The organism is Achromobacter sp. Bel (genome assembly GCF_012928505.1).
Classification (GTDB): domain Bacteria; phylum Pseudomonadota; class Gammaproteobacteria; order Burkholderiales; family Burkholderiaceae_B; genus Achromobacter.
In genome coordinates this window covers 1-109,439 of the sequence record NZ_JABBJN010000005.1, presented here as the reverse complement: position 1 = coordinate 109,439, position 109,439 = coordinate 1, and the positions used below count along the sequence as shown (strand labels likewise).

Genomic DNA, 109,439 nt, shown 5'->3' with positions numbered 1-109,439 from the left:
GTGAATTGGTGATGGAAGCGATCGCCAACGGCAAGCACGTCGTCACCGCGAACAAGGCGCTGCTGGCCAAGCACGGCAACGAGATCTTCGCCGCCGCCCACGAGCGCGGCGTGATGGTCACGTTCGAAGCGGCGGTCGCTGGCGGCATTCCCATCATCAAGGCGATCCGCGAAGGCCTGACCGCCAACCGCATCCAGTGGGTGGCGGGCATCATCAACGGCACCACCAATTTCATTCTGTCGGAAATGCGTTCGCGCGGCTTGCCGTTCGCCGACGTGCTGGCCGAAGCCCAGCGCCTGGGCTACGCCGAAGCCGACCCCACCTTCGACGTGGAAGGGGTGGACGCCGCGCACAAGCTGACCTTGCTGGCTTCGCTGGCCTTTGGCGTGCCGGTGCAGTTCGACCGCGCCTACATCGAAGGCATCTCGCAGTTGGCCGCCGAAGACATCGAGCACGCCGAACGCCTGGGCTACCGCATCAAGCTGCTGGGCATCACCAAGCGCCGTCCCGACGGCATCGAAATGCGCGTGCATCCGGCATTGGTGCCGTCCGAGCGCCTCTTGGCCAACGTCGAAGGCGCGATGAACGCCGTGCTGGTCAAGGGCGACGCCGTCGGCCCCACGCTGTACTACGGGCAGGGCGCGGGCGAAGAGCCCACCGCCTCGGCCGTCGTCGCCGACCTGGTCGACGTGACCCGCCTGCATACCGCCGACCCGGGCAACCGCGTCCCGCACCTGGCGTTCCAGCCGGACGCCATGTCCGACACGCCGATCCTGCCGATCGAATTGGTCAGCACGTCGTATTACCTGCGCTTGCGGGTCGACGACCAGCCCGGCGTGTTGGCGGATATCGCCCGCATCCTGGCCGATCGCTCCATCTCGATCGGGTCGATGATCCAGCAGCCCTCGCACATCGGCGGCGCCGACATCATCTTCCTGACGCACGAGGCGGTCGAAGGCAACGTCAACCAAGCCATCGAGCGCATCGAGTCCTTGCCGTTCGTGCGGTCCAAGGTCACGCGGTTGCGCGTGGAGAACCTGACATGAAATACATATCCACCCGTGGCGGCATGAACGCCCTGGGATTCTCCGACATCCTGCTGGAGGGCCTGGCGCCCGACGGCGGCCTGGCCATGCCGGAGCAGCTGCCCCAAGTGTCCGAGCAGACGCTCGAATCCTGGCGCGGCCTGTCCTACGCGGACCTGGCGTTCGAAGTGCTGTCGCTGTTCGCCACCGACATCCCCGCGGACGACCTGCGCCGCTTGACGCGCGCCGCCTACACGCAAGAGATCTTCAATAGCGAAGACATCGTTCCGCTGCGTCCGCTGGGCGACAACGGCCTGTCGCTGCTGGGGCTGTCCGAAGGGCCGACACTGGCCTTCAAGGACATGGCCATGCAGTTCCTGGGCCAGGTCTTCGAATACGTGCTGGCCAAGCGCGGCACCACGCTGAACATCGTGGGCGCCACGTCGGGCGACACGGGGTCGGCGGCGGAGTACGCCCTGCGCGGCAAGCAGGGCGTGGCGGTCTTCATGCTGTCGCCGCATGGCCGCATGAGCGCCTTCCAGCGTGCACAGATGTATTCGCTGCAAGACGAGAACATCCACAACATCGCCGTGCGCGGCGTGTTCGACGAAGCCCAGGACATCGTCAAGGCCCTGGCCGGCGATCTGGCGTTCAAGACCAAGTACCGCCTGGGTGCCGTGAACTCCATCAACTGGGCGCGCATCGCGGCCCAGGTGGTGTATTACTTCCACGGCTGGTTGCGCGCGACCGACAAGCCGGGCCAACAGGTGTCGTTCGCCGTGCCGTCGGGCAATTTCGGCAACATCCTGTCGGGCCATATCGCACGCAGCATGGGCTTGCCGGTGCGCCGCCTGGTCCTGGCCACGAACGAGAACAACGTGTTGGAAGAATTCTTCCGCACGGGCGTCTACCGTCCGCGTCCGGCCGAACAGACCTACGCCACGTCGAGCCCGTCGATGGATATCTCGCGCGCCTCCAACTTCGAACGCTTCGTGTTCGAGCTGGTGGGCCGCGATCCGGCCCGTGTGAAGGCCTTGTGGGCGTCCTTGGCCAAAGACGGCTCGTTCGACCTGTCCGACCTCAAGCCACAGTTCGAATCGCGCTATGGCTTCGTATCGGGTGCCAGCTCGCACGAAGACCGCCTGGCCACCATCCGTTCTGTCTACGAAGAGACCGGCGTGCTGGTCGACCCGCATACGGCCGATGGCGTGAAGGTCGCGCGCGAATTCATCGAACCGGGCGTGCCGATGCTGGTTCTGGAAACCGCCTTGCCGGCGAAATTCTCCGAAACCATCGAAGAGGCGCTTGGCCGTCCGGCCACGCCGCCGGGCAACCTCGCCAACCTGGAATCCCTGCCGCAGCGCGTGGAAGTCATGGATTGCAGCGAAGCCGCCGTCCGCCGTTTCATCGAGGCGAACGCCAAGGTGTAACTGCTTGCGGTTTCTGTAAGCGCAAAACCCCTCGCAGGCCTGCCCGCGAGGGGTTTTTTTACGATGTGGGATAGCTGCATTACGTTCTTATGCATTTTGACCACAACCCGACACGGATTTGGGGCCAGGTTACCGATACAGTGAATCCACCTAATCACACTTGGAGAACACGCCCATGAACCTGAAGACCATGACGTTGGCCCTGGTGGTGACCGGAGTTGGGGTGCTGGCCGGATGCTCGTCGCCCTCGGTCATTCAGAATCGGGACGGAAGCTCGACCGTAACGCCCGACGCGCCGTCTTACGACAAGAAGTCCGGCATGTATGAATACGACAAGGACGGCAAGAAGGTCCAGATCAACAAGGACGACGTGAAGTCCATCGAAGAGGTCAAATGACCGCGACCGCGCGAGACGCGCAATGAAAAAAGCCCCTTGAGCGATCAAGGGGCTTTTCATTTGCGGGGAAGGTCTACTTCGCCGCTTCTTCCGCATGGTAGCGGCCCACGCGGTCGACTTCGTTCTTCGATCCCAGGATCACGCTGACGCGCTGGTGCAGCGTGTCGGGCTGGATCTCCATGATGCGCTGGGCGCCGTTGATCGACGCGCCGCCGGCCTGTTCGATCAGGAAGCTCATGGGGTTGGCTTCATACATCAGGCGCAGCTTGCCGGCCTTGCCGGGTTCGCGGGCATCCCAGGGGTACATGAAGATGCCGCCGCGGGTCAGGATGCGATGCACGTCCGCCACCATCGAGGCGATCCAGCGCATGTTGTAGTCCTTGCCCAGCGGGCCGGTGGAACCGGCCAGGCAGTCATCGACGTAGCGCTTGACCGGGGGAGCCCAGTGGCGCATGTTCGACATGTTGATCGCGAATTCCTTGGTGTCTTCCGGCACCTGGATGTTGTCGTGCGTCAACACCCACGAACCCATTTCGCGGTCCAGCGTGAAGCCCACCACGCCCTTGCCGATGGTCAGCACCAGCATGGTCTGCGGACCGTAGACGGCATAGCCAGCCACGACCTGCTTGTCGCCCGGTTGCAGGAAGTCCTGCTCGCAGACGGGGGCGCCCGACACATTGTGGGGGGCGTGCAGCACCGAGAAAATCGTGCCGATGGACACGTTCACGTCGATGTTCGACGAGCCGTCCAGGGGATCGAACAGCAGCAGGTATTCGCCCTTGGGGTAGCGGTTCGGAATCAGGTGGATGGTTTCCATCTCTTCCGAGGCCATGGCCGCCAGGTGGCCGCCCCATTCGTTGGCTTCCAGCAGGATCTCGTTGGACAGCACGTCCAGCTTCTTCTGCACTTCGCCCTGGACGTTCTCGCTTTCCAGGCTACCGAGCACGCCGCCCAAAGCGCCCTTGCTGACGGCATGGCTGATGGCCTTGCAGGCACGTGCGACCACTTCGATAAGCAGTCGCACTTCCGGTGCAAGGGCTTGGGCGGAGCGCTGTTGCTCCACCAGGTACTGAGTCAGAGTTTTACGTTTCAAAAAGGTCTCCCTATGCTGCGAATTCTAAAGCTTTGGATACGATTTCCTGCACGTTGCGCGACAGGCCCTCATGCGCGCGCACGCGCTGCAGGGCGGCCTGCATGGGCGTGCGCAGGGCGGGCACGAAGCGCGACCAGTTGTCCAGCGCGCGCGCCAGGCGTGCCGCGATTTCCGGATTCAGCGCGTCAAGCGCCAGCACTTGCTCGGCCCAGAACGCGTAGCCCGTGCCGTCCGGGTGGTGCATGCCGCGCGCGTTGTTCAGGCAGAACTGGAAAATCAGGGCGCGCGCCCGGTTCGGGGTGCGCAGGGTGAATGCGGGATGCGTCATGAGTTCGCGCGCGGTCTGCACCGTGGTCGAACGGGCGGCGGCCTGCAGGGCGAACCACTTGTCCACCACCAGCGGGTTGTCGCGCCACTTGTCGTAGAACGCCGCCAACGCTTCCTGGGGGAAGTCGCCCTGGCCGTAATTGATCAGGGCGGACAGCGCGGCCATGCTGTCGGTCATATTGCCGGCGCGTTCGTATTGCTGCTCGGCCAGGCGCTGGGCGTCGTGCTCGCCCGCCGCCAGCAGATGGCTCAGCGCCAGGTTCTTCAGCGCGCGCATGCCAGCGGGCACCGGAGCCGGGCTGTACTCACCCGGCGTCTGGTTCTGTTCGAACGCCTGGCGGAATTCGGCGGCAAGCTGGCGGCCGAGTTCGGCGCGCAGGAAGTCGCGCGCGACGGCCAGCGCCGGCGGGTCCACGGCCTGCATGCGCTCGGCCAGGGTCTTTTCGGACGGCAGCGCCAGCGCGCGGGCGCGGTAAGCAGCGTCGATCGCCGGGTCCGTCAGCAACGCGCGCCACGCGTCGATAAAGGCGGCGTCGGCATGCAGCGTGCGGCCCGCCTGGCGCGCCTCTGCCAGCGCCAGGATCTGGCGCGTCGCCAATTCCTGGCCGGCTTCCCAGCGCGCGAACGGGTTGCCGTCGTGCGCGGAAAGCAGGGCCAGCTCCTCGTCGGTCCAGTCGTAGTCCACGATGACGGGGGCCGAGAAGTCGCGCAGCAGCGAAGGCACGGGGCGTTCGGCAACGTCGTCGAACACCCATTGCTGGCTTTGCGTCGTCAATTCCAGCAGCGCCGTGTCGTGGACGGCGCCGTCAAGCCTCAAGGGCAGGGCGCGGCCGTCGCGGCCCAGCAGGCCGATGGCGAACGGGATGTGGTACGGCGCCTTGACATAGTCGGCACCGGCCTTTTTCTCGACGCCCACCGGCTGGCAGTCCTGGGTCAGCGTGATCGTGCAGCGGCGCGTGGCGGCATCGTGTTCCAGCTTGACGGCGACGCGCGGCGTGCCGGCCTGGCGATACCAGCGGCGGAACACGGACAGGTCGCGGCCCGGGTGCTGGCCCACATAGACCGATTCCATGGCCGCGACGAAGTCGTCGCAGGTCACGGCCTGGCCGTCGTGGCGGCGGAAGTACTCGTCCATGCCGGCGCGGAAACCTTCTTCGCCCAGCAAGGTGTGCTGCATGCGGATGACTTCGGCGCCTTTCTCGTACACGGTGGCCGTGTAGAAATTGCCGATCTCCTGGTAGCTCTCGGGCCGGATGGGGTGGGCCATGGGGCCCGCGTCTTCCGGGAACTGGGCGGCACGCAGCGCCACCACGTCGTCGATGCGCTTGACCGCGCGCGCGCTGGCCGCCGCCGTCGCGTCCATGCCGTGCGCCATCATGTCCGCGCTGAATTCCTGGTCGCGGAAGACCGTCAGGCCTTCTTTCAGGCTCAGCTGGAACCAGTCGCGGCAGGTGACGCGGTTGCCGGTCCAGTTGTGGAAGTATTCGTGTCCGATCACGGACTCGATGCCTTCATAGTTGGCGTCCGTGGCGGTGTCGGCGTCGGCCAGCACGTAAGCGGCGTTGAAGATGTTCAGGCCCTTGTTCTCCATCGCGCCCATGTTGAAGTCGTGGACGGCCACGATCATGAAGCGGTCCAGGTCCAGCTCCAGGCCGAAGCGGGTTTCGTCCCAACGCAGCGCGCGCACCAGCGAATCCAGCGCCCATTCCGTCTTGGTTTCCGAACCCGGGTCGCTGTAGACCTGCAGCAGCACGTCGCGGCCGCTGGCAGTCTTGACCGTGGTTTCACGGTGGGTCAGGTTGCCGGCCACCAGCGCGAACAGGTAGCAGGGCTTGGGGAACGGGTCTTCCCATTCGACCTCGTTGCGGCCATCGGGCAATTGGCGAGAAGCCATCAGGTTGCCGTTGGACAGCAGCACGGGATATTCGGGGGTGGCTCGCAGCGTCACGCGATAGCGCGACATCACATCGGGCCGGTCGGCGAACCAGGTGATGCGGCGGAAGCCTTCCGCTTCGCACTGCGTGAAGAAATTGCCGCCCGAGACATACAGGCCCATCAACGTGGAATTGGCGGACGGTTTGCAGCGGCTGACGATCTCGAGGGTGGCTTCTGCGGGCAAACCGTAGACCGCCAGGCTGTGATCCGACAGGTGATAGCCATCGGCGGCCAGCGCCGCCCCGTTGACGCCTACCGAGACAAGTTCCAGCTCTTCTCCATCCAGGATCAGGGCGGCGTCGGCGCTGGCGCCGGGTTTGCGTTGCACGCGCATGGTGCAGCGCACCTCGGTGGCGTCGGGCGCCAGATCGAAGGCCAGGGCGACTTCTGGAATGTCGTACGGGTAGGGCTGGTAATCCTTGCGATATACGGTAATGGGCGTGTCGGTGCGCATGGAGTGGCAGTCCTGATTGAACGAGGGTTCTATTGTAGTAGGTGGCCGCGGCAGTCCGCCTGACGCGTGCGGGCTACGGCAAACTTTTTGCCGTGGGCCCAGTCAAAGCTCAGTATGATGGCGCCGTCGCGCGCTAGAGGAGTCGCAAAATGTCCAGCTTGTCCCTGTTCAGTGTAGGCCGTTGGGCCGGGTTATTGGCCATTGCGGGAGTCCTGGCATTGACCGGATGCGCGGCGCCCTCGGTGTCGGCCCGGGTCACGTCATTCCAGCAGTGGCCGACGGGTGTCGAAGGCCAGACTTATCAGTTTGTCGCGTCCGATCCCAATCAGGTCAATAATCTGGAATACCAGTCTTACCAGGACATGGTGCGCGCCGGCATCGGCGCGACCGGCTTGGTCGAAGCTCCGCCGGGATCCAAGGGCCGCTTTGAGGTGTCATTCAACTACGGCATCAGCCAGACCCAGATCATGGTGCGACGCCCTTATGACCCGTACTTTTATGGCGGCTACGGGTATGGTGGCTATTACGGCCCGCGCCCCTGGGGCCCGGGCTACGGTTACTGGGGGCCGGACTGGGTCGATGTGCCCATGGCCGTCCAGCGCAATACGCTCAGCTTGAAGATCCGCGATACCCAGCGCAATGGCGCCGAGGTATATCGTTCCACCGCCTTCATACTCAGCCAGGGCGATGATTTCATGCGCACGATGCCTTATCTGGTCCGTGCAATATTTGACAATTTCCCCGGAAATAATGGGGCCGAACGCGAAATCGAATTCCCGCTTCGATGAAGTCCGTCGGTCTTTCCGACGGGTTCCTTAAATAAAATCGGCGCACCAGATTGGTGCGCCGATTTATTTCTTACTGCCGGATAGGTTTTATTCTTTGATAAGAAAACTGTCGCGTGTCGCGCCGGAGGCTTCCTCGGCGGCGAGCCAGCGCGGGGCTTTGCCGCGGCCGCTCCAGGTTTCACCGGTTTGGGGGTGGCGATACTTCGGCGCGACAGCCCGCTTGGCGGCGGTGGCAGGGCGCCCGGCCGCGCCAGTCTTGCGTCGGCCGCCTGCGGCAGCGCGCACAGGCTTGCCGGCGCCATAGGCGGCGACGATCTCTTCCGGCGTGATGTCGTATTCACGCATGGAGGTGATGATGGACGTGATCACGGGCTTGCGGCGCTTCGTTTGAAGGACTTCGGCCTTCTTCTGGAGCTTGTTGATTTCCTTTTCGATCTTTGCTTGCAGTGCTGCGTATGTTTCTCGGGCCATGGTTTATTCCTGATTATGGAACTGCTTTAATCGCCGGCGAAGTTATGTTTATTTGTTGTGCTTCGCATAATACAGAAATTGCGGCTTGACTTCTCTATTTTGGGACTAATTACTTTGTATCAAAAGGGTCGGAGAGCATTGAGGCTTGCGGATGTCCGTGAGCAACAAGTATTGGGAAGAATATTCCCAAATTTGGGACAACTTGAAACAAATGCCGCTTTGGTTCACAAGGCGGACGAATGGGCGCAGATCGCCCCTAGTTAGCCGATTTTTGTTTCATGTAACGAGCGGATCGGGCGGATTCGGCCATAGATGGAATGACGCATTTCCATTTAAAGCCTGGCATTTGTCGCAGGGCTTTCAATGCCCCGATCAGATGACCAAATCATCCCTGATCAGCGGTTTTGAGCCGTCGCCATGCATTTTGGCTTTCCCGGTCATTGAGAATGATATGGCCGCGAAACGAACCGAGCGCCTGCTCGGGCGGCATTTTTTCCCGAGGTTGTATGACGAGTCCGTGGTGTTTGCCTTCCTTGTACGCCAAGGGGCTGGGGCGTGCAGGCATTGGGGTAGGACGTTTGCGAAACTGTTATGTGGCTGAACAATGTTTGGTCGCAATTGCTTAACTTGATACTCAATATTGCGCCCCCATCTGATTCAGATGCGGATAATGTGCCGCCATTTCTCCGCGGCGGCGACCAGCCGGGCGCTTGCACCTCTTTTGGCGCGGAGCGGGACGCCGGCCCCTGGTCGGCGTTACGATACGATCTTGAGCGTCCCCGCAAGCGCGCGCGACCGTGCCGCGCCGGCGCCCCCTGAATAGAGCCTATGAAAATCACTGATCCCGCTATTGCATCCCTTGCCACCGCCAAATCGCTGCTGCTGGACCCCTGGGGCCTGACTGAAGCGGACATGGCGCGCGCGCTGGGTGAAATCTTCACCCACAAGGTCGACTACGCCGACCTGTACTTCCAGTACACGCGCAGCGAGGGGTGGAGCCTGGAAGAGGGCATCGTCAAGACCGGCAGTTTCTCGATCAGTCAGGGCGTGGGGGTGCGCGCTGTCAGTGGCGAGAAGACCGCCTTCGCTTATTCCGACTCGTTGTCGGCAGACGCTTTGCTGTCGTCGGCGCATGCGGTGCGCGGCATCGCGCGCCGTGGCGCGGGCAAGGTCAAGGTGGCGGCGCACGTCGAAGCCGAGATGGGCCGCAGCCTGTATGCGGACATCGACCCGGTGGCGACGCTGAGCGCCCCGGAAAAGGTCGCGCTGCTTGAACGCATCGAACGCATGGCGCGGGCGCGCGATCCCCACGTCATCCAGGTGATGGCGGGGCTGGGCGCCGAGTACGACGTGGTGCTGGTGGCGGGTAGCGATGGCCGTCTGGCCGCCGATGTGCGCCCGCTGGTGCGCCTGTCGCTGACCGTGATCGCCGAACGCAACGGCCGCCGCGAAATGGGTCATGCCGGCGGCGGCGGACGCCTGGGCCTGGCGTATTTCACCGACGAGATGCTGCAAAGCTACGTCGAGCGCGCCGTGCATGAAGCCATGGTGAACCTGGAAGCGCGTCCCGCGCCGGCCGGCGAAATGACGGTGGTGCTGGGTTCGGGCTGGCCGGGCATCCTGCTGCATGAAGCGGTGGGCCATGGGCTGGAAGGCGACTTCAACCGCAAGGGGTCCAGTGTGTTCTCGGGCCGCATCGGCGAACGCGTCGCCTCCAAGGGCGTGACCGTGGTGGACGACGGCACGCTGCCGGACCGCCGCGGTTCGCTCAATATCGACGATGAAGGCAACGCCACCCAGCGCAACGTGCTGATCGAAGACGGCATCCTGCGCGGCTACATGCAAGACACGCTGAACGCCCGCCTGATGAAGACGGCCGCGACCGGCAATGGTCGCCGCGAATCGTTCGCGCACCTGCCCATGCCCCGCATGACCAACACTTATATGCTGGCCGGCGACAAGCCTGCCGAGGAAATCGTGTCGTCCGTCAAGCGCGGGCTGTACGCCGTGAATTTCGGCGGCGGCCAGGTCGACATCACCAGCGGCAAGTTCGTGTTTTCGGCCTCCGAGGCCTACATGATCGAAGACGGCAAAGTGACCTATCCGGTCAAGGGCGCCACCCTGATCGGCAATGGCCCGGACGCCATGACCCGCGTCACGATGATCGGCAACGACCTGCAACTGGATTCGGGCGTCGGCACCTGCGGTAAAGACGGCCAAAGCGTGCCGGTCGGCGTGGGCATGCCGACCGTGCGCATGGAAGGCCTGACCGTCGGCGGCACGGCCTAGGCGTCATGGCCGGGCCGTCACGTCCCCCAAAAACGATGTGACGGCCCGAAAAAACTGTGCTAGAGTCAATCCCCATGAAATTCGCGTCCCCCGCCTTTTATTTTTATTTTTATGGTTTTCTGAAGCCGCTGGCGGAGGAAGGGATGCGCTCAATCTGAAGTTTGGAAAGAATCCCCCCCAAAAAAGCCGCCAGCGAACTGGCGGCTTTTTTTGTGCCGCCAGGATCGGGAAAACCGATCGGGATGGACCCCGTTGGCGGGCAACCCAGGAGCAGTACCGTGTCACACAATACCGACGACCTTCGTATCCGAGAAATCAAGGAATTGAACCCGCCCGCGCATGTGATGCGCGAGTTCGCGTGCACGAAGGAGGCGTCCGACACCGTATTCGCCGCCCGCCAGGGCATGCACCGCATCCTGCACGGCATGGACGACCGCATGATCGTCGTGATCGGGCCGTGTTCAATCCATGACACGCGTGCCGCCATCGAATATGCCAAGCGCCTGAAGCCGGTGCGTGACCGCTTGAGCGCCGACCTGGAAATCGTGATGCGCGTGTACTTCGAAAAGCCGCGCACGACGGTGGGCTGGAAGGGGCTGATCAACGATCCGGACCTGGACGGCAGCTTCGACATCAACAAGGGCGTGCGCGTGGCCCGCGAACTGCTGCTGGACATCAACAGCCTGGGGCTGCCGGCGGGTTGCGAGTTCCTGGACATGATTACGCCACAGTACATCGCGGATCTGGTCTCCTGGGGGGCGATCGGGGCTCGGACGACGGAAAGCCAGGTGCATCGCGAATTGGCGTCGGGCCTGTCGTGTCCGGTGGGATTCAAGAATGGCACGGACGGCAACGTGAAGATCGCGGTCGACGCCATCAAGGCCGCATCGCAGCCGCACCATTTCCTGTCGGTGACCAAGGGCGGGCATTCGGCGATCGTGTCTACGGCCGGCAACGAAGACTGCCACGTCATCCTGCGCGGCGGCAAAACACCGAACTATGACGCCGCCAGCGTCGACGCCGCCTGCCAGGACGTGTCCAAGGCCGGCCTGGCGCAACGCATCATGGTGGACGCCAGCCATGCCAACAGCAGCAAGGACCCTGAAAACCAGCCGCGGGTGATCGATGACGTGGCACGCCAGATGGAAGCGGGCGACGCGCGCCTGGTTGGCGTGATGGTGGAAAGCCACCTGCTGGGCGGACGCCAGGACATGGTGCCGGGCAAGCCGCTGGTCTACGGTCAGAGCATCACCGACGGCTGCATCGATTGGGACGCGTCGGTGGCTGTGCTGGAACGCCTGGCGCACGCGGTGCGCGAGCGCCGCCGGGTCGCGCTGACCTCCGGCAAATAACGCCCGTGCGCGCGCCGCGCATCGCCTGCCTGGGGCGGTGTGCGGCGCAGCACGCGCGGCGGCGTAGAATATTCGGTTACCGAACCCCGAGAACACGCTGATCATGAATGCTCCCCTGCACGCTGAAACGTTGCGCCGCCCGGTGCCGGCCGCCTGTCTGGATGCCTTGCGCGCGCGCTTCGGCGACCGCCTGTCCGAGTCTTCCGCCGTGCGCGAACACCATGGGCGCGACGAATCGCCGTATCCGCCCATGTTGCCCGACGCCGTCGTCTTCGCGCACACCACCGAAGAAGTGGCCGAGATCGCCAAGCTGTGCAACACGCATCATGTCCCGCTGATTCCCTACGGCGCGGGCTCCTCGCTCGAAGGCCACGTCCTGGCGATCCAGGGCGGCATCAGCCTGGACCTGTCGCAAATGAACAAGGTGCTGGCGATCAACGCCGAAGACCTGACGGCCACGGTGCAGGCCGGCGTGCTGCGCAAGCAGCTGAACGAGGAAATCCGCAGCACCGGACTGTTCTTCCCGATCGACCCGGGCGCCGACGCCAGCCTGGGCGGCATGGCCGCCACGCGCGCATCGGGCACCAACGCCGTGCGCTATGGCACCATGCGCGAAAACGTCATGTCGCTGACGGTCGTGACGGCCGACGGCCGCATCATTCGCACGGCGGGTCGCGCGCGCAAATCGTCGGCGGGCTACGACCTGACGCGCATTTTCATCGGCAGCGAAGGCACGCTTGGCATCATCACGGAAGTAACGGTGCGCCTGTATCCGCAACCCGAGGCCGTGTCCGCCGCAGTCTGCAATTTCCCCACCCTGGACGATGCGGTCCAGAGCGTGATCGAGATCATCCAGATGGGCGTGCCAATCGCGCGCGTCGAGTTCATGGACGCTGCCAGCGTGCGTTCGGTCAACCAGTACAGCAAGCTGACCTTGCGTGAAACGCCGTTGCTGGTGTTTGAGTTCCACGGCAGCCCGGCCGGCGTCCAGGAGCAGGCCGAAACGGTGCAGGCCATCACGGCCGAGCACGGCGGCATGGACTTCGAATGGGCCGAGCGTCCCGAAGACCGCAGCCGTCTCTGGACCGCCCGCCACAACGCCTACTTCGCCGGCCTGCAATTGCGGCCCGGCTGCCGCGCCAGCACCACCGACGTTTGCGTGCCGATCTCGCGCCTGGCCGACTGCGTGCGCGACACGGTCGAGGAACTGGACCGCGCAAGTTTTCCGTACACCATCGTCGGCCACGTCGGCGACGGCAATTTCCATGTGCTGATGCTGTTGGACGCGGAGAATCCGAAGGAATGGGAAGAGTCCGAAGCGATCAACCACAACTTGGTGCGCCGTGCGATCGCTGCGGATGGCACCTGCACGGGCGAGCACGGCGTGGGTCTGCACAAGATGCAGTTCATGGCGGAAGAACACGGCGAGGATGCGCTGGACCTGATGCGCAGCCTGAAGCATGCGTTTGATCCGCACAACATCCTGAACCCGGGCAAGATCGTGTCCTGGTAAACGCCGCGCGGCGGCTGCGCCGCCTGCATTCCCCCAAAAGCCGACGGCATGGCCCGTCGGTTTTTTTTGCCTGGAGCGGGGCGGGCCATCTCGATTTCCAGTGACACCTGTCGTCAAATCCTTTACGCTTATTTTTCGTAGACAAATGTCCATATTATGGATATTGAGAAAAACGTCTGCGGAAAATCCAAAAACGGACGATGCCTCGGTAGAAGGCGCGCCCTGAACCAAGGAGGCAAGGATGTTGAAGAGACAAGGTTTGATGGCGGCCGGCCTGATCGTGGTCGGCCTGACGGGGGCGCTGCCGGCGCATGCGCAGGCGGACAACTATCCGAACCAGCCGGTCACGCTGGTGGTGCCCTTCCAGCCGGGGGGCGGCACCGACGCCGTCGCGCGCACCTTCGCCAAGGTGTCGGCACAGTATTTCCCCAAAGGGATGGTGGTGTTGAACAAGGCCGGCGCGGGCGGCGCGGTGGGCTGGAAGTACGTGGCAAACAGCAAGAACGACGGCCACACGCTGACCGTCGTGACGGCGGAGTTCGTGATCCTGCCGTTGCTGGGCCTGTTCGACCATACCTACAAGGATTACACGCCGCTGGTGCAGCTGAACGCCGATCCCGCCGCGATCGTCGTGCCGGTCAATTCGCCCTACAAGACGCTTGAGGAATTCATGGCCGCGGCCAAGAAGGCGCCGGCCACGATGAACGTCGGCACCTCGGGTACGGGCTCCATCTATGACGTGGCGCTGAGCGCCTTCGAGGTCAAGTCCGATACCCGCTTCACGCACATCCCGTTTCCAGGTTCCGGGCCCGCCCTGTTGAATCTGTTGGGCGGACAGCTGGACGCGGTCGCGACGAGTCCCGCCGAAGCATCCGAGTACGTGCGTGCCGGCAAGCTGCGCCTGCTGGTCCTGATGAGTGACAAACGCGTGCCGGAATTCCCGGACGTGCCCACGGCCAAGGAGAAGGGCCTGGACGTGACGTACGGCACCTGGCGCGGCATCGCCGGTCCGAAAGGCATGCCGCCGGCGACCGTGGCCAAGCTGAAGGAAGTCTTCGAGAAAGTGGGGCAGGACCCGCAGCTGATCTCGGCGATCAAGGCCCAGAACCTGGGCTACGTCTACGCCGACGGCGATACCTTCGAAAAGAAGATGGCGGCCGAGACCGCCGACTACGCGCAAGTCCTGAAAACCTTGAGCATCAAGTAAGCCCTATGAGCCAAACGACCGCTGTGCCTACCCCCTATCGTTACCCCAACCCCAAGGAAGCGCTGCCCGACATCGTCGTGCCGCAAGTGATTCCCGACGACGAGCGCGTCTGGGTGCCCCAGGCCGAAAACGTGTGGTTCCGGCCGCTCTGTCTGAACGTGTCGCAGGGCTACTGGATGAACCTGCTGCGTGTGCGCAAGTCGGGCGTGCTGAGCTGCCACCGCCATCCGCAGGCGGTGCATGGCTATGTCATCAAGGGATCGTGGCGTTATCTGGAGCATGACTGGATCGCCCGCGAAGGCAGCTACGTTTTTGAGCCCCCGGGCGAAACGCACACCTTGTACGTCCCGGAAGACGTGGAGGAAATGATCACGATGTTCCAGGTCAACGGCGTCATGTACTACTGCGACAGCGAAGGCCGCCACACGGGCTATGAAGACGTGTTCACCAAGCTGGACATGTGCCGCAAGCACTACGAAAGCGTGGGACTGGGGACGGACTATGTCGACCAGTTCATCCGCTGAGGAAGTCGCCATGAGCTTTCAAGCAGGGCTGTTCAAGGGAAAGACCGCGGTGGTCACGGGGGGCACCCAGGGGCTGGGCCGGGGCGTGGCCGAAGCGCTGGCGCAACTGGGCGCGCGCGTGATCGCGGTGGGGCTGCCATCGGCCGAAGCGCCGCCGGCCGGCGTGGAGGTGGCGACGCTGGACGTCACGCAAGCGGAAGACGTTGGGGCGTTTGCCGCCACGCTGGAACGCTTGGACATCCTGGTCAATTGCGCCGGGGTGATCTTCCGGCAAGAGGAGTTCAAGCTGCCGGTGTTCGAGCGCGTGCTGGACATCAATCTGACCGGCACCATGCGCGTGTGCGAAGCGTTGCGGCCGCAGCTGGCGCGCGCCAAGGGGTGCATCGTGAACACGGCGTCGATGCTGAGCTTCTTTGGCGGCGGCCTGGTGCCGGCTTATAGCGCGAGCAAGGGCGGGGTGGCGCAACTGACGAAGTCGCTTGCCATTGCTTATGCCGATGCAGATATCCGGGTCAATGCGGTGGCGCCGGGGTGGATCGCCACGCCGCTGACAGAGGCCTTGCAGAAGGATCCGGCGCGCGCCTCGCGCATCCTGGAACGCACGCCGCTCAAGCGCTGGGGCACGCCGGATGATGTGGCGCAGGCGGTCATGTTCCTGTGTTCGCCGGCATCGGCGTTCATGACGGGCGTGGTGATGCCGGTGGATGGCGGCTACATGGTAACCTGACCCGCGCGCCGGCCCGCCGGCGTGCTTTGTCACGGAAACCGTCAATGAAAGTCCCCCGCGTGAAGCCCCCCCGCGCCGCCGCAGAGGCCGCGCCGACTGCATCGGTTGCAGCGCCGGCCGTCGCCGGCACCGCCTCTTTCTCCAAGTTCATGCGCGTGCTCGACGCCATCGCGCTGGGTGGCGATACTGCCTGGACGGTGAACGAGCTGAGCGCCCGGCTGGGCTATCCGCGCCCGACGATCTACCGCATTGTCGAGGCGCTGATAGCCGAACAAATGCTGGTGCCCAAACGCAATGGCCAGTCGTTCGGACTGGGGCCGCGGCTGGTCAGCCTGGCCAGCCGCGCGCTGGAAAGCTCCGACATCCGGCAGCTGTGCAAAGACCACCTGTTCGATCTGCGGGCATTGACGCAGGAGACTGTGCATCTGGCTGTGCCCGACCGGTTCGAAATGACCTATATCGACAAACTGGAAAGCCCCAAGGCCGTGCGCATGAATTCGCGGTTGGGCAGCCGTGTCACCCTGTATTCCAGTTCGGTTGGCAAGGCCTACCTGGCGCTGCTGCCTCTGCCTGAGCGCGACGCCGTGATCCAGGCGCTGGATTTCAAGGTGTTCACCGACGCCACGCTACGCACGCCGCAGGCCTTGCGCCACGAGCTGGAACAGGTGCGCCGGCAGGGCTACGCGGAAGACCGCGAAGAGAACGAGAAGGACATCTTCTGCTTCGGTTGCGCCATCACTGACAAGCAGGGCGCGCCGGTCGCGTGTGCCAGCTTGAGCATTCCGGCGTTCCGCATGAGCGCCAATCGCACCGACAGCTATATCAAGCCGCTGGTCGACACCTGCGCGGCCATCTCAAGAAAGCTGGCGTTGCTGGATTTCTCGGGCTGAACGGCTGCGGCTTTTCCACGACAAACACTGTCGGGATTACCGCTGGTTACGTGTGCGCAACGGGGATAGTCCATTGGATGCGGGTAAATCCCGGCCTGTTTTAAGGGACTGGTCGCGCTATTGTTGCGCTCATGAATTCACTGGTCGAAACCGGCCTGGCACAAGTGCAGGCGCCTTATTCGTTGCAGCAGCTCATCGAGGCGTTGTCGGCCGCGTTGCCCGCGCACTGCGTATTATTCCGCGAAGAAGACACGCGTCCCTACGAGTGCGACGGCCTGTCGCTGTATCGCGCGTTGCCTGCCGTTGTTGCACTGCCCGAAACCGAAGAGCAGGTGCAGGCCGTCATGCGCATCTGCAAGCGCTTGAATGCGCCCATCGTCGCGCGCGGCGCCGGCACCGGCCTGTCGGGCGGCGCCATGCCACATAGCCAGGGCGTGCTGCTTGGCTTGTCGAAGTTCAACCGCATCAAGCATATCGATCTGGCCAGCGCCACGGCGATCGTGCAGCCCGGGGTGCGTAATCTGGCTATTTCGGAAGCGGCCTCGCCTTACGGGCTGTACTACGCGCCCGATCCCTCCAGCCAGATCGCCTGTTCGATCGGCGGCAACGTCGCTGAGAATTCCGGCGGCGTGCATTGCCTGAAGTACGGCCTGACCGTGCACAACGTGCTGCGGGTGCGCGTGGTCACGATCGACGGCGAGGTCGTCGAACTGGGTTCCGAAGCGCCGGACGCGCCGGGCCTGGATCTGCTGTCGGTCTTCATCGGATCGGAAGGCATGCTGGGCGTGGTTACCGAAGTCACGGTCAAACTGATTCCCAAGCCGGCATGCGCGCAGGTCGTGATGGCCAGCTTTTCCAGCGTCGAGGCGGCCGGCAACGCCGTCACGCAAGTGATCGCCGCGGGCATGATCCCGGCCGGGCTGGAAATGATGGACCGCCGCGCCACGCACATGGTCGAGCCCTTCGTGCGCGCCGGTTACGACATGGACGCGCAAGCGATCCTGCTGTGCGAGTCCGACGGCACGCCCGAAGAGGTCGCGCACGAAATCGCCCGGATGGAAGCGGTGTTCCGCGCCGCCGGCGCCACGCGCTGCCAGGTGTCCACCTCCGAGGCCGAACGGCTCAAGTTCTGGGCCGGCCGCAAGAACGCATTCCCGGCCGCGGGTCGCGTGTCGCCGGATTACTACTGCATGGACGGCACGATTCCGCGCCGCCATCTGGCGCGCGTGCTGGGCGCCATTGAACAGATGGAAGATGAATTCGGCTTGCGTTGCGCCAACGTGTTCCACGCGGGCGACGGCAATCTGCATCCGCTGATTCTGTTCGATTCGAACAAGCCGGACGAGGTGGAGCGGGCCGAGAAGTTCGGCGCGGCCATTCTCGAACTGTGCGTGCAAGTCGGAGGGACCGTGACCGGAGAGCACGGTGTGGGTATGGAGAAGATAAATCAAATGTGCGTGCAATTCTCTCGCGAAGAACTCGACGCGTTCCTGGCGGTCAAGCGGGCATTCGACCCGCCGTGCCTGCTGAATCCTGAAAAAGTCATTCCCACGCTGGCCCGCTGCGCCGAGTACGGCAAGATGCATGTCCATGCGGGCGAGCTGCGTTTTCCCGATCTCGCCCGTTTCTAGGACGTATCCCCCATGGATTTTGTCCTGTCGGAATTGTGCGACCAGGTCATGACGGCCCGTGCCGGTCACAAGCCGCTGTTTGTGATGGGTGGAGGCAGCAAGGCGTTTTATGGCAATTACCGCCCGGTAAGGCCGCAAGACGGCCACTGTCTGCTGGACATGACACCGTATCGTGGCATCGTCAGCTACCACCCGTCCGAACTGGTGGTGACGGTGCGCGCGGGCACGCCGCTGGCCGAGCTGGAAGCGGCGCTGGCCGACAACGACCAGATGCTGGCGTTCGAGCCGCCGCATTTCGCGGCTTCGGCCACTGTCGGCGGCTGTGTGGCCGCAGGCCTGTCCGGTCCACGGCGCATGAGCGCGGGCGCCTTGCGCGACTTCGTGCTGGGGACGCGCCTGCTGGATTCGGAGGGACGCATCCTGTCGTTCGGCGGAGAAGTCATGAAGAACGTGGCGGGGTACGACGTGTCGCGCCTGCTGGCCGGTTCGCACGGCATCTTCGGCGCGCTGCTGGAGATTTCGATGAAGGTCGTGCCGCGGCCGATAGAAGAGTTGACGCTGGTCTTGCCCGCCACCCAGGCCCAAGCGCTGGCCAGCTTCGCGCTGTGGCGCGGTAAGCCCCTGCCGATCTCGGCCACCAGTTGGACGGGCGGCGACGAGCACGCCGAGGGCGCGATGCACGTGCGCCTGTCGGGGGCGCCGCCGGCCATCGCCAGCGCGCGCCAGGTGATCGGTGGGGATGCCTTGGATCCCGATGCCGCAGCGCTCTGGTGGCGCGCATTGCGCGAGCAGACGCACGCCTTCTTTACGCCTGGTCAGCCGTTATGGCGACTGGCCTTGCCGCCCACGGCCGCCGTGCTGGGCATGGGCCCGACGTTGATCGAATGGGGCGGCGGGCAACGCTGGCTGTCCGGCGCGCGCGATGCCACTGAACTGCGCGATGCCGTGGCGCGGCTGGGCGGGCATGTCACCTTGTTCCGCGCGGGCGGCGGCAAACCGCCTGCAGACGGCGTGTTCCATCCGTTGGCCCCCGGCATCGCATCGATCACCCGCCGCCTCAAGCAAGAGCTTGACCCGGCGGGCCTGTTCAACCCGGGCCGCCTGGTCCTGGAGCTATAGCGCATCATGCAAACCAACCTGGCATCCTGGGCGCGCGATACCGACCTGGGCAAAGAGGCCGACGCCATCCTGAGGCGTTGCGTGCATTGTGGTTTTTGCACGGCCACCTGTCCGACGTATCAGGTCCTGGGCGACGAGCTGGACAGCCCGCGGGGCCGCATCTACCTGATCAAGCAAGTGCTGGAGGGTGCCGAACCCACGAAGTCCACGCAACAGCACCTGGACCGTTGCCTGACTTGCCGCAATTGCGAAACCACATGCCCGTCCGGCGTCGAGTACGGCCATCTGATCGATATCGGCCGCAAGATCGTCGACGAACGCGTGCCGCGTTCCTGGGCCGAAAAGGCCAAGCGCAATTTCCTGCGCCGGGCCATGTTGTCGCCGATGTTCGCGCCGGCGATGCGGGCGGGTCAGGCCGTGCGCGGCTTGTTGCCCGCCGCCCTCAAGCGCAAGGTGCCTGAACGCCGCGACGCGGGCGCGCTGCCTGAAGTGGCCGGGCACGCCCGGCAAGTGCTGATGCTGGCCGGTTGCGTGCAGCCTGCCATGATGCCCACCATCGACGCGGCCACCATCCGCGTGCTGGACGCCGTGGGTATCGGTGCGCGCATCGCGCCTGGCGCCGGCTGCTGCGGCGCAGTCAGCTTCCACCTGGACGCGCAGGATGCGGCGCTGGCGCAGATGCGTGCCAACGTTGACGCCTGGTGGCCGCTGGTCCAGGACGGGGGTGTCGAGGCCATCGTCATGAACGCGTCGGGGTGCGGCGCGATGGTGAAGGAATATGCGCACCACCTGAAGCACGACCCGGCGTACGCCCAGAAGGCCGCGGACATCGTCGCGCTGGTCAAGGATGTGGCCGAGATCGTGGCGCCGCACGCCGACCAGTTGCGCGCGCGCTTACCCGCCGGCACGCGCGCGGCCTTCCATCCGCCCTGCACCTTGCAGCACTGGCAGGGCCTGCGGCCGTTGTCGGAACAACTGCTGGCGGACCTGGGGTTCGAATTGTTGCCGTTCGCCGACAAGCACCTGTGCTGCGGCTCGGCGGGCGCTTATTCGGTGCTGAATCCGGAGATCGCGCTGGAACTGCGCGACCGCAAGCTGGGCGCCATCTCGGCGGGCGGACCGGATGTGATCCTGTCGGCCAACATCGGCTGCATCGGCCATTTGCAAAGCGGCACCGATACGCCGGTGCGGCATTGGGTGGAAGTCGTCGACGAACAGTTGCAAAAGGCGGTTGCCGCATAGCGGCAGGGACGCCCACGAACGCCCAGAGGGGGGCGTTCGTGGGCCGGCGGCTACTCCACCGCCTTGACCATGTCTTCCAGCACTTTCTTCGCGTCGCCGAACACCATCATCGTGCGGTCCATGTAGAACAGCTCGTTGTCCAGGCCCGCGTAGCCCGAAGCCATCGAACGCTTGTTCACGATCACGGTGCGCGCCTTATAGGCTTCCAGGATGGGCATGCCGGCGATCGGGGACTTGGGGTCGTTCTTGGCGGCCGGGTTGACCACGTCGTTCGCGCCCAGCACCAGCACCACATCGGTCTGGGCGAACTCGCTGTTGATGTCTTCCATTTCGAAGACCTGGTCGTAGGGCACTTCGGCCTCGGCCAGCAGCACGTTCATGTGACCCGGCATGCGGCCGGCGACCGGATGGATGGCGTACTTGACCGTCACGCCACGTTCGGTGAGTTTGGTCGCCAGCTCTTTCAGCGCGTGCTGCGCGCGCGCCACCGCCAGGCCGTAGCCTGGCACGATGGTCACGCTTTCGGCGTTGGTCATCAGGAAGGCGGCATCGTCCGCGCTGCCTGATTTGACGCTGCGCTGCTGGCCGGCGCCGGCATCCGCGCCGCCGCCCGCCTGGCCGCCGAAGCCGCCCAGGATCACGTTGAAGAACGACCGGTTCATCGCCTTGCACATGATGTAGGACAGGATCGCCCCTGAAGACCCCACCAGCGAGCCGGCGATGATCAGCATCGGATTGTTCAGCGAAAACCCGATGCCGGCCGCCGCCCAGCCGGAGTAGCTGTTCAGCATGGACACCACGACCGGCATGTCCGCGCCACCGATCGGGATGATGATCAGCACGCCCAGCACGAAGGCGACCAGCGTCATGATGACGAAGGGCGTCCAGTCCTGCGTCAGCATGAACCACACGCCGCAGCCCAGCATCACCAGCGCCAGCGCCAGGTTCAGCATGTGCTGCCCAGGGAATACGACCGGCGCACCCTGGAACAGCCGGAACTTGTACTTGCCCGACAGCTTGCCGAAGGCAATGACCGAACCCGAGAACGTGATGGCGCCCACGAAGGTGCCGATGAACAGCTCGAAGCGGTTGCCGGTGGGGATCATCGACCCCGCGGCGACAATGCCGAAGGCATGCGGTTCTGCCACCACCGCGACGGCAATGGCGACGGCCGCCAGGCCGATCATGCTGTGCATGAAGGCGACCAGCTCCGGCATCTTCGTCATTTCGACGCGGCGTGCCATCAGCGTGCCGACCGTGCCGCCCACCAACAGGCCCAGCAGGACCCAGCCCAGGCCGATGGTGGCGGTGCCTTCGCGCGCCAGGCCGACGATGAGCGCCGCCGTGGTCAGCACGGCGATCGCCATGCCAGCCATGCCGAAGGCGTTGCCCAGCCGCGACGTGGTGGGGTGCGACAGGCCCTTGAGCGCCTGGATGAAGCAGACCGAGGCGATCAGGTACAGCAGGGTGACGAGGTTGAGCGAGATCATTTCGCTTCCTCCTTGCCCGGCTTGCGATCCTTTTTCTTGAACATCTCAAGCATGCGCCGGGTCACCAGGAAGCCGCCGAAGACGTTCACCGCGGCCAGCGCCACGGCGAACACGCCCATGCCGCGGGCCAGGCCGCCTTCGGTCAATGCGGCCGCCAGCATGGCGCCCACGATGATGATGGCCGAGATGGCATTGGTGACCGCCATCAGCGGCGTGTGCAGGGCGGGGGTGACGTTCCACACGACGTGGTAGCCGACATAGATGGCCAGCACGAAGATGATGAGGTTCATCAGGGTGGGGTTGATCGCTTCCATGTTCAGGTCCTCCGCGTCACATTGCCGCCTTCGCACACCAGGCAGGCCGCCACGATTTCATCGTCGCGCTGGATCGCCAGCGCGCCGTCCGCATTGATGATGAGCTTCAGGAAGTCCTGGATGTTGCGCGCATACAGCGCGGATGCATCCGTGGCCACCAGGCCGGGCAGGTTGGTCAGCCCGATGATCGTCACGCCGTGCTTTTCCACGACAAGGCCTTTTTCGGACAGGGGGCAATTGCCGCCGCGTTCGACAGCCAGGTCGACGATCACCGAGCCGGGCTTCATGGCCGCCACGGTTTCGGCGGACACCAGCGTGGGGGCGGGACGGCCGGGGATCAGGGCGGTGGTGATGACGAGGTCCGCCTGCTTGCAGCGCTCGGACACCAGCGCCGCCTGCCGCGCCATCCAGCTGGGCGGCATGGCGCGCGCGTAGCCGCCCGTGCCTTGGGCGATCTCGCGCTCCTCGTCTGTCTCGAACGGCACGTCGATGAACTTGGCGCCCAGCGATTCCACCTGTTCGCGCGCGGCGGGGCGCACGTCGGATGCTTCGACCACCGCGCCCAGGCGCTTGGCCGTGGCGATGGCCTGCAAGCCGGCGACCCCCGTGCCCAGCACGACGGCACGCGCGGCTTTCAAGGTGCCTGCCGCGGTCATCATCATGGGGATCAGGCGGCCGTAGTGGTGCGCGGCCAGCAGCACGGCCTTGTAGCCCGCCAGGTTGGCCTGGGACGACAACACGTCCAGGCTTTGGGCGCGCGTGATGCGCGGCGCGGCCTCAAGCGCGAACCCGATCAGTCCCGCGCCGGCCATCTGCGCCAGGCCTTCGGCGTCGAACGGATCGAGCATGCCGACCACGACCGTGCCGGGCTTCATGTGGGGCAATTCGGAGGTAGAGGGGGCGCGAACCTTCATGACCAATTCGGCGCCCAGGGCATCCTGGGCGGAACCGAGCGTCGCGCCCGCGGCCTCGTAGGCGTCATCCAGATAGCGGGCGGCAGTGCCTGCGCCACGCTCCACGACGACGGTGTGTTTGCCGCCCACGTACTTCTTGACGGTTTCTGGTGTTGCTGCGACACGGGTTTCCCCGTCTCGGGTTTCTCTTGGTATCCCGATGTGCATCGACGCCTCTCCTCGAAGGTTCGCCGTAGTATAGGCCCCCACGCGACTCTCGTTTCACTCGTTTGCTGCCACCCGAGGGGGCTGGCCCGCCTTGGGGCGGCCCGGCGGCGGGCCGGCAATTCTTCTGCGGACCGGCGGGGGCGGAGATCGCTTCTTTTGGCTGGCGTAATCGTCCGCTCAAAAAAAAGCCCCATGGCGAACCATGGGGCTCGGGTCTCTCAACCCACTTGCTCCGGCCAGTCTTACCACGCCGCTGGCCGGCACTTGCTCGCAAACGTCCGGCGTCAGGCCGTTTGCGCGCGAGTCCAGTTGATCAGCGCGGCGGTGAGCTCGCGCAGATCGGCCTTCAGGCGGCCATAGTTTTCCGTCGGACGCAGCGTGACTTCGTCCATATACAGCTTGCGGTTGATTTCGATCTGCAAGCTGTGGCGGTCTTCTTCCGGGCGGCCGAAGGCGCGCACCAGTTCCACGCCCTTGTAGGGATCGTTCACCGTCACGTTGTAGCCGCGCTCGCGCAGCCACGCCGCGATGAATTCGCGGAAGGCCGGGTCGCTGGTGCTGCCGTCGCGGTCGCCCAGCACGAAGTCGGGGTGGACCAGGCCGGGGCGGTCGGTGGCAAAGGCGCCGGCGACGCTGGGCATCGAGTGGCAGTTGATGTGCCAGACTTTGCCGAACTTCTTGTGGGCGGCGTCCAGCACCTGGCCCAGCGCGGCGTGATAGGGCTTCCAGCAGGCGTCGATGCGGTGCCGGACTTCTTCGACCGTCAGCTTGCGGTTGTAGAGCGGGGTGCCGTCGTCCAGCATGCGCCAGATCAGGCCCTTGCCCAGCTTGACCTTGGGCGAAGCGTTGATGGCGTCGGGCCAGGCCGTGTCCAGCAGCAGTTCGTCGATCTCGTCGGGCGCGCGGTTGGCGTCGATGTAGGCGCGCGGAAAGCCGGCGGCGATCATCGGCACGCCCATTTCCATGGCGTCGCCCCACAGGTCGTCAACCCAGGTGTCCTCGGCAGTGCGCAGTGCGCCAAAGTCCACCGCGGCCGCGAAATCGGGAGGGTAGGCGGTGCCGCTGTGCGGGGAGTCCAGCACAAGCGGGGCCGAGGTTTCCGAATCCGGATATTGCTGCGGAAGGTCGAGCCGGTAAGACAGGGGTTGGGTAATTCGCATAGTGGGGTATTGCGTTCGTGAATCGGAGGCCCCCGGCCGCGCGAGCTTGCGCGGCCGGGGGCCGAAGACCGCTTAGTCGATCTTCACGTTGGCTTCTTTGGCGATGCGCTTGTTCTTGGCGATTTCCGCCGAGATCTGCTTGGCAAAGTCGGCCGAGCTGTTGGCGGCCGGTTCGGCGCCCAGCGCTTCCAGGCGCGTCTTGACGTCGGCTTCGGCGCTGACCTTCTGCACCGCTGCGTTCAGCTTGGCCAGAATGGGTTCCGGCAGCTTGGCCGGGGCGACCAGGCCGAACCAGGACGCGTCGTTCACGGCCGGCAGGCCGGCTTCGGCGAACGTGGGCACGTCGGGCAGGCTGGCGACGCGCTTGGGCGCGGCAACCGCCATGGCGATCAGGCGGCCGGACTGCACGTGCGGCAGGGTCGAGGGCAGGTTGTCATACATGACGTCAACCTGGCCGGCCAGCGCGTCGTTCAGCGCCGGGCCCACGCCACGGTAAGGCACGTGCATCAAATCGGTGCCCGAGGCCATCTTGAACAGCTCGCCCATCATGTGCGAGACCGAACCGTTGCCGGCCGACGCGTAGGTCAGTTTGCCCGGCTGACTCTTGGCCAGCTTGATGAAGTCGGCGATGTTCTTGGCCGGCACCTTCGGATTGATCGTCATGATGTTCGGCACGGCGGCCAGGTTCGAGATGGGCGTGAAGTCGCGCTCACCATCGAACGGCAGGTTCGGGTAGATGGCCGGGTTGATGCCGTGCGTGCTGACGGTGGCGATGCCCAGGACATAGCCGTCCGGCGCGCTGCTGGCGACGAAGGCGCTGCCGATCGAGCCGCCGGCGCCGCCGCGGTTTTCCACCACGACGGTCTGGCCCAGTTCCTTGCCCAGCTTGTCCGCGAACAGGCGGCCGACGATGTCGGTGGTGCCGCCGGGCGGGAAGGGGACGATCAGGCGGATGGGCTTGCTCGGATACGCGTCTTCAGCGTGCGCGATGCCCGAGGTCAGCGGCATGGCCAGGGTCGCGGCAGCGACACACAGGCCCAGTACTACATTACGGCGTTGCATGGATTCCCCTAATAAATGGAAAGCGGATGCGCAAAGGCAGACGCAAACGCAACGATTCTTTCCTGGCGAGGCGGTTTGCGCAAACGAAAGTTTCTCCGTAAGCTATGACTTTTTTTCATGCCTCTCTTGGGCCAGCATCGTTGGAACGTTACTTTTATGTAACTTTCTTGTTGCTTTTCAATGGGCCGGAGGCAGCGGGGATCATCCCCGGTCAAGCCCCGCTGGGGCAGGAGCCCCACGCTTCGTGGGGGCTACACATGCGACGTTTCTGTCCCTCATTAACGGATCTACAGGCATTCGAGGTCGCGGCGCGCCATAGCAGCTTCACGCGTGCGGCCCAGGAATTGTGCGTGACGCAGGGCGCGGTCAGTAAACAGGTGAAACATCTGGAAGAGTTCGTCGGCGTCGAGCTATTCCTGCGGATCAGGCAAGGCCTGGTCCTGACCGAAGCCGGCCGCAGCTATCTGACCAAGATCCAGGCGGGCCTGGGCCAGATCGAAGCCGCCACGGTGGAGCTGATCGCGCACCAGGGCCAGGGCGGCACGCTGAATCTGACCTGTATGCCGACCTTCGGCGCACGCTGGCTGATCCCGCGCCTGACGGCCTTCATGCGCCTGCGTCCGGACATCCATGTGGAGTTCCTGCCGCACCGCCAGGGCTACGACTTTTCGACGCCTGAACTGGATGCCGCCGTGCGCTTCGGCGAAGGCCTGTGGCCCGGCAGCGGCTCGGATTACATCGTCGGCCGCGAAATCGTGCCCGTCTGCAGTCCGCGGCTGATCCCGGGCGGCTGTCCATCGCCCGAAGCCTTGTTGGCGTATCCGCTGCTGCACCATACGTCGGCGCTGGAAGGCTGGCGCGACTGGTTCGAGCAGGCCGGCTGTGACACGCGGCGCAGCCTGGAAGGGGCCCGCTTTGATCAATACGCGCTGCTGTCCCAGGCGGCCGCCGCCGGCTTCGGCGTGGCGCTGATCCCGCGTTGCCTGATCGAAGACGAATTGCGCGACGGCAAGCTGGCCGTCGCCATCCAATTGCCCATCCGCGCGCGCATGGGCTATTACCTGTGCTATCCCGAGCAGAAGGCCAACCTGCCCACCTTGCAGGCTTTCCGGGCCTGGCTGATGGAAGTGTCGCGAGCGGCGGAGCCGCAGCCGCGGGAAGACGCGCTGTCCGAACTAAAATGATTGCATCATGAGTCAAATATCCACCAAGAAGAACCGTGTCGTGGTCGGCATGTCGGGCGGGGTCGATTCGTCGGTCACCGCGTGGCTGCTGAAGCAGCAGGGCTATGACGTCGTCGGCCTGTTCATGAAGAACTGGGAAGACGACGACGATTCCGAATACTGTTCGACCCGCCAGGATCTGCTGGACGCGGCCAGCGTGGCCGACCTGGTTGGCGTGGACTTCGAGTTCGTCAACTTCGCTGCCGAATACAAGGACCGCGTGTTCGCGGAGTTCCTGCGCGAGTATTCCGCCGGTCGCACGCCTAACCCGGACGTGCTGTGCAATGCCGAGATCAAGTTCAAGGCCTTCCTGGACCACGCGATGGCACTCGGCGCCGAGCATATCGCCACCGGCCACTACGCGCGGGTGCGCGAGGTGCCGGCCGAGGGCGGCGGCACGCAGTTCCAGTTGCTCAAGGCGCTGGATGCGTCCAAGGACCAGAGCTACTTCCTGCACCGGCTGAACCAGGCGCAGCTGTCGCGCACCCTGTTCCCGCTGGGCGAGATCCACAAGACCGAAGTCCGGCGCATCGCGCACGAGATCGGCCTGCACAACGCCGCCAAGAAGGATTCCACGGGGATCTGCTTCATCGGTGAGCGTCCGTTCCGCGAATTCCTGAATCGCTACCTGCCCACCGAACCCGGTCCGATCCTGACGCCGGAAGGGCAGAAGGTGGGGCGCCACGAAGGCTTGTCTTTCTACACGCTGGGCCAGCGCAAGGGCTTGGGCGTGGGCGGCGTGAAGGGGCGCCAGCGCGAGGACGGCACGGCCGAAGCCTGGTACGTGGCGCGCAAGGACCTGGAGCGCAACATCCTGTACGTGGTGCAGGGGCACGACCACCCCTGGCTGTTGTCTGGCCAGTTGCAGGCACAGGACGCCAGTTGGGTGGCGGGGCATCCGCCGGCCATCGCCGGTTACGGCGCCAAGACTCGCTATCGCCAGGCCGACGCGGCCTGTCGTTTGGACCGGGCCGAAGGCGACACCTTCGCGCTGGATTTCGCCGAGCCGCAATGGGCTGTCACGCCCGGCCAGTCGGCCGTGCTTTACGATGGCGAGGTTTGCCTGGGCGGCGGGATCATCCTGTAATGCACGCGGGTCCGTCCTGATCGGACCCCGACAAGGCCCCGCGGGCGCGACGCCGGCGGGGCCTTCGCTCATGACAAGCAAGAAGCCGAACAATAAAAGAGGAGACGGTTGTGGATGTGACGATGGTGATGTGCCTGCTGGTGCTGGGCGCGGTGGTGGGGTTTGCGGCGGGGCTGCTGGGCATCGGTGGCGGGATGTTGCTGGTGCCCTTCCTGACGATGCTGTTTGCCTGGCAGGGCATGCCGCCCGAACTGGTCGTGCACGCCGCGATCGCGACGTCAATGACGTCCATCCTGTTCACCTCCGTATCCAGCGTCAGGGCGCACCAGCAGAAGGGCACGATCAAGTGGCCCATCGTGTGGGCGATGGCGCCGGGCATCATCCTGGGCGGGCTGCTGTCGGGCGGGGCCGTCTTCGCGGCGCTCAGCACGCTGTGGCTGTCGCTGTTCTTCGCGCTGTTCGTGGGCTATTCCGGCTGGAGCATGTTGCGCAACAAGAAGCCCAAGCCGGCGCGACAGATGCCCGGCGTGGTCGGCACCAGCGCGGCGGGGGCGGGCATCGGCTTCCTGTCCGGCCTGGTCGGCGCAGGCGGCGGGTTCCTGTCGGTGCCCTTCATGGTCTGGTGCAACGTGGCCCTGCACAACGCGGTGTCGACCTCGGCGGCTCTGGGCTTTCCCATCGCGCTGGCCAACAGCGTCGGCTATGTGGTGTCCGGCCTGAACGAAGGGACGTCGCGCCCGGGCATGCTGGGCTACATCTATTGGCCCGCCCTGGTGGCGCTGGTATGCACCAGCGTGCTCACGGCGCCGCTGGGTGCGCGCATGGCGCACCGTCTGCCTGTGCAGACCTTGAAGCGCGTGTTTGCCTGCCTGCTGTTCGCGCTGGCCGCCTACATGCTGTTCAAGGCCTGGCAGACGTTCGCCGCGCAATAAGGCGGCGTTTTCGGACACGGAAATGCAAACCGGCCGCATTGGCGGCCGGTATTCAGACGCCCCTGCTGGATGGGGCGTGTGCGACGGCCCGTGGGAACGGGCCGTCCGGGACCGCCCTCAGGCGGTCTTGGGGATCGTATCGATGAACGATTGCCGCTGCGACAGCTTGTCGTACAGGCGGGCAAGGTTCAGGTGGTTGACGCGCCAATCGAGCGAGGCGAAGCGCAGATCCAAGTAGCCCAGCGCACAGCCGACGGCGATATCCGCCAGGCTGTAGTTGATGCCCATGCAGTGGGCGTTGTCGCCCAGGCTCTTGTTCATGGCATCCAGGCTTGCGTGGATTTTGCTGTACTGGCGCTCGATCCATTCGGGGCTGCGTTGCGCCTCGGGACGCTGGTTTTCCTTCACGATGGCCACGCAAGCGTCCAGGAGGCCATCAGCGATGGCTTCCCAGCATTTGACGGCTGCACGGTCGCGGCCCGGCTGCGGAATCAGGCGGGCGACAGGAGACAAGGTGTCCAGGTATTCGACGATGACGCGCGAATCAAACAGCGCGCCGCCGTCTTCCATGACCAGGCAGGGCACCTTGCCGAGCGGGTTGTACGTTTGGATCTGCGTGTCGGCGGACCAGACGTTTTCGAGTTCAAGCCGGTAGTCCAGCTTTTTCTCGGCCATGACGATACGCACCTTGCGTACGTATGGACTGGTAAGCGAGCCGATCAGTTTCATGGAGTCACAAGCGGAGTCGAAAAGCGGCCGAAGTATAGCAGGCCGGATGAGCGCCCAACCGTCCGCTGGCCGGAATCTTCGCCAGTTTGCCACAATGTTGCATTCCCCCGGATGATAAAATCGTCGGGTTTTCCCATCCGTAGCCATTTCTTCTTCAGACCATGCAAATCGCCGATCAATTGAGCCAACTTAATGCCCTTTCGCCATTGGATGGCCGTTACGCTTCCCGGGGCGACGCGCTGCGCGGTCTGCTGTCCGAGGCCGGCTTCATGGCGCACCGCGTCGAAGTCGAGGTGGCGTGGCTGGTCGCCCTGTCCGACGCGGGCCTGCCCGAGCTGCCCGCATTCTCCGCGGCCGCCCGCCAGCGCCTGCAGCAGCTGGTGCAGGATTTCTCGGAATCCGACGCTGCCCGCATCAAGGACATCGAGCGCGTCACCAACCATGACGTGAAGGCCGTCGAGTACTGGCTGAAGGAAAAAGTGGCCGATGACGCCGAACTGGCCGCCGCCGCCGAGTTCATCCACTTCGCCTGCACGTCCGAAGATATCAACAACACCTCGCACGCGCTGATGCTGTCGCGTGCCCGCGACCAGGTCGTGGTGCCGCGCCTGCGCGAGCTGGCCGCCAAGCTGAACGATTTGGCCGTGGCCCAGGCCGACCAGCCGATGCTGTCGCGCACGCACGGCCAGCCGGCCAGCCCGACGACGCTGGGCAAGGAATTCGCCAACGTCGCCGCGCGCCTGAACCGAGCCATCGCTGCCGTCGAGGCGGTCGAGCCCCTGGCCAAGTTGAACGGCGCCACCGGCAACTACAACGCCCACCTGTCGGCGTACCCGGAAATCGACTGGCCCGCCTTCAGCCAGCGCGTGTTGGCCGGCCTGGGCCTGACCCAGAACCGCCACACCATCCAGATCGAGCCGCATGACTGGATGTCCGCCCTGTTCGACGCCATCACGCGCGCCAACATCATCGTGCTGGACCTGGACCGCGACGTCTGGGGCTACGTGGCGCTGGGCTATTTCAAGCAGCGCCTGAAGGACGGCGAGGTCGGTTCGTCGACCATGCCGCACAAGGTCAACCCGATCGACTTCGAAAACTCCGAAGGCAACCTGGGCCTGGCGAACGCCGTGCTGCGCCATCTGGCCGACAAGCTGCCGATCTCCCGTTGGCAGCGCGACCTGACCGACTCCACCGTCTTGCGCAATCTGGGTGTGGGCCTGGGCTACTGCCTGGTCGCATGGGACGCGTGCATGCGCGGCTTGGGCAAGCTGGAAGTCAATACGGCCGCGATCGATGCCGATATCGATGCGTGCTGGGAAGTGCTGGCCGAGCCGGTGCAGACCGTCATGCGCCGCTATGGCCTGCCGCAGCCCTACGAACAGCTCAAAGCTTTGACGCGGGGCAAGGGCATTACCGAGGAAGCGCTGCGAGAATTCATCCAGGGTCTGGCGCTGCCGGATGAGCCCAAGGCCCGCTTGCTGGCGATGACCCCGCGTTCGTACATCGGACTGGCTGCAGAGTTGGCCCGGGCGGTATAGTCGCCATGCCGCGCGCGCCATGCGCGCGGCACTGTTGTTGTCCTTACGGGAGATTGCAATGAAGAAGTTGTCCACGCTTGTCGCGTTGGCCTGTATGACGGTGGGGCCGTTGTTGGCGACCTCCGCCTCGGCGCAGTTCGCCAAGCCGGAAGACGCGGTCAAGTACCGCCAGTCGGCATTGACGCTGATGGCTTCGCACTTCGGCCGCATGACGCCGGTGGTCAAAGGCCAGGCGCCATACGACGCCGCGCAGATCAAGGCCAACGTCGAAGTGCTGAAGACGCTGTCCGGGCTGCCGTGGGCGGCTTTCGGTCCGGGAACGGAAGGCGGCGACGCCCGCCCTGAAATCTGGAGCGATGCGGCCGGCTTCAAGCAGAAGCAGCAAGCCTTCCAGGACAATATCGTGAAGCTGTCGGCCGCGGCCGATGCGGGCGACCTGGACAAGCTGCGTGCGGCCTTCGGCGACGTGGGCGCAAGCTGCAAGGCTTGCCACGATTCCTACCGCAAGAAGAAGTAAGGCGAGGGTTGTCTGCGGACGGCCGGATCGCTGAGTGAAAAAGCCCTTCGGCTATGTCGAAGGGCTTTTTTTTGGTTCATCCCGGGGCTGCGGGCGGGTCAGGAAAAGGACATGTCCGCGACCACTTCCAGCGATTGGATCCACAGCACGAGGGCCGTCACGCAGGCTCCCAGCAGCAGCGCGCGCAGCCACACGGCCAGGCCGTCCTGGGCGGGCGGCGTGCCGGCGGGCAGGTCCTTGGCATCGACATCCCCGGTGATGATGGCGCGCACCATGCGCTTGCGGTGCACCGCGGCGTACCACGCGACGGCCAGCAGGTGCAGCGCGATCAGGCCGATGATGACCCATTCGTTGAGCTTGTGCCACGACGTCATGAGGGCGGCGGTGGCTTCGCTGACATGGCCGAACAGGGGCCCTTGCGTCATGATGTCGTCGGTGGTGAACAGGCCGCTGGTGGCCTGAAAGCCGATGACCAGCAGCAGCGCCAGCACCGATAGCGCGCCCAGCGGGTTATGGCCGGCGGGGGCGGCGGCGCCCTTCAGGTAGCGGGCCACGGCGGCGGGTCCGCGCACGAACTGGCTGAAGCGGGCGTAGCGCGGGCCGATGATGCCCCAAAGCACCCGGAAGAGAATCAAGCCCAGCGCCGTACAGCCGAAGCGCACGTGCCAGTCCATGTACAGGCCGCCCAGCTTCACGCTGACGAACGCACCGACGATACAGGCGACAAGCGCCCAGTGGAAGAGGCGGGTGGGAAGATCCCAGATGCGGATCGCTTGCCGGTTGTTCTGCATGGTTTTGCTGTCTGGACGGATTGCTTGCGAATTTATCACGCGCAAAAAGCAATCGCCGCGCATGACGCGCGGCGATTTTGGCCTGGATCAGTGCGTGGTGCGACGCACGGGTTCGATGCGGTGCACGTGCTCGTGGCGGAAGCGGATGCGCTGGCCGGGTACCTTCTGCGTGGACGAGCCGCAAGGCACGACTTCCGTCGTGTAGGTGGTCGTGCCGTCGATCGGCGCGTTGAAAATGACCGTCGCGCGGATGGCGGGGCCGTTGGTCGGCTGCAGGTAGACGATGTCGCCGATATGGATCGGGGTGTTGTCCAGCGTCGTGTGAGCCGGGCGTCGGATCAGGTCCGAAGTCGTGAAGCGAGTATTCATGGTGTTTGTTCTCTTAGGTTCTAGTTATTAGAAAGCTGCGGGTTGTCATGCCGCGCATGATGTGGACGTAACAAAAGCGCCTCGCATCGTGGTCGTTCGCCATGTCCGGCCGGGTTGATTCGGACAGGCATGCATGACATTACCGCATTAGTGTTGCCGTCCCTTTGCGCATTCTCATATTTTTGCGTGCGCGGGTAACGGTTTAATGCCGCTGTTTGATGCCGCCCGTCAGTCCAGAACGGCATCGGTTCGGGCCAGGTGGCGTGCATGTTCGGTGCATGCGCTCTTTAGGCCTGAGGGGCCGCGCAGAGTGGGTTGGCTCTGGCGGTTGCTGTGCGGTTTCCGTCGTTGGGTCGACGTGCGCCGCAGCGTGAGTTTGGTGCTTCTGGCCAATCCGGACTGCCGGTTTGGCGAAGGTGCTATCGGCGGCTTCGAGGCTGCTTGCGTCGGTTCCCGCCCATCAGGTGCAGTACCTGGGCGTTGATCGATTCAGCACGGTGGCCGCAATGGCCGTCGCTGCATTCGGAGCTGCTTTGATTGTGGAAGTTGCGCGGGTATGGCGCGACTTTCGGGGGCGGAACCGGGATTTGCGTTTTGGCGTTGTGGGTTTTCGCAAATCGGATCGGAATCCGAGTGGCCCATCAGTAGTGAATGACAGCGGTCAATGACGTTTGGTCATCAGTGCTGATTTGGTCATCCGTGCTGAGGCAGGCCGGTAATTCTTGTAGTGATCTTCTTGCAGTGATCTTTATCTTGCCACGTTTGGCGGCTATAGAAAGACCTCAACCATCGATATTATCGCGGGCAGATCAGTTTTGCAAGTCTTTTTTGAAAAGGGGCGCATGGCCCCGGGCCTCGTCAGTGCTGGGCGGGGCGGGCCTGGCGCTGGGCTTCGATGATCAGGCCCTCCAGGCGCGCAGACATGCGCAGTGCCACCTGCGCGCCCATCGTGCCGTCCGGCTGGCGTTCCGTTTCCAGCGCCAGGCCGATGCGTTCGCCATCGAACGCTTCAGGGGCCGCTTTGATGTCGACATAGCGCGAAAGCAGCGCGTCGACGGCTTTCTGGGCATCCGCCAGGGCTTCATCCGACAACTGGCCGTGTCCCAGGTATTGATTCACGAGGCGTGCCAGATCGTCCATGAAGAACAGCAGGGCGGCCGCGCCGCGGCAATCGGGCTGGGTGAACCCCCAGGAGGCGGAAGTAGCGTTGTGAGTCATTGTTGAGGCAAAGCCAGTGTTGCGGGCGGCCGATAGCACGGCCGGAAGTCGCATTTTAAGGGATCGGGCAGGCGGGCGCCCATGCGTTCACATGGTGCATACTTGCCTCCCTCATGATCCGACTCGCCCGACCCTCCGATCTGGCCAGCCTGGCCGATATTGAACGCTCCGCCGCAGCGCGGTTCCGTGGCACCGCCGTGGCGTGGGCCGCCGACGGCGATACGCTGCCCTGGGACGAACTGGCGGTGGCGCAGTCGGCCGGCCTGCTGTGGGTGGCGCAACCCGATGCCGAGGTGCGCGGATTTGCATTGGCGCAGCCGATGGGTGGAGATTTGTTCCTGGCCGAGATGTCCGTGACATTGGCCTGGCAGGGGCAGGGTCTGGGCCGCGCCCTGTTGGGGGCGGTGTTGGCACATGCGCGGGCGGCGGGCGGATACGGGGCGGTGCTGCTGACCACCGACCGGGAACTGCCATGGAATGCGCCGTTTTACCGGCGGCAGGGCTTCGTGGCGCTGACGCCGCCATTTTCCCCTCTGCTGCACGCGCGGCTCCAGGCGGAGGCGGATGCCGGTTTCGATACCGCGCGGCGGTGCGCGATGGCTTGTTGGCTGGGCGCATGACAGCCCGAACGGATCCGCGCCCGGCGCGGCCTGTGTCAACTCGCTTCGATCGCAACAAAATCCGCTCGCGGGTGGTGGCTGGACGACGCTTCGGGATAATCTGCCCACGTGCGCCGGCCGTCGCCGGGGCGGCTGCTTCAATCCGGGGCCTTCAATCCCGCAACATCAACCCCTGATAGCAAGGAGGATACGCATGTCACCATGGCGAGCCTGCCTGACGGGCCTGGCGATGGCTTCAATGCTGATCACGACGGCCTGCGTCAATAAAGAGCCCCAGGAGCGCGTGGCGTTCATCCAATTGCTGCAAGCTCGGGTGAGCAGCGACGCGCTGTTGCCGATCGGCGCGCTTGGCGAGTCCGAGAAAGCCGCGATTGGCGACTACGCCGATGCGTACGAGGTCATTACCGGCTTTCAGAAAGAGATGGCCGAGGCCGCCGCCCCGTTGCGCGAAGTGCTGGCGGTGGAGGCGATCCGCTCGGTGGGCGAGATCGTCGACCGCAAGGCCGGCTTCGAGGCGGCCCGCAAAACCTTGGCGGACAGCGCCGGCAAGCTTCACGATGCGCGCGCCAAGGCCGACCGCGCTCGGGCCGCGATGACGTTGCCGCCGGACCTGGCACCGGTCTATGGCGGCGTCTACGACGAAGCCGTGACGGCGCCCGCCGCCGAATTGATGCAGGCGGCGACGCGCATGGATTCCGTGGCGCGCGATGCCGTGGGCGTGGCGGATTTCGTGGCCGCCAACGCCGCGGACATCCAACTGGTGGACGGCCAGGCGCGCGTGGCGACGCTGACGCTTCAGCAGCAATTGAATCTGCGCTTGCAGGGGCTGAATGCGCAGTCGGATGGTTTGGCGCAGGCGCGCGAGACTGTCCTGCGGGCCGTGGGGCTTGGGGCCTGAATCCACCGCGAGGCTGGCGCTTTGTACAATGCGGGTCTCGCGGCGTTCGCCGTGCCTGGAACGGAATATGAGCCAATCATCCAGCTTGCACTACAGAACCTTTCTGCTCCTGCTCGTGGTGGTCACCATCGCGTTCGGCTGGCTCCTGTGGCCTTTCTACGGCGCTGTTTTCTGGGGCGCCATCCTTGCCATCATCTTCGCGCCCCTGCAGCGCCGGCTGGTCGCGCGCATTGGCGGACGGCGCAATCTGGGCGCGCTGATCACTTTGCTGCTGGTCCTGCTGCTGGTCATCCTGCCGCTGGTCGCCATCAGCGGTTCGCTGGTGAACGAAGGCGCGAACCTGTACCAGAGCATCAAGTCGGGCGAGCTGAACTTTGGCGCTTACTTCCAGCAGGCGATGGCCGCGTTGCCGCCGACGGTGCATGACATGCTGGCGCGTTTCGATCTGGCCGACATCCCCAGCCTGCAGCAAAAACTCAGCGCGGGCGCGATGCAGGCGAGCCAGTTCCTGGCGACCCAGGCGCTGAACATCGGGCAGGACACCTTCCAGTTCGTGATCAGCTTCGGCATCATGCTCTACCTGCTGTTCTTCCTGTTGCGCGACGGGCCGCAACTGACGGCACGCCTGAAGCGCGCGATGCCGCTGAGCAACGCGCACAAGCAGCACCTGTTCCGCAAGTTCACCACCGTCGTGCGCGCCACCGTCAAGGGCAATATCGCGGTGGCGGCGGCGCAAGGCGCGCTGGGCGGAATCATCTTTTCTATCCTGTCGATCCAGGGCGCGCTGCTGTGGGGCGTGATCATGGGCTTCCTGTCGCTGCTGCCCGCGATCGGCGCCGGCCTGATCTGGGCGCCGGTCGCGATCTACTTCCTGCTGACGGGAGCCGTGGTCAAGGGGGCAGTGCTGATCGCGTTCGGCGTCCTAGTCATCGGCATGGTGGACAACGTGCTGCGTCCGATCCTGGTGGGCAAGGACACCAAGATGCCCGACTACGTGGTGCTGATCTCCACGTTGGGCGGCATGGCCTTGTTCGGCCTGAACGGCTTTGTGATCGGCCCGCTGATTGCCGCGTTGTTCATGGCGTGCTGGGACCTTTTTTCTCCCGCTTCCGAAGAGCTGCTGGGCAATGCGCCAGAGGGTCTGCCACCCGGGGAGTAAGACGCACGGGCGCCGCGCAAGGTTGGCCGCAAGCCATCCGCGCGCGCCGCGCCGGGTGTATGGTGTAGCAGCGTCGGCCTTTCCCGGCCGGCCTTTCGTGTCGACTTCGCCAATCAGGAGCGTGTTGCATATGGAATGGAAACTGCATCGATCGGGCTGGATCGAAGAGCGCAATTTCGATATCGAGTTCGCCGAAACCCCCGAAGGCTTTCACGTCCGGGTCCGCATTTTCGGATTTCCGGTGCTGGAAGACACCAAGCATGTGTTCCCCAACGAGGCGTTGGCGGAGAAGGGCGCGCTGACGCTGCTGAAGAGTCAGTTTTCGGGCACCCCCGATTTGGAAGAACGGTAGCTCAGCGCAGCCGCAACAGGTTGTCGCCGATCATCAGGTCGCGTTCCGGCCGGGGCCGGGTGCGCACGAGGCCCAGTTCCAACGCTTGCCGGATATCCACGACGCCGGTCGCGTCCTCCATGGGCTGCTCAAAGCTCTCCGCCTGCAGCCGGCCCACCTGGCTCCACGCCTGCCCTTCGAAGGCGTAGACGATCAACCGCTCCCTGCGGTCGGGTGCGTCGTTTTTCGGCGCGAGGTACAGGATGATCTCGTCCTGGCCGTCTCCGGTCAGGTCGGCGAAGACCAACCGGCACGGCTGGCCGGCCGCCTCGTCCAGGATGGCAGGAGCCGCCGGGGGCGCACACCTCCTTGCCAGCACCGGAGACGTCGCGCGCAGCGCGTGCCACCACGCTCCGGGGACCTCGCGTCCAATCGGGGTGGTGCCGAATGCGGGTACGGCGACGGGCGGGGGATCGGTCGCCGGCGGCTGGCTGGCGGCGGGTCCGGCATCATTCCAGCTGAAGTAGCTGCCTTTCAGGGCGTCGGCGGCGGCCAGGGCAATGCGCGGGTCCCGCGCATTGGCCGCGCCGTCTGCCAGCTGTTGCAAGGCGTCGCGGCCCCAACGGCCGTATTCCCGGCCCATGGCGTAGAAGCTGAACCTTTCCGGATCCAGCCGTCCGTCGATCATGCGCCGCAGTTGGCTTTCCGCCGTCAGCCGCAGGGGATTGGCGACCGGCGTATTGACCGCCATCAGTACCCCCAGGGTGGCGAAGGCCGCGATCAGATTGGTGGCGCCCAGCACGAAGCCGTCTCGCCCGGGCCGCAGCGCAGCCCAGGCGTAGCCCGCCCCATACAGCACCAGCACCATGCTGCTGACGACACCCCAGACCCGCAAGACCGTCCACCCGTATTGCTCTACCCGCACAACGGCGCCGTACAGGGCCACGGCGGCCAGCGGCAACAGGCACGCCATCGCCACGCGCAGCAACGTCGACAGGCGCGGACCGAAGGGGGCGGCCTCGGGGCTGTCTTGCCAAGCGGCGTTGATGAACTTGATCCACACCAGGCAGAACGCGATCAGCGCGCCCGCCGAAAGCTGGACGGCCTGCAGTCCCAGCGCCATCCGCGCAGCCAGCGCCAGCGTGAACGCCAGCCCCACCAGCGTGACCAGCGGCAGCAGCCAGGCGTTCAGCGTCAGCCAGGAGCGTTGCAGCGTGTCGGTCAATTGCGGGCGGCGGCGCACCCCTACCAGGCAGGCGGCCAGCACCATCGGCCAGACGGCAAGCCGGAAGCAGGCGTCATCGACGATGGCGCGGACGGCCTTGATGCCGATCATGGCGAACATGGCGCCCGCCGCGGTCAGCAACAGGCAGACCGCCGAGGCCAGGCACACGGCCAGCGTCAGATGAACCGCATTGCGCCACGCGGCGCGGAACACGGCGGGGTAGTCCCATTGCGGCTTCCCGGCATCCAATGCCTGAATCAGCGGCAACAGGATGAAGCCCGCGGTGCCGGTCAACAAGAGCGCCAGGGCCAGGTCATTGCCCGGCGGCCATCCGCCCAGTTCGTTGGGCGCCGTACCGTTCGCGGACGTCAGGCCGTAGGCCGTCAGGGCGGGCAGGATCAGTCCATATGCCATCAACGCCGCCAGCCAGCGCCTGCCGCCGCGCATGCCCGACAGCAGGGCACCTGCCACCGGCGCCAGCACCACCCATTGCAGCCAGAAAGCCAGGGCGAACGGATGGCCCCATGGCCAGGCGCGGGCCGCCATCAACGCGTAGAGGGCCAGGCCGGACAGGGCGGCGATGGCGCCGTAGGTCAGCACAGTTTTGTCGGATGCCGCCAGCGCATTGGGGGCGACGGGTTTGGGGGACGGTTTGGTCATGGCGGCGATAGTAGCAATCTGTCGTCAACGCGGATGACCAGGCGTATCCATCTGTCAGGAAGTCGTCGCGTGGCCGAAAATTTCGGAGTAAATTGGGGACGCGGAGCACATCGCGCCTGAAGGCGCGGCAGCGCCGTGGAAGACATATTCAAGGGGGGGCGCATGAGACCAAGGGGGGGAGGCGATGGCTGACGGCGAAAGCCTGGCTGGCGCGAAGGCTCGCCCGAAGCACCGGTATTCCATGCGAACCGGCTTGCTTGCACTTGTCTTCACCTGTATTTCGCCGGCGCTGGTCGTGGCGTCGGTGGCAGTGTATGAAAGCTATGTCATCCAGAAAGAGCGCATCTTTCGCGACACGATCTTCCTGGCCCGCAACCTGACCGCGATCCTCGATCGCGAATTGACCGGCGTCGAGGCGGGCGTGCAGATGCTGGCCTCTTCGCCCGATCTGATCAGCGGCGACCTGGCGAGTTTCCATCAGCGCGCGCGGGAATCGGTGCGATTCCAGATCGTGGACAGCTATGTCCTGACCGACCGCGACGGCAGGCAGATCATCAATACGCTGGTGCCGTATGGCACCCCCTTGCCGCTTAGCGGCGCGCCGCAGGACTTGAACCGGGTGTTCGAGACGCGCGCGCCAGTGTTGAGCAGCCTGTTCACGGGCGGCGTCAGCAAAAGGCCGATGATCGCGCTGGGCGTGCCGGTGGTGCGCGGCGATACGGTCGTCTACAGCCTGAACGTGGGTCTGTCGCCCAGCCGCATCGGCAGCGCATTGGGCCGCCGGGCGCTTCCGGACGGTTGGGTGGCGGCGGTGCTGGACAGCTCGGGGACCATCGTCGCCCGCACGCGCGACGCCACCAAGTTCGTCGGGCAGAAGGCGGTGTCTTCGCTTGCACAAGCGGTGATGCAGGAAAGCGAGGGCGCGCTGGAGACCACCACCAAGGAAGGCACGCCTGTCTACACCGCGTTCAGCCGGTCGGCGCTATCGGGTTGGACAGTCGCCGCCGGCGCGCCCATGACCCTGCTGACGACGGACCTGTACCGTTCCATCGCTTGGCTGGCGCTGGGCTCCTTGTTCGCGTTTGGCCTCGGGTTGTGGCTGGCCTTGCGCCTGGCCAGCCGCCTGACCTCGGCGGTGCAGGGCCTGGTTGGCCCGGCGCTGGCGTTGGGCGAAGGCCGAACCGTCGAGTTGCCGGCCACCCGCGTGAAAGAGGCGCAGGAAGTCGGTACGGCATTGTTGCAGGCCTCGCGGATGTTGGCGCATGCCCAGCACCTGGCGCATTACGACCCGTTGACGGGGCTGTGCAACCGGGTGCTGTTCGGCGAATTGATCCTGCGTGAATTGGCGGTGGCCCAGCGCAGCGGAGAGTCCTTTGCGATCCTGGCGATTGACCTGGATGGCTTCAAAGCCGTCAACGACCTGCACGGCCACGCCGCCGGCGATACGGTGCTGAAAGAAGCCGCTGACCGCATGGCGCGCGCGATCCGGGTGTCCGACGTGGCGGCCCGCTTGGGCGGAGACGAATTCGCCGTGCTGCTGATGGGCGTGGGCAAGGAAAACGCCCAGATCGTGGCCGAGGCGCTGGTCGAGAGCCTGTCCTTGCCCTACCCGAGTATCCGTGTCGCGGTGTCGGCCAGCGTGGGCATCGCCGTTTATCCCCAGTCGGGGATCACCATGTTGCAACTGCTGGAACGTGCCGATGTGGCGCTGTACAAGGCCAAGGGGCAGGGCAAACGGCGGGTCGCATCCGATCTGTGAGGTGGCGCGGCTCCAGGGGGCACAAGCCCGGTCAGGCCGGGGGCGGCGCCTGCTGGGGCGCCAGGGCCGTCAGCACTTCCCCTGATTTCAGGCGATACCGCTTATCGCCCAAGGCGATGACGCGTTCCCCTTCCGACGTTCGCAGGATGTAGCGTGTGGAGAAGGGCGGCGGGTTCATGGTTCCCGGGTCATCCGCCTGCAAGAAGACTTCAATCCGATAAAGCCTGCCCGACTCCGTGCTGGCAAGCACATCGCTCAATCTACGTATGGAAATGGCCATGCGGGTGCTACTCCCTCTTATTCATTGTTTCAGTGGGTGTATCGCTTGTTGGCATGGATATTCCCCCATGCCGGCCGATTACTACGTTTAACGCCTGGTATTCGCTACACTTGCCCGCCTGACGCCGCGCCTGGCCCGCAGGCAAGGCGGCGCGCAGCAAAGAGCAAGCGGAACGGTAATGCAAATTTCCCCCGGCCGGAATACGGCCACTATCCTAGGTTTACTGGCGATCCTGCTGTGGGGCACGGTTGTCGGCCTGATTCGCAGCGTCAGCGAGAGCTTCGGCGCCATCGGCGGCGCCGCGCTTATTTATACGGTCGGTTCGATTTTCCTGGTGTGCTTGCTGGGTTTACCGAAATTACGCAGTTTCCCCCGGCGTTATCTTGTCGTGGGCAGTCTGTTGTTCGTCGCCTACGAAATTTGCCTGTCGCTGTCCCTGGGCTTTGCCCTGGATCGCGGACAGGCCATCGAGCTTGGCATCGTCAACTATCTCTGGCCCTGCCTGACGGTGGTGCTGGCGATGATCATCAACGGTCAGCGTGCCAACGCGTGGGTCGTGCCGGGGATTGTGCTGTCGGTATGTGGCATCGTCTGGGTCGTGGGCGGGGCGGGCGGTCTGTCATGGGAACGCACCCTGGCCAACGTGTCGAGCAACCCCCTGAGTTATGGATTGGCGTTCAGTGGCGCCATTATCTGGGCCGTTTATTGCAACGTGACAAAGCGGTACGCCGACGGCAAGAATGGCGTCGCGCTATTTTTCATGCTGACTGCGGCTGCGTTGTGGACCCAGTACGGCTTCAGTGCCGAGCCGGCGCTGACATTCACTGGGGCCGCCACGGTCGAACTCTGCGTGACGGGCGGCGCGATGGCGGCCGGCTACGCGTTGTGGAACGTGGGAATACTGAAAGGCAACCTGACCTTGCTGGCCACGGCGTCCTACTTCACACCCGTGCTTTCCACCTTCTTCGCAGCCGTGTGGCTGTCGACCCGCCTGTCCCCCCCGTTCTGGCAGGGCGTGGCGATGGTCACCGCCGGTTCATTGTTGTGCTGGGCGGCGACACGAGGCAAACCGGCGCGGGGCGGGTAGCCCTGGCGGAACGCCACGAAAGCGGTGGCGTCAGTCGATCAGCATGGTCTGGGCGACGGCGTAGCCCAGCGGGATCAACAAGAGCGAAGCAAAGGTGGAACTGACAATCGCCGCCGAAATCTTCAGCCAGGGCTCAGGCCCTGCGCTTTGAATCGTTTGAATCACCAACGCGACGATACCCATAACCATCAAACAGCTGATAACTACTGCTACATAAGTCATGTTGTCTCCGTCCTCGCCTGATTAAAGGGGTGCGGCGCCGCTTGTGCGGTCTATATGTTTGTACTGATTGTGCGCCTGTATTGGCGGCATGCACCCTAGGGTTTTCCTGGCAGAAACCGCGCGATGTGGCGTTTTTGCCGCGGGGTGTGCAGCATGAAATCATGTGCATCCGCAGCATTTCGAACGGCGTTCGGTGCATTGCCGGTGATCGGCGGCTTTGCGCTACGATGAGGGCACCCCATTACTGAAAAGGCTGCCAGATGCCGCATAGATTGCGTCCCGGCACGCGTGCCACGCTGCAGGTCAGGCAACTGATGCCCGGCGAATTCGCGTGGATCATCACCTTGCTTGATCCCGCGTCCGGCAATGTGCATAGCACCAATTATTCCGAGAGACGCTATGGGAGCCAGGACGAAGCGTCCGCCGCCGGCAAGGTGGCCGTGATGGCATTTCTTGGGAGCGATGGCAGTAATGGCGTGGAACTGCCGAAGGAGAGCAAGGCCCAACCTTGAGCCCGCGCTGCCGGATACCGTTAAAAAGCCCTCGCAAGAGGGCTTTTTTACGTCAAGCGTCGTGTCCGCCACGCAGCGGGAACGCCAATTGCTGTCAGGGGGGCGGCGCGATTGGCGCCGGAGGAGCACACCATGACCCCAACCCCGCATCGAGAACCCGGCCTGCCCGACGACCTGCCGCCCGACGACCCCTCGCTACCCGGCAACCTGCCGCCCGACGATCCGCTGCCGGATCCGAACCAGCCGCCCGACGACCCGCCCGTGCCCGATCCGCGCATGCCGGGCGCCATCGACCTGGCCTGAGCGCCCGCGTCGACGTAATGCAATGACAACCATGAGGAGTCCGATATGCGTTCCATCCTGCTGTGGCTGATAGGTGTGCCCATTCCCATCATCATCCTGCTGGCGCTTTTCTGGCATTGACGTGCCTGCGGTTTTCCGCAACGGAAACGGTCCGGGCGTGGCCTGCGGCCGCCGGGACAAAACAATCAACAAGGAATCACCATGGAAAACGCATCTTCATTGAGCCAGCCCTACGGCGGCGCCGTGCCTCCCCATGAATCGGCCCTCTCGGCGGTATCCTGGGCTGCCGTGTTCGCGGGCGCGGTGATCGCCGCCGCGCTGTCGCTGGCGTTGTTCGCCGGTGGCACCGGGCTGGGCTTCCTGTCGGTGTCGCCTTGGGCCGACGAAGGGATGTCGGCGCCAGCGGTCGGCATCGGCATCATCGGGTGGATGCTGTTCACGCAGATCGTGTCCTACGGCATCGGCGGTTATGTGGCCGGGCGCCTGCGCACGAAATGGGTGGACGTGCATTCGGACGAGGTCTATTTCCGCGACACGGCACACGGCTTCCTGGTGTGGGCGCTGAGTGCGGTGGTCAGCGCCGCGTTGCTGGGATCCGCGATCGCCACGGTGGTGTCCGGCGCGGCCAAGACCGGTGCGACGGTGGCGGCCGGGGCGGGGGCAGCGGTGACGGCAACAGCTGCGGCCGGCGCAAGCGGCGGCGGCATGGGTCAGGCCACGGAATACCTGACCGACACGCTGCTGCGCTCGGACCGGCCAGAGGCAGTAAGCGGCGACCGCAACGCCGCCCGCGCGGAAGTGGGCCGCATCGTGGCGGTGAGCCTGAGCCGTGGCGACATGGCGCCTGAAGACCGGGACTATGTGGTGAAGGTGGTGGCCGCCCAAACCGGCACGGAACCCGCCGTGGCCCAGCGCCGCGTCGAGCAGGCGATCGCCAATGCCAAGAAAGCGGCGGAAGACGCCAAGCAAAAGGCCAAGGAAGCTGCCGACAAGGCCCGCAAGGCCGCGGCCGCCTTTGCGCTGTGGGGCTTCGCATCCATGCTGATCGGCGCCTTTGTCGCGAGCCTGTCGGCAACCTGGGGCGGCAAGCGCCGCGACATGCCGCGCCGGGTGTAATGCCGGCGCCATCGGCTACGGCGGCTCGCCGTGGCCGATGGCGCCCCGCCCCGGCTTGGATGTTGTTGTGCGGAGTGGGCAGCCGGGAATGGCCAGGTCGGTTGCCCGGCCGGCCCTTTGATATCCCTGCTGATGACGAGGGATCAGAGACGGCCGGCCGTTGTTATCACGATTTCCACGCGCCGGTTCTTGGCCCTTCCGTCGGGTGTCGAGTTGCTGGCCACTGGCCGGGCCTCGCCAAACCCCTGCGCTGAGATCGTGTTGGACGGCACACCCTTGGAAGTCAGGTAGCGCGCCACATTGTCGGCACGGGCCGAGGACAGCTCGAGATTGGAGGGAAAGTGTGCCCTCAACGCCGAACCGATAGGCTCGTCATCGGTGAAGCCCTGAACGATGACCTGCTTGCCCGGCAGGTTCGAGAGCGCGGGAGCGATCTTGGCCAGCGTTTGCTCGCCTTTCGGACTAAGCGTCCAACCGCCTTCGGGGAACAGGATCTCGTTCACCATCGTCACTTTCAATTCGTTCTGGAGTTGCGTGATCTCCGCACGGTCACCGCTCAGTTCGGTCGAGAGCTTTTTATTGAGGGCGGCGTATTCGGCCGCCATCTGCGCTTCTTTGTCGTAGGTCTGCTTCGTTACACAACCCGAGACCACCAACACCGCCCAGAGCACCAAAGAAATTTTGTGAAGCTTCATTTTTGTCCTCCGCCAGGGTGTAAGCCATCAGAACGAGATCTCGCCTCGTTCTGCCATGTGTAATATCAAAAAGGTATGTCACACCTCACTCTGCGAGGCGGCAGGCGCCTGCAGATTCTCGCAACTACAGGCGCAGAATAGGCACAAGTGAATAACGTCACCACTCATATGACGCCAATGCCGGGGTGGTCGGAAAGAAATTCCGGCCTGCATGTTCCTCCGGTGAAATCAGTCATGGCATTGGCGGGGGTGTCCCGACTGGTCAGGGATGCTTTTGGGGACCGAATCCTGCGGCAGGCTAAGCAGGCGGTGATGCTGGACATCGAGATGATCGAGCACCGGGAGTGCTTCATCCCTCAGATCCTTGTGACCGAATTCCTTTGGGAAATCGAAAGGCGCGCCAAGGACGCCAATCTGGGATTGCTGGCGGCACCGCACCTTTCAATGAAGAGCTACGGCCGTTGGGGCGCGTACGTCTTGGCCGCCGATAGCCTGGGCGAGGCGCTGGCCCGGGCCGCGTCATCCCTGAGCTGCCACAGCACGGGCGACCGGATGCAGATGACGATCGAGGGGCTTGTCGCAAGGATCAGCTTTATCACTGCCACGCGGGGCAGGCGCGGCTACTTGCATGTCGCCATCGGCACTGCGGCTGTCGTGCTCAGCGTCTTGCGCGCATACCTGGGGGCGGGCTTTCTTCCCTACCGAATCGAACTGGATGTTTCCCGCCCACCGTCCGGTACTCCCTTCGAGGATACGTTCCTCTGTCCGGTCGTGTTCGACGCTCCGGCCGTATCGGTCTGCATCGACGTCGGTCTGCTAACGCACGCCGCGCGCGCGTCCGCTCCATCCTCGCTCATCACGATCGAAGACGTGACGCGAGCACAGTCGGATCCGCTCGGCGTGAGCAGCTACCTGGGTGTCGTTGTCTCGCATATCCGCGCCCAGGTCGAGGCCGGTGGGCTGTCTATTGACAGCACCGCCAGAGCGATGGGCACCAGCGTGCGAACGCTGCAGCGGTCGTTGCGGCGCGACAACGGCGTCGATTTTCGCGAGCTTGCGAACGTGGTGCGCCTGCGACGAGCCGAAGAGCTGCTACGCGGGACTAGCGTGTCGATTACACAGATCGCCATGGACTTTGGCTACTCGTCGCCGGCGAACTTCTCGCGTGCTTTCAGGAAAGGGTGCGGGCTGGCGCCGCATGAGTATCGGCAGAAACTGCTTACGAAATAGCGTTGTTGCGAGCGGTGCATCGGACCGGCAGTGAACGGGCCTCGGTGTCGGACCATCAGAACCTTATCGTCAAGCCCGCCATCGGCCCTTGCAGCACCGCATCGAACTTGAAGTCTCCCCGGCTGTAATCCACTCCCACCGCACGATAGCCGATAGCCGCCGAGACGCTCTTGCTGAAGTTGTAGCCCAGGCCCAGCCCCACGTCCCAATCTGCCTCGGCCCCCCCGGCGCCGACGAGCCCCCAGCCGGTTATATAGACCTTCGGACTCAGATTGTAGTTGCCCCGTACTCCCACCAGCGCATCCACCCACGTGGCGCCATCGCTGCGCTTGCGGCCATCCAGGAACGCGCCCTTCAAGGTGACTCCCGTATCCACCGACCAGACGCGTAGTCCTGCCACGACGTCCAACTGGTGCGGTGAATTCTCCAGCACGGAGTAGCCCACGCCAAGCAGCCCCGCAAAAGTCGAAGTCGTCACGTCCGCGCTGGTGGCCAGGAGGCCGCGCGGCGTGTCGCCCTGAGAGCCGATCTTGGTATAGATCATGTCCCCAAATATGCTGTAGCGACCCTTGCGCGCGTCGCCGATGAGCATGGCGCCGAAGTCGAGATCGTCGAACAGCTTGTCAAAGCCCGCGTGGATGTCGATGACCGGAGTTCGGGCCTGAGACAGCTTGCCGGACAGTCCGGCCGCCCAGAAATAGGGCGTTATCGAGAACGCCCATTCCTCTTGGGGGGACGCCGACGTGGCAAGCGTCGGGGTACGAGTGCTGGCACCCGTAGAGGTCCCTTCGCCATCGCCCGCCGCGCTGGGCCCAGCGTAAGCGATCCCGCAGATCAGGCAGCTCAAGATCTTCTTTTTCATTCGCGGTCATCTGTCGTTTGGATTAGGTGACCCGCCTTACCGGCGGTACGGTCCATGATCCGTTGATGATTGAAGGATCGCTCTCATTGGGCCAGTAAAGCCGCATCATCAGAATGAACTTGCCCTTGGGCGCGGGCAGCCAGTTCGACTCCAAATCGGGGCCGGGCGATTCATTTTGTATGAGCAGGTCGATCGACCCATCCCCCTTCGCCTTCAGGGGCTGGCGGGCGCTGAGGGAATAGCGGTTCAGCGGGTTATCGACGAAGAAGTAGTCGGCGTCGTACATGGTCAGGGACCAGAACCCTGAAACGGGAGGCGTCAGCCCCTTCCTGAACGTCAGTACGTACTTCTCCCCCCCGTCGTATGCACGCTTGATCGGACCATTGTCGGACCGGAGCGAGGTCGGGTAGACGGCGTCCTGGGGGCGGTTGGCACCCAGCCCGATGGCGGTGATCAGGGCACGCTGGATGTAGTTGGTGCCGTAGATTCCTGTTTTGGTGGTGAAGCCCCAACCGTCGGTCTCCTGGATATCGCCATCGCTGTCCTTGAAGTGGCCCATGATCCGTCCGAACGCGGCCGGCGGAACGCGCTTGGCAAGGTCGGCATCGAATTTTTGCTTGTCGAAGTCCTTGCCGGGCACGATGCCAATTGATGCCAGCCGCTCCAGCATGGGCGCATCGGCCGCCGGCGGCGGGTTGCGCTTGAGCAGATCGGAGAAAAGCGCGAAATACTCCACCGCGTCCATCCGGTTGACCTGCTCGCGCACGGACATCTTCATATCGATGGCCGGGTCGACCTTGCCTTTGGGCGGCTGCCATTCCTTACCCCAGGCGCTCAGCGGGCACAGTTTCACTTCATCCTGAAGCTTGTGAACCCTCGCGTAGTCTTCCTGGGTGCCCGAGCAGTAAATGCGGCCCAGTAGCCAGACGATGCTGGTGGGCGATTTGTACTGAACCATGCCCTGCGGCACCGTACCTTCCCAGTGCGGCCCGGTCACGACGAATGTCTGCGCACCTGTGCCGGTGGTGCGCTTGCCGGGCACGTCGAACACGGTGGTCCACCCGTCCAGCATCGGAAACAGCGCATACCGGTCCTGCATGTCCGGCAGACTCACCACCCAAGGCTCGTCCCCCACGTCGAAGAATGCGGTGGTGTACAGGGTGTCGGCATTAGGCGCTGTCACGTCGCGGAACTTGGCGTCCGGATATTGCCGCAGTTTGATCAGGTGTCCCATGGGCGCCCGAGTGCCTTGTGGCGCCTCGACGTTGGTGATGACTCTTCTGGTCATCTCCATTGTGACGAGGGGATAGGCGTAAACATAGGCATCTATCGCCGACGTGTACTGGTCTTCCGCCTCGGGAAAATCCGCGACGAGACCATCGGCGGCGCGCGCCGCCGCGGGCAGCGAGCCGGCCGCCAGCAAGGCGATCCCCGCTGTGTTGAACTTTCGACGTGATAGCTTCATTCGAATGCTCCGATGGATATGGGGGTAACGCGGATCGGGATAAGTTTCGGAAGGCTGTTCGGTCAAAAGACTAATGACGCGCAATCTTCGGCGCCACTCATTTTGCGCCATGCTTCATCGGCGCAGATCTCGCTGGATCTTGACGTTTCTCCCTATCCGCCCTGGCGGGAAATGAGTGGCGCCGCGGGAGGCCTGCCCACTACGCTTTCCGGGACGGTTCGCCGGCTGTCCCAATCGGTGGTCCCGGCCTAAAAATTCTGGTTCTCGTGCAAAGAGGGGTGAACGCCATGCGTTTCAGAACACTGTTTGTTTCGATGATGGTCCTGGGTGGCGTTGGCTTCGCGGCGACGGGCGTGAGTTACGCGGACGCTATCGCATCGCCTGCCGCCAAGCAGATCGGTGTGGGCGAGCCCCGGATCGAACCGGCGCTCATCGTGCTCAACGCACGCGGCGCGCAATTGGCCGATGGCAAGCTTGTACTGTCCGGCGTGTCGCCGAACTCCATCATGTTCGCGGACAGGCCCGTGCGCGCGGCCGGCCATGTGCTTACCAAGCATCTGCTAGAGGAATGGGCCCTTGGATCGAACAGCTTTGCTGTTGATCCGCCCAACGCCACCGTCTCCGTCCTGCGGAACGGGGCTGCCGTGGTGGACGCGGTCGTCACGCTGAAGTCCCCAACGCTCGAGGGCGACAACTTGAGCTTCGCCGTGGAGGTGCTCGAAGGCGACCTGAATGGCGCGGAAGGGCCAGCTTCGATTTTCATCGACATAATCGGCCTGCCTTTCACGCCTTTATCCTTTGCGGGCGTGGCGCGGCGTACCGCCTACCGCAGCGCGTGGTACGCCGGAGCGGCCGCCGCTCCCTACCACGCGCGTCCTCGTTGTGGGTACTACCCGCTACCCCCTTGCTATTGAATAGAATCGGCACAAAGGCGACGTTGCTGGGCTCTGTCTCCAATTGACCTGACCGGACATGCGCTACCGAGCGGTGCAGCTTGCGGGAATTGCGACGCGAGCCTTGTCGATTCACTCCGATTGCGGGGCAGGCCCATGTTTGCGGAGCAATGCAAAAGGCCCTCACCGAAGTGAGGGCCTTTTTGAATTCTTTGGTGGCGCATCCCTGATTCGAACAGGGGACCTGCGGATTATGATTCCTCGACAAATGTTTTGTAAATCAACACGTTAGATTGTATTTTGCTCCGCAAGCCCGGCCAAATGGGGCGCTTGTAGACTGCTTCAATGCTCGGCCCGCTTTTGGTTGCGGAGCGGTCTAGCGGGTGGGTTCTACCTTGTCGCCTCGCCTTGCCCGGACGTAGTGTTCGGTCATCTGGATCGAGCTATGGCCGAGCTGACGCTGGGCTTGGCGGATGTCGCCGGACTCGGTTGTGTCCGTGCCGGCCTTGGCTCGAAGGTCGCGGAACTGGAACGCGTCGGGGTCCAGGCCGGCGGCCGCCCGGGCCTTGTGGAAGCGCTGCCTCAGCGCATCATAGGTGAGACGTTGGCCGCCTTCATTCACCACCAGAGCGGTGGACGATACCTTGTATCCAGCCTTGCGGGTTCGAATCCGGTTGATGACCTTGGCCAGCTCGCCCGTCACGGCGATGCGCAGCTTCTTACCGGTCTTGTTCTGGCCAACGTTGAGCAGCTCGTCGCGGATGTCGCGCTCGTCGAACTTCAGGACGTCTGCAGGGCGCTGGCCAGACAGGTAGATCAGGTCCATGGCGTCCCGCGTTGGCTGATCTGCCTTGGTGTAGACGGACTGGAACATATCGTCTTCGACGTAGACGTCGCGCCCGTCTTCCCGGTTCTTTTTCACTCCGGCGCAAGGGTTGGGCGCGTCCGTGATTCCGTTCTCGCGGGCATAGTTGAATATGTGGGAGAAGAGTGCGATCTCCCGATTGGCGCGCACGTGCCCAGGGTTGGGCGGCACCTCCCGTTCCATCTTGGCATACCAGGCGCGGGCCTTGTCGGCGCGCCACCGGAAATACAGCTTGATGTGCTGCGGCCGGATCTGGTCCAGCGGCGCTGGCGGGTTGTCAAAGTACTCGTAGAGGACCGCCAATTCTTTCAGGTTGTCGACCTGTGTCCGCGGCGCCTTGGTGGGCACGACCTCGCGCACATATTCCTGGGCGGCATACCGGAAGGTGGCGCGCGGAGTCCCGGCGGGCGAAGCGGCGCGCTCGAGGTCTGCCCACTTTCGAACGGCCTCGACCATATCCGGACCAAGCGGGATTTCTTTCCGCGGCTTGCCGCCGGCATCGTAGTAGTAGAACGTTCGGCCGCTTTTCTGGCGGCGTGCCCGCATTCGCGGCGGCAGGTTGAGGTTCTTGTGTGGCTTACGGCCCATGGCTCTATGTGTTGCGAATTACTCGGGGTTGCCAAGCCGGCGCGGTTTGTTGAGCTGCGATAGCGTGCCCGGCGCCGATGACGTTGGCGCGCAGGATTACAGGCCGCCCGCGCGCGCTTACGACGAACGGAATGCCGGTGGTGCGCAGCCATTCGATCTGTAGCTGTTCCCTGGTGAACTTTCGACCTTTGATTGTGCAGCCGGTCCGAATGTCGGACATGTCGGCCACTTCATCTGCAGATAGGAAGGTCTCTTGTTTCATCTGTTATTGCTCCCTGTATCCCCGGCGAGGGGGCATGGCAAGGGCGAAGTAGGCATGCGCCAAAAGGCTGGAGTACCATATGTGTCTTCTAGTAACTAGCTCACAGCCGATGCGCCACTTTGCATGGTGGGAAAAAGTCTTTTGGGTCTGGCTCTGCGTGCTAATCGCAGGAGTGCTATTGCACGTCCATCCCGTGGGATCTTGGATTAAATCTGCTGACGCAGCGTGGGTGCAAGCTGCTGGTATATTCGTGGGCTTGCTCATCGCAGTGGCGGTCCCCGCTTGGCAGCAATGGCATGCGGCGAAAAAAGAGGAATCTCGGGCGAAGGACACCGCACGACACCTTGCTGCTATTGCGACAGAACTGGCAAACTCCGCGGTTTTTGCGGTCGAAACGTACTGCAACGAGGCTTTGAGTTGGAAGCCAGGGACCGCATTCTTTCCTCGAACGAGTTTGTTAGAGCAATGCAACCGGCAGATGGAGCGGCTAAATGCGAAGCTCTTGCATGAGCCGTCATTGACGCGGGTGTCAATGCTATTGGGTTTAGTTTGGAGGCCAGTTTCTTTCTGCTTCGATACCTCGAGGCAGTGGGCACAGCCCAATTGGCAGCCCTCACCGAAAGATATGCGGGTGCTGAATACGAGGCTAGTTAACGTCCAGAAAGCGCGCGATAACTTGTGTAGCGAGGTTGCCCGGTATCTTGCGAAATGAGGCGCGACCGCGAGCGAAATTATGCTGTTCATTTGAGACCTAACAGGATGGGGCATTTCGATATTTCCAAATGACTGCGTAGGCATTGACAACCGCGTTGTCCAGCTCCTTCAAACCGTCAATTTGCCCCTCGTAATTCAGCCCAATCGCCTCTGCGCAGAGGCAAACGTCATATAGCGCCCCGACCAGTTGAGTGTTCGTCGATAGTCCTTCAGCGCGATCGCAATTCGGCACTCGACTAACCTGCCTTTCGTGCGTCGTATGGGGCCAATCCTTGTCGGGCGACAAAAATCCGGGGCCGGCACCCACTTCTGCTGCTTCAGCAGCGAATGGGGTGACCGGGAGGTGCTTCGACTTCCCTTGTGCAAACTCTTCTCTCAAGCGATCCTTGCGCTCCACCGCACAGATGCAATCCATTAGGCAGTCGACGAGCTGGCGCATGGCGTCGACAGACAGGGCGGCGTCAATCGAACTTCCGCTTACGCGATGGCCCACGGTGATGGATAGGCGCGCCTTGTTCCCGCACTGATCGTCGTGGCGCAGCTGTACCGCGCCGGAAGTGCCCACGGCGGCCATGAAGGGCAGCGTGACGCAGATCGGATTACGCATCCCCGCCTCCGTCCTTGCTGGGCTGGGTGGTACCGATATCGGCGGCCGCAAGAACGATGGCGCGGCGTGTCGCACTTGCGGGGTCATCCCCGTTTGGTATTCGGCCGGTCCCAATGCATCCATCCCAGGCGATGGCCGCTTCTTCTTCATGCTCGATGCCGATTCGAAGCTTCACCGCCAGCCGCAGCGCGTCGCCGTCGTCAGTGAGCGGATCCCATGAGTGATATGTCTTCCCCTCGTAGTACATGGGTTGCCAGGCGTCCGGGTGCCCATCCCATTCAAGGCGCATCCCAGCCGCCTTCGCCGCCAGCTCCAGCAATTCGCGATCACTCTGCATCGCTGCCTCCCTTCTGCGCGCCCGGTTGCGCGGACAGGGCGGCGCTATGTGACTTGAGGGCGCGAATTTCGTAGGCGGCTCTGACCGAGACCCATGTCTTGCGGTTGCGTTCCAGGAGAGATGCGGCTTCCTCCAGCGCCGCATCGCGCACCGCCTCGCTGGCCTGGGGCGCGGCATAGAGCGGCACTTCGTCAGGCTCGGCCGCATGACCCGTCCCGCGCCAGTACACCCAGGCGTCATCGCCTTCGTCTCGCACGTTTTCCAATTGCGCCCGCTCGATCCAGCAAACCGGTTGCGCCTCCCCGGCTACAGGGGCGCTTGCCTGAAGGTCCTTCGTCGCGGGACATTCGAGTTGTTTGTCGTGCAGGTAGGTATTTCCACCGGCTTGTGGTACCTGCAGCGAGATGTAACCCTTAACATGCGAAGGGACAGAAGTCCTCCAAATGGAGAAGGACAAATTATGTTGGACGGTACTATTGTCGTGAATGGAGTTCGTTCCATTTATCGCATCGCACGCTCTGGAACTGGTAATGGCTACATCGTCCATCTGAGCGTCGGGGGAGCCGCATGGCATCTCGTGGCGCGACCACACATGGTCTATCCGGATGTCGAGGCCGCACGATGTGCGGCTAGAAAACATGTTGCTGAATCGCGTGGTCGGAAGATCGCCGTGATTTGAATTCCGGTTGATGCTAGGGACGTCACAATCAACGTGATTTTTCTGCATCGACGGGGCGGTGCAGCGCGCAACTTCCGAATGCCCGGCAGCCTTAACCGCCTGCACGCCCTCCGTGCGCAGCTTGGATAGCATCGCACGCAAGGCTGTTCTCTCACGTTCGGCCGTTTCAAGGCCTGAACCGTTGTCGAAAGGCCCACCAAGGAAAGACCAAGCCGAGGCGAATACCTGGGCCTGCTCCATGATGGCGTCGATTTCTTGCTCTGCCGCCTGGGCGGCGTTGTTCTGGTCGGTCATGCTGCTTTCCTCAATAGAAGCTCGTGCGGAGCGTTGGCCTGGATCAGCGCAACCGCTGGCGGCGGGCTTACGCTGTTGCCGACCATGTGGACCTGCTGGGATTTCGTGAACACGCGGCCGTCGTGACCGTGCGTGATGATGTATTCCGGCGGGAACCCTTGCAGGTCATACAGTTCGGCCGGCGTGAGCATGCGCAGGCGGATGTCCACGATCACGTGAGGCGTGCCCTGGATGTGGACGGTGACGAGCGCCAGTCTGTCGCGGGTGGTCAGCGTGCTGGCCGGTTCGCGCAGGTCGCCCCACTGGCCGCCCTCGCCGTAGTAGCGCATCAAGAACGCCGCTACCTGGAGGGCGCCGGCCTCGTCTTCAGGTGCCAAGTCGTACTGCACCAGGCCGAAGCGCGCAGCGCCCGCCAGGACGGTCTGCGCGGGTTCGCGCATGTCAGATCCAATGACGTTTTGGCTCATCGCTGTCAGATGCGCGGCAACTAGGCCATGGTGTTGGCCGCGTGCCGCTATCCCTGCCACCGGCTCGGTGGCTTCGGTACCGGTGCTGTGCCGGCGAAGCGTAGTCAGGTGTGCCGTGATGAGTTGCTGCTGACTGCCAGTGTTCGTGATGGTCGATGCGGAACGCCGTAGATCGTGCGCGGGCGTGGCGTTGTATCCCCCGTTCGCCTGCACCATGAACGCAGTAGCAGCAGAGAAGCCGCCGTTGCTCGCGGTCAGCGTGCCTACGGGGTCCGCCGGGTCGTTGCAGCCATAGGACCAGCGTCGGGCTCCGGCTTTCCCCTCGCCGTGTCCAGCTTGCACTAGGTAACCAGACGCCACGGCGTGCTTGATGCCGCCGGCCGTGACTGTTCCCAGAGGCTGGTGCATATCCAGCGCGCGGGGCGCTTGGCCTTCGCGCTCGCCGTAGCCAGCCTGGATAAGCACCGGAGTGGAAAGCATGAACTCGCCACGGTGGGCGGCGGTGATCGTCTTAGCTGGATCGCGCAGGTCGTAGACGCGGTCTGCGCCATGATGCGTCGCTGGCACCAGCGCCGGCGCTACTACAGCATGCGCGCCACCGCGGGGCTTTGCGGTGATGGTGCTGATCGGCTGTCGCGCCGAGTGCGACCCGTCGCGGCTCCAGTTGGCGATGGGCACGATGAACGGATCGGCGCTGTCCAAGACATAGCGCTTCATGCCGCGCGCGATGCGGCGCATTGTGGCATCCACCAGCGGCTTCTTTCGGCCGAAGATCGTCTTGCCCTCGTTGCTCCAATCAATGCCGCCCGCAGCTGGGCGCCAGCCGATCTGGCCCTTGGCGGGCTTCTTGTGGTGGGTGGCCTGCGGCCAGATGATCGGCAGGCCGTCGCGACGCGCCATCATGAAAAGGCGCGTTCGCGTCGTGCCGGCACCGTAGTCGGCGGCGTTGAGCTCGCGCCATTCCACGGTGTATCCAATGGCTCGCAGGATCGCCACCAGACGATGCCAGTGCTTTCCCTGTTGCTTGGGGTCGGGGACCAGGTACTGGCGATCCACCGGCACGCGCTCGCCAGGATCCGCCACGCGGTTCACCATTCGACCGCCGGCGTCAGGCACCATGTCCAGCGTGACGACCCGGCCGGTGGCCGAGCAGCGCTTGGCGACCAGGCGGCCCCACTTCAGGATCTGGACCACATTCTCCAGGCTGATGATGTCGGGTGTGACGGTTCCGGCCCAACGGACGGTTACCCATGCCAAAGCGCGGATGTTCTTGCGGCGTGGTTGCCCGCCTTTGGCTTGGCTGTGATCGGTGCAGTCCGGCGACAGGTGCAGCCAGCCCACCGGCATGCCGTCGGTCGCCTGGCGCGGGCAAACCTCCCATACATCAGCGATGTAGTGCCGGGCTTGCGGGTGGTTCACCTCATGCATGCTCAGGGCATCGGGATTGTGGTTGATTGCGATGTGTACGTGCTGGCCGGTGGCCTGCTCATAGGCGGTAGACCAGCCACCGCCGCCGGCAAAAATATCGACCACGATCTTGGTGGAGAGTCCGAGGACAAGCTGGGGGGTCAGCATGCGTGCCCCTCCTGCTGGGTGGCTTCGATCTTGGCATAGACGGATGCGACGGAATCGCGCACCGAATGCGTGGTGCCGTCATTGGTGCGAATATTGGCCTGGTTGCCGTTATAGCTGGACCGTGCCGTAGTGACGGAGACGATGTACGCCGGGTTCAGGACGAGGGTATGGCCGTCGTAGTCGGTGAGTTGGACGAAGGCCATCACGCGGCTCCCTTGCCCTGCTCGGTGGCGATCGCGGCGTCGATGCCCGCGTTGATTTCATACGCGAGGTCGCGCTCGTCTTGATCAAGGTCGATCTCGCCACCCTCTGGGCCAAGCAGTCGGGCACCGCCGTAACCGGCCTCTAAGAACAATTCGATGCTGTAGCCGAACGGCAGCTCGGCGCACGCGCGTCCGATCGCTGCGCCCACTGCTGCATCCCGGGTAGGAGCGCCGTCGGTCGGGGTACCCACAGGCGGGCCAAAGCACGCGGTCAGCATGATGTTGTGCATTTTCTCGGTTTCGCATGTCGAGCAGAGGTTGGGGCCGCCGCACTTCGCGCGGGCGCCGTCGGCGCGCGGCTTGACCCAGCCGTGGGAGGTATCGCAAGTCATGGCTGTGTCCTCAGTCGCGGATTGACCTTCACTGCGGCGACGTAGGCATGCTCCGCAGCGCACAGCGTTTCGAGATCCAGCAGGCCAAGAATGGTGTCGATGACGCTGCCTGCGTGCGAGAGCACATGCCGAGCGTCGTCGCCGAGAGGCGCGGGGGCTTGGTAGGGGTCAAGGACTGCCGCCGCTTGGTTCAGGACAGCCATCTCTTCGACGAACCGCCGATCACCTTGGATTGCCAAGCCGATCACGTTCAACGTGTCGGCCAAGTCGTCGCGAGCGGCGCTGGTGGGCGCACTGAAAAGCCGGGCCAATGCCAAGTGCATGTCCAAGCTGATGCGATCGCAGCTTCGGCCCATCATGGGCGTGCGCGGTTGCCAACGACCGGACCGTTTGCCGTTCCGGGCTTTACGATGACGATTGCTCATGCGAGCCTCCCTTTTGTGTCGTCGCCTGGTGGTAGGCAAGCAGGACGTCGTAGGCCAGGCCTGCCGCGGTGAGAGCGCTGTTATTGATGACGCGATCTGCGTGGATAGCCTCGACTTCCTGCTCAGATTGGTGATATGCGGGCTGGGCATCAGCGCTGGGGCGGCGAACGCGCCAAATCTCGCCGTCGAGGGTTCGGACAAGCGCGGCCTCGTTCAAGAATCGAACGTCCGTGATCGCGATTCGGCGATAGCCTTCGCGGTGAAGCGCTTCAACGCGCTCATGAGCGCGCAGGAGCCAGTAGTCAGGCCCGCAAAAGCCGCGACGGTATTCGGTGCCCCAAAGGCGCATAGCTGTCCTGGGGCTGATCGCCTTGTCATAGTTCACGCCAAGCCCGAGGGACATGACCAGGTCAACGAACCGCAGATCTGAGCAGCGGCGCAAGGCCAGCTCGAGGGTCGGTGCTTCCTTCAGCGAGCGATCAGTAAAAAGCCGCAGATCGACCCCAAACGACGCAGCCAATTCCGAGCGCACCGCATCGGCAAATGCAAGACGCGCGAAGTTGTGCGCGCTGCCCAGGATGTCGGCGCACGTGTCCTTGCCCGCGCCGGCGTGTCCGGCCAGGCCGACCAAAAAGTAGGGGCCGCTGCGGCTATTCATTACACGATGCTCCCGAAGATGGGCTTGATGGTCGTGCTGGTTTCGATCTGCGCGAGCATTTCTTCGACGGCGTGATCCACGACGCGGTCCGGGCGAACCAGGTCGAACCAGAGCGTCAGCCCGCCGCCGGTGTTGCGATAGCGGAGCTTGGCTTCCAGCGGGTACGAGTCGCCGCGCCAGAAAGGTGCAAGGCCCAGACGGAAGCGGTCGAACGCTTGCATTCGGCTGACGGTGGCTGCGTCGTCGGTGTCGACGTGTTCAATCTGGACGCCGCCGGATTGCAGGCGAACTGCCGACCGGATGCGCTTCTCGGACGAGGCTTCGAACGCCAGCGCCATCTGCAGCATTTCGCCGCCGGCGGGGAACCCTTTGCCGCCCTCTACGTCGTTCCCTGCGAAGCAATGGATGTTGTCTTCGATGAACGTGGCGAATTCCATCTGCGACATTTTCTGGCCGTTGGCGCCGATCCAGGTCTTCCACTCCGGGCTGGAGTCGGGCGCCAGGATCGCTTTGAAATCGCACCAACCCGGCGGCGTGGTCAGGGTGCCGTGCGCGTGATCGTTCAGCACGGCCGTCACGACAAGGGGCGTATCCGCGCTCTTGGCATTGACGCTGGCGTACAGCTGCGATTCTGGTTGCTTGTGCTGATTGACGTACTGCACGAACGAATCCTGCGTTTTCAGCCTGACAGTGCCGGCCTTGCGGGCCGGAGTCGGCTGCAGCTTTTGGAGCGTGGCATCAGTTTCGAGGGAATAACCTTCCGGGACCGCGAAGAGGCGACCGTTTCCCGTATTCACAAGCTCAACGGGGTGCGGGGCGATGCGGGCGATGGTCTCGGCAAAATTGCCTTGGTCGCCCTGGTGATTGGTGGGTGCGGGCATGCTTATTGGTCTCCAATAGCGCGCAGGTTGGTGAGGGTGCTGGCCGTGTTCGGCAGCGACTTGAGGTCAAGAGCTTGTTGGCGTGGATCGCTGGGCGCCAGGCGGCCCTCGGGGGTGGGGTACATCAGGGTCGTCAACGGGGCTTCCTCGGGCGCGGCCGCGGTGACCTTGTCGAGGATTTCCAGCGCGCCGGAGCGGCTGACCTTCTTCACGGTCAGTGCGAGAGTCAACTTCCCGGCCTTGCCGGTGACGTCTACGGCCTGAACCACTTTGGCGAGTTGTTCCTGGAGGTCGGCCAGCAGGTGGCCGCCTCGCAAGTGCCGAAGGGTGTCTTCGATCGAGTTGGTGGACATGGCACTCCTATGTGGTGGGGGGGAATCAGTCGGTGTCGCCGGCGGCGCGTGCGCGCCAGTCGTGCTTGGGCCGTGGCAGATGCACGACGCGGCTTTGCGGCGGTGCTTCGGCAGAATTCAGGATTGAGATGCACAGAGCCCGGTTGCGCATGAGTACGTCGATGTCGCGAACTCGTCGGCCAAGCTTCGCAACTGCGGCCAGCACCTGCTCTCGAGTGATTTCGCGGGCCATGGCGGGCCTCTTAGCGCTGAACGACTAGCAGCGGGACGTCGGCGATCGCGTGAAGCAGGGCTTCGCCGTCGGGGTTCACATAGAGGCAGGAGTATTGGCGGCTCAGCGGGTCTTGCATGAGCTGGCCACGCGTGCCGCAGCTACGCGCAAGCATGCGGGTGCGCTTCTCGTCGTCCGCCTGGAGTAGGAGGTGATCGTTGCGCGTGACAACTTGGGCCCAGCCGAATAGAGCGGCGATCGTGGCGGCCGTGGCGATCGCGACGGCGGTAAAACGAACGGCGGTTTTCATGTTGGTTCTCCCTTCCACACTTGTCGTGTATTTGCCGCAGGGGCTGCGGATGGGAGAAATATAAGGCATGCCTAATTATTTAACAATAGGCATACCTAATTTGATTCATCATAGACGACAAAAAAGCCACCCTAGGTGGCTCTTGGATATTGATGCGCGGCTTGTCTGGCTACATCCTGAGGCACGGATTCTTGGGTTCGGGCGATGCTGCCATTCGCATGGCCTGGGGCTCACCCTGGGAGTGGACAGGTGGTTTCACCCGAGGGGCCTCATATGGTGGCTCGGGCCGGCATTGCTTAGACACGGCGACGGTTTGAAGTTGGCAAAGCCGCTTATTGGCCGACTTGATTGCGGCCTTTTTTTCCATCGAGTTGCCGATGCCGAAGTCACCCATAATGGCCAAGGCGTCGCGCCCATCGAATTCGCTTTCCTGGTTCACCTGATCCACCCAACCCTGAACCTTGGCCTCTTCCAGTTCGATATCTGCGCAAGCCATGCGTGAGCTTTCGTAGGCTGTCAAACTTCCTTGGCGACCGTAGTTCTTTGTGGAGCATCCAGTAAGCACTGCGATCATCGCAACACTCAGAACGAAAAATCTCATTTAGTTACACCCATCCAAATATTTTCCACAACGAATGACAAGCGTGAGGTGCCGCGTTTTAGGCGGCTTGTTCGGTCTTGCCGCTTTTGACGGTCGGAGGGTCCCCGTACGCGTCAACTTGACGGGAAACCCATTCTTCGATCCCGGCGCGTTGCGCTTCGGATAACGCGTAATAGCGTTCCTTGGGAATTTTTGGGAAGGGCCAATCGGAATCAAGCTTGCGTTCGCGGGGCAGAGTCCCGTCAGCTAACCACGCCTCGCTAACGTTCAGGAACTGGGCAACGCTGACTAGATTGGCGCCGCGAATGTTCTTCGTTTTGCCATTTAACCAATCAGCAACAGAGGGCGGTTTGATTCCCGCCGCGCGCGCAACGTCTACCTGCTTCACGCCGGCTGCGGTCATCGCCTCTCTGAAACGCTCTGCAAGATTGCTCATTCGGCAATCCTAATGGCAACACGGTTAGGCATGCCTGTATGGAAAATTAGGCGCAGCTTGACTGAAAATAAGGCATGCCTAATAATTGGTGCATGGATACCAAACACCCCGACTCCGAAATTATTGATGGCCTGGGCGGCACCGCCGCCGTTGCGCGGTTGTGCAAGGTCAAGGACCCGTCCGTTTCGGAATGGCGGAAGAACGGCATCCCATCCGCGCGGCGTATGTATCTCGAAACGATCCAGCCGGATGCCTTCAGGGCGGCCGAATCTGCGAAAGCGGCGAGGGCAGCGTGACTTCAATGCACCGTCGCGGCTTCGCGCCCATCGGTGGCCCAGGTGGCTCGGTCTCTTTCAGCCCGCAGCTCATCAAAGATATCCATCACGGCCCGTTCGCTCGGGCTGGTGAACCGGCGCGCGGCGATTTCCTGTGCATTGATCAGAAGCTGCTCGGTTTCGGTCAGGTGGTTGCTCATCGTGCTGCGTCTCCAGGTAGGGCGAGAACGCATCGTATGCGTCAGGTGCGCCTGCATCTACGAGAATCGCGCGCCATTTTCGGGAGAACTGTATGAGCCGTTGGCGGAGCCCCAAGACGTGGCATGGTCGTCGTTGGACCTCCAAGCCCTTGAGTGTCGACCCGTCGGCTCGGGCTGAGTTTTATCGAGCGAAGGTGAGGCGCGGAGAGGCCGCATCCTGGGGTGGCCTGCGCTATAGCCACCTGGCCTTCATCCTGTGGTGCTTCTTTCTTGTGATGTTGTTTCGCGATGTGGCCGAGGAAGCGCGGCTACGCGGCGAAAGAACGGGAATGCGCTGCGCAACTGAATCAGCCCAAGTATCAGGATCCCCCCGATGAAGCCAGCATCCCCGCGGCCATCGTCCCACGTGGCCATTGAGAAGATCATCAGGAACACAGCGCCGAAGAGCGCTCCAGGTATCCACCTGGACAACACATCGTCGATTTCGCAGTACAGGGGCGGGTCTTCGCGGGCAATCTTGGTCAGCCAGACGAACGCTGCGCCGACGGCCGGGATCATCAGCCCGAGAAAGAATTTCCAGTCCATGCCTTGCTCCTCCCGTGAGGGTTTCGTGTGTGAGAGCCGAAAGCATAGCCCGCAGGAGCGGGGCGCCAAGTTGTGCCCGCAGGTGGCGCCATGACCAAGCACTATTCCGAGACCCATTGGCGCGGGGCGATCTATACCGCCTTGCGGCAGTCGCCGGACGGCGTCGCGGGCTTTTGTGCCTGGGCGGCTGAGTTCCGCGACCGGCGCATCGCACCGAAGACCCTGTACAAGAAGCTCGACGGCTCCGATCCGGGCGAGCGCTTGTCCGTCGACGACGCCGAATTGATCACCGAGTACCTGCTCCGCATGTCGCCGTGTCAAGGTGGCGCGCGCAGTTGGATCATGGCCCTTGCCGCGCGATTTGACCTTGCTGCCATCGAGCTTGATGCGCCGCCGCCTGGCGGCCGCTGGCCGTGCGAGATCGCCGCGATTGTGGAGAAGGGGTTCACGCTGCAGGAGCAGGGCGGAATCTTGTCCGGATTGCTGGCCGGCGCTTTGCGTGACCGTCGCATTACCGACCGAGAGGCAGATGCGATCGAGGCCCAGGCCTATGACGAAATCCGCATGCTCTTGCGATTGATTCGGAACGTGCAGCGCGTGGCGGCTGAGGGGGTGACCCTTGGAACCCTAGGGGCGGACGAATGACGCCCGGTCGTAGCCGACGAGGGCGCCCCGTAGGCGCGCTCGGACCTGCCGCTCAGCGGGTTTGCGAACTCCTGTCCGATCGCTCCATGACGGCTGCGCAAATCGCGCAGGAACTGAAGCTCTCGATTGTGGCGGCGCGCCACATTTGCAGCCGACTCAGCGCATCAGGCAGCCTGGAAGTTGTGGGCAGGATTCGGGTGGCCGGCTCGCATCGTCCTGTCCATGTGTACTCAGTCGCGCGGCAGGTCGAAGGCATCGCTGGGATGCCTGGCTGTTTTCCGTTCCATGGTGTCACGCCGACATGACGCGAGATCTGTTCGGTCATGCGCCTGTTCAGGCGACCTATCGTCGCCCGCGGGCTGGTGATGCGCCTGAAGAGCGCATTGCGGCACCTGATGCGTGGCAGCCAACGTCTCGCGCCAAGGTCTTTCTTTTCGGACAGGGGCGCAGCTTCACGCGCCCCGAGTTGCTGCGTTCCAGCGGCTTCTACGGGGCGGAAAAGGCCTATCCCGAGCATGAAATTCTGGTGGTGTTCGATACATCCAGCCCCAGGCCATACACCTATTTGATCCAGGTGCCGCGCAACCATCCGGCTCGCCTGGATGCCCGTGGGCGCCCCGATCCTGCCCGTCAGCCGTTCTGGCGGCACGGCGAAATCATCCATGTCCACGGAGGCAGAGCGCCGCCCTGAGACATCAAGGGGAGGGGGGAAGAGGCTGAATACGCGGTTACCCCTCCGACATGGCTCCAAACCGATTCCAGGGAGCAGCGTGGGTGCGAAAGGCTAGAGCGCGGAAGGGGTGTCTGTACGGACGCCAACAGTCTGGCCGATCACAGGGGCGTACATCCGCCTGTGGGCCCTGATGCATACGGTCGGCTCCGGTTCGGCAATGCAGAGGTTTGAGCGCGATTGGGTAGGGGGAGCTCTGCCCATCGCTCCGATCCCACCTATTCAGCAATGTCCTTCAACAGCCAGCAGGTGTCATAGGTAAAGGTGCCACATGAATGTACTAAAGCTCGTCCCTACAGAAAATTCCGCGCGATCGCCGCGACCTTCCCAGGATTTCGCCGACTTCTGGGCGGGATGGCCGCGAAGGGTCGCGAAGCGTGACGCTGAGAAGGCGTGGTCCAAGCTCCGTCCGCAAGAAAAGGCCGCGGCCCTGGAGGCGTTGCCGAAACATGTGGAGTACTGGAACGCATCCGGGCGCGAACGCGAGCACATCCCGCATCCCGCGACGTGGCTGAACGGCGCGCGGTGGGATGATGAAATAGAACTGCCCAAGCCCAAGGCGGCACGCGCTAATCAGGACGCGCAGACCGCGGCCCCCGGCTGGATGGCGAGCTGGGCCGGCATGGACGCGATGGCGCGGCAGTTGCAGATCGACACCGCCCGTCTGGGCGAAAGCCCCCAGGCCTACAAGGCGCGAATCCTGCAGGCGATCCATGATCGCGACCGCGTTCGCAAGGTGGGCTGATGGAGCGCATCCAATGGGTACACAAGCGGTTCGAAGGCTGGGCGGTCTGGACGATGAGCGGGACAGGTGGTGGCCTCCCCAGGACGTACGACCCGAACCGCGTCGACCAAACCGATGATGTGCGCGCAGGGTGGCGGAATTCCGACCCGGCGTTCGATGCGAGCGCCCTGGAGATTGACCGCGCGATCGCGCAGCTTCCTGCCGAACTGAAGCGAACCGTCATGGCTGCCTACAGATGGGAAGGCGGTATGCAGGAGATCGCCGCTGCTCTGGGATGCACGCGTGCAACTCTGCATAACCGGCTGTGCAATGCCGACCGGCGCGTCCGTGACTGGTTGGAGGCGCGGCAAGCCCGATCTGATGTAATCAAGCAAAGGGGAATTTTCGCGATTTATACATGAGGGGGCATAATCCGCTACATTCCTGCGGAGCCCGCAACCTAAGAGCTCGCTGTAGTTCGAAACGAGCGCACTCCTGGAGCCGTGATGAGCGATCTGTTGGATTGGGCCGAAAAGGCCGGTGTCGAAAATTTGAAGGACCGAAGGGAAAATGCCGAGCACCTGCTTAAGGAAGGTGTGACGACTTTCACGATACTTATCGCCGCTGCCACAGGCGCGTTGGCCTACGTAATTAAAGGCCTTGAAGCAAAAACATGGTGGTTGGTTGGCGGCGCTAGTACGTTTTCAACCTACATGTATGTTCTTTGTGCTGTCTTGGTCCTTCGCGTTCTGCAAGCGAAAGATCTACCCGCCCTCTATAACGAGCCAATGAACTTGTATCAGAAGCAGTATTCGCTCGAGACCCTTCGGGAAGGAGAGCTGAAGAACGTCCAGGAGCGGATTGACAAGACTACGGCGCGGAACAATGCAACTGCCAAGAGCCTTAATAGAATCCGGCTCTGGGCAGTTGCGAGCCCTCTGGCGTTTTTGATTGGCGTCACTTTGGCCGCGGTGCTTCCTTGCGTTCTGGTTGCGGTTGCGGGATAAATGGTTGCTCTGGGCTGGTTACCTGCATAGCATTTCTCTTGTGTAGTTACGTTTCAAAGATCAGGTGCCGCTTTGCACACGGTTAAGCCGCGTGTAACGGCGAATGTAGCATCCGAAATCAACGTTTTAATTGGCCCTGGCCGGGTATCCGTCCAGGGTCTTTCATTTGTTGGCATCCGTAGTCGGGATCGGACGGCGTGGACATCGCCGCTACTCCTCGGCGTGGCCCGCGCCGTAATCCCGATAGGGCACCCCTTATGCCGAAAGCAAGACCGCGACCTTGTTTGCAGCCAGGCTGCCCGGCTCTCGTCCACGGTGGGGGCTACTGCGATGCGCATCGCCCCGCCCAGATTGAGCAAGGCCGGGAGCGGGATAGGCTGCGTGGCAGCGCGGCCAAGCGTGGGTACGGCGGTCGATGGCGCAAGGCGCGGGATACGTTCCTTGCGCGCCATCCGCTGTGTGCGGCTTGTTCGACGGATGAGAGGCCGGTGGCGGCGCGTGACGTTGACCACATCGTGCCGCACCGATTGTCTGAAGCGTTGGACAGTGGTGATCAAGACCGCATCGCGCTGGCGCAATCGTTGTTCTGGAATTCTGGGAACTGGCAAGGACTTTGCCAGCGGTGCCACTCCAAGAAAACGGCCCGTGAAGATGGCGGCTTCGGCAACAAGGCCCTACGGCACAAGGCGGATATGTGATGGCCAAGACGGCGACGGTTCAGCTGCGTTGGCGCTGGTGGTTGCGCTGGTATTTGTACGGCGTGGTGACCATGCATGCTTTGACAGGTCTTCGGCCTGATATGGATCGCGTCACCTGGTGGATCCGGCGTGGGTTGGTCGCGAAAGTGGTCAAAAACTGATCGCATTTCCCGGGTTTGCTCAAAAATTGCGCATTTTCTAGGGTTGGTCAAAAAATGACCAAAAAGGGGACGGGGTAGGGGGGCAAAGTCGGGCGGTATCGCCCTGAGACCGCGCCCCAAGTTGGAAATTTATGGCAACCGATTTTTGAAGGGGGGGGGGTCAAAGGTGACCTCTCCACCTCACGCGCCGACGGTTTCAGTTCGGCAGCATCGAGGTGTGAGCATGGATCAGGAACGACCGAAACTCGAGGTGATCGCCGGCGGTGCGCAAAAAGTTGTCGCCCTTGCGACGACTGGCAAAGCGGTTTCGCCGGAGCGGCCGCCGGGTCTGACGGCGCCGCGAGAAATCGAAATCTGGAATTACATCTGCGAGCAGCTGCGGACCGCTGGCATTGAGCACCGCATCTTCGGCCTTGCTGGCGCGCTGGTGTGCAACGCGTACGCGGAGTGGCTGGAAGCCCGCGAGACGCTTGAGGAATTCAAGTCCCGCAACAACGGCTCGTACTACGTGAAGACGCCCAACGGCTACGAGCAACCTCATCAATCGTTCTATGTCGCGGAAAAGCTGCGGCGCGAACTCCTGCAATACCTCCCGGAATGCTGTCTGACGATCCCATCCTTCGCGAACGTCCGAAGCAAGCTGGGCGACGACGGGCAGCAAGATCTGCAGTTCGGCGACCTGGTGGGCCACGCGAACGAGGATCGAAAAAACTACTCGCGCAGATAGAGGCGCTGGAGCTTCATGAATGGGACCTCGCGTACGGCTTGCCCGTGCTGCGGGGGCAGGAGGTGGTTGGCCGCCTGACATATCTGGCGGTGGCCCGCCATTATCAGGATCTGCTCGATGGGCACGAGCGCGGGTTGGAGTTCAGCCCAGGGCATGCCTGGCACGTGATCGATTACATCGAGCAGAACTTCGTGCATATCCGTGGGCCGCTGGCAAGGCAGCCCATCCTGCTGGATCCCTGGCAGAAGTTTTGGACTGCCGTCCTGTACGGCTGGCTGCGGCTCGATGGCCGGCGCCGGTTCAGAACAGGATACGAGGAAGTCGCACGCAAGAACGGCAAAAGCACGTGGAAGGGGCCCCAGGGCGCGTACCTCTTCATGATGGATGGAGAGATTGGGGCGGAGGTGTACACCATCGCCACGACGCGAGAGCAGGCTATGGCCATCTTCCGGCCGGCGCTGGACAACTTCCGGCGCTGGGCCCGGCGGTCCCGCGGCGTGGAACGTAGCTTCAAGATCCACGATGGAAAGAACCAGGAACAGATTTCGTACGACAGCTCGGTTTTTAAGCCGCTGCCCGCGAACGCAGAATCGCTGGACGGCCTGAATCCGCATGCGGTCCTTGTGGACGAGCTGCACGCGCACAGGTCGCCCGAGGTCTGGGAAGTGATGTCGAGCGCATTGGGCGCACGGCTCCAGCCGCTGCAATCGGCGATCACGACTGCCGGCTTCATCCTGGACGGTGTGTGCATGACGGTCAGGAACTACCTGGTCAGCGTGTTAGAGGGAACGCGGGAAGACGATTCGTTCTTCGGGTATGTGTACACCCTGGACGAAGGCGATGACCCGCTGAATGAGCGGGTATGGCCGAAGGCGAATCCCGGGTTGGGGCGGTCCAAGACGCTGGAGTACATGCGGTCGCGTGCGAAAGCGGCGGCGGCATTGCCCAGTGAAATGGCGAACTTCAAGACCAAGGATTTGAATATCTGGTGTAACGGCGCTGACGGGTGGTTTGACGTCGACGTCTGGGACAAGGGAAAAAGGCCATTTGATCCGCTGGCCCTGCGTGGGCGCCGTTGCTTCGGTGGTATCGACCTTTCGCAAACGACGGACCTTACGGCCTTCGCCCTGGTGTTTCCGCCCGTGGAGGACGATCCAAATTGGTATTTGCTGGTGTGGACGTATTGCCCGCGCACGAAGGTCGACGCTCAGAAAGATGATGCGGCGCCCTATGCGCGCTGGGAGCGCTCGGGCCACCTGACAGTGACCGAGGGCGACATCGTCGATTACGAGCCTATGCATCGCCAGATCACGTCGGCCTCGCAGCTTTATGACCTGGTGGAAGTGGCCTACGACAAGTGGAACTCCACGCACCTGGTCAACGAGCTAGCCGAGGAAGGCGTGCCGATGGTGGAGGTGCCGCAAAACACGGGCGGCATGTATCCGGGGTCGAAGCTGCTGGAACTGTGCGCATACGGAAAGCGCCTGCGGCACGGCGGCAACCCGGTCGTTCGATGGGCAGCAATGAACGTGGCCCTGCTCTTTGACAGCAATGGCAATTTCCGCCCGGACAAAAAGAAGTCGTCCACCAAAGGGCGGATCGACCCGATCGTCGCGACAGTGCTTGCGATGAGTCGGGCGGCAGTGCATTCGCCGGCTGAACTGGCCGACTTTATCAACGATCCGATTGTCTTCTGATGAAACTACTTACCAAAGCGTCCGCTGGCATCGCCCAGTGGCTGGGGCGCACGCTCAGCCTGGGCGATAGCGGATTCTGGCGCTGGTACTACGGATCCGATAACTACTCGGGCAAGACCGTGACAGCCCAAACCGCTTTGCAGCTCTCTGCGGTTTGGGCATGCGTTCGGCTGCTGTCACAGGTGCTTGGAACGTTGCCGGTGTTCCTGTATTACCGCGACGGCAAGGGGAAAAGGACACTTGCAACGGACCATCCGCTGTACACGGTTCTGCACGACCAGCCGAATGCCAACATGACACCGGCCGACTTCTGGCAGTGCCTCATTGCGGCGGTAGCGCTTTGGGGAAATGGGTATGCGTTGATCCACCGGGCGGGTGGTCGCATTGTGGCCCTGGAGCCGTTGCGCCCCGAACTGATGGTCGTGAAGGTCGATAAATCCGGTGCGCTGGAGTTTCGATATACGGACCTGAAAGGCGTGCTGACGATCTACAGCGAGGCCGAGATTTTCCATATCAAGGGCTTTTCCCTTGATGGGTTGATTGGGTTGTCGCCCATTGCCTTTGCGCGCAACACCCTGGGCGCCGCCATGGCGCAAGAGGAAACGTCCAGCCGGATCTTCGCCAACGGGCTGCGGCCCAGTGGGGTGGTGTCGACTGAACAGATCCTGACCAAAGGCAACCGCGAAGACATACGCAAGAGCGTCATCTCGCAGGTGGGCACGGCATCGCAGTCGGGCAGCACGCTCGTGCTCGAGGCGGGGATGAAGTACCAGCCGGTGACGATGAACCCAGAGGACGCGCAGCTGCTCCAAAGCCGCGCCTTCTCCATAGAGGAAATCTGCCGCTGGTTCTTCAACACTCCACCCATCCTAATCGGCCATTCGCCCCAGGGACAAACGATGTGGGGCAGCGGTGTCGAGCAGGTAATCATGGGTTGGCGCGTGATGGGCATGGGGCCGCTTGTCATCGGGATCGAACAGGCAATCAAGCGGCAACTTTTGCGACCGGAAGAGCGGCGCTCGTATTACTCGAAGTTCTCCCTCGAGGGGTTGATGCGCGCGGATTCCGTGGGCCGGGCCCAACTGTATTCGTCGAAAGTGCAGAACGGGCTGGCGAACCGAAATTCGATTCGCGAGCTCGAGGACGAAGAACCCTACGAAGGTGGCGACATTTACACCGTGCAATCCAATTTGATACCGGTCGACCAACTGGGGCAGCAGTCGTCCGGCGAACAGGCGAAAGCGTCTATGCGGTCCTGGCTGGATCTCCCCACCTTCGAGGAAAAGAAATGAAACGAAAGAGCGCTGTGATGCAGATCCGGTCGTTCGACTACGACATCAAGGCCGTCAGCGATGACGGCCTTTTTTCTGGCTACGGCTCGGTTTTCGGGGTCGTGGATAGCTACAACGAAATCGTCGCCCCGGGCGCATTCATTGAGAGCTTGGACGATACCCGCGCCAAAGGCCGGACGCTTCCCGTCCTCTGGCATCACCGCGGCTCGGAACCCATCGGCGACTGGGACATCAACCAGCTCAAGGAAGACGCCCACGGGTTGTATGGCGTGGGCCAGCTGTGGCTGCAGGATGCGCCCTATGCCAAGACCGCCTATCGCGGAATGAAGACCCGGGCGATCACGGGGCTGTCCATCGGCTACTTCGTCCGCGATGCCGTCTACGACGAAAAGACCAAGATCCGCACGCTGAAAAAGCTGGACCTGGCCGAGATCTCGATCGTCACGGCGCCCGCGAACGACGAGGCGCGGGTCGACGCAATCAAGGCCCGCATCGCACACGGTGCGGTCCCTGAACTTCCCGACTTTGAGCGGTTCCTGCGCGAGGCAGGCTTCTCGAAGTCACAGGCCGCGGTGATCGCGAATCGCGGCCTGAAACACCTGCTCCGGAGTGAGTCCGAGGGCGATGCCGCGATTACCAACGAATTGGCCAGCCTGGCACGCCACGCCTCGGCCTTCACCCTCCCCAAGTTTTAAGGACACATCATGCGTATCAGTCAATTCGAACAATCAGCCCTGGCCATCGCTGTTGCCTCGGGTCTCCAGCGTAAGGCCGCCCAGGGCGGTAATGACGGTGGCGACACCCTGGAAGTGAAGGAACTCGTTAAAGCGCTGACCGAACGCGACAACGAAATCAAGCAGTTCGCCGAAAAGGCCTCCGAAGAAATCAAGACCTTGGGCAAGGTCTCGGAAGAGACCAAGACCGCGCTGGAAAAGATCTCCAGCGAAGGCATCAAGATGAACGACCGCCTGCTCGAGCTCGAGCAGAAGCTGGCGCGTCGCCAGACCAATGACGGCGATCGCATCAAGTCGGTGGGCGAGACCTTCACCGATACGGACGACTACAAGTCCTTGTCCAGCAAGGGGCGTGGCACGGCGCGCATGCGCCTGAAGGCAGTCACCAATATCACCAGCACCACCTCGGGCACCGGCGGCGTCGGTGCAGCCATCGAGCCCACGCGCGTACCGGGCATCATCAGCCGCCCGGATCGTCCGATGACTATCCGCGACCTGCTGATGCCGGGTCGCACGTCGTCGGACTCGATCGAGTTCGTGCAGGAGAGCGGCTTCCAGAACATGGCAGCGCCCGTCGCCGAAGGCGCTGACAAGCCCCAGTCCGACCTGTCGTTCGAGCTGAAGACGACGCCCGTTCGCACGATCGCGCACTGGATGCGCGCTTCCAAGCAGGTGTTGGCCGACATCCCGCTGCTGCAAAGCTACATCGACGGGCGCCTGCGCTACGGCCTGCAGTACGTGGAAGAGCAGCAGATCCTGGCCGGCGATGGCACGGCGCAGAATCTGCTGGGTCTGATCCCGCAGGCCACGGACTTCGACGACGACTTGCGCGAGGCCGGCGACACGAAGATCAAGACACTGCGTCGGGCCATCCTGCAGGTACGCCTGGCCGAGTACCGCGCCAGCGGCATCGTACTCAACCCGATCGACTGGGCCGACATCGAACTGGAAACCGACTCCAACGGCCGCTACATCTGGGTCAATGTCGTCGAAGGCGGCCAGCCGCGCATGTGGCGCCTGCCGGTGGTCGAGACCACGGCAATGCCCTCCGGATCGTTCCTCGTCGGGGCGTTCGATATGGCCGCCCAGGTCTTCGACCGCGAAGACGCCGCCGTCGAGGTGTCGACGGAAGACGGTGACAACTTCCGCAAGAACATGGTGACGATCCGCGGCGAAGAGCGAGTCGCGCTCGCCGTCTACCGGCCGGAGTCGTTCGTGTTCGGCGCGTTCGAAGCGCCGACGCCGTAAACCGCGCCCAGGGGCGTTAACTAGGGCGGACCGGGGAAACCCGGTCCGCGAAAGCATGAAAGTCACTGTTATCAAAGCATTCCTTAATGGCGGCAACTGGGCGATGCCTAATCAGACACTGAACGTTCCGGACGGCCGCGCGAAGGATCTGGCGGCGAATGGGCTGGTGGCATTGCCGTCCAAGGGCGCTGAAGGAACCCAGATGCAGAGCAAGCCCGAACGTCACCCCTCAACGAAGCCGGCGCGTGCGCCCAGCACGAAGCCAAGCCCGGCGCCCGAAACGGCCAAGTCTCCGCCGGTCCAGACGCAGGGTGGAACCAATGCCAACCCCAACGCTTGAGCAAGCGAAGCTGCATCTGCGCGTCGATTTTGACGCCGATGACACGCTGATCACTTCCTTGCTGGCCGCCGCCGTTGAGTCCGCATCGAACTATCTCGGTCGGCCTATTCCCTGGCCGCGCCTGGACAGCGACGGTGAACCCGTGCTGGACCAAGATGGCGAGCCGATCGAAGAGCCGGTGCCCGAATCGGTGAATGCGGCGATCAAGCTGGAGCTGGGCGCGCTGTACGCGAACCGCGAGCCAGGCGCACCGGTGTCATCGTCTGCCTTTCGGGCATTGCTGATGCCGTATCGAATCGGGATAGGTGTATGAAGGCCGGCCCTCTGAACAAGCGGATCCGCATCGAGCGGCGCCAAGTTGAACGTACGCCGAGCGGCGCAGAAAGGCTCCTTGGCTGGGTCCCCGCCGGCACGCCATCGAATCCCCAGGGCGAGTACTGGGCATCTGTGGAGCCATTGCGGGGCCGCGAGTACTACGCGGCCGGCGCCCAGGTGCGGGCCGACATGGACACCAAGATCGTCATGCGGGTGCAACCTGGCCTCCCGCTTGATCCAACGATGCGCGTGGTGTTTGTCTCAACGGTGCTGGGCATTGTGTCGGTGGCCAATGTGAAAGAGGCCGGCGACATGTGGGAAATCATGGCGAAGTCGGGCGGGGTAAGTGATGGTCGATAAGGTGAAGATGACCGGCCTTCGGGAAATGGGCTTGGCCTTTAAAGAGCTCAACAACCGCCTGCAGAAGCGGATCGGACGCAGTGCGGTATCCGCCGGCGGCCGGGTCTTGCAGAAGGAAGCCAAGGCTCAGGCCCCTGTTCTCAAAGAACCTCATCCGCACCGCAAGCCCGGGACTGTCCGGGCGGCCACGCGCGTGAAGGCGATAGCCAAGCGCAGCGGGTCATTCGAGGCAGTTGTCTGGGTGAAAGGCATCGGCACCAAGAAGATCGCGGCATTCAAGCAGGCGACGGGCCGCAACAGCAGTCAGAACCCGGACGACCCGTTTTACTGGTGGATGGTTCATTTCGGCACCGCGAAGATCCCGGCCAATCCGTGGATGTCCCGGGCCTTCGATTCGAAAAAGCTTGAGGCCGCGAAGAAGACCGCGGACCAGCTCGGAACGCGCTTGGAGGCGGAAGCTTCCGGCGTGGGCCGTACACACGGAAAGGTGAAGTAATGGGCGTCGCAGAAGTCCTTGGGCCCGTCCTGGGCGCGCTGGTGGACGACCGGGCGTACCCGGTCGTCCTGCCCCAAGACCTGAAATCGTGGCCGGCGATACGGTTCAGTTCATACGCGGTTCCGGCCTCGACGAATTGCGGCGATTCGGATCTGGATGACCATCGGATCCAGGTCGATGTCTACGGCTCGGAATTCGACGAGGTTGCTGCACTCGGCGCGAAGGATGGCCCCGTTTGTGGGGCGATTGAAACGGCTTTCGAGAGCTGGGAACGGATCTCGATCGAGCACAGTTTCGAAGAGGATGGCCGGCTGTTCCGGTGCCTAGTCGTATATCAGGTGGCAGCGCCCTAATAGCGGCGCCGCTTCAAACCAAATTTCTCCGCCCGCTGGGCAATCAAAACTGAGGTGCATGAAATGTCTAAGGGTAAAACCACGCGATTCAACGGCTCGCGATACGCCGTACAGACCTCCCTGGAGGCCTCGAAGGTCATCACGAACGCAACCCAGGCAAAGCCGATCGTTGTTACCGTCGTCGGCCACGGCTATGCGTCGGGGGACGTGGTAAAGGTTTCTGGCCTGCATGAAAGCGTGGACGCCACCTACGCGGTCAAAAGCCTCTCCGTTGACACGTTTGAACTCGTCGGCAGCAACGGCGAGGATTACGTCCTTTCCCTGGCTGACACCACGGCAAGCCGCGGCGTGTTTACCAACATTTGCGAATTGACCAATTACAGCGAGGCGGGCGACACGCGTGCGGAAATGCCGACGACCACGATGTGCTCGGACGACGAGGAAGAATCTGAGCCTGGCATGCGTACGCCTGGCGCGCTGACGCTCCAGTTCAATTCGGCACCGGCAACCACGGGCCAGCAGACCCTGCAGAAGCTGGACGACGAAACGACGCTCTTTTGGTCCCGCCTGCGCTTGACGAATGGTCAGGGAACGGTGCTGGTTCATGGCTACATCCAGACGGGCATCGGGATGGACGGCTCCACGGGCGCGTTTTTCACGGGCGGCGTGACGATCAAGAAGACGCCGCCGGTCAGCGGCGCGCGTTCCAAGGTTTGGTTCCCGGCAGTCACGGGCGCGTAAGGAGGGACTATGGCAGAAAACGAATTTACCGCCCAGGAGCTCCGCGACCTGATTCTGAAACAGCGGCCCACGTTCAAGCCGACGAAGGTGTTGGGCGAACGGGCCTATCTGCGTACGGATATGAGTGTGGGTGAGGCCAACGCCTATTTCCAGGACGCCCGCCGACGCAAAGTCAGAATCGCCCAGAAGCTCGGAATAGACCTCAACCACGACGAGCCCATGGAGGTGCAGCTCCAGCTTGAACAGATCACGGATCCGTACGCGATGGCGTCGCGGATCGCGCACCGCCTGTGCGATGCGGGCGGCAATCGGGTCTTCGACCCCTCCGACGAGGCTGATCTCGAGTTCATCAACAGCTTGGGCAAAGAGTTCTTGTCCACGGCCAGCGATGAGGAAGAGGAACCGTCGGAAAAAAACTGACGCCCCGGCGCGAGTTTCAGCTGCTGCTGTGCCTTGCGCTGGGAAAGCTCCCATCCGAGATCGAGGCCATGCCCGAAAGGCACCTGATGGAGTTTGAGCAGTACTACGAAAAGCAGCCGTTCGGTCTGTGGCGCGATGACTATCGCATTGCTCAGCTTGCGGTGGTAATTGCCCGCAGTTCTGGCAACAAGTTGTTCGGCGTGAACGACGTTATGCAGTTCTGGTCCGCTGGTGGCGGCGGGGCTGGGGATGTCGACGCGTTGGTGATGGATGCCGACGTCGTGATGTAGCGAAGCAATTAAACGCGGGGGCTGTCCCGCAGGGGAATGACATGGCAGGCGGCGCGATCGGCAAGCTGAACATGCTGCTGGGTCTGGACACGACCGAATTTAGCTCGGGCCTGAGCCGGTCGGAATACGCGGCTCAGCGCACGATGGAGAACATCCGCCGGAGCATGGCGGCCGATGTCGGGCGGATTGCGGGTATCTGGGCCGGCATCACCGAGGGAATCGTCGGTCAGTTGCAGGAGATCCCGCGGCAGGCGCTGGCGGCCGTGAAGGGTGCGATCGATGAGATGGACTCCGTCTCTGATCGCACCCAGCGGCTTGGCATCGGTGCGGAAACCTTGCAGGAACTCTCCTACTACGCGGAGTTTTCCAGCGTGTCGGTGGAAGGTCTGGACGGTGCAATCCGCACGCTGTCCAAAAATATGGAAGCTGCCAATACGGGCAGCAAAGCCCAGGTCGCGCTTTTCAAGGCGTTGGGTGTAGAAGTCGCGGACAGCTCGGGAAAGCTGCGGTCGGCCGACGCCGTGATGCGGGATGTGGCTGACAGGTTTGCCCGAATGGAGGATGGGGCCAACAAGACGGCGATCGCGCAGGAAGTGTTCGGCAAGACGGGCGCAGACATGATCGTCATGCTCAATGGCGGCGCCAAGGGTTTCGATGACGCCGCGGCGAAAGCGCGAGACTTCGGCATTGTTGTCGGCGAGGACGTGGTCGATGCGGCCGCGCAGTTCAACGACTCGTTGGACGATCTGCAGCGGTTGGCGAAAGGCGCGTTCAACGAGCTCGCGGCCGCTTCGCTGCCGGTGCTGAACACGTACATCGAACGTCTGATGACGGCCCGGAAGTCGTTGGGCGATTTTCTTGGGGCAATCCAGGGTACGGCGTATGACTCGCTCTTTGGCAGCAGCGACCCATTCGAAGCGCTCACGAAGTACGACGCGCAGCGCCGGTCGATCCAGGGCGAGATAGATGCGCTGAAGCGCGGAGATACGGGTGCAAAAGCTAAGTCGCTGATTTTCGGCGTCGGGGAAAAGGAACTCGGCGAGCAGTTGCGAAATGCGGAACGCGTGATTGCGGCCGCCCAGGCCCGCATTGACCAGGAAATGAAGGGCTGGGGCATCGACATTCTCGGGGCGGGCGACGTTCCTGTGACCGCGCCTGTGGTTGTTACGGGGGAAACTAAGAGCGGAGCTCAAAAGCTCGACGAGGGCGCGCGCTACATCGCCCAAATGAAAGTGCGGTTGGCCCTGATTGGTCGTGAGACCGAAGCGGAAAAGCTGTTTGCCAGCATTGCCTCGGGCACCTTGACGTTCCGGACCGAGCGCGAAAAGCAGCAAGCCATCGGCCTGGCTGAGGCAACCGACGCATTCAATGAGCAGCAGGACGCCATCAAGGGCGCGCAAAAGCAGCTGGAGGAATACGGTCGGCTCATGGACACCCTGTACCCGGAGCGGGCGAAGTCCAGGAAGATCGCCGACGGTGCGGCGCTGCTGGGCCAGTACTTGCAAGTCGGTACACCGGAGTATGAAGACGCCTACAAAAAGATGGTCAAGCAGTTTGGCGCGGCCACCGATGAAATGGACGAATTCGCCAAGCAGGGCGCGCGGAACATTCAGTCGACGTTTGGCGACGGGATCTATTCCGTTTTGACTGGAAAGTTCGACAACATCGGTCTGAAGTTCGCGGACATGCTTGCAAGGATGGGATCGGACCTGCTGGCGTCTAAGCTGGGCAAGCTGCTGTTTGGTAGCTACGGCGGGAAGGGCGGCGAAGTGGGGGGGCTGCTGGGCGGGCTGTTCAATGGAATCGCCGGGTGGCTCGGTGGCGGCATGTCCGTTTCGCCGTCGTATACCTCGGGCGGCACTGCGGTCGGTAATGTCAGCGGGATGACTGGTTCGTGGGGTGGGTTGCGGGCGTCTGGCGGTCCGACGATGCCTGGGTCTTTCTACCAGGTGAACGAGCGCGGCCCGGAGCTTTACACAAAAGGGCGGGACACCTTTCTTATGGAAGGCGGGAGCGGCGGGTATGTGACGCCCCTCGGCTCCGGATTTTCTGGCGGCTGGGGAGAGCCTCGGGTCACGGTCAATAACTATGGCGGCAGGGACGTTGATGTGCAGCGGATGAGCGACGGGGAACTGCTGATCGAGGTTGATCGGCGCATCGAATCGAAGACCCCGCGCATCATGCAAAGGCAGTTCGGTCAGGCGAACTCGCGGGCGTCGAAGTCCCTTACTTCAAATTTTGAAACGTCGAGGAAGAGATCATGAGGCCGTTGTTACCGTTCTGCCCACTGATGGCAGGATATTCGGCCGACATCGGTGACGGCACGATCCGCACGCCACTGGACGGCGGGCCCGGGCGATATCGGGCCGACCTTTCGGGTAGCCCCCATATGGTGTCGGCGTTGTGGCGACTGCGTGATGAGCGGTACTCGATGTTCATGGGGTTCGTGCGGAACTATCGACGCAACGGGGCGGAGGCCTTCGAGATCGACCTGCGGCTGGATACCCATAAAACTGAACGCTACGTCGCGAACTTCATCCCTGGGTCGGTCAGGCTCGTTTCGAAGGAAGGGCGGTTCTATACGGTTTCGGCCACCTTAGAAGTGCAGCCCATGCCCGATCTGCAGGTGGGCGAGCTGGACTACTGGGGATCGCTAATCATGATGCTCACGATCTATGGAAGCTTCGCCGCGGCGAGGGAAATCCTGGATCTTCTTGGCAAGCTCGTAAACGAGGATCTGCCCCATGCCTGAATCCAATGACGACCAGTGGGTCAACTTCTTTTTCGGGGCGCCGTCGAGTACCGCAGAGGTTCCCACCCTGGAGATCAGCCAGCCGGATTTCTCCCAGGTGTGGCGCGTGCAGGCGAAGTATCGCGAAGGTTTCTGGGCGCGCCTGGAGTCCGGCGAGCAGGTGTTTTTTCAGTACGTTCCCCTGGGCCTCAAGCTGTTGGAGGATCGTGGGAATCTCGATTTTGGCATGACCGTTACCTTTGGCGACCTGGGTGAAATCCTGCCTGATGAGGTTCAGCGGGGGCGTGCGGCTGGCTCGTTGCGGACATCTCCACCCAGGGTGGTTTACAGGTCGTATCGGTCCGACGGCATGGAAAGGCCGATGTTTGGTCCGGTAGTCTTGCAGGCCCGCACGATCACGCGGTCGCCGGAGGGTTCGCAGTTCGATGCCGCTGCTCCGCAGGTCAATGTCAGCAAGACCGGGCGAGTGTATCGGTCGGACGAGTTTCCGATGCTGCGGGGGTTCTTATGAGTATCGACTTTCTTTTGTCCAGGGAATACGACCGCAAGACGTACAACTGCCTGCACTTTGCGGCTGATGCCTGGGAACACTTGACGGGGGACGCACGGCTGCACCAGGTCGAGGAATGGGATTTTCAGGCCGGTCGGCTGTCCGCGTTGTTTCGAGATCTGCGACGCCAGCGTGGCCCGACGGTTGAGCCGTCGTTGGTGCTTATGGAGGCGTTGGGCGGAGGATCCCATATCGGCGTGTGTTTGCGTGGGCGGCTGCTCCACCTAACCGAGGGCGGAGCCCAGTTTCTCCTGATTGAGGCTTTGGCAGCCAGTTACATAAACATGAGGTTTTATCTGTGATCACTGTCCTCTTGTACCGAGCTCCCGATAGAGCCATGGAAACGCACCAAGTCAATGACTTGCTTTCGTTTTTGAAGGCGGAATTGGGGCCGCGTTTCCCGCCGGGTGCGCGTATCACCGATATGGCTACGAAAACTGTGGTTACGCCCAAGGACCCGCTTGAGGTCTCCGCACTGCGGGGAATGCCTGGACCGTTTGTCGTTGAAGTCTTTCCGCGAGAGGGATTGACGTGGACGGCGATAGCTGTCGCATTGGCGGCGTCAACTGCCTCGATGATCCTGACGTCAATCTTGACGCCCGATCCGCCCAACGCCACCGCACGAAACGTGCAGCAGGAATCGCCGAACAATGGGCTTTCGGAGCGCACGAATCAGGCGCGGGTGAATGGGCGGGTGCCGGATATTCTGGGCAAAGTACGGTCGACGGCTGATCTGCTGGCCCAGCCGTACAAGATCTTCGAGAACCACGTTGAAAAGGAAATCGCCTTCATGTGTATCGGGCGTGGCGCCTACGCGATCCACGATGCACGGGACGACACGACGCCCATCTCGCAGATCGCCGGGGCGTCCGTTGAGGTATATGCGCCGTTCACGTCGCCAAACAGCGGGCACGCGCCGCAGCTGCGCATCGGCAACGCAATCAACCAGCCTGTCATTTCCAGCAAGCGGATCAACAGCGTCAATGGCCAGGTGCTGCAGCCGCAGGACGTGGGCAGTGCGATCCGCCGCGGTATGGTGTTTCGATCGCCTAACGAAGTTGTCTCGCAGGATAGTGAACTCGATTTCACCGAGCTGTTCATTGCGGGAGAGGTAATTTCGATTCAGGGTGCTGCGCAGACGCAGGGGACATATTCGTTTAGCCCGCCGGAAGGGGCAACGTTCCGGACAGATAGCGCGATGCGTCCTGCGTGGGGTGAAGTGACTTTCGAAGGCAATCATGCTGCCGAGTGGTCAGCTGGTCAGGTGGTGACGCTTTCGAATGGTGCGGTTTCCTGGACTGATCATACCGGCGGCGACGGTGATTTCGACTACACGGCGACCGGGAACGTGACGGGGATTTATGGAGTCATTTCCGCCAGCTTTGCCGCCGGTGAAACTACGGTCCGGCTGGACACAACGCAGAATTCAGCAGCATGGGCGGCCTTTCGAACGGCGCCGAATGTCGTCTCGGGCACGCCTACGCTGACCAGGCCGTCTGACATTGTGCAGTTCGACCTGTCGGGCATGTACACGATCAATACCCTGACCTCATCGTTGCTGACGCTTGACAACCCGAGCGCGGTAAACCCGGCCTGGGACACCTTGCAGAACGACTATGGTGGAGTCTCGGTGGTCATGAACCCCACTATCTCCACGACGGGAGAGCGTTGGGTAGGATGGTTCACGGTGGAGAGCGTGCAGCCCATTACGCGGGTGATCGCCAATGTCATTGCGCTCAATGGCCTATACAAGGACAACGGGCGGCAGCAGTATCGACGCGATGTGGTCTATAGGTTTGAGGCTCAGCGCGTCGATGGAAACGGCAACCCGTACGGACCCGTGCTGGCGTTTAATCGGGAGATCCGGGGCTCGGCAGTCACGAAGGTGGTGCGGGCGGACACGCTTGACGTGGAGCTGGGCGGAGAACCCAGTAAGCGCTGGCAGATGCGCGCGCGTCGCCTGACGAATTCGGACACGGATTTTGAGGGCAGCGTCGTGGACGAAATCCAATGGCGCGACCTGTACGCTTGCTCTGCCGTTGATCGCACGCATTTCGGGGATGTGACTACGGTGCAGTCGGTGACGTTTGCGACGGACGGCGCCTTAGCCGTCAAGGAACGAAAGCTGAATCTGCTGGTGACCCGCAAGCTGCCGCGCAGGGTGTCAGGGTCGACGTTCACGACGGAGCTGTATCCGACCACCGATGTCGCGGACATCATTTCGGCCGTGTGCCTGGATCCCCTTATCGGGAATAGGGCGCCGGCGGAAGTGGACTTCGACAACATCTATGCCACGGCTCAGGCGATCCGCGATTACTTCGGTGTCGACGTGGCGCAGTTCAACTACACGATCGATAGCGATAACCTGTCGTTCGAGGAAACGCTGGACATGATCGCGCAGGCGGTGTTCTGTCGCGCATATCGTCGCGGAAGCGTGATCAAGCTGTTTTTCGAGCGCGCCTCCGAAGATGCCTCTTTGCAGTTCAACCATCGCAACAAGTTGCCCGGTTCCGAAACGCGGACCGAAGGCAGCGCGATGGAGAACGACGGTATCGAGTATCCGTGGATTGACCCCGACGACGATTCCCAGGTGACGATTTACCTGCCGGAGGACCGGTCGGCAGTGAATCCGAAACGGTACGACTCGGTGGGTGTGCGTGTCAGGGAGCAAGCCTACATCCATGCGTACCGCGCATGGAACAAATTGCAGTTTCAGGATGTAGTGACGGAGTTCGACGCATTGCCGGAGGCCAATCTGCTTGCGGTGTCCGAACGGATCCGGGTCGCAGATAACACGCGGGCGCAGGGAAGCGACGGTGAGATTGTGGATGTGGCAGAGGACGACGGCAGGCTCGTCGCCTTGTCGCAGCCCTATGACTGGAAGCCGGGCGGCACCTACCGCATTTTTCTTCAGAGCAGCGACGCCACCATTGAGACGATGGCGGTGCAATCTGGGGGAAGTGCTCGGCTTGCCCTGTTGGAACGTGAGCCGCGGACACCAATCATCCTGCGGGGTGAGGGCTACAACCCGACGACTTACATCATTGGGGAGGGAACCAGCCCCCGGGAGGCAATGCCGTTTTTGGTCGACGAGAAGGGCGCACCGAACGACGACGGGACTATCCCGCTAAAGGCGATCAACTACGACGCCAGGTATTACCAGAACGATCTCGATTTTCACGCTTAGATTTCACCAAACCCAATGAGCCCCGCCCCGTGCGGGGCTTTTTTTTGCGAGTTCCAAATGGCTGGATACCTCACCGCACAGCAATTGATCAACGGCAGCCTGGATGCCGAAACGCTCGATAGGTATGCCACGGGAAGCGTCGGGCAGCCGAACGTCAATCGGGTTGGCAATGATGTCCAGAACCTGGCCACACTGACGCAGCAAGTGCTGGAAGTGGCCTCGGGTGCCGCCAACTTACGCACTTACCTGACTGCGGCTGCGATGAATAGCGATACGAGCTCGCCCGCGGGTACGACTGGGCAGGTCACGAACGATTCGGACGCGTCCAAGAACGGCTATTACGTTTTCAATGGGGCGGATTGGCTGTGGTCGGGAATTCAGCCAGCGAGCGTGCCGCGCGTCAACAGTCTGTTGCGGGTCGTGCAGGCTTGCCCGTGGCTGGATCCATCCGTGCTCAATCTCAGCGGCTCTGGTCAAACCGATTGGTTCTTGCCGACACAAAAGCGTATCGAGGCGGCGCTGGCTATCAAGTCGGTCCGCATCGAAAACGGCGACCCCAACGAGCGATACCTGATCTCGGTTATCTGCAACCAGGATCCGACAAATAAGGATCGGATCGCCATCGCAAAGTTGAGCGACGGTGCGACGGTCCTCAATACTGGTGCCGTGGATATCGCCCGCAACGCCAGCGGATTGACGCGCGTCGTCATCGGGTCTGTGGCGAATGACGCCTCGCTGCGGGCATACCTGGATATCGACTACCGCGAAATCACCAGCACGGGCGTCCTCAACTCTGCGTCGCTCGGCCTTTTCCGGATCGCTCGGACGCGTGAGCTGGATGCGATTCGACAGATCGTCGACCGGGGCATGTTGCCATCCTGGCTCCGCGCGGACTATCGAAATCTGGTGCTGGCTGGCAATGAGCGCTGGCGTGCTGCGACGAGCGCTATCCGGGGCATCTGGCTGGATGGCGTCGATAGCGCCAAGAACTACCGGGTGAGCGTCGTCGCCAAGGATCAGTCCTATGGAAACCGAATCCTGATCCATGACGGGGCGGGCACCGTAGCGGGGTATGACGATCCGGGGATCGCTCCCACTGGTATTCAGACCGTTCCTCTTTCCGAGCGAAACGGCAGCGGCGTGTCTGGCTCTGTGACTATCAATTGGTCGCTTTTGACGGGCCCGTTTGTCGTTACCAGCGTTGTGTCGAATCTGGTGATTGATCCGAGCTATCCGGACCCCGAGCGCGCAGCGCAACTGGTTTACCGCGGTGGGGGTGGGGCGAATGCCCAAGCCTCAATGCGTCCGCTTGCGCGGGCGATTAGGGTAGCTACGGCGGGATCCAGTATCAACTGGGGGCAGGGATACCTGGGCGAATTGAGCTACGTGGGAGGTATCGAACTTTACTTGCGTACGCGCGCCGCAACGTCTATCCACGCTTCTTTGCTCGCGCCTTCGGCCGCATCGATCGTGGCTCCGAATCTGTGGCTGGGATCGGCGCGTCGGATGCAAGGTATCAATGCGTCCGCTGAATTCGACTTGTGGGGCGATGAGCTGACGGTGAACCTGTGCCGTGAACGTGGTAACGACGGGGCAGCCCTGGTCGACCTCTATGTTGATGATGCGCTGTTCGGCACTTTTAGCACATACAACGACGGGCCGTTCGGCACCGATACTGAGAACTTTTCTGGCAACGGTGCGGACCTGAAATATCCGCTCGCGCGCGGCTTCACGTTCGACCACGTAGTTACGGTCAACGGTTCCGAACTCGTCGGCGGCATGAACACACAGGGCAGCGGAGCTGCAATCCCTCCGGGTTGGGATTACATGATCACGCGAGCCTACAGCGTGCCGCTGAATGCCGTGGTGCATCAGGTTTGGTTCCGGAACGCGCCGAGCGGCCCGATCGTCTGCACCTACAGCTATGGCGAGTCGATCAGCTATATGCGCGGGACGCTGGGCAACACCGGAAAGGGTCTGAGCACACCGCTCGAGTCGCCGTTTGGCGACGGAGCCGTGTCGGAAGACACAACGCAGCCTGCCAGTGTGAGCAGTGGCCTGGGTTTTCGAGACAGCGATCCGCGCGCGTGCGTGACATATATGTTGGGTGAGGCCAAGCAGCGCCATTTTCGCCTGGTCGTGCGCGCCCTTGATCCGCGCGCCACGGGCGGCACGCCTCGGCTGGACCTGAACTTCGTCACGAACCGTATGCACCACATCATGAATGCGGGCATCGGCGGTTGGTCGGCAGAACTGTTCCTGACTAGCGATGTGCTCCTCAACCGTATCGAACGTGTGGCGGAATGGGGATCGGACGTTTTCCTGATGGAATCCAGTACCAACGACGATTGGCTTACGCACGTCACGAAGGGATGGGTTACGCGCACGGGTGTCACAGCGCAGCAGTTGAAGGACGATGAGAGCAGCAACTACTTCAGCTCGATCACGGGAACGTCCCCGAACAAGACGGTGCTGGACGACCGGATCCCCATCGCTGCGGCCGCGGCGAAGTCCATCACGTTGAACACCGCCGGCGCCACCATTTCGGCGGCTGCCGGGGATGCGTTGATCATCGGCTCCTTCCATGGCGACCATCGCCGCGTCGCGGTACGGCTGATCGATACCTACGCAGCCGGCGTGGCGACGTTCAAACGTCCGATCAGCGCCGATGACTTTGCGCAAGCCGACAGCCTCGCCGGCCTGGTTGGCGACTGGGCAATGGTCAAGGCGGCGCCGACGTGGGTTTCCCAGGTCGAGCAGTGCGTGCAGATTGTCCAGGACGAGAATCCGGATTGCCGCGTGCACATCGCCACCTGCGGCGCTCCGAACTATCACCACCGCCGCCTGTTCGGGTATCGCGAGCTGGGCATGGATCTGGCGCGGACCAAGGGCTGGGGCTTCGTGGATTTCTACGACGCAACGAACCGCTTCCAATACAACCAGCCCCAGACTGGCCGGCTGTATATCACGACGAGCCAAGGGACCGCATCGACGGGAGCCGCCAGCTACCCGCTGTACATGCCCAATGGCAGCGTGCCGACGGCGCGGATGATCCACATGCCGCAGATCCTGGTGGACGGTGTCGACCGCACCAACCAGGGCGTGCACATCGAAGGGGGCTACGCCTATTCCTGGGCCTCGGGGGTCGCGGAACCGTCGCTTAGCAACGACACCCTGCAGCAGAAGCCGTATCGCTTGGTATTCACGTCCGATGTTCCGGCTGCCGGCGCGGTGATCGAGGTTTCGTACGCCACGCGGATCTGGTCCACGGACGACACGCACCCCGGCCGGCTGGATCTTGGGGCCTACGGCATCCCGGTATTCGGAAACATTGGGCAGCAGATCGTTGATGCCCAGACTATCCGAATTCTCTAACCAATCGGCCGAATGCCACTGCCCGCTGTCGCGGGCTTTTTTTCGTCTATAGGGGACGCGATTGAACATCCAAGATTTCGACGCCATCGCGGCAAAGCTGGCCGGTGTTATCGGCGCGATGGTGTCCATGCGGTTCCTGCAAGGATCCCGTACCGCCAAAGCCAGCATGGCGGCCACCGGCGCGGTGTTGGCCTACTACGGGTCTCCGTGGCTGGCGCAGGGACTTGGTATTCCGGAGGGCCTGTCAGGCTTCCTCTGCGGATTTCTGGGTATGGCGATCATGTCGCGGATGTGGCAGGCCGTGCAGGAAGCGCCCATCGGTGCCCTGTGGCAAGCCGTTCTCGATCGCGTACGCGGAAAAGGGGCCTGACATGGATACCAAGATCTACATCACCTTGTGGGCGGTCCTGGCCTTCGTCTGCTGGCTTGTTGTCGCCGGTGGTGCTGTGCTGGCGGTTTTCGCTAGGTCGGTCAAGGACACCACTCTGGAGCGCATAGGGCTGGCCGCCATCTGCCTGACTGCGACGGGTGCGGCCTGCCGGATCTTCGTTGCCGGCTGGGCAAGCGCCGGCGACGCCGCCCTTGCAGCTTCGGCTGCCTTCTACGTGGCCGCGGTGACGGCCAAGCACATCAGGAACCCTAAACAATGACTCTATCCGAGATTATCAAGACGGGTATCGACCCCGCTTTGGTGCTGCTCCCCGCCCAGATGGATACGCAGGCGGCGCGCTTGATGCTGCTGGCCATCGGGTTGCAAGAAAGTCGATTCATCCATCGGCGCCAAGTACGCGGGCCGGCGCGTGGTTTTTGGCAGTTCGAGAAGGGCGGCGGCGTGCGTGGTGTGCTGACGCATTCGGCGAGCCGCGACCATGCGTACGGGATCTGTGCCGCCCGTGGCGTCGAACCCGTGGCGACGTCTGTATATGCCGCTCTCGAGTTCGATGATGTGCTGGCGGCTGTGTTCGCGCGATTGCTGATGTGGACAGACGGCTGGCGTTTGCCCGACGTTGGTGACGTTCAGGGCGGCTGGGAGCTGTATATCCGAACTTGGCGGCCTGGGAAGCCACATGCGAAGACTTGGCCCGCACTGTACGCGCAGGCCGTTGCGGAGTTGGGGGGTAATCGTGCAAGCATGGCTTGAACGCGCCAAAGGAGGGCTGCTGCTACTCGGCCTGGCGCTGGTTGCGCTCGTCGGTATCTTCTACCGGGGGCGGGCGACCGGCCGCGAGGTCGAGCGGCAAGAGCGGGCACGAAAGATCAACGAACAGGCGGCACAGGCCCGCCGAGAGGTGCGTGATGTGCAACACGAGACGGCGAGCATGGATGACTCCGCTATTGCTGATGAGCTTAAGCGTGAGTGGGTGCGTGGCGCCGGCCCGGGTCGGTATTGAATACTGCGACCATGCAAGACCGGTCTATTTCGCAGATGCGGGACAAGTCGACGCCACGCCCACTGAAATCCGTCGGCAGATCCGGGATGGGAATGCCACTTGGCGCGCGCTCTGCGGCCCCTGAATGTGTAAGGTATAGTAGCCGCGCCAGAATCAAGGAGCGTAGGTTTATGCGTAAGGGAATCGCAGTCTTGCTATTGTCAGCCGTATCCGGCTGTGCTTCGACTCCGGCGGACGTTGATACCGCTCCAAGAGAGAATGCGTCATCGATTCTCGACCCTTCGTTGCTCATTCCTGGCCCGGACAAAGGGAGTATTCGGATCGTTCGGGACCGCGGCGTAGTTGGCGCGGGCATATTTGTGCTTATTTATATTGACGGGCGTCATGTCGCTAACGTCGACGCAAATCGTGTCCTTGAGCTGCAGGTTCCGGCAGGGACAAAAAAGCTCGGGCTGCAGGTAAACCGCGTCACAGATCCCGTTGCCTATCAAGAGATCGTCGTTCGACCTGGATCGGTTTACGACTATCGGGTTAGCGTAAGGGGGAACGGCTGGACTGCTGACTGGCGTTTAGATCGATTGAACTGACGAATCATGGTATAGCTCGCTTATCAGCAACGGCCAAGTGCTACCGCAGCACCATGCAGGTCCGTAGCTTTTCACGGGCAACAAAAAGCGCCCCGATTCGGGGCGCTGATCCATCTTCAGTTGCGGTGTCGCGCGGTAGCGCGTGGCACATAGCGAATATGGCCTCCCGGAGGTGGGCGCCAAGACTTGGTTTCGTTCATCCATCCGGCTTCCCAGGCCTCAACCTTTTCACGCCACTCCACTATCGATTCGCCCGTATGGCCGGGCATTTCTGCTGCTCGATAGTAGGGGCAGTCCCACAAGGTCAATCCGTCGCGGGCGGCACTTGCGCCCAGCTTTTGGATGTCTTCGCGATGCATTGCCGTACCCTCCAAAAGTAGATGATCGGGGGAACAATTATTGCGCTTTCGACTAGGCGACTGCAATAGTGTTACAGCATCCCCGGGCCTGGTTTCATTGACTGACCCACTGCATCCACCACCCCTGGTAGTAGCGCCGACCGTCAATTTCCTCGAAACCGCAGACCATCATGCCGCGGTCAGAGGAGAAGGTCAGAAGCTCGGGCTGCAACAGGTCCGGAATCGCGCCCTTTTCGGTCGCACCGAACTTCTGAAGGCCGTCCATGGTCATGACGCGGATGTACCGCTTCATATCTTCTCGCATGATCGAGTACATGCGGACGGTTCCGGTGATGGTCGGGCTGGGGTCTCGGTCGTGGCGTTTCTCGCCGAGGTAGTGGCTTCGGGTGACGGTGCAGAGCATGATCTTCTGTCGCAAATACTGTATGGACATACAGTATAAACAGGCCTAGAATTCGCGCAACTCGGCCCTATTTCCGGGCCGGAGGGGGACGGAACATGGCAGACGAGGAATGGACCCAACAAGACTATTACTACTGGCAAGGACCATCCGGTTGGACAATCTGCCGCGTGTTCGTTGACGGCATGTGGCGGTACGAACTCTGGTTCAGCCGCGGGAGTGGCGGGACAATCTACGGCATGCGCGCCTCGCTGGCGGCGGCGCAAGAGCTGTATCGGCAAAAGCTGGGGTAGCGCTATTGGCTCTGCGGTTCTGCTACCAAACGATCGGCAGGGAAGGGCACCAGGAAATCGCGGCTGGCCTCGGCCGGCGCGATCAGCCATTCGCCATAGGAGGCTTCGGGCAAGATGACGACCATCCGTTTTTCCTTGCCCGCCTGATGGTAGTCCCTGAATAGGGGATCCTCGTCCGCATTGATGGTCAGCATGGTGTAGCTCTCCTGCCATTGACCGGCTGCGTCACGGTAGCGGTCCCAAAGCCCGGCGATGCCCAGCGGCGCGCCGTCGGCCCGCGTGAAGCACGTTGGCACAGACTTGGTGGTGCCGAACTTGGCCTTTGTTTCGTCGCGGTGGTCGGGTTCGAAGATTGCATCAGCCGGGATGATGCAGTGCTGGGCTCGGCGCCAGGCCAAGCGGAACGTCCACAGCTTGTGGGCTGTCTCGCTTTTGGCGTTGAACGTCGAAATCTTATCTGCCTGGGCCAGCTTCTCGGGTGGCGTGCCGGGTGCGATCATGCCCCAGCGACCTACCACCGCTTCCCGTTCCGGCACTGCCTCATCGCCCGCGTCATGCTCCACCGGCCGGCGCACGAACAGCCCCTGACGCCTGGGCCACATATCGTAGCTGCCGAGCGATGCCGGCTTCTCGCGCACGCCGAATTTCTTCAGCAGCAACTCGGCGTCCTTCAGGCTCTGGTAATGGCTGCACATGGAACCCCCAAGATAGAGGTTATGTAAACAAGCACTCGTCAGTCTGTGCGAGGACAGACTTCGGCCTGCGACTTTACTAGCATGAATTTCGCATGCCTAGGGGGCAGTATTGAAGCGAGGTTGCGCGTCTGGGTTGCGCGAAGAGTGGAAATAACAGATCTTGATTTTAAGCTGGGGGCTGTTTTGCCGCATTTACGTCGATGTGCCAGTAAAATGGTGGTTACTTCGAATAACTAAAAGCGAGAGAACATGTCCGGAGTAGTTCCTGAGTCTGATGCCGCAGCGCAAGTGCCTGTGGATCATCCGTTGAAGCCGGAGGGTAAGCCAGCCGAGAATCGTCCGCAGCAACCGGCAGGCCGGAAGTCTTGGCTGGATACTGCCTGGGGAAGATTGGTTAGATGGTTTTTAACCTACGGTCTGCCGATGTACTTAATTGTCTTGGCACTTATCTACATGGGCGTGCACGGACTGTTCGGCGAGAAGCCTTCCAGTTCTGTGGGTTCCGCGTCGAGAGCCGAATCTTCTGTGGGCTACACCGGCCAGTACTTCCTGTTTCGTAGGGAAGGGTATGACCAACAGGTTCCGCCTATGACGGCACCTCAGTCTCTCCCCACGCAGGCGCCAATGGCAGACACAACTGCAATTGCGATTGCTAAGTTTGCAGTAGATAGCACGAAAGACAGGATAGACGCCCTCCGAGAGTCCTATGAAAAGTTGTTCGGCGTCATTGCAACGTTGGGCGCACTGCTCGCATTTCTTGGTTTCAAAGGCGTAGAGTCCTTCATGACAGCCCGCGCTAAGGCGCAGGAGACAGTGGAGAAAGCGTCAGCTGCAGTCGCTAGCGCCCAGGATGCCAAGATTCAGGCGGAAACTGCGATCGAACGCTTACGGGTGTTTCTTGAAGAGGACTATCCGCGGGACAATCGATCCGAAGTCAATGTCGTGCATGGTATTGTCATGCGGGAAATCGCGGAGATCTACGGAAAGTTGTCTGAGGCGCAAGGCAATGACAAGCAATGCCCTGAGTACATTGATGCGTTGGAGCAAAGCCTACGCTACCTGCAGAAAGTGCCGTATGGGGCAGATGGAATCGATCCAAAGATTGCGTGCCGTGCTTTGGTGTCGATTGGGAATGTGAAACGCCGGCTGGGCGATATCCGAGGGGCTTTAGAAGCTTGTCAAATGGTATTGGACAAGTATGGCAAAGATGATGATTCAGCGCACTATAACCTCGCGTGCTACAGCTGTTTGCTTGCAGCGGAGGCCACGAAGAATCATCGCCACTCGACCGCCATGGGGCACGGTTCAACTGCCATTGCAGGGCTAAAGAGGTCCATCGAGTTGGATCCGCGTTGTCGAGAGGCTGCGCGCAACGATCCCGACTTCGCTTGGTTCCGAGAGCGCGGCGATCCCGCATTCCTCCAACTACTGCAGGTGGGAAGTGTGGCCTGATCTAAGGTCCAAAAAAGCAAAAGGCCTACCAAAGTGGTAGGCCTTTCTGCCTTGCTCACTAACTTATGCGTTAGGCGCTGGGTCGGATATCCATTGCGATCAATTGAGTCTTGGTCATATTCATCTCCAGGGGTAATGAGGCGATAAGTAGTAGCAGGGGTAGACCTACAATTCCACGCTGTATCGCAGCTTCAATTGACTCACCTTCCGTTTTGAGGTATGCCAACTTTCAGCGATAAGTTCGGCAAGGTTGCTGAACAAACCGAAGATTATACGCACAAAATTTCGGCAAAGTCAAGGCGCTGGTCTACGAAGCGTGTTCACGTAATCTACTAGCCGAAGTTCAAATAGGCAATCACTTTTTTCTCGCTTGCTAATAGCCCAAAGTTCCGTATCCTTTTCGCAAAAATTTGCAGGGAAATTTTGGCGTAATGGTTACGTCACAAATTGGACGTTTGCTCGCAGCGAAAGTTCCTAAAATTTAGCGGCCCCTGGAGCGGAGGGGCGAAGTGACGTCCGGCGGGGGGGCATTGGGCACATAAAAAAAGCCCCTCCGCGCTTGGACTCGGTGTCTCGTAGACTTGGGTGGGCGGAAACGTGTCCGGGCATGCGGATTGCGGAGCAGCCTACAATTTGCGGAGCAAAGCAAAGGGCCCGCAATTGCTCGCGGGCCCTTTAGATTCTTGGTGGCGCATCCCTGATTCGAACAGGGGACCTGCGGATTATGATTCCGTCGCTCTAACCGGCTGAGCTAATGCGCCAACTTGTCTTGCGTTTTGTCTTGCGTTTTTCCTGATTTTTCTCCGCCGTTCAGTGCGTGTTTTGTAGCGCTGAGCAACGAAGAAAGAAATTCTAGCACGAAACTTTTTTGCCATGCAAGCGGCGGGAAGGCAAAAATTTAAAGGGGGGTATCACGCATCCCGGGCAAGCCGGATGCCCGAGAATTGCCAACGGGCTTCGGGCGGGAAAAAATTGCGATAGCTGGCGCGCACGTGGTCGCGCGGCGTGGCGCAGGAGCCGCCGCGCAGCACATATTGATTGCACATGAACTTGCCGTTGTACTCGCCGACCGCGCCGGCGTCCGGCTTGAAGCCAGGGTAGGCGTCGTAGGCGCTTGCGGTCCATTCCCAGGCGTCGCCGAACAGCTGCACCGGGCCGCCCGAGCCGTTGCGGGCGGGTGCGGGGCGCGGGTCCAGGTGGCCGTTTTCCAGCATGTTCGCGCGGCCCGGAAAGGCCGGGTCGGCCAGTTGGCGGGCAGCGTGTTCCCACTCGGCTTCGCGCGGCAGGCGCACGCGGGCCCAGCGGGCATACGCGTCGGCTTCGAAGTAGCTGACGTGGGTGACGGGCGCCTGCAATTCCAGTTCCTGCATGCCGCGCAGCGTGAACACGCGCCAGTCGTCGCGCTGGCCCTCCCAGTACAGCGGGGCGCGCCAGCCTTCCGCGCAGACGCGATCCCAACCGGCCGACAGCCAGAGTTCGGGCCGCTTGTAGCCGCCGTCGCGGATGAACGCCAGGAACTCGTGCTGCGTGACCAGACGGTCTGCCAAGTGGAACGGCGCCAGCAGCACCTCGTGGGCCGGACTCTCGTTGTCGAAGCCGAAACCGCGCCCATCGTGGCCGATGCGAGTGATGCCACCGCCGTAGCGGGTCCAGCCAGCCGGTGTTCCGGGAGGCAGCGCCGGAGAGCCGCCGGCCACGTAGGCGGGCTTCAGCGGATTGGCTGACAACATGTGCTTCACGTCGGTCAGGATCAGTTCCTGGTGTTGCTGCTCGTGGTTCAGGCCCAGCTCCAGCAGGGCGTCGAAGTCTTCGTCGTTGCCGCCCAGGCGCGAGATCAGGTCATGCATGGCGCTGTCCACGTGCTGTCGATAGTGCAGCACGTCGGCAAGCGACGGGCGCGACAGCAGGCCGCGTTGCGGGCGCGGATGCTTGGCGCCGATCGCGTTGTAATAGGAATTGAACAGCACCCGGTATTGCGGATGGAACGTCGTGTAGGGGGGATGGAATTGCGTCAGCAGAAAAGTCTCGAAGAACCAGGTGGTATGCGCAAGATGCCATTTGACGGGGCTGCAATCGGGCATCGATTGCACCTGGCAATCCTCGGGGCTGAGCGGCGCCGCCAGCGCCGTGCTGGTGGTTCGCACGGCGTCATAGCGGTCGTGCTGGCCGGCCTGTCCGCTGGCATACGGTCCGGTGGCGGGGTGAGTCAGCAGGCAGGCAGGTTCCATGGCGATCCTCCAGTGGCGTTGATGGGTTGCCCGCGTCAGGCGCGGGCGCTGAAAACCGAAAACCAGCCGCGCGAATCCGACCAGTGCGCCACGTCGCGAAAGCCGGCGCTTTGCAGCAGATCGGAAAAGGCCTGGGGGGTGAACTTGTAGGAATTCTCGGTATGGATGCGTTCGCCGGCGCTGAAACTGCGTTCGCCGCCAGGCCAGGCGACGCGCAGCGCGCGTTGCGCTTCCAGGTGCATTTCGATGCGGGAGCTGGCGGTGTTGAACAGCGCCACGTGGCGCCAGTCTTCCACGTTGAAATCGGTATCCAGTACCTGGTTCACGTGGCGCAGCAAGTTCAGGTTGAAGGCGGCGGTCAGGTGCAGCGCGTCGTCGTACGCGGGTTCCAGGACCTGCCTGGGTTTCACGCGGTCCACGCCCACCAGCAGGCCGCCGCCATGGCATTGGGCGCGGATGCGCTGCAGCATGGCGTGCGCCTCGTCCGGGCTCAGGTTGCCGATGCTGGAGCCCGGGTAGAAGAACAGCCGCTGTTCGGTGGGAATGCCCGTGGGCAAGTCCAGCGCTTGAGAGAAGTCTTGACCGACCGCGGTCACGTGCAGGTCGGGATAGGACAATTGCAAGCGCCGCACGGCCGCCTGGAGGTAGTCGGCGGAGATATCGATCGGGACATAGTGCCGAGGCCGTAGGCTGGCGAAGAGCCGCTCGGCTTTGACGCAATCGCCCGCACCCAGATCGATCATGGATTGCACGGGGCCGATGTGCCTCGCGATGTCTTGCCCATAGCGTTGGAAAATCTCGGCTTCGCAGCGCGTGGGGTAGTACTCGGGAAGTTGGGTGATGGCGGTGAAAAGCGATGAGCCCAGCGCGTCGTACAGGAACTTGGGGTCGATGTGCGCCGGATGGTCCAGCAGGCCGTCGCGCAGCTCGGCCTGTTCGGCGCTGAGGGCCGGGGAGGGGGGCGCTTGATACTCCTGCGCGGCGTGGGCAAGCACTGCTGAAGGGGACACCATGCGTTCACTTCCTTTTTTGAGGCGATTGAAGCGCATTGCAAAGGGCTATTGTTGCGGTGGGTAGGGTTCTGCTGTCAAGCGCTAAGCCGCTGAATGCAATGGACTTTTACGAAATCGGGTCGGCCGCGGGGCAATGGGGGCGGCGGTTCCCGGCAAACGCCCAGCAAGTTTCGGTCCGCTGAAATATCGGATTACGGCTGGTTGCGAAAGCTCGGGCGGCGCCGGCGAATGATCGGCACAATGGGGGCATGGTCGACCGCGTGGCGCTGCAGAGGCGCAACCGCGTCAGGACACCGGCACGCCGGCAGGCCCAATACCTTTACAAGGAGCGACTATGAATCGAAAGCACCAACGCGCCGAGATGGCTTTGCACCGCGACCGGGTCAACGACAGCTTCCACGAGCTGCTTGCCGGAACGGAAGACCTCCTGCGTTCGACGGCTTCCTATACCGGCTCCGAAATCGAATCGGCCCGCGCCCGCCTGAAGCAGCAATTGGCAGAAGCCCGCGGTCATGCGGGCGATTGGGAGGGCGCCGCGCGTGAACGTGCCCGCCGCGCCACGGCCTATGCCGACGAATATGTGCACGAAAACGCCTGGAAGTCCGTTGGGGTGGCCGCTTTGGTCGGCGCGCTGCTGGGCTGCCTGGTAGCGGGCGGCAGGCGTTAAGCCGACTTCGCCATGAGGCCGCCAGCGCTGCCTCCGCCGCCGGCCGTGTGCCGGCGCGGGGGGCGCTCGGGCAGGGCGTCATGGCTGCCCGGCGCGTGCCGCCGGGTGGAAACCTTATTGCTGGCTTGCGTCGTCGCCATGCTGGCCGCATGCGCCAGCGTACCCGATGCGCAGGAGCGGCAGGCGCGCAAGGCGCAAGCGGGCTTGTCTGCGGATGCGGCCCGCGACAGCTATCGCCGCGGACAAGGCATCGCGGCCGATCCCAAGACCCCTAAAGACGACTTCCTGGCGCGCCATCTGGCCGTCGAACAAGCTGTCAGCGGCGCGCCGCTGGTGGCCGGCAACCGCGTCCGGTTGCTGGCCGACGGCCCCAGCACGTACCAGGCCATGCTGCAGTCCATCGGGCAAGCGCGCCGGTACGTGCACATGGAAACCTATATTTTTGACGATGACGCCGAAGGGGCGCGGTTTGCCGAAGCCCTGATCGCGGCGCGCAACCGCGGCGCCGACGTGGCATTGATGGTGGACGCGGTGGGCACGATCAAGACCCCGGATGCGCTATTCCAGCGCCTGCGGGACGCGGGTGTGCAGGTCGCGGTGTTCAATCCCGTCAATCCGGCCAGCGCGCGGGCAGGGTGGTCGCCGAACCAGCGCAACCACCGCAAAGTGCTGGTGGTGGACGGCAAGGTCGGCTATCTGGGCGGCATCAATGTCAGCAGCGTGTACGAGTCTTCGCCCGGGGCCGGGTCCGGATCCGGGGCGGGCGCGGGGGCAAGGTCAGGGTCGGGCCCCACAGGGGGGGAAGGCGCGGGGAAGGCCGACGGCGAAACGCCGGGCGACGCGAAGGCGGCGCCGTGGCGCGATACCCACCTGCGCATCGAAGGCCCGGCGGTGGCGCAGTTGGAACAGGTCATCCAGGCCGGCTGGGCGTCGCAGGCCGACGAGCCGCTGGCCGGCGGCGGCGAGCATGTCGCGCCGCCTGCGGGCGCCACCCGCGTGCGCATCCTGGCCAATCAGCCCGACCGCAGCGACGGCTATACGGTTTACCTGACGCTGATGTCCGCGTTTGAAAGCGCGCAGAAATCCATCCACATCACGATGGCGTACTTCGTGCCCGATCCGGCTTTCATCGACGTGCTGTCCGATGCCGCCCGCCGCGGCGTGGATGTGGTGCTGGTGTTGCCGGGCTTTAGCGATTCGTCGTTGGTGTTCAATGCGGGGCGATCCCACTACACGGACTTGCTGCGTGCCGGCGTGAAGCTCTACGAGCGGCGCGATGCGCTGCTGCACGCCAAGACGGCGGTCGTCGACGGAGTATGGTCCACCGTGGGTTCCAGCAATATGGACTGGCGCAGTTTTGCGCTGAACTACGAAATCAACGCGGTGGTGCTGGGACCGGAATTCGCGAGTGAAATGGAGGCGCTGTTTCAGCGCGATGTCGCCGACTCGGTGCCGATCACGCCGGAAGACTGGCGCAACCGTGGCGCCGACGACCGTTTCATGGAGTTCTTTTCGCGGATGTTCGAACGCTGGCTGTAGCGTCCGCGCATCCGCGTGGGGCCGGGCTAGACGTGTTGTTCGGCCAGCGCCGTGGTGATGTCGCGCGTGGGTTGGAACGACTGTGCCTGCGCCATCGCCCAGCCCACCCGGAACACCTGGTGGCGGAATTCGCCGCGCAGCAGTTCACCGGGCGCCAATTCGGGGAACAGCGCCGACAGCAGCCGGATTTCACTGGAAGAGATGCGGCGCGCGATATGGTGCGGGCGCAGCTGGTTGGGGTGCGTCAGGCCTGCGGCGGCCAGCAGTTCGGCCAACGCGTGCAGTGTGTTGCTGTGGAAATACGCTACGCGCTGCGCCTTGTCGGGCACGACCAGCGCGCGTTGGCGCATGGGGTCCTGCGTGGTGACGCCGGTGGGGCATTTGCCTGTATGGCACGCTTGCGCCTGGATGCAGCCGATGGCGAACATGAAGCCGCGCGCGGCGTTGCACCAGTCGGCGCCCATGGCCATGACGCGCGCCATGTCGAATGCGGTGATGATCTTGCCTGACGCACCCAGCTTGATGCGGTCGCGCAGGTTCACGCCGATCAGCGTGTTGTGCACCAGGCGCAGCGCTTCGCGCAACGGGGTGCCGACGTGGTCGACGAACTCCACGGGGGCTGCGCCGGTGCCGCCTTCGGCGCCGTCCACCACGATGAAGTCCGGGGTGATGCCGGTTTCCAGCATGGCCTTGACGATGGCGAACCACTCCCATGGGTGGCCGACGCAGAACTTGAAGCCCACCGGCTTGCCGCCGGACAGCTCACGCAAGCGCGCCACGAATTTCATCAGCCCGATGGGCGTGTCGAAGGCCGAATGGCTGGCCGGCGAATTGCAGTCCTGCCAGGCGGCCACGCCGCGGGCTTCCGCGATCTCGGGCGTGACCTTGCCCGCGGGCAGGATGCCGCCGTGCCCCGGCTTGGCGCCTTGGGACAGCTTGATCTCGATCATCTTGACCTGCGGCGTACAGGCGTTCTTGACGAAGGCTTCCTCCGAGAACGCGCCATGCTCGTCACGGCATCCGAAGTAGCCCGAACCAATGTTCCACACCAGGCTGCCGCCCGGTTGGCGATGGTAGCGGCTGATACCGCCTTCGCCCGTGTCGTGTGCGAAGTCACCCTGGCGAGCGCCTTCGTTCAACGCCAGGATGGCGTTGGCCGACAGGGCGCCGAAGCTCATGGCCGACACGTTGAACGCCGACATGGAGTACGGCTGCTTGCAGTCGGGGCCGCCCACGGTGACGCGGAAATCCGTGTCGTTGATGTGCGAGGGCGACATGGAATGGTTGATCCATTCGTAGCGGTCGCCGTAAACGTCTTCCTGCGTGCCGAAGGGGCGCTTGTCGATCTCGCGCTTGGCGCGCTGGTACACGATGGAGCGCTGCGCGCGGGAGAACGGCGCGGCCTGGGTGTCGTCTTCCAGGAAGTACTGGCGGATCTCGGGGCGGATGAATTCGAACAGGAAGCGCAGGTTGCCGATCACGGGGTAATTGCGCCGGATGGCGTGGCGGGTCTGGATCAGGTCATAGACGCCCAGGGCGCCCAGCAGCGCAAGCGGGATGGCGGCGCCCAGCCACCAGGGCGAACTCGCGAACGCCAGCACGGCGGTGACCGCCGCGCCCGCCAGGGTCAGAATAAAGGCCGTGTAACGGCCGGCAATCCAGCTCATAGTCCTCTCCGTATTGCGGAATGGAGCAACCATACACCAGCTGAACCGCCGGAAAAAAAGAAAGCCCCCTAAATTCGGGGGGCGTTCCTGGAACACTGTTTTCCGGTAATGGATGTCAGCAACTGGAGGGCGGCGGGGTCTTTTCCACCGCCAGGCCGAAGGCGGGGCGCAGGCGCACGCCCAACGCGCTGCCCGCAAACGCGGCCGGCAGCCATACCCACGCGTGCAGGCTGCCCGACAGGATGCCGCTGAAGTAGGCGCCGATGTTGCAGCCGAAGGCCAGGCGTGCGCCATAGCCCAGCAGCAGGCCGCCGATGACCGCGCCGGCCAGCGAACGCGCCGGCACCTTCCAGATGGGGGCGAACTTGCCAGCGGCGCTGGCGGCGGCAAGCGCGCCCAGCATCAGGCCGATGTCCATGATCGTCGTGACGTCCTGGCGCAGGGGCGCGGCCAGCGCCGGCTGCTTGCTCCAATAGGTCCAGGTCGCCACGTCGCCGGCGACCGCGTTCCAGGCCTTGGCGCCCCACAGCGCGAAGGCCGAGGTGATGCCCCACGGGCGGCCGGCCAGCGCCAGCGTCGCGAAGTTCAACACCACCAGCGCCACGCCGCCCCAGATCAGCGGCCACGGGCCTTGCAGCAGCGAGACCGGCCGGGCAGTGCGCGACGCGAACGAGATCACGTGGCCGTGGCGGCGGCGCTCAAGCGCGGTGGCGCCCCAGGCAATCAGCGCGAACACGGCCAGGTTGGCGATCAGTGCGGGCGCGAGGCCCCAGGTCTTGATCAGCGAGGTCGGCGCCAACGCGGGCAGGGTGGACCACCAGCCGAAATGGGCGGTGGCGATGACCGATCCAATGATGAAGAACAGCAGGGTGACCAGCATGCGGGTGTTGCCGCCGCCCACCGCGAACAGCGTGCCCGACGCGCAGCCGCCGCCCAGTTGCATGCCGATGCCGAACAGGAACGCGCCCAGCACGACTGACACGCCCGGAGGCGAAACCAGTCCGGTCACGGGTTGGCCGAAGAGCGAACCCGAGGCCAGGAAGGGGAAGAACAGCAGCACGCCGACACCCAGCATCAACATCTGCGCACGCAGGCCCGCGCCGCGGCGGTCGGACACGAAGACGCGCCAAGCTTGCGTGAAGCCGAAGGAGGCGTGATACAGCGTGACGCCCAGCAGCGCGCCGACCACCCACAACGCCCCCTGGCGCCAGCTGACGGTCTGGTTCAAATACAGGGCTCCGGCCAGGAGCAACAGCAGCGCGATCCAGAGCGGCGCGCGGTTGATCTGGATGGGCGGCAGGGCCGAGGGCAAGGGCAGGGTAGAGGCGTTGGAGCTCATGGGGGTCCCGGTGGGATCTGGATCGTCAATGCAAACGGGCGCATAAAGGGCGCCCGTCGGAATATTGAAAGTGTAAGGCCAGGCCTTAACTCCTTCAAACTATTGATTCATGCTTCATTAATAACTTTGGGTTATATAAAGTGATGCCGCCTGCGGTCTCGCCATTGGGCCTGCCCGGGCACGATGAAACGCCGGCGCCAAGCGACAAGAACGGTCAAGAAATGGGGTGGGCGTTGATCCAGGCGACCAACAGACTGACGGTCAGCACCGATGCCACGGTTGAGACGAGGATGGCGCGCGACGTCACGCGGGCGTCGCGGCCATACATTTTCGCCAGCATGAAGGGGCCGGTGCCGATTGGCAGCGCGCTCATCAGCACGGCAGTCCAGGCCCACAGCGGGGGCATGGAAAAAACATAAAAGGCCAGCACCGCCGTGACGGCCGGCTGCAGCAGCAGCTTGCCCGTCACCAGGCGCAGCACGCCAGGGCCCGCGGTCGACGTTTCGGTCTGCGCCAGGAACAGGCCGATCGTGACCAGCGCGCAGGGGCTGGCCGATGCGCCCAGCAACGCGACGTAGCGGTCCACGCCTTCCGGCAGCGCCACGCCGGTCGACGCCCACGCCAGGCCCAGCACCGGGGCGGCCAGCAAGGGGTTGCGCATCAGCGCGCGACCGACCTTAAGCAGGGTAGCCGCCACATTGGGCGTTTGCTGGCGGTCGAATTCGATCATCGCGATGGCGAAGCCGAACAGGACGCTGGCGGTCAGCAGCGTGGTGAAGGCGGCGGGCGCCAGGCTTTCGGCGCCGAACAGCGCCAGGCAGAGGGGGATGCCCATATACCCGGCATTGGCGTAGGACGCGGCCAGGCCTTCAATGCTGCGGTCGGTCAGCGCGCGCCGGCCGCCGCGCCCGGGCAGGAACGACACCAGGAACGTGACGGCGATCCCGCCTGCGAACGCGCCGACAAAGCCCCAGTGCGCCATGTGCGCCAGGTCCACCTGCGTCATGGCGCGGAACAGCAAGGCGGGCAAGGACAGGTAGACCACGTAGCGGTTCAACGCATCGGTGGCCCCGGGGCCCAGCAGGTTGCGGCGGGCGGCCAGCCAGCCGGTCAGGATCAGCGCAAAGACCGGCAGGGCGGCGGTAACGACGGCATTCATGGGCGACGGTGCGGGCAGGCCAGAGGCGCAAGAAGGCGCCTATTCTACTTGCGGCGCCCGCGCACTGCGGGTGACAAGCAGAATGCCGATGGCGGCCAGTGCCATGCCGGGCCAGGCCAGCAGCGGGATGGGCTCGCCCAACGCCATCAGGGCGAAGACAGCGGTGCAGGGCGGCACCAGGAAGAACAGCGCCGATACCCGCGAAGCTTCGCCATGCCGGATCATGGTCAGCAGTAGGGTGATGGCGACCAGCGAATTTCCCACGACCAGATAGGCCAGCGACGCCAGCAGCGGGCCGGTCCATTCGATGCGCATGGGTTCCAGCCAGAAGGCCAGCGGCGCCGATACGGCCAGCCCGACCGCGTATTGCACCAGATTGGACGTGACGGGGTGCGTCTGCGCGCCATAGCGCTTTTCATAGAGAGTGCCGCCGGTGATGCAAAGCAGCGCCGCCACGGCGAACAGCAGTCCTAGTGGCGCCAGCACGTCGATGGATGCCTTGGCAACGATGACGAGCGCGGCGCCCGCCACCCCCAGGCCCAGGCCGGCCCAGCGCCGGGCATCGACGCGTTCGTGCGCGATCAGCGGTGCCAGCAGTCCGATCAGGATCGGCTGCAGCGAGGCGATCAGCGCCATCCCGCCCGCCGACATGCCCAGTTTCAACGAGAGATAGGTGAAACAGAAGTAGCCGGCCTGCAACAGCAGTCCGACCATCGCCAGGTGGCCCCATGCGCTGGCGCCGCGAGGCAGGGGCGGGCGCAGGATCAACATGAAGGGCAGCACGATGAGGACGACGCAGGCGTACCGGACGGCCAGGAAGGTCATCGGATCCGCGTAGGCCAGCCCGATCTTGAGCACGACGAATCCGCTGGACCACAACAAGAGGAAAAGCGCGGGTGCTGCTTTCAGCCAAGCCGGTGGGGCGGAGGGCGTCATGTCGTGCCTAGGCAACGTGGGCAAGCCGCGATCGTACCCCTTTTCGTCCGGTCGTCATCCCTGAGAGAATGCGGCGTAGGATATTTGTTATTGATGCGCTGCACGCGAGGGAATGGAGATGTCGACCAACAAGCAATCAACGGTGCGTATCGCTTTGGGTACGTGGGATCGGCTGCGCGAAGACGCGTATTCGGTCCGCTACGAGGTATTCGTCGTCGAACAGCGAGTCCCGCCCGAGATAGAGCTGGACGACGACGACGCCGTATCAGTGCATGCCGTGGCTTACGGGCCGGACGGCACGCCGATGGGCACGGGCCGCCTGCTGCCCGATGGCCACATCGGCCGCATGGCCGTGCATAAGAAGGCGCGCGGCATGGGCGTCGGCGGTCAGTTGCTGGACGCCCTGATCGGGCAGGGCCATGGCGACGGCCACCGCATGCTGGTGCTGCACGCGCAGACCCACGCTGCCGGATTCTACGAGGCGCACGGCTTTACCGTGGAAGGCGAGGAATTCGTCGAAGCGGGGATTCCGCATGTGGTGATGACGCGCGTACTGAAGTAGAGAAGCAGGGGAGAGCGCCGGGCCCGGCGCAGCGGAAGCCGGAAAAGAAAAAACCCCGGTCGTTTTCACGAACGGGGTTTTTCTTGGCGCATCACGACAGGTACCTCGTGATGTAATAATTGGTGCCCAGGAGAGGACTCGAACCTCCACACCTTGCGGCACACGGACCTGAACCGTGCGCGTCTACCAATTCCGCCACCTGGGCGCTGGTGCTTCACTTGTTGCGTCGCTTTCGCTTCGTTTCTTGTTCAGCAGCAGAGGAACGGGATTATGCATACTTTTTTTGCGGCGTGCAAGTAATGGCGGCTATTTTTCATTTTTTTCGCTTTTTTTAAAGCGGGCCAGTTTCGCTATAGTGTCGCCCCATGTCCCGTTCCCTTTGCACGCGTTGCCTGCGTCCTGAATCGCACTGCCTGTGCGCGCTGATTCCTTCCCTGTCATGCCGCACCCGCGTCGTGGTCCTGCAGCATCCCAGTGAATCGCGCCATGCGCTGAACACGGCCAGGCTGGCCGTGCTGGGGCTGGCTGGCGCTAGGCGCGTGGTGGGCGAACGTTTTTCGCCCGCCGATTGGGTTGAGCCCGGCTACGCGCCGCGCCTGCTATTTCCGGGGCCCGCAGCCGAGATCCTGGGGCCGGGGTATGGCCAGGATCTGGCCGAGCCGATCCTGTTGATCGTGCCGGACGGGACATGGGGGCATGCGCGCAAGCTGTTGCATATCAATCCTGAGCTCGCGGCGCTGCCGCGCGTCATGCTGCCCGAGGGGCTGACGACGCGTTACCGCGTGCGCCATGCGGACATCCCGGGCGCCTTGTCCACGATCGAGGCGGTGACGCACGCTTTAAATGCGATCGAGGCGCCGATGCGCACCGACGCCTTGCTGCGGCCTTTCGAGGCCCTGATCGACGGGCAGATCGAAGGCATGGGCGAAGACCTTTATGCGCGCCATCATTTGCAGCGCAAAGTGCCTTGGCGTTGAAGCCGTCGGAAGGGCGGGCAAAACCGCCATTAATAATAATATCGGTGCGCACGAATACCCGGGCGCATAAGGCATGCGCGAGGCGCACAAAGCAAAAACCCCGAACATCTTTCGATTTTCGGGGCTTTCAGCTTTGCTATCAAACCAGCCTGATGCTGATCCAACTTATATGCGGGTGGTGCCCAGGAGAGGACTCGAACCTCCACACCTTGCGGCACACGGACCTGAACCGTGCGCGTCTACCAATTCCGCCACCTGGGCACTGGGAAGTACTTTCGCACTTCTCTTCTTTCACTAACTTTACTGCCTTGCTTATCAGGCCAGCCCGAAAGCTGATCCGATTTGAATTCCGTGGTGCCCAGGAGAGGACTCGAACCTCCACACCTTGCGGCACACGGACCTGAACCGTGCGCGTCTACCAATTCCGCCACCTGGGCACTGAAAGATACTGTCAGAACTATGTGATACGCTGCCGCTCTAGTTGCTTTGTTTTTATTAAGGCCTGTACGTTGTTTCCAGCGTACTGACTTAACTAAAACATGCGTCCCGAGCGCAGTTGGTCTTACAATGTTCTGACCATTTCTGCTTCAGTGTTCAGCCTTGGGCGAACCACAGAAGCTGCGCATTATATACGGAAATTTCAGCTTTGGCAAAACGATCGAATAACGAATCGAAAAACAACAGATCAACACCCTTGCCCGAAGCGCCGCCGGACTTCGATCCCGATGTCCCGTCCCGTGAAGCCATTTTGACCGCGCTCCGAGCTGCGGGTTCGCCGTTGTCTCCGGTGGAATTGGCAGAACGCATGGGCGTCGAGCGTGCCGCGACGATGGTCGGGTTCGAGCGCCGTCTGGGCGCCATGGAACGCGACGGGCAATTGATGCCCAATCGCAAGGGCGTGTTGCTGCTCGCCACCAAATTGGACTTCGTCGCCGGCAAGGTGCTGGGTCACCGCGACGGTTTCGGCTTCCTGCTGCGTGACGACGGCGGCCCCGACCTGTTCCTGTCGCCGCGCGAAATGCTCAAGGTGCTGCATGGCGACCGCGTGCTGGTCAAGCCGTCGGGCGAATACCGCGGCAAGCCGGAAGGCACCATCGTCGAGGTCATCGAGCGCCGCACCAATAAGCTGGTGGGCCGTTTCCTGCACGAGCATGGCCTGTCCATCGTCGTGCCCGAAGACCAGCGCATCAAGCACGACATCCTGATTCCGCCCAGCGACACCAACGGCGCCCAGCACGGGCAGGTGGTCGCGGTCGAGATCATGGAGCAGCCGACCCGTCATACGCAGCCGCTGGGCCGCGTGGCCGAGGTGCTGGGCGAAATCGACGACCCCGGCATGGAAATCGAGATCGCGGTGCGCAAGTTCGACGTGCCCGTCGAATTCTCGGAAGCCGCCCGCAAGCAGGCCGCGCGCCTGCCGGACGTGGTGCGCAAGAGCGACCTGAAAGACCGCGTGGACTTGCGCGACGTGCCGTTGATCACGATCGACGGCGAAGATGCGCGCGACTTCGACGACGCCGTCTATTGCGAACCCGTCGAACTGGGCACGGGCCAGCGCAAGCGCCCGGGCTGGCGCCTGTTGGTGGCCATCGCCGACGTCAGCCACTATGTGCGCCCGGGCGACGCGCTGGACGACGACGCGATCGAGCGGGGCACCAGCGTGTACTTCCCGCGTCGCGTCATTCCGATGCTGCCCGAGACGCTGTCCAACGGCTTGTGTTCGCTGAACCCCGACGTGGACCGCCTGGTGCTGGTCTGCGACATGGTAATTCCCGCTACCGGCGCCAAGGCCGGTACCGTCACGGCCTACCAGTTCTACAACGCGGTGATGCACTCGCATGCCCGCACCACCTATACGAACATCTGGGCGGCGTTGCAGCAGCCCGGCGGCCCGGCCGCCGCGGCGATGCGCGCCGTCATGCCGCAGGTCCAGCATCTGTACGAGCTGTTCCAACTGCTGGTGCAGGGCCGCAAGAAGCGTGGCGCCATCGATTTCGACACGGTCGAGACCAAGATCGTCTGCAACGAACTGGGCCGCATCGAACAGATCGTGCCGTCGGTGCGTAACGACGCCCACAAGCTGATCGAAGAATGCATGCTGGCCGCGAACACGTGCGCGGCCGACTTCATGACGCGCAGCAAGCATCCTGGCCTGTACCGCATCCACGAAGGCCCCACGCCGGAGCGCCTGCAGTCGCTGCGCGAATTCCTGCGAACGATGGGCCTGTCGATGGGTGGCGGCGAAACGCCCACCGCCAAGGATTACGGCGATTTCCTGGATACCGTGCGCGGCCGTCCCGACTACCAGCTGCTGCAGACCATGTGCCTGCGTTCCATGCAGCAGGCCGTCTACAGCCCCGACAACATGGGCCACTTCGGCCTGTCGTACCCCGGCTACAGCCACTTCACGTCGCCCATCCGCCGCTATCCCGACTTGTTGACGCACCGGGTGATCAAGGCCTTGCTGGCCGGGCAGCGCTATGTGCCCAGCCTGGACGACCATGCGGTGGTCATCGGCCGCACGCAGAAAGAGCACGAGCAGGCCATCTGGGAAAAGATGGGCCTGGTGCTGTCGGCCAGCGAGCGTCGCGCCGACGAAGCGTCGCGCGATGTCGAGGCCTGGCTCAAGTGCTGGTTCGTCAAGGAGCGCGTGGGCGAGGACTTCAGCGGCACCGTCACCGGCGTGGCCAGCTTCGGCATCTTCGTCACGCTGGATACGCTGCACGTCGAAGGGCTGGTGCACGTCTCCGAGCTGGGCGGCGAGTACTTCCAGTTCAACGACGCCCTGCACGAATTGCGCGGAGAGCGCACGGGCATGCGGTATCGCCTGACCGACAAGGTGCAGGTGCAGGTGGCGCGCGTTGACCTCGAAGCGCGCCGCATCGAATTCCGCCTGGTGCAGGGCACCAGTTTCGACGCGCTGCGCAAGGCGGCGGCCCGCGGGCCGGAAGAGCCGATGCGCCGCGTGAAGAAGGCGGCGGCGCCCAAGCCCGCCGCGCTGAAGGGACAGACCGCCAAGGAGCGGCGCGCCGACGCCAAGAAGGCGGGCAAGCCGCCCAGGGCGGCCAAACGCGCCGCGCCGGCCAAGAAGGCGACGCACAAGCGGCACTGACCCCGCTAATGGACCCCTTTATGGTCGGCATGTCTCAGGGCGTCGCGGCCATGGGGCGGGGCCATAAGGGGTAACATTGCGCTGATGGCCGGCTTGGTCCGGTGGCCCGCCCCCTTTGGGGCGGGTATTCGTTTATCTAAAGGTATTGCATTTATGGCGTCGACCCAAGTTCTGGCCGGGTTTCACGCGGTTGTCGCGCGGCTGCGCCACGCGCCCGAGTCGATCAAGGAAATCTATGTAGAGGCGTCGCGCCGCGACAAGCGGATGCAGACGTTCATCGAGCAGGCCGAGAAGGCGGGTTGCCGCCTGCATCCGGTTCCGACGGAGCGCCTGGACGGCCTGTCGCGCGGCACCCGCCATCAAGGCGTCGTAGCCCTGGCCGACGAGCGCCAGTTGGCGGTGGATGTGGACGAGGTGCTCGACGTGATCGAGGGGCCGCCGCTGCTGCTGATCCTGGACGGCGTGACCGATCCCCACAATCTGGGCGCCTGCTTGCGCACGGCGGACGCCGCCGGCGTGCATGCGGTGATCGCGCCGCGCGACCGCGCCGTTGGCTTGAACGCCACGGTGCAGCGCGTGGCTTGCGGCGCGGCCGATACCGTGCCGTACCTGATGGTCACCAATCTGGCGCGCACGATGCGCGGCCTGAAGGACCGCGGTGTCTGGCTGGTCGGCACTGACGACCAGGCGACCGACAGCATGCACAAGATCGATGCGCGCCAGCCGATGGCGTGGGTCATGGGCGCGGAAGGCGAGGGCATGCGCCGCCTTACGCGTGAGACCTGCGACCAACTGGTCAATATCCCCATGCTGGGTTCGGTGGAAAGCCTGAACGTCAGCGTGGCCAGCGCGGTCTGTTTGTACGAGACCGTGCGCCAGCGCCAATCCTGATCCCGCCCGACCCGACCTATCCGTAGCTCTTCCCTTTACGCGTCAGCCCACCATGCACCAGAACGGCTTTACCACCACGATCCTCCATTCCGACCGCCAACAATCCGTCGAGCACGGAGCGGTGCACAAGCCGATGCATCCGTCGTCGGAATTCGCCTACGACGATGCCCGCGAGCTGGCCGCGGTGTTCCAGGGCAAGGCAGGCTTTACGTACGCCCGCCAGGGCACGCCTACGACCACCGCGCTGGAGGCGAAGGTCAACCATATGGAAGGCGGCAAAGGCACGGTCAGCTTCGCCACGGGAATGGCGGCGCTGTCGGCCATCTTCACGACGCTGCTGCGTCGGGGCGACCATCTGGTGTCCAGCCAGTTCGTGTTCGGCAATACGAACAGCCTGCTGGGCACGTTGCTTGAGCTGGGCGTGGAGATCACCTTCGTGGACGCCACGGATGCGGCGCAGGTGCGCGCCGCCATCCAGCCCAATACGCGCATGGTCTTTACCGAGACGATCGCCAACCCGGGTACGCAGGTTGCCGACCTGGCCGTGATCGGCGAGATCTGCCGCGAGAAGAACCTGGTCTATGTCGTGGACAACACCCTGACCTCGCCGTGGATGTTCCGTCCTTCGGGCGTGGGCGCATCGCTGGTGATGAATTCCCTGTCCAAGTACATCGGCGGCCATGGCAATGCGCTGGGTGGCGCGGTGACCGATACCGGGCTGTACGACTGGTCCGGCTACGGCAACATCTATGAGGCCTACCGCAAGGGCCCGTCCACGGGCTGGGGGCTGACCCAGATCAAGAAGAAGGGCTTGCGCGACATGGGCGGCACGTTGGCCGCCGAACCCGCGCACCGCATCGCCGTGGGGGCCGAGACGCTGGCCCTGCGCATGGCCAAGCACTGCGCCAACGCGCTGGCGCTGGCCCGCTTCCTGGAGTCGCATCCTGGCGTGGCCAAGGTGCACTATCCGGGCCTGGCTGGCCATCCGCAGCATGCGCGCGCGGCGGCGCTGTTCGGCGCGCGCTTCGGCGGGTTGCTCGGCGTCGAGCTGGCTGACGGCGTGGATTGCTTCGATTTCCTGAATCGCCTGCGGATCGTGCTGATGGCCACCCACCTGGGCGACACACGCAGCCTGGCACTGCCCGCGGCGCACACCATCTATTACGAAATGGGTGCCGAGCGCCGCAAGCAGATGGGCATTGCGGACAGCCTCATCCGGGTGTCGGTGGGCATCGAAGACGAGGCCGATCTGCTGTTTGATTTCGATCAGGCGCTGACCGGTTGCCTGAAGGGATAATCCGGCAAGCGCAAGCCGGGCGCGCGGATGCGCGGGCTTTGCCCTCGGGACGACTCACATGCTTATACAGATCGCAGAAGTTTTCACGCCGGACGAAGCCGCGGACATCCGCCGCAGGCTGGACGCCGCCGACTGGGTAGACGGCAAGGTCACAGCCGGCTACCAATCGGCCGAGGTCAAGCGCAACCGCCAACTGTCCGAGCAGCATCCGTTGGCGCAAGAGCTCGGCAACCTGATCCTGCAGCGCCTGGCCGCGAACAACCTGTTCATGTCGGCCGCATTGCCGCGCAAGATCTTCCCGCCGCTTTTTAATCGCTACGAGGGGGGCGAGGCCTTCGGCTATCACGTGGACAATGCGGTGCGCGGCATTGCCGGCACCGCCGAACGCGTGCGCACGGACCTGTCCGCCACGTTGTTCTTCTCCGAACCCGATACGTATGACGGCGGCGAGCTCGTCATTGACGACACCTACGGGCCGCGTGCGGTCAAGCTGCCGGCAGGGCATATGGTGCTGTACCCCGGCACGAGCCTGCATAAGGTGAATCCCGTCACGCGCGGGGCGCGCGTGAGTTCGTTCTTCTGGATGCAGAGCCTGGTGCGCGAAGACAGCCAGCGCGCGTTGCTGCTGGACATGGACGTGGCCATACAGCGCTTGAATCAGGATGCCGCGGGGCATCCTTCCATCGTGCAGTTGACGGGCATTTATCACAATTTGCTTCGTCGTTGGGTCGATGTTTGATTCAAGCTTGAAGTGATGTCAGGACGGTGTCGCGCAAACACCAAAATGCGCGTTTTTGTATATTGCGAAATCAGCTAAAAGCTAGTATTGGCGCGGGTTGTGGTGAGGTTTTCGCTTGACAGCCGCGCCACGCCAAGGCCTAATACATGTCTGCGTCGCTGACGGTTTGAAGGCATCAAAGCCATCAAATCCTAAGCGGCGCAGCAGTTTAAAAGTTGTGCTTTGCAGCGCAAGAAAAAAGTTTATCCACTGTCTGTTCGTCGTTTGTCGGGCCATGCGTTGGTTAGTGGCGTCCCATCATGACAGCCATGAACCGCACGGCCTCGCCAGACTCAATACCTTGTGAGGGGTACACCTGAATGAACAAAACCGAACTCATCGATCACATCGCCAGCAAGGCCGATATCTCCAAGGCTGCCGCCGGTCGTTCGCTCGACGCCTTGATCGGTGCCGTCAAGACCACCCTGAAGAAGGGCGGTACGGTCACGCTGGTTGGCTTTGGCACGTTTGCCGTGTCGGCTCGCGCTGCTCGCACTGGCCGCAACCCGCGTACCGGCGAAACCATCAAGATCAAGAAGGCCAAAGTGCCGAAGTTCCGTCCGGGCAAGGCCCTGAAGGACGCCGTCAACTAAAGACGGCATGGCGATCGCCGGGCCCGGCCCCAGGCGATTTGCCGACAATTACGCGGTCCGGTATACTCCGGCCCGCGTATTGCTTTTGAGTACCCCGAGTTGGCAGTTGCTTCGCATGAATCGTCACATTGACGGTTATTGTGATGCCGCAGCAAGCAGTCAGGATCGGGTGCTTAGCTCAGTTGGTAGAGCGGCGCCCTTACAAGGCGTAGGTCACAGGTTCGACCCCTGTAGCACCCACCAGAAGCCCACGCAGGCGGTTCGGATCCCACGGGGTTCGCTCCACGCCGCACACAAAACCCGCACACGTCGCCGTGGCGGGTTTTTTGTTTTTCCGGCGCGGCTGCTGCGGCCGCCGGCCTTCCTGCCTCGTGCGGCAGGGGCGGCTTTTTCGTAAACGTTTTATGCAGCTGGAGTGGATGCGCGTCAAGGGTGCTACGCTAGCCCAGACGAAATAGAACGTGCGAATCATTCGCATTTGAGATACTATATTCGGCTTGTACCGGCCAGTCGGCGTCACCTTTTCGTGCGCGTCATTTCCCTGGCTGGCCGGATAAGTCAATGCACCCTGGCTGATTCATGCCTAGTTTTCAACGCGGTTGGAATTCATCTTCGCCGTCTTCATTTGGTATACGTGCAGGCGCTGGCCTGGCGGTTGTCGCGCTTCATGCGGCAGTAATCGGTGCCATTTTCATGGCTCCTGCGACTCGACCTGAACTTGAGGAACCCGAGGCCGTCATGGTCAGTCTGGTGGATGCGCCCGTTCCGGAGATCGCCAAGGCCGAACCCACGCCGGAAGTGCCGCAGCCGGTGGTTGAACCGCCGCCCGAGCCGCAACCCGAGGTGGAGCCGGAACCCGAGCCTGAACCCGAGTTGAAGCCCGAGCCCGAACCGGAACCCGAACCGGTGGTCGAGAAGCCTCCGGTGCCGGCGCCCAAGCCCAAACCCAAACCGAAACCGAAACCCAAGCCCCAGCCGAAGCAGGAAGTCAAACCCGAGCCCAAGCCGGAAACGCCGCCTCCGCAGACGCCGCCCGCCGGCGCGACGGATGGCGCCCAGGCCTCGCAGAGCCCGCAGCAAGGGCCTCCGCCGGACCAGCCGGTCCTGGTGTCGAGCATTGAGTTCCAGGGCGCGCGCCCCATGCCTGTCTACCCGCGGATGTCGCGCAGCATGCGGGAAGAGGGGCGGGTGCTGGTGCTGGTGGAAATCAATACGCAGGGCCTGGTGGACCGCGCTTCGATCGACACGTCGTCGGGTTTTCCGAGACTGGACGAATCGGCGCTGACCGCCGCCCGCAAGGCCAAGTTCAAGCCCTATACCCGTAACGGCGTGGCCTATCCCGCCAAAGCCAAAATTCCGTTCGATTTCGTAATGAGGAACTGAGATGTCCAACGCACTGCATAGCGCCACCCTGGTGGCGCAGGCGACCACCAGCCCGGCAGCGCCGGCTAGATCGGAAGAG

At 63.1% G+C, this 109,439-nt stretch carries 118 protein-coding genes and 5 tRNA genes (1 of these 123 running past the window's edge); 74 read left to right on the top strand and 49 right to left on the bottom strand.

The window, feature by feature from the left end; translation table 11 throughout:
* The 3 genes from HG262_RS05155 to HG262_RS05145 all read left to right on the top strand — a co-directional run.
* Positions 1 to 1,046, top strand: the 3' portion of a protein-coding gene (locus tag HG262_RS05155) for a homoserine dehydrogenase (protein ID WP_169270108.1). It extends 259 nt beyond the left edge of the window; only the last 1,046 of its 1,305 coding nucleotides appear in the window; the start codon falls outside the window, past its left edge; its stop codon occupies positions 1,044 to 1,046.
* The gene (thrC, locus tag HG262_RS05150; RefSeq protein ID WP_169270027.1) at positions 1,043 to 2,455 is read left to right on the top strand and encodes a threonine synthase; all 1,413 of its coding nucleotides are present in this window, start codon (positions 1,043 to 1,045) and stop codon (positions 2,453 to 2,455) included. Before HG262_RS05155 ends, thrC begins: the two co-directional genes overlap by 4 nt.
* Before the next feature lie 175 nt (positions 2,456 to 2,630).
* Positions 2,631 to 2,852, top strand: coding sequence for a YgdI/YgdR family lipoprotein (locus HG262_RS05145; RefSeq protein WP_169270026.1), 222 nt, complete (start codon positions 2,631 to 2,633; stop codon positions 2,850 to 2,852).
* 73 nt (positions 2,853 to 2,925) lie between these two features.
* Here HG262_RS05145 and HG262_RS05140 read toward each other — a convergent pair whose 3' ends face one another.
* Positions 2,926 to 3,945: a class 1 fructose-bisphosphatase gene (locus HG262_RS05140; protein WP_088590593.1), complete on the bottom strand. Its 1,020-nt coding sequence runs from the start codon at positions 3,943 to 3,945 to the stop codon at positions 2,926 to 2,928.
* Between the two features lie 10 nt (positions 3,946 to 3,955).
* A complete protein-coding gene (gene pepN / locus HG262_RS05135) occupies positions 3,956 to 6,661 on the bottom strand; it encodes an aminopeptidase N (protein WP_169270025.1) in 2,706 nt (901 codons plus the stop codon).
* Positions 6,662 to 6,810: 149 nt separating this feature from the next.
* Here pepN and HG262_RS05130 point away from each other — a divergent pair, with 149 nt between their 5' ends.
* Complete coding sequence (locus HG262_RS05130) at positions 6,811 to 7,449, top strand: DUF4136 domain-containing protein (RefSeq protein ID WP_169270024.1); 639 nt, start codon at positions 6,811 to 6,813, stop codon at positions 7,447 to 7,449.
* Between the two features lie 87 nt (positions 7,450 to 7,536).
* Here HG262_RS05130 and HG262_RS05125 read toward each other — a convergent pair whose 3' ends face one another.
* Positions 7,537 to 7,920 (bottom strand): H-NS histone family protein, encoded by a 384-nt coding sequence (locus HG262_RS05125; RefSeq protein ID WP_169270023.1) that lies wholly within the window; start codon positions 7,918 to 7,920, stop codon positions 7,537 to 7,539.
* Positions 7,921 to 8,748: 828 nt separating this feature from the next.
* On the opposite strand from HG262_RS05125, the gene tldD reads away from it, so the two are divergent.
* From tldD to glcF, 10 genes are all read left to right on the top strand, one after another.
* Positions 8,749 to 10,209 (top strand): metalloprotease TldD, encoded by a 1,461-nt coding sequence (tldD, locus tag HG262_RS05120; RefSeq protein ID WP_105558441.1) that lies wholly within the window; start codon positions 8,749 to 8,751, stop codon positions 10,207 to 10,209.
* A gap of 278 nt (positions 10,210 to 10,487) precedes the next feature.
* Positions 10,488 to 11,561 (top strand): 3-deoxy-7-phosphoheptulonate synthase AroG, encoded by a 1,074-nt coding sequence (gene aroG / locus HG262_RS05115; protein WP_006224982.1) that lies wholly within the window; start codon positions 10,488 to 10,490, stop codon positions 11,559 to 11,561.
* A 103-nt stretch (positions 11,562 to 11,664) separates the two neighbouring features.
* A complete protein-coding gene (locus tag HG262_RS05110) occupies positions 11,665 to 13,074 on the top strand; it encodes an FAD-linked oxidase C-terminal domain-containing protein (RefSeq protein WP_169270022.1) in 1,410 nt (469 codons plus the stop codon).
* Positions 13,075 to 13,315: 241 nt separating this feature from the next.
* Positions 13,316 to 14,281, top strand: a complete 966-nt coding sequence (locus HG262_RS05105) for a tripartite tricarboxylate transporter substrate binding protein (RefSeq protein WP_169270021.1) — start codon at positions 13,316 to 13,318, stop codon at positions 14,279 to 14,281.
* Positions 14,282 to 14,286: 5 nt separating this feature from the next.
* Positions 14,287 to 14,805, top strand: coding sequence for a 2,4'-dihydroxyacetophenone dioxygenase family protein (locus tag HG262_RS05100; protein ID WP_169270020.1), 519 nt, complete (start codon positions 14,287 to 14,289; stop codon positions 14,803 to 14,805).
* Between the two features lie 10 nt (positions 14,806 to 14,815).
* The gene (locus HG262_RS05095; protein WP_169270019.1) at positions 14,816 to 15,532 is read left to right on the top strand and encodes an SDR family oxidoreductase; all 717 of its coding nucleotides are present in this window, start codon (positions 14,816 to 14,818) and stop codon (positions 15,530 to 15,532) included.
* A gap of 44 nt (positions 15,533 to 15,576) precedes the next feature.
* Complete coding sequence (locus HG262_RS05090; RefSeq protein WP_211186968.1) at positions 15,577 to 16,422, top strand: IclR family transcriptional regulator; 846 nt, start codon at positions 15,577 to 15,579, stop codon at positions 16,420 to 16,422.
* Positions 16,423 to 16,553: 131 nt separating this feature from the next.
* Positions 16,554 to 18,053, top strand: a complete 1,500-nt coding sequence (locus HG262_RS05085; RefSeq protein ID WP_169270018.1) for an FAD-linked oxidase C-terminal domain-containing protein — start codon at positions 16,554 to 16,556, stop codon at positions 18,051 to 18,053.
* A 12-nt stretch (positions 18,054 to 18,065) separates the two neighbouring features.
* Positions 18,066 to 19,172 (top strand): glycolate oxidase subunit GlcE, encoded by a 1,107-nt coding sequence (gene glcE, locus HG262_RS05080; RefSeq protein WP_169270017.1) that lies wholly within the window; start codon positions 18,066 to 18,068, stop codon positions 19,170 to 19,172.
* A gap of 6 nt (positions 19,173 to 19,178) precedes the next feature.
* A complete protein-coding gene (glcF, locus tag HG262_RS05075) occupies positions 19,179 to 20,414 on the top strand; it encodes a glycolate oxidase subunit GlcF (protein WP_169270016.1) in 1,236 nt (411 codons plus the stop codon).
* Between the two features lie 50 nt (positions 20,415 to 20,464).
* Here the strand turns inward: glcF and HG262_RS05070 are convergent, their stop codons facing one another.
* From HG262_RS05070 to HG262_RS05050, 5 genes are all read right to left on the bottom strand, one after another.
* The gene (locus HG262_RS05070) at positions 20,465 to 21,904 is read right to left on the bottom strand and encodes an NAD(P)(+) transhydrogenase (Re/Si-specific) subunit beta (RefSeq protein ID WP_169270015.1); all 1,440 of its coding nucleotides are present in this window, start codon (positions 21,902 to 21,904) and stop codon (positions 20,465 to 20,467) included.
* On the bottom strand, positions 21,901 to 22,218 hold the full coding sequence (locus HG262_RS05065; protein WP_006224972.1) for an NAD(P) transhydrogenase subunit alpha: 318 nt from the start codon (positions 22,216 to 22,218) through the stop codon (positions 21,901 to 21,903). Before HG262_RS05065 ends, HG262_RS05070 begins: the two co-directional genes overlap by 4 nt.
* Before the next feature lie 2 nt (positions 22,219 to 22,220).
* Positions 22,221 to 23,339, bottom strand: coding sequence for a Re/Si-specific NAD(P)(+) transhydrogenase subunit alpha (locus tag HG262_RS05060; protein ID WP_169270014.1), 1,119 nt, complete (start codon positions 23,337 to 23,339; stop codon positions 22,221 to 22,223).
* A gap of 284 nt (positions 23,340 to 23,623) precedes the next feature.
* Complete coding sequence (locus HG262_RS05055) at positions 23,624 to 24,499, bottom strand: N-formylglutamate amidohydrolase (protein WP_169270013.1); 876 nt, start codon at positions 24,497 to 24,499, stop codon at positions 23,624 to 23,626.
* A gap of 72 nt (positions 24,500 to 24,571) precedes the next feature.
* A complete protein-coding gene (locus HG262_RS05050) occupies positions 24,572 to 25,561 on the bottom strand; it encodes a tripartite tricarboxylate transporter substrate binding protein (RefSeq protein ID WP_169270012.1) in 990 nt (329 codons plus the stop codon).
* A 257-nt stretch (positions 25,562 to 25,818) separates the two neighbouring features.
* Between HG262_RS05050 and HG262_RS05045 the strand changes: the two genes are divergently transcribed.
* The 3 genes from HG262_RS05045 to HG262_RS05035 all read left to right on the top strand — a co-directional run bounded on the left by HG262_RS05045 (position 25,819) and on the right by HG262_RS05035 (position 28,803).
* Positions 25,819 to 26,745 (top strand): LysR substrate-binding domain-containing protein, encoded by a 927-nt coding sequence (locus tag HG262_RS05045; RefSeq protein WP_035213183.1) that lies wholly within the window; start codon positions 25,819 to 25,821, stop codon positions 26,743 to 26,745.
* A 7-nt stretch (positions 26,746 to 26,752) separates the two neighbouring features.
* Positions 26,753 to 27,871 carry a tRNA 2-thiouridine(34) synthase MnmA gene (gene mnmA / locus HG262_RS05040; protein ID WP_169270011.1) on the top strand — a complete coding sequence of 373 codons (1,119 nt, stop codon included), beginning with the start codon at positions 26,753 to 26,755 and terminating at the stop codon, positions 27,869 to 27,871.
* Positions 27,872 to 27,981: 110 nt separating this feature from the next.
* Complete coding sequence (locus tag HG262_RS05035) at positions 27,982 to 28,803, top strand: sulfite exporter TauE/SafE family protein (protein WP_169270010.1); 822 nt, start codon at positions 27,982 to 27,984, stop codon at positions 28,801 to 28,803.
* A gap of 117 nt (positions 28,804 to 28,920) precedes the next feature.
* On the opposite strand, the gene HG262_RS05030 is transcribed toward HG262_RS05035, so the two are convergent.
* Positions 28,921 to 29,532 (bottom strand): glutathione S-transferase, encoded by a 612-nt coding sequence (locus HG262_RS05030; RefSeq protein ID WP_169270009.1) that lies wholly within the window; start codon positions 29,530 to 29,532, stop codon positions 28,921 to 28,923.
* A 161-nt stretch (positions 29,533 to 29,693) separates the two neighbouring features.
* On the opposite strand from HG262_RS05030, the gene purB reads away from it, so the two are divergent.
* Together purB and HG262_RS05020 are read left to right on the top strand one after the other, a co-directional pair.
* Positions 29,694 to 31,070: an adenylosuccinate lyase gene (gene purB / locus HG262_RS05025; protein ID WP_169270008.1), complete on the top strand. Its 1,377-nt coding sequence runs from the start codon at positions 29,694 to 29,696 to the stop codon at positions 31,068 to 31,070.
* A 58-nt stretch (positions 31,071 to 31,128) separates the two neighbouring features.
* Positions 31,129 to 31,587, top strand: coding sequence for a cytochrome c (locus HG262_RS05020; RefSeq protein ID WP_169270007.1), 459 nt, complete (start codon positions 31,129 to 31,131; stop codon positions 31,585 to 31,587).
* Between the two features lie 98 nt (positions 31,588 to 31,685).
* Here the strand turns inward: HG262_RS05020 and HG262_RS05015 are convergent, their stop codons facing one another.
* The 3 genes from HG262_RS05015 to HG262_RS05005 all read right to left on the bottom strand — a co-directional run bounded on the left by HG262_RS05015 (position 31,686) and on the right by HG262_RS05005 (position 33,965).
* A complete protein-coding gene (locus HG262_RS05015; RefSeq protein ID WP_169270006.1) occupies positions 31,686 to 32,378 on the bottom strand; it encodes a cytochrome b/b6 domain-containing protein in 693 nt (230 codons plus the stop codon).
* Positions 32,379 to 32,465: 87 nt separating this feature from the next.
* Entirely contained in the window at positions 32,466 to 32,747 is a 282-nt protein-coding gene (locus tag HG262_RS05010) for a hypothetical protein (RefSeq protein ID WP_006224961.1), read from the bottom strand.
* Positions 32,748 to 33,605: 858 nt separating this feature from the next.
* Complete coding sequence (locus tag HG262_RS05005) at positions 33,606 to 33,965, bottom strand: hypothetical protein (RefSeq protein ID WP_169270005.1); 360 nt, start codon at positions 33,963 to 33,965, stop codon at positions 33,606 to 33,608.
* Positions 33,966 to 34,078: 113 nt separating this feature from the next.
* On the opposite strand from HG262_RS05005, the gene HG262_RS05000 reads away from it, so the two are divergent.
* From HG262_RS05000 to HG262_RS04985, 4 genes are all read left to right on the top strand, one after another.
* A complete protein-coding gene (locus tag HG262_RS05000; protein ID WP_169270004.1) occupies positions 34,079 to 34,585 on the top strand; it encodes a GNAT family N-acetyltransferase in 507 nt (168 codons plus the stop codon).
* A 193-nt stretch (positions 34,586 to 34,778) separates the two neighbouring features.
* On the top strand, positions 34,779 to 35,483 hold the full coding sequence (locus HG262_RS04995) for a DUF3053 family protein (protein WP_169270003.1): 705 nt from the start codon (positions 34,779 to 34,781) through the stop codon (positions 35,481 to 35,483).
* A 67-nt stretch (positions 35,484 to 35,550) separates the two neighbouring features.
* Positions 35,551 to 36,642, top strand: coding sequence for an AI-2E family transporter (locus tag HG262_RS04990; RefSeq protein WP_169270002.1), 1,092 nt, complete (start codon positions 35,551 to 35,553; stop codon positions 36,640 to 36,642).
* A gap of 130 nt (positions 36,643 to 36,772) precedes the next feature.
* Entirely contained in the window at positions 36,773 to 36,994 is a 222-nt protein-coding gene (locus tag HG262_RS04985; RefSeq protein WP_169270001.1) for a hypothetical protein, read from the top strand.
* Between the two features lies 1 nt (position 36,995).
* Here HG262_RS04985 and HG262_RS04980 read toward each other — a convergent pair whose 3' ends face one another.
* Positions 36,996 to 38,858, bottom strand: a complete 1,863-nt coding sequence (locus HG262_RS04980) for a DUF4153 domain-containing protein (RefSeq protein WP_169270000.1) — start codon at positions 38,856 to 38,858, stop codon at positions 36,996 to 36,998.
* Between the two features lie 184 nt (positions 38,859 to 39,042).
* Between HG262_RS04980 and HG262_RS04975 the strand changes: the two genes are divergently transcribed.
* Positions 39,043 to 40,617 (top strand): sensor domain-containing diguanylate cyclase, encoded by a 1,575-nt coding sequence (locus tag HG262_RS04975; protein ID WP_169269999.1) that lies wholly within the window; start codon positions 39,043 to 39,045, stop codon positions 40,615 to 40,617.
* Between the two features lie 31 nt (positions 40,618 to 40,648).
* Here HG262_RS04975 and HG262_RS30945 read toward each other — a convergent pair whose 3' ends face one another.
* Entirely contained in the window at positions 40,649 to 40,795 is a 147-nt protein-coding gene (locus tag HG262_RS30945) for a hypothetical protein (RefSeq protein ID WP_248293243.1), read from the bottom strand.
* A 280-nt stretch (positions 40,796 to 41,075) separates the two neighbouring features.
* Between HG262_RS30945 and yddG the strand changes: the two genes are divergently transcribed.
* Positions 41,076 to 41,984, top strand: coding sequence for an aromatic amino acid DMT transporter YddG (gene yddG / locus HG262_RS04965; protein ID WP_169269997.1), 909 nt, complete (start codon positions 41,076 to 41,078; stop codon positions 41,982 to 41,984).
* Positions 41,985 to 42,014: 30 nt separating this feature from the next.
* On the opposite strand, the gene HG262_RS04960 is transcribed toward yddG, so the two are convergent.
* Entirely contained in the window at positions 42,015 to 42,206 is a 192-nt protein-coding gene (locus HG262_RS04960; RefSeq protein ID WP_105558470.1) for a hypothetical protein, read from the bottom strand.
* Positions 42,207 to 42,466: 260 nt separating this feature from the next.
* Here HG262_RS04960 and HG262_RS04955 point away from each other — a divergent pair, with 260 nt between their 5' ends.
* The 3 genes from HG262_RS04955 to HG262_RS04945 all read left to right on the top strand — a co-directional run bounded on the left by HG262_RS04955 (position 42,467) and on the right by HG262_RS04945 (position 44,137).
* Complete coding sequence (locus HG262_RS04955; RefSeq protein WP_169269996.1) at positions 42,467 to 42,718, top strand: hypothetical protein; 252 nt, start codon at positions 42,467 to 42,469, stop codon at positions 42,716 to 42,718.
* Between the two features lie 132 nt (positions 42,719 to 42,850).
* Positions 42,851 to 43,021, top strand: coding sequence for a hypothetical protein (locus tag HG262_RS04950; protein WP_169269995.1), 171 nt, complete (start codon positions 42,851 to 42,853; stop codon positions 43,019 to 43,021).
* A gap of 201 nt (positions 43,022 to 43,222) precedes the next feature.
* Positions 43,223 to 44,137, top strand: a complete 915-nt coding sequence (locus HG262_RS04945; protein ID WP_169269994.1) for a hypothetical protein — start codon at positions 43,223 to 43,225, stop codon at positions 44,135 to 44,137.
* Between the two features lie 143 nt (positions 44,138 to 44,280).
* On the opposite strand, the gene HG262_RS04940 is transcribed toward HG262_RS04945, so the two are convergent.
* A complete protein-coding gene (locus HG262_RS04940; protein ID WP_169269993.1) occupies positions 44,281 to 44,832 on the bottom strand; it encodes an OmpA family protein in 552 nt (183 codons plus the stop codon).
* A 147-nt stretch (positions 44,833 to 44,979) separates the two neighbouring features.
* On the opposite strand from HG262_RS04940, the gene HG262_RS04935 reads away from it, so the two are divergent.
* Positions 44,980 to 46,062, top strand: coding sequence for an AraC family transcriptional regulator (locus tag HG262_RS04935; protein WP_169269992.1), 1,083 nt, complete (start codon positions 44,980 to 44,982; stop codon positions 46,060 to 46,062).
* 55 nt (positions 46,063 to 46,117) lie between these two features.
* Here HG262_RS04935 and HG262_RS04930 read toward each other — a convergent pair whose 3' ends face one another.
* Positions 46,118 to 46,924 carry a hypothetical protein gene (locus HG262_RS04930; RefSeq protein WP_169269991.1) on the bottom strand — a complete coding sequence of 269 codons (807 nt, stop codon included), beginning with the start codon at positions 46,922 to 46,924 and terminating at the stop codon, positions 46,118 to 46,120.
* Between the two features lie 22 nt (positions 46,925 to 46,946).
* The gene (locus HG262_RS04925; protein WP_169269990.1) at positions 46,947 to 48,389 is read right to left on the bottom strand and encodes a DUF1254 domain-containing protein; all 1,443 of its coding nucleotides are present in this window, start codon (positions 48,387 to 48,389) and stop codon (positions 46,947 to 46,949) included.
* Positions 48,390 to 48,676: 287 nt separating this feature from the next.
* On the opposite strand from HG262_RS04925, the gene HG262_RS04920 reads away from it, so the two are divergent.
* Positions 48,677 to 49,303, top strand: a complete 627-nt coding sequence (locus HG262_RS04920; RefSeq protein WP_211186967.1) for a hypothetical protein — start codon at positions 48,677 to 48,679, stop codon at positions 49,301 to 49,303.
* 355 nt (positions 49,304 to 49,658) lie between these two features.
* Here HG262_RS04920 and HG262_RS04915 read toward each other — a convergent pair whose 3' ends face one another.
* The 16 genes from HG262_RS04915 to HG262_RS04840 form a co-directional block, all read right to left on the bottom strand.
* On the bottom strand, positions 49,659 to 50,735 hold the full coding sequence (locus HG262_RS04915; RefSeq protein WP_169269989.1) for a tyrosine-type recombinase/integrase: 1,077 nt from the start codon (positions 50,733 to 50,735) through the stop codon (positions 49,659 to 49,661).
* A 4-nt stretch (positions 50,736 to 50,739) separates the two neighbouring features.
* Positions 50,740 to 50,997 (bottom strand): DUF4224 domain-containing protein, encoded by a 258-nt coding sequence (locus tag HG262_RS04910; RefSeq protein WP_169269988.1) that lies wholly within the window; start codon positions 50,995 to 50,997, stop codon positions 50,740 to 50,742.
* Positions 50,998 to 51,748: 751 nt separating this feature from the next.
* Positions 51,749 to 52,318: a hypothetical protein gene (locus HG262_RS04905; RefSeq protein WP_169269987.1), complete on the bottom strand. Its 570-nt coding sequence runs from the start codon at positions 52,316 to 52,318 to the stop codon at positions 51,749 to 51,751.
* On the bottom strand, positions 52,311 to 52,655 hold the full coding sequence (locus HG262_RS04900; RefSeq protein WP_248293242.1) for a hypothetical protein: 345 nt from the start codon (positions 52,653 to 52,655) through the stop codon (positions 52,311 to 52,313). Before HG262_RS04900 ends, HG262_RS04905 begins: the two co-directional genes overlap by 8 nt.
* Complete coding sequence (locus HG262_RS04895) at positions 52,645 to 53,628, bottom strand: hypothetical protein (RefSeq protein ID WP_169269986.1); 984 nt, start codon at positions 53,626 to 53,628, stop codon at positions 52,645 to 52,647. Before HG262_RS04895 ends, HG262_RS04900 begins: the two co-directional genes overlap by 11 nt.
* Positions 53,625 to 55,670 carry a DNA cytosine methyltransferase gene (locus HG262_RS04890; protein ID WP_169269985.1) on the bottom strand — a complete coding sequence of 682 codons (2,046 nt, stop codon included), beginning with the start codon at positions 55,668 to 55,670 and terminating at the stop codon, positions 53,625 to 53,627. The genes HG262_RS04895 and HG262_RS04890 overlap by 4 nt, the downstream gene beginning before the upstream one ends.
* The gene (locus HG262_RS04885; protein ID WP_169269984.1) at positions 55,664 to 55,873 is read right to left on the bottom strand and encodes a hypothetical protein; all 210 of its coding nucleotides are present in this window, start codon (positions 55,871 to 55,873) and stop codon (positions 55,664 to 55,666) included. The genes HG262_RS04890 and HG262_RS04885 overlap by 7 nt, the downstream gene beginning before the upstream one ends.
* A complete protein-coding gene (locus HG262_RS04880) occupies positions 55,873 to 56,265 on the bottom strand; it encodes a hypothetical protein (protein WP_169269983.1) in 393 nt (130 codons plus the stop codon). The genes HG262_RS04885 and HG262_RS04880 overlap by 1 nt, the downstream gene beginning before the upstream one ends.
* On the bottom strand, positions 56,262 to 56,690 hold the full coding sequence (locus HG262_RS04875; RefSeq protein WP_169269982.1) for a hypothetical protein: 429 nt from the start codon (positions 56,688 to 56,690) through the stop codon (positions 56,262 to 56,264). Before HG262_RS04875 ends, HG262_RS04880 begins: the two co-directional genes overlap by 4 nt.
* Positions 56,671 to 57,348: a hypothetical protein gene (locus HG262_RS04870; RefSeq protein ID WP_169269981.1), complete on the bottom strand. Its 678-nt coding sequence runs from the start codon at positions 57,346 to 57,348 to the stop codon at positions 56,671 to 56,673. Before HG262_RS04870 ends, HG262_RS04875 begins: the two co-directional genes overlap by 20 nt.
* Positions 57,348 to 58,229 carry a DUF2303 family protein gene (locus HG262_RS04865; protein WP_169269980.1) on the bottom strand — a complete coding sequence of 294 codons (882 nt, stop codon included), beginning with the start codon at positions 58,227 to 58,229 and terminating at the stop codon, positions 57,348 to 57,350. Before HG262_RS04865 ends, HG262_RS04870 begins: the two co-directional genes overlap by 1 nt.
* A gap of 2 nt (positions 58,230 to 58,231) precedes the next feature.
* Positions 58,232 to 58,582, bottom strand: coding sequence for a hypothetical protein (locus HG262_RS04860; protein ID WP_169269979.1), 351 nt, complete (start codon positions 58,580 to 58,582; stop codon positions 58,232 to 58,234).
* A 25-nt stretch (positions 58,583 to 58,607) separates the two neighbouring features.
* Positions 58,608 to 58,814 carry a hypothetical protein gene (locus HG262_RS04855; protein ID WP_169269978.1) on the bottom strand — a complete coding sequence of 69 codons (207 nt, stop codon included), beginning with the start codon at positions 58,812 to 58,814 and terminating at the stop codon, positions 58,608 to 58,610.
* 10 nt (positions 58,815 to 58,824) lie between these two features.
* Complete coding sequence (locus tag HG262_RS04850; protein ID WP_169269977.1) at positions 58,825 to 59,103, bottom strand: hypothetical protein; 279 nt, start codon at positions 59,101 to 59,103, stop codon at positions 58,825 to 58,827.
* 169 nt (positions 59,104 to 59,272) lie between these two features.
* Positions 59,273 to 59,599: a hypothetical protein gene (locus HG262_RS04845; protein ID WP_211186966.1), complete on the bottom strand. Its 327-nt coding sequence runs from the start codon at positions 59,597 to 59,599 to the stop codon at positions 59,273 to 59,275.
* A gap of 163 nt (positions 59,600 to 59,762) precedes the next feature.
* Positions 59,763 to 60,140, bottom strand: coding sequence for a helix-turn-helix transcriptional regulator (locus HG262_RS04840; RefSeq protein ID WP_169269976.1), 378 nt, complete (start codon positions 60,138 to 60,140; stop codon positions 59,763 to 59,765).
* Positions 60,141 to 60,232: 92 nt separating this feature from the next.
* On the opposite strand from HG262_RS04840, the gene HG262_RS04835 reads away from it, so the two are divergent.
* On the top strand, positions 60,233 to 60,436 hold the full coding sequence (locus HG262_RS04835; protein WP_169269975.1) for a hypothetical protein: 204 nt from the start codon (positions 60,233 to 60,235) through the stop codon (positions 60,434 to 60,436).
* A gap of 2 nt (positions 60,437 to 60,438) precedes the next feature.
* Here HG262_RS04835 and HG262_RS04830 read toward each other — a convergent pair whose 3' ends face one another.
* Both HG262_RS04830 and HG262_RS04825 read right to left on the bottom strand, forming a co-directional pair.
* Positions 60,439 to 60,615 carry a hypothetical protein gene (locus HG262_RS04830; protein ID WP_169269930.1) on the bottom strand — a complete coding sequence of 59 codons (177 nt, stop codon included), beginning with the start codon at positions 60,613 to 60,615 and terminating at the stop codon, positions 60,439 to 60,441.
* Positions 60,616 to 60,864: 249 nt separating this feature from the next.
* A complete protein-coding gene (locus HG262_RS04825; RefSeq protein WP_169269974.1) occupies positions 60,865 to 61,200 on the bottom strand; it encodes a hypothetical protein in 336 nt (111 codons plus the stop codon).
* 90 nt (positions 61,201 to 61,290) lie between these two features.
* On the opposite strand from HG262_RS04825, the gene HG262_RS04820 reads away from it, so the two are divergent.
* From HG262_RS04820 to HG262_RS04675, 30 genes are all read left to right on the top strand, one after another.
* The gene (locus tag HG262_RS04820; RefSeq protein ID WP_169269973.1) at positions 61,291 to 61,845 is read left to right on the top strand and encodes a phage regulatory CII family protein; all 555 of its coding nucleotides are present in this window, start codon (positions 61,291 to 61,293) and stop codon (positions 61,843 to 61,845) included.
* A gap of 301 nt (positions 61,846 to 62,146) precedes the next feature.
* Positions 62,147 to 62,536, top strand: a complete 390-nt coding sequence (locus HG262_RS04815; RefSeq protein WP_169269972.1) for a hypothetical protein — start codon at positions 62,147 to 62,149, stop codon at positions 62,534 to 62,536.
* Between the two features lie 310 nt (positions 62,537 to 62,846).
* Complete coding sequence (locus tag HG262_RS04810) at positions 62,847 to 63,320, top strand: hypothetical protein (RefSeq protein WP_169269971.1); 474 nt, start codon at positions 62,847 to 62,849, stop codon at positions 63,318 to 63,320.
* A complete protein-coding gene (locus tag HG262_RS04805; RefSeq protein WP_169269970.1) occupies positions 63,320 to 63,721 on the top strand; it encodes a sigma-70 region 4 domain-containing protein in 402 nt (133 codons plus the stop codon). Before HG262_RS04810 ends, HG262_RS04805 begins: the two co-directional genes overlap by 1 nt.
* An 84-nt stretch (positions 63,722 to 63,805) precedes the next feature.
* Positions 63,806 to 64,306 (top strand): hypothetical protein, encoded by a 501-nt coding sequence (locus HG262_RS30940; protein ID WP_248293241.1) that lies wholly within the window; start codon positions 63,806 to 63,808, stop codon positions 64,304 to 64,306.
* 488 nt (positions 64,307 to 64,794) lie between these two features.
* Complete coding sequence (locus HG262_RS31190) at positions 64,795 to 65,004, top strand: HNH endonuclease signature motif containing protein (protein ID WP_348984366.1); 210 nt, start codon at positions 64,795 to 64,797, stop codon at positions 65,002 to 65,004.
* A complete protein-coding gene (locus HG262_RS04790) occupies positions 65,004 to 65,165 on the top strand; it encodes a hypothetical protein (RefSeq protein ID WP_169269968.1) in 162 nt (53 codons plus the stop codon). The genes HG262_RS31190 and HG262_RS04790 overlap by 1 nt, the downstream gene beginning before the upstream one ends.
* Before the next feature lie 223 nt (positions 65,166 to 65,388).
* Positions 65,389 to 65,892: a P27 family phage terminase small subunit gene (locus tag HG262_RS30935; protein ID WP_169269967.1), complete on the top strand. Its 504-nt coding sequence runs from the start codon at positions 65,389 to 65,391 to the stop codon at positions 65,890 to 65,892.
* Between the two features lie 44 nt (positions 65,893 to 65,936).
* A complete protein-coding gene (locus HG262_RS04780) occupies positions 65,937 to 67,589 on the top strand; it encodes a terminase TerL endonuclease subunit (RefSeq protein WP_169270103.1) in 1,653 nt (550 codons plus the stop codon).
* Positions 67,589 to 68,881: a phage portal protein gene (locus HG262_RS04775; protein WP_169269966.1), complete on the top strand. Its 1,293-nt coding sequence runs from the start codon at positions 67,589 to 67,591 to the stop codon at positions 68,879 to 68,881. Before HG262_RS04780 ends, HG262_RS04775 begins: the two co-directional genes overlap by 1 nt.
* Positions 68,878 to 69,576 (top strand): HK97 family phage prohead protease, encoded by a 699-nt coding sequence (locus HG262_RS04770; RefSeq protein WP_169269965.1) that lies wholly within the window; start codon positions 68,878 to 68,880, stop codon positions 69,574 to 69,576. The genes HG262_RS04775 and HG262_RS04770 overlap by 4 nt, the downstream gene beginning before the upstream one ends.
* A 9-nt stretch (positions 69,577 to 69,585) precedes the next feature.
* A complete protein-coding gene (locus HG262_RS04765) occupies positions 69,586 to 70,863 on the top strand; it encodes a phage major capsid protein (RefSeq protein WP_169269964.1) in 1,278 nt (425 codons plus the stop codon).
* 55 nt (positions 70,864 to 70,918) lie between these two features.
* Positions 70,919 to 71,203, top strand: a complete 285-nt coding sequence (locus HG262_RS04760) for a hypothetical protein (protein WP_169269963.1) — start codon at positions 70,919 to 70,921, stop codon at positions 71,201 to 71,203.
* Positions 71,184 to 71,516: a head-tail connector protein gene (locus HG262_RS04755; protein ID WP_169269962.1), complete on the top strand. Its 333-nt coding sequence runs from the start codon at positions 71,184 to 71,186 to the stop codon at positions 71,514 to 71,516. The genes HG262_RS04760 and HG262_RS04755 overlap by 20 nt, the downstream gene beginning before the upstream one ends.
* A complete protein-coding gene (locus tag HG262_RS04750; protein ID WP_169269961.1) occupies positions 71,513 to 71,878 on the top strand; it encodes a head-tail adaptor protein in 366 nt (121 codons plus the stop codon). Before HG262_RS04755 ends, HG262_RS04750 begins: the two co-directional genes overlap by 4 nt.
* The gene (locus HG262_RS04745) at positions 71,868 to 72,374 is read left to right on the top strand and encodes an HK97-gp10 family putative phage morphogenesis protein (RefSeq protein ID WP_169269960.1); all 507 of its coding nucleotides are present in this window, start codon (positions 71,868 to 71,870) and stop codon (positions 72,372 to 72,374) included. Before HG262_RS04750 ends, HG262_RS04745 begins: the two co-directional genes overlap by 11 nt.
* Complete coding sequence (locus HG262_RS04740) at positions 72,374 to 72,727, top strand: hypothetical protein (RefSeq protein ID WP_169269959.1); 354 nt, start codon at positions 72,374 to 72,376, stop codon at positions 72,725 to 72,727. Before HG262_RS04745 ends, HG262_RS04740 begins: the two co-directional genes overlap by 1 nt.
* A gap of 63 nt (positions 72,728 to 72,790) precedes the next feature.
* A complete protein-coding gene (locus HG262_RS04735) occupies positions 72,791 to 73,468 on the top strand; it encodes a phage tail tube protein (protein ID WP_169269958.1) in 678 nt (225 codons plus the stop codon).
* 9 nt (positions 73,469 to 73,477) lie between these two features.
* Positions 73,478 to 73,888, top strand: coding sequence for a hypothetical protein (locus tag HG262_RS04730; protein WP_169269957.1), 411 nt, complete (start codon positions 73,478 to 73,480; stop codon positions 73,886 to 73,888).
* Positions 73,889 to 73,956: 68 nt separating this feature from the next.
* Positions 73,957 to 74,178: a DUF4035 domain-containing protein gene (locus HG262_RS04725; protein ID WP_211186964.1), complete on the top strand. Its 222-nt coding sequence runs from the start codon at positions 73,957 to 73,959 to the stop codon at positions 74,176 to 74,178.
* Between the two features lie 41 nt (positions 74,179 to 74,219).
* Positions 74,220 to 76,442 carry a hypothetical protein gene (locus HG262_RS04720; RefSeq protein ID WP_169269956.1) on the top strand — a complete coding sequence of 741 codons (2,223 nt, stop codon included), beginning with the start codon at positions 74,220 to 74,222 and terminating at the stop codon, positions 76,440 to 76,442.
* Positions 76,439 to 76,930 carry a hypothetical protein gene (locus tag HG262_RS04715; protein WP_169269955.1) on the top strand — a complete coding sequence of 164 codons (492 nt, stop codon included), beginning with the start codon at positions 76,439 to 76,441 and terminating at the stop codon, positions 76,928 to 76,930. The genes HG262_RS04720 and HG262_RS04715 overlap by 4 nt, the downstream gene beginning before the upstream one ends.
* A complete protein-coding gene (locus HG262_RS04710; protein ID WP_169269954.1) occupies positions 76,923 to 77,441 on the top strand; it encodes a hypothetical protein in 519 nt (172 codons plus the stop codon). Before HG262_RS04715 ends, HG262_RS04710 begins: the two co-directional genes overlap by 8 nt.
* The gene (locus tag HG262_RS04705) at positions 77,438 to 77,782 is read left to right on the top strand and encodes a hypothetical protein (RefSeq protein WP_169269953.1); all 345 of its coding nucleotides are present in this window, start codon (positions 77,438 to 77,440) and stop codon (positions 77,780 to 77,782) included. The genes HG262_RS04710 and HG262_RS04705 overlap by 4 nt, the downstream gene beginning before the upstream one ends.
* Before the next feature lie 35 nt (positions 77,783 to 77,817).
* The gene (locus HG262_RS04700) at positions 77,818 to 80,667 is read left to right on the top strand and encodes a host specificity factor TipJ family phage tail protein (protein WP_169269952.1); all 2,850 of its coding nucleotides are present in this window, start codon (positions 77,818 to 77,820) and stop codon (positions 80,665 to 80,667) included.
* A gap of 57 nt (positions 80,668 to 80,724) precedes the next feature.
* Entirely contained in the window at positions 80,725 to 84,042 is a 3,318-nt protein-coding gene (locus HG262_RS04695; protein WP_169269951.1) for a hypothetical protein, read from the top strand.
* A gap of 61 nt (positions 84,043 to 84,103) precedes the next feature.
* Positions 84,104 to 84,412 (top strand): hypothetical protein, encoded by a 309-nt coding sequence (locus HG262_RS04690; protein ID WP_169269950.1) that lies wholly within the window; start codon positions 84,104 to 84,106, stop codon positions 84,410 to 84,412.
* A gap of 1 nt (position 84,413) precedes the next feature.
* Positions 84,414 to 84,692 (top strand): hypothetical protein, encoded by a 279-nt coding sequence (locus tag HG262_RS04685; RefSeq protein WP_169269949.1) that lies wholly within the window; start codon positions 84,414 to 84,416, stop codon positions 84,690 to 84,692.
* Positions 84,689 to 85,183 carry a hypothetical protein gene (locus tag HG262_RS04680; protein WP_169269948.1) on the top strand — a complete coding sequence of 165 codons (495 nt, stop codon included), beginning with the start codon at positions 84,689 to 84,691 and terminating at the stop codon, positions 85,181 to 85,183. Before HG262_RS04685 ends, HG262_RS04680 begins: the two co-directional genes overlap by 4 nt.
* Complete coding sequence (locus HG262_RS04675; RefSeq protein ID WP_169269947.1) at positions 85,167 to 85,433, top strand: hypothetical protein; 267 nt, start codon at positions 85,167 to 85,169, stop codon at positions 85,431 to 85,433. Before HG262_RS04680 ends, HG262_RS04675 begins: the two co-directional genes overlap by 17 nt.
* Positions 85,434 to 86,136: 703 nt before the next feature.
* Here HG262_RS04675 and HG262_RS31185 read toward each other — a convergent pair.
* On the bottom strand, positions 86,137 to 86,379 hold the full coding sequence (locus HG262_RS31185; RefSeq protein ID WP_348984365.1) for a CrpP-related protein: 243 nt from the start codon (positions 86,377 to 86,379) through the stop codon (positions 86,137 to 86,139).
* 94 nt (positions 86,380 to 86,473) lie between these two features.
* Positions 86,474 to 86,782: a hypothetical protein gene (locus HG262_RS04670; RefSeq protein ID WP_248293239.1), complete on the bottom strand. Its 309-nt coding sequence runs from the start codon at positions 86,780 to 86,782 to the stop codon at positions 86,474 to 86,476.
* A gap of 95 nt (positions 86,783 to 86,877) precedes the next feature.
* Between HG262_RS04670 and HG262_RS04665 the strand changes: the two genes are divergently transcribed.
* Positions 86,878 to 87,072: a hypothetical protein gene (locus tag HG262_RS04665; RefSeq protein WP_169269946.1), complete on the top strand. Its 195-nt coding sequence runs from the start codon at positions 86,878 to 86,880 to the stop codon at positions 87,070 to 87,072.
* A 2-nt stretch (positions 87,073 to 87,074) separates the two neighbouring features.
* Here the strand turns inward: HG262_RS04665 and HG262_RS04660 are convergent, their stop codons facing one another.
* Positions 87,075 to 87,767, bottom strand: coding sequence for an SOS response-associated peptidase family protein (locus HG262_RS04660; protein WP_169269945.1), 693 nt, complete (start codon positions 87,765 to 87,767; stop codon positions 87,075 to 87,077).
* Positions 87,768 to 88,016: 249 nt separating this feature from the next.
* Here HG262_RS04660 and HG262_RS04655 point away from each other — a divergent pair, with 249 nt between their 5' ends.
* A complete protein-coding gene (locus HG262_RS04655) occupies positions 88,017 to 89,219 on the top strand; it encodes a hypothetical protein (protein ID WP_169269944.1) in 1,203 nt (400 codons plus the stop codon).
* A 684-nt stretch (positions 89,220 to 89,903) separates the two neighbouring features.
* Here the strand turns inward: HG262_RS04655 and HG262_RS04650 are convergent.
* From HG262_RS04650 to egtD, 3 genes are all read right to left on the bottom strand, one after another.
* Positions 89,904 to 89,980, bottom strand: a tRNA-Met gene (locus HG262_RS04650).
* A 150-nt stretch (positions 89,981 to 90,130) separates the two neighbouring features.
* Positions 90,131 to 91,447: an ergothioneine biosynthesis protein EgtB gene (egtB, locus tag HG262_RS04645; RefSeq protein WP_169269943.1), complete on the bottom strand. Its 1,317-nt coding sequence runs from the start codon at positions 91,445 to 91,447 to the stop codon at positions 90,131 to 90,133.
* A 35-nt stretch (positions 91,448 to 91,482) separates the two neighbouring features.
* Positions 91,483 to 92,460 (bottom strand): L-histidine N(alpha)-methyltransferase, encoded by a 978-nt coding sequence (gene egtD / locus HG262_RS04640; protein WP_169269942.1) that lies wholly within the window; start codon positions 92,458 to 92,460, stop codon positions 91,483 to 91,485.
* A 334-nt stretch (positions 92,461 to 92,794) separates the two neighbouring features.
* Between egtD and HG262_RS04635 the strand changes: the two genes are divergently transcribed.
* A complete protein-coding gene (locus HG262_RS04635) occupies positions 92,795 to 93,127 on the top strand; it encodes a DUF883 family protein (RefSeq protein ID WP_169269941.1) in 333 nt (110 codons plus the stop codon).
* Positions 93,128 to 93,265: 138 nt separating this feature from the next.
* Positions 93,266 to 94,666 carry a phospholipase D-like domain-containing protein gene (locus HG262_RS04630; RefSeq protein WP_248293248.1) on the top strand — a complete coding sequence of 467 codons (1,401 nt, stop codon included), beginning with the start codon at positions 93,266 to 93,268 and terminating at the stop codon, positions 94,664 to 94,666.
* A gap of 26 nt (positions 94,667 to 94,692) precedes the next feature.
* On the opposite strand, the gene HG262_RS04625 is transcribed toward HG262_RS04630, so the two are convergent.
* From HG262_RS04625 to HG262_RS04610, 4 genes are all read right to left on the bottom strand, one after another.
* Positions 94,693 to 96,333: an FMN-binding glutamate synthase family protein gene (locus HG262_RS04625; protein WP_169269940.1), complete on the bottom strand. Its 1,641-nt coding sequence runs from the start codon at positions 96,331 to 96,333 to the stop codon at positions 94,693 to 94,695.
* 115 nt (positions 96,334 to 96,448) lie between these two features.
* Positions 96,449 to 97,672: a YeeE/YedE family protein gene (locus tag HG262_RS04620; protein ID WP_169269939.1), complete on the bottom strand. Its 1,224-nt coding sequence runs from the start codon at positions 97,670 to 97,672 to the stop codon at positions 96,449 to 96,451.
* 214 nt (positions 97,673 to 97,886) lie between these two features.
* Complete coding sequence (locus tag HG262_RS04615; RefSeq protein WP_169269938.1) at positions 97,887 to 98,831, bottom strand: AEC family transporter; 945 nt, start codon at positions 98,829 to 98,831, stop codon at positions 97,887 to 97,889.
* Between the two features lie 39 nt (positions 98,832 to 98,870).
* Positions 98,871 to 99,767, bottom strand: a complete 897-nt coding sequence (locus HG262_RS04610) for a DMT family transporter (protein ID WP_169269937.1) — start codon at positions 99,765 to 99,767, stop codon at positions 98,871 to 98,873.
* Positions 99,768 to 99,885: 118 nt separating this feature from the next.
* On the opposite strand from HG262_RS04610, the gene HG262_RS04605 reads away from it, so the two are divergent.
* The gene (locus tag HG262_RS04605) at positions 99,886 to 100,329 is read left to right on the top strand and encodes a GNAT family N-acetyltransferase (RefSeq protein WP_105558482.1); all 444 of its coding nucleotides are present in this window, start codon (positions 99,886 to 99,888) and stop codon (positions 100,327 to 100,329) included.
* 120 nt (positions 100,330 to 100,449) lie between these two features.
* Here HG262_RS04605 and HG262_RS04600 read toward each other — a convergent pair.
* A tRNA-Leu gene (locus tag HG262_RS04600) sits at positions 100,450 to 100,534 on the bottom strand.
* Between the two features lie 160 nt (positions 100,535 to 100,694).
* Here HG262_RS04600 and HG262_RS04595 point away from each other — a divergent pair.
* On the top strand, positions 100,695 to 101,306 hold the full coding sequence (locus tag HG262_RS04595; RefSeq protein WP_169269936.1) for a DTW domain-containing protein: 612 nt from the start codon (positions 100,695 to 100,697) through the stop codon (positions 101,304 to 101,306).
* Between the two features lie 176 nt (positions 101,307 to 101,482).
* Here HG262_RS04595 and HG262_RS04590 read toward each other — a convergent pair.
* Together HG262_RS04590 and HG262_RS04585 are read right to left on the bottom strand one after the other, a co-directional pair.
* Positions 101,483 to 101,567, bottom strand: a tRNA-Leu gene (locus tag HG262_RS04590).
* 91 nt (positions 101,568 to 101,658) lie between these two features.
* Positions 101,659 to 101,743 (bottom strand) — tRNA-Leu (locus HG262_RS04585).
* 209 nt (positions 101,744 to 101,952) lie between these two features.
* On the opposite strand from HG262_RS04585, the gene rnr reads away from it, so the two are divergent.
* The 7 genes from rnr to HG262_RS04550 all read left to right on the top strand — a co-directional run bounded on the left by rnr (position 101,953) and on the right by HG262_RS04550 (position 109,360).
* Positions 101,953 to 104,418: a ribonuclease R gene (gene rnr / locus HG262_RS04580; protein ID WP_211186962.1), complete on the top strand. Its 2,466-nt coding sequence runs from the start codon at positions 101,953 to 101,955 to the stop codon at positions 104,416 to 104,418.
* Between the two features lie 153 nt (positions 104,419 to 104,571).
* Entirely contained in the window at positions 104,572 to 105,309 is a 738-nt protein-coding gene (gene rlmB, locus HG262_RS04575; RefSeq protein ID WP_169269934.1) for a 23S rRNA (guanosine(2251)-2'-O)-methyltransferase RlmB, read from the top strand.
* A gap of 52 nt (positions 105,310 to 105,361) precedes the next feature.
* Positions 105,362 to 106,606: a cystathionine gamma-synthase family protein gene (locus tag HG262_RS04570; RefSeq protein ID WP_169269933.1), complete on the top strand. Its 1,245-nt coding sequence runs from the start codon at positions 105,362 to 105,364 to the stop codon at positions 106,604 to 106,606.
* Positions 106,607 to 106,664: 58 nt separating this feature from the next.
* The gene (locus HG262_RS04565; RefSeq protein WP_169269932.1) at positions 106,665 to 107,345 is read left to right on the top strand and encodes a Fe2+-dependent dioxygenase; all 681 of its coding nucleotides are present in this window, start codon (positions 106,665 to 106,667) and stop codon (positions 107,343 to 107,345) included.
* A 359-nt stretch (positions 107,346 to 107,704) separates the two neighbouring features.
* A complete protein-coding gene (locus HG262_RS04560; RefSeq protein WP_003812968.1) occupies positions 107,705 to 107,977 on the top strand; it encodes an HU family DNA-binding protein in 273 nt (90 codons plus the stop codon).
* Positions 107,978 to 108,144: 167 nt separating this feature from the next.
* Positions 108,145 to 108,220, top strand: a tRNA-Val gene (locus HG262_RS04555).
* A gap of 336 nt (positions 108,221 to 108,556) precedes the next feature.
* Positions 108,557 to 109,360 carry an energy transducer TonB gene (locus HG262_RS04550; RefSeq protein ID WP_169269931.1) on the top strand — a complete coding sequence of 268 codons (804 nt, stop codon included), beginning with the start codon at positions 108,557 to 108,559 and terminating at the stop codon, positions 109,358 to 109,360.
* Positions 109,361 to 109,439 lie beyond the last annotated feature (79 nt).

Bases quoted from the DNA above. Each gene is read 5' to 3' on its own strand.
- thrC (WP_169270027.1), top strand. From the start codon at position 1,043: ATGAAATACATATCCACCCGTGGCGGCATGAACGCCCTGGGATTCTCC.
- HG262_RS05145 (WP_169270026.1), top strand. From the start codon at position 2,631: ATGAACCTGAAGACCATGACGTTGGCCCTGGTGGTGACCGGAGTTGGG.
- pepN (WP_169270025.1), bottom strand. From the start codon at position 6,661: ATGCGCACCGACACGCCCATTACCGTATATCGCAAGGATTACCAGCCC.
- HG262_RS05130 (WP_169270024.1), top strand. From the start codon at position 6,811: ATGTCCAGCTTGTCCCTGTTCAGTGTAGGCCGTTGGGCCGGGTTATTG.
- HG262_RS05125 (WP_169270023.1), bottom strand. From the start codon at position 7,920: ATGGCCCGAGAAACATACGCAGCACTGCAAGCAAAGATCGAAAAGGAA.
- tldD (WP_105558441.1), top strand. From the start codon at position 8,749: ATGAAAATCACTGATCCCGCTATTGCATCCCTTGCCACCGCCAAATCG.
- HG262_RS05110 (WP_169270022.1), top strand. From the start codon at position 11,665: ATGAATGCTCCCCTGCACGCTGAAACGTTGCGCCGCCCGGTGCCGGCC.
- HG262_RS05105 (WP_169270021.1), top strand. From the start codon at position 13,316: ATGTTGAAGAGACAAGGTTTGATGGCGGCCGGCCTGATCGTGGTCGGC.
- HG262_RS05100 (WP_169270020.1), top strand. From the start codon at position 14,287: ATGAGCCAAACGACCGCTGTGCCTACCCCCTATCGTTACCCCAACCCC.
- HG262_RS05095 (WP_169270019.1), top strand. From the start codon at position 14,816: ATGAGCTTTCAAGCAGGGCTGTTCAAGGGAAAGACCGCGGTGGTCACG.
- HG262_RS05090 (WP_211186968.1), top strand. From the start codon at position 15,577: ATGAAAGTCCCCCGCGTGAAGCCCCCCCGCGCCGCCGCAGAGGCCGCG.
- HG262_RS05085 (WP_169270018.1), top strand. From the start codon at position 16,554: ATGAATTCACTGGTCGAAACCGGCCTGGCACAAGTGCAGGCGCCTTAT.
- glcE (WP_169270017.1), top strand. From the start codon at position 18,066: ATGGATTTTGTCCTGTCGGAATTGTGCGACCAGGTCATGACGGCCCGT.
- glcF (WP_169270016.1), top strand. From the start codon at position 19,179: ATGCAAACCAACCTGGCATCCTGGGCGCGCGATACCGACCTGGGCAAA.
- HG262_RS05070 (WP_169270015.1), bottom strand. From the start codon at position 21,904: ATGATCTCGCTCAACCTCGTCACCCTGCTGTACCTGATCGCCTCGGTC.
- HG262_RS05065 (WP_006224972.1), bottom strand. From the start codon at position 22,218: ATGGAAGCGATCAACCCCACCCTGATGAACCTCATCATCTTCGTGCTG.
- HG262_RS05060 (WP_169270014.1), bottom strand. From the start codon at position 23,339: ATGCACATCGGGATACCAAGAGAAACCCGAGACGGGGAAACCCGTGTC.
- HG262_RS05055 (WP_169270013.1), bottom strand. From the start codon at position 24,499: ATGCGAATTACCCAACCCCTGTCTTACCGGCTCGACCTTCCGCAGCAA.
- HG262_RS05050 (WP_169270012.1), bottom strand. From the start codon at position 25,561: ATGCAACGCCGTAATGTAGTACTGGGCCTGTGTGTCGCTGCCGCGACC.
- HG262_RS05045 (WP_035213183.1), top strand. From the start codon at position 25,819: ATGCGACGTTTCTGTCCCTCATTAACGGATCTACAGGCATTCGAGGTC.
- mnmA (WP_169270011.1), top strand. From the start codon at position 26,753: ATGAGTCAAATATCCACCAAGAAGAACCGTGTCGTGGTCGGCATGTCG.
- HG262_RS05030 (WP_169270009.1), bottom strand. From the start codon at position 29,532: ATGAAACTGATCGGCTCGCTTACCAGTCCATACGTACGCAAGGTGCGT.
- purB (WP_169270008.1), top strand. From the start codon at position 29,694: ATGCAAATCGCCGATCAATTGAGCCAACTTAATGCCCTTTCGCCATTG.
- HG262_RS05020 (WP_169270007.1), top strand. From the start codon at position 31,129: ATGAAGAAGTTGTCCACGCTTGTCGCGTTGGCCTGTATGACGGTGGGG.
- HG262_RS05015 (WP_169270006.1), bottom strand. From the start codon at position 32,378: ATGCAGAACAACCGGCAAGCGATCCGCATCTGGGATCTTCCCACCCGC.
- HG262_RS05010 (WP_006224961.1), bottom strand. From the start codon at position 32,747: ATGAATACTCGCTTCACGACTTCGGACCTGATCCGACGCCCGGCTCAC.
- HG262_RS05005 (WP_169270005.1), bottom strand. From the start codon at position 33,965: ATGACTCACAACGCTACTTCCGCCTCCTGGGGGTTCACCCAGCCCGAT.
- HG262_RS05000 (WP_169270004.1), top strand. From the start codon at position 34,079: ATGATCCGACTCGCCCGACCCTCCGATCTGGCCAGCCTGGCCGATATT.
- HG262_RS04995 (WP_169270003.1), top strand. From the start codon at position 34,779: ATGTCACCATGGCGAGCCTGCCTGACGGGCCTGGCGATGGCTTCAATG.
- HG262_RS04990 (WP_169270002.1), top strand. From the start codon at position 35,551: ATGAGCCAATCATCCAGCTTGCACTACAGAACCTTTCTGCTCCTGCTC.
- HG262_RS04985 (WP_169270001.1), top strand. From the start codon at position 36,773: ATGGAATGGAAACTGCATCGATCGGGCTGGATCGAAGAGCGCAATTTC.
- HG262_RS04980 (WP_169270000.1), bottom strand. From the start codon at position 38,858: ATGACCAAACCGTCCCCCAAACCCGTCGCCCCCAATGCGCTGGCGGCA.
- HG262_RS04975 (WP_169269999.1), top strand. From the start codon at position 39,043: ATGGCTGACGGCGAAAGCCTGGCTGGCGCGAAGGCTCGCCCGAAGCAC.
- HG262_RS30945 (WP_248293243.1), bottom strand. From the start codon at position 40,795: ATGAACCCGCCGCCCTTCTCCACACGCTACATCCTGCGAACGTCGGAA.
- yddG (WP_169269997.1), top strand. From the start codon at position 41,076: ATGCAAATTTCCCCCGGCCGGAATACGGCCACTATCCTAGGTTTACTG.
- HG262_RS04960 (WP_105558470.1), bottom strand. From the start codon at position 42,206: ATGACTTATGTAGCAGTAGTTATCAGCTGTTTGATGGTTATGGGTATC.
- HG262_RS04955 (WP_169269996.1), top strand. From the start codon at position 42,467: ATGCCGCATAGATTGCGTCCCGGCACGCGTGCCACGCTGCAGGTCAGG.
- HG262_RS04950 (WP_169269995.1), top strand. From the start codon at position 42,851: ATGACCCCAACCCCGCATCGAGAACCCGGCCTGCCCGACGACCTGCCG.
- HG262_RS04945 (WP_169269994.1), top strand. From the start codon at position 43,223: ATGGAAAACGCATCTTCATTGAGCCAGCCCTACGGCGGCGCCGTGCCT.
- HG262_RS04940 (WP_169269993.1), bottom strand. From the start codon at position 44,832: ATGAAGCTTCACAAAATTTCTTTGGTGCTCTGGGCGGTGTTGGTGGTC.
- HG262_RS04930 (WP_169269991.1), bottom strand. From the start codon at position 46,924: ATGAAAAAGAAGATCTTGAGCTGCCTGATCTGCGGGATCGCTTACGCT.
- HG262_RS04925 (WP_169269990.1), bottom strand. From the start codon at position 48,389: ATGAAGCTATCACGTCGAAAGTTCAACACAGCGGGGATCGCCTTGCTG.
- HG262_RS04920 (WP_211186967.1), top strand. From the start codon at position 48,677: ATGCGTTTCAGAACACTGTTTGTTTCGATGATGGTCCTGGGTGGCGTT.
- HG262_RS04915 (WP_169269989.1), bottom strand. From the start codon at position 50,735: ATGGGCCGTAAGCCACACAAGAACCTCAACCTGCCGCCGCGAATGCGG.
- HG262_RS04910 (WP_169269988.1), bottom strand. From the start codon at position 50,997: ATGAAACAAGAGACCTTCCTATCTGCAGATGAAGTGGCCGACATGTCC.
- HG262_RS04905 (WP_169269987.1), bottom strand. From the start codon at position 52,318: ATGCGTAATCCGATCTGCGTCACGCTGCCCTTCATGGCCGCCGTGGGC.
- HG262_RS04900 (WP_248293242.1), bottom strand. From the start codon at position 52,655: ATGCAGAGTGATCGCGAATTGCTGGAGCTGGCGGCGAAGGCGGCTGGG.
- HG262_RS04895 (WP_169269986.1), bottom strand. From the start codon at position 53,628: ATGACCGACCAGAACAACGCCGCCCAGGCGGCAGAGCAAGAAATCGAC.
- HG262_RS04890 (WP_169269985.1), bottom strand. From the start codon at position 55,670: ATGCTGACCCCCCAGCTTGTCCTCGGACTCTCCACCAAGATCGTGGTC.
- HG262_RS04885 (WP_169269984.1), bottom strand. From the start codon at position 55,873: ATGGCCTTCGTCCAACTCACCGACTACGACGGCCATACCCTCGTCCTG.
- HG262_RS04880 (WP_169269983.1), bottom strand. From the start codon at position 56,265: ATGACTTGCGATACCTCCCACGGCTGGGTCAAGCCGCGCGCCGACGGC.
- HG262_RS04875 (WP_169269982.1), bottom strand. From the start codon at position 56,690: ATGAGCAATCGTCATCGTAAAGCCCGGAACGGCAAACGGTCCGGTCGT.
- HG262_RS04870 (WP_169269981.1), bottom strand. From the start codon at position 57,348: ATGAATAGCCGCAGCGGCCCCTACTTTTTGGTCGGCCTGGCCGGACAC.
- HG262_RS04865 (WP_169269980.1), bottom strand. From the start codon at position 58,229: ATGCCCGCACCCACCAATCACCAGGGCGACCAAGGCAATTTTGCCGAG.
- HG262_RS04860 (WP_169269979.1), bottom strand. From the start codon at position 58,582: ATGTCCACCAACTCGATCGAAGACACCCTTCGGCACTTGCGAGGCGGC.
- HG262_RS04855 (WP_169269978.1), bottom strand. From the start codon at position 58,814: ATGGCCCGCGAAATCACTCGAGAGCAGGTGCTGGCCGCAGTTGCGAAG.
- HG262_RS04850 (WP_169269977.1), bottom strand. From the start codon at position 59,103: ATGAAAACCGCCGTTCGTTTTACCGCCGTCGCGATCGCCACGGCCGCC.
- HG262_RS04845 (WP_211186966.1), bottom strand. From the start codon at position 59,599: ATGGCTTGCGCAGATATCGAACTGGAAGAGGCCAAGGTTCAGGGTTGG.
- HG262_RS04840 (WP_169269976.1), bottom strand. From the start codon at position 60,140: ATGAGCAATCTTGCAGAGCGTTTCAGAGAGGCGATGACCGCAGCCGGC.
- HG262_RS04835 (WP_169269975.1), top strand. From the start codon at position 60,233: ATGGATACCAAACACCCCGACTCCGAAATTATTGATGGCCTGGGCGGC.
- HG262_RS04830 (WP_169269930.1), bottom strand. From the start codon at position 60,615: ATGAGCAACCACCTGACCGAAACCGAGCAGCTTCTGATCAATGCACAG.
- HG262_RS04825 (WP_169269974.1), bottom strand. From the start codon at position 61,200: ATGGACTGGAAATTCTTTCTCGGGCTGATGATCCCGGCCGTCGGCGCA.
- HG262_RS04820 (WP_169269973.1), top strand. From the start codon at position 61,291: ATGACCAAGCACTATTCCGAGACCCATTGGCGCGGGGCGATCTATACC.
- HG262_RS04815 (WP_169269972.1), top strand. From the start codon at position 62,147: ATGACGCGAGATCTGTTCGGTCATGCGCCTGTTCAGGCGACCTATCGT.
- HG262_RS04810 (WP_169269971.1), top strand. From the start codon at position 62,847: ATGAATGTACTAAAGCTCGTCCCTACAGAAAATTCCGCGCGATCGCCG.
- HG262_RS04805 (WP_169269970.1), top strand. From the start codon at position 63,320: ATGGAGCGCATCCAATGGGTACACAAGCGGTTCGAAGGCTGGGCGGTC.
- HG262_RS30940 (WP_248293241.1), top strand. From the start codon at position 63,806: ATGAGCGATCTGTTGGATTGGGCCGAAAAGGCCGGTGTCGAAAATTTG.
- HG262_RS04790 (WP_169269968.1), top strand. From the start codon at position 65,004: ATGGCCAAGACGGCGACGGTTCAGCTGCGTTGGCGCTGGTGGTTGCGC.
- HG262_RS30935 (WP_169269967.1), top strand. From the start codon at position 65,389: ATGGATCAGGAACGACCGAAACTCGAGGTGATCGCCGGCGGTGCGCAA.
- HG262_RS04775 (WP_169269966.1), top strand. From the start codon at position 67,589: ATGAAACTACTTACCAAAGCGTCCGCTGGCATCGCCCAGTGGCTGGGG.
- HG262_RS04770 (WP_169269965.1), top strand. From the start codon at position 68,878: ATGAAACGAAAGAGCGCTGTGATGCAGATCCGGTCGTTCGACTACGAC.
- HG262_RS04765 (WP_169269964.1), top strand. From the start codon at position 69,586: ATGCGTATCAGTCAATTCGAACAATCAGCCCTGGCCATCGCTGTTGCC.
- HG262_RS04760 (WP_169269963.1), top strand. From the start codon at position 70,919: ATGAAAGTCACTGTTATCAAAGCATTCCTTAATGGCGGCAACTGGGCG.
- HG262_RS04755 (WP_169269962.1), top strand. From the start codon at position 71,184: ATGCCAACCCCAACGCTTGAGCAAGCGAAGCTGCATCTGCGCGTCGAT.
- HG262_RS04750 (WP_169269961.1), top strand. From the start codon at position 71,513: ATGAAGGCCGGCCCTCTGAACAAGCGGATCCGCATCGAGCGGCGCCAA.
- HG262_RS04745 (WP_169269960.1), top strand. From the start codon at position 71,868: ATGGTCGATAAGGTGAAGATGACCGGCCTTCGGGAAATGGGCTTGGCC.
- HG262_RS04740 (WP_169269959.1), top strand. From the start codon at position 72,374: ATGGGCGTCGCAGAAGTCCTTGGGCCCGTCCTGGGCGCGCTGGTGGAC.
- HG262_RS04735 (WP_169269958.1), top strand. From the start codon at position 72,791: ATGTCTAAGGGTAAAACCACGCGATTCAACGGCTCGCGATACGCCGTA.
- HG262_RS04730 (WP_169269957.1), top strand. From the start codon at position 73,478: ATGGCAGAAAACGAATTTACCGCCCAGGAGCTCCGCGACCTGATTCTG.
- HG262_RS04725 (WP_211186964.1), top strand. From the start codon at position 73,957: ATGCCCGAAAGGCACCTGATGGAGTTTGAGCAGTACTACGAAAAGCAG.
- HG262_RS04720 (WP_169269956.1), top strand. From the start codon at position 74,220: ATGGCAGGCGGCGCGATCGGCAAGCTGAACATGCTGCTGGGTCTGGAC.
- HG262_RS04715 (WP_169269955.1), top strand. From the start codon at position 76,439: ATGAGGCCGTTGTTACCGTTCTGCCCACTGATGGCAGGATATTCGGCC.
- HG262_RS04710 (WP_169269954.1), top strand. From the start codon at position 76,923: ATGCCTGAATCCAATGACGACCAGTGGGTCAACTTCTTTTTCGGGGCG.
- HG262_RS04705 (WP_169269953.1), top strand. From the start codon at position 77,438: ATGAGTATCGACTTTCTTTTGTCCAGGGAATACGACCGCAAGACGTAC.
- HG262_RS04700 (WP_169269952.1), top strand. From the start codon at position 77,818: ATGGAAACGCACCAAGTCAATGACTTGCTTTCGTTTTTGAAGGCGGAA.
- HG262_RS04695 (WP_169269951.1), top strand. From the start codon at position 80,725: ATGGCTGGATACCTCACCGCACAGCAATTGATCAACGGCAGCCTGGAT.
- HG262_RS04685 (WP_169269949.1), top strand. From the start codon at position 84,414: ATGGATACCAAGATCTACATCACCTTGTGGGCGGTCCTGGCCTTCGTC.
- HG262_RS04680 (WP_169269948.1), top strand. From the start codon at position 84,689: ATGACTCTATCCGAGATTATCAAGACGGGTATCGACCCCGCTTTGGTG.
- HG262_RS31185 (WP_348984365.1), bottom strand. From the start codon at position 86,379: ATGCATCGCGAAGACATCCAAAAGCTGGGCGCAAGTGCCGCCCGCGAC.
- HG262_RS04670 (WP_248293239.1), bottom strand. From the start codon at position 86,782: ATGCTCTGCACCGTCACCCGAAGCCACTACCTCGGCGAGAAACGCCAC.
- HG262_RS04665 (WP_169269946.1), top strand. From the start codon at position 86,878: ATGGCAGACGAGGAATGGACCCAACAAGACTATTACTACTGGCAAGGA.
- HG262_RS04660 (WP_169269945.1), bottom strand. From the start codon at position 87,767: ATGTGCAGCCATTACCAGAGCCTGAAGGACGCCGAGTTGCTGCTGAAG.
- HG262_RS04655 (WP_169269944.1), top strand. From the start codon at position 88,017: ATGTCCGGAGTAGTTCCTGAGTCTGATGCCGCAGCGCAAGTGCCTGTG.
- egtB (WP_169269943.1), bottom strand. From the start codon at position 91,447: ATGGAACCTGCCTGCCTGCTGACTCACCCCGCCACCGGACCGTATGCC.
- egtD (WP_169269942.1), bottom strand. From the start codon at position 92,460: ATGGTGTCCCCTTCAGCAGTGCTTGCCCACGCCGCGCAGGAGTATCAA.
- HG262_RS04635 (WP_169269941.1), top strand. From the start codon at position 92,795: ATGAATCGAAAGCACCAACGCGCCGAGATGGCTTTGCACCGCGACCGG.
- HG262_RS04630 (WP_248293248.1), top strand. From the start codon at position 93,266: ATGCTGGCCGCATGCGCCAGCGTACCCGATGCGCAGGAGCGGCAGGCG.
- HG262_RS04625 (WP_169269940.1), bottom strand. From the start codon at position 96,333: ATGAGCTGGATTGCCGGCCGTTACACGGCCTTTATTCTGACCCTGGCG.
- HG262_RS04620 (WP_169269939.1), bottom strand. From the start codon at position 97,672: ATGAGCTCCAACGCCTCTACCCTGCCCTTGCCCTCGGCCCTGCCGCCC.
- HG262_RS04615 (WP_169269938.1), bottom strand. From the start codon at position 98,831: ATGAATGCCGTCGTTACCGCCGCCCTGCCGGTCTTTGCGCTGATCCTG.
- HG262_RS04610 (WP_169269937.1), bottom strand. From the start codon at position 99,767: ATGACGCCCTCCGCCCCACCGGCTTGGCTGAAAGCAGCACCCGCGCTT.
- HG262_RS04605 (WP_105558482.1), top strand. From the start codon at position 99,886: ATGTCGACCAACAAGCAATCAACGGTGCGTATCGCTTTGGGTACGTGG.
- HG262_RS04595 (WP_169269936.1), top strand. From the start codon at position 100,695: ATGTCCCGTTCCCTTTGCACGCGTTGCCTGCGTCCTGAATCGCACTGC.
- rlmB (WP_169269934.1), top strand. From the start codon at position 104,572: ATGGCGTCGACCCAAGTTCTGGCCGGGTTTCACGCGGTTGTCGCGCGG.
- HG262_RS04570 (WP_169269933.1), top strand. From the start codon at position 105,362: ATGCACCAGAACGGCTTTACCACCACGATCCTCCATTCCGACCGCCAA.
- HG262_RS04565 (WP_169269932.1), top strand. From the start codon at position 106,665: ATGCTTATACAGATCGCAGAAGTTTTCACGCCGGACGAAGCCGCGGAC.
- HG262_RS04560 (WP_003812968.1), top strand. From the start codon at position 107,705: ATGAACAAAACCGAACTCATCGATCACATCGCCAGCAAGGCCGATATC.
- HG262_RS04550 (WP_169269931.1), top strand. From the start codon at position 108,557: ATGCCTAGTTTTCAACGCGGTTGGAATTCATCTTCGCCGTCTTCATTT.